Raw genomic sequence first — 115343 nt, 5'->3', positions numbered from 1 at the left:
GTTGCCGCCTGGAGCCCGGCCTCCGCGCTTGCGAGGAGCATGTCCAGGGCGACCGGGTAGGCGCTGTGGTTCATCCGGGCGGCGAGCAGCCGGGTCGTGGCCGCGATGTGCGGGTACTGCTCGGCCGGCAGCCGGGCGTACGTGGACTCCCACTGCTGCTCGTCGGACGTCCGGGAGCTCTCGGCCAGGGCGAGGGCGCCGGCGTCGAGGGCCGCGAAGGCCAGGCTCTGGTCGATGAAGGCGTGGTAGATCAGGACCGCCTCCGGGTCGGGGAAGGCGGCGGTGCGCAGGATCCCGAGGACGGCCTCGTCGGCGGCGATCTCACGGGGCCGGCCGGTCACGCGGCTGGCGGTCAGCAGGGCGGCCTGTGGGTGGGCGAGGTAGGCGCTGTGGATGCGGAGGCCGAGTTCCCGCAGGTCACGGCGCCAGTCCCCGGTGGCCGCCCAGCCGTCGAGGGCCCGGCCGATCAGCTCCTCGCCGATGGCGAGGGTGAGGCCGTCCATGCCGTCGAAGTACCGGTAGAGCGTGCTGGGGTCCGCGCCGAGGGCGGCGCCGAGCCGCCGGGCGGACAGCCCGGTGCTGCCGTGTTCGCGCAGCATCCGCAGGGCGGTGTCGACGATCAGCCGTTCGGACAGGACGGTGCCCTGCCGGGTGGGGCGCCGCCGCCTGCGGGCTTCCTCGGGGACCACCTGCTTCGCCATCGGGTGCCTTCCTCCGCCGCGGACGTACGGTCGCCGCCGGACCGGCAGCCGTACGGGGGGCCTTATGCCAACACCATTGACCTTATCCTGCCGGTCCGGCTTTCATCCCTCCCATGAGGCGCGGACCTGCGCGGACCTCACCGAGAGAGGGCTTCGTCATGCGTGTTCTGCTTGTGGGCGCCGGTGGCGTCGGTACCGCGATCACCCGGATCGCGGCCCGACGGGACTTCTTCGACCACTTCGTGGTCGCCGACTACGACCTCGCCCGCGCCGAGGCGGCCGTGGCCGCGGTCGACACCGGCGCCGGCGCCGGCCGGTTCATCGCGCGCCGCATCGACGCCTCCGACGAGGCGGCGGTGGCCGCGCTCCTCGCCGAGGAGCGGTGCGACGTACTGCTGAACGCCACCGATCCGCGGTTCGTGATGCCGCTGTTCGAGGCGGCCCTCGCGGCGGACAGTCACTACATGGACATGGCGATGTCGCTGTCCCGGCCGCACCCGGGCCGGCCGTACGCGGAGTGCGGGATCAAGCTCGGCGACGAGCAGTTCGCACGGGCCGGGGCCTGGGAGAAGTCGGGCCGGCTGGCACTGGTCGGCATGGGTGTGGAGCCCGGCCTGTCGGACGTCTTCGCCCGGTACGCGGCCGATGAGCTGTTCGACGAGATCGAGGAGATCGGCATCCGTGACGGGGCGAACCTGACCGTCGAGGGCCACGAATTCGCCCCGTCGTTCAACATCTGGACGACGATCGAGGAGTGCCTGAACCCGCCTGTGGTCTACGAGCGGGACCGCGGCTGGTTCACCACCGAGCCGTTCAGCGAGCCGGAGGTGTTCGACTTCCCGGAGGGCATCGGCGCGGTCGAGTGCGTCAACGTCGAACACGAGGAGGTGCTGCTGGTCCCGCGCTGGGTGGACGCCCGTCGGGTCACCTTCAAGTACGGACTCGGCGAGGACTTCATCGCCAAGCTGAAGACCCTGCACGCGCTGGGCCTGGACTCGACCGAGCCGGTCACGGTGCGCGGCGCGGACGGCGCCCCGGTGCAGGTCTCCCCGCGCGACGTGGTCGCCGCGTGCCTGCCCGACCCGGCCACGCTGGGCGAGCGGATGGCCGGCAAGACCTGCGCGGGCACCTGGGTGAAGGGCACCAAGGACGGTCGGCCGCGCGAGGTGTACCTGTACCACGTGGTGGACAACCAGTGGTCGATGCGCGAGTACGGCTCCCAGGCCGTGGTGTGGCAGACGGCGGTCAACCCGGTCGTGGCCCTCGAGCTCCTGGCCGGCGGGGTGTGGGCAGAGGCGGGCGTGCTCGGCCCCGAGGCCCTTCCGCCGCGCCCGTTCCTGGACCTGCTGACCGCGTACGGCTCCCCGTGGGGCGTCCGGGAGCAGCGCTGAGCGGGATCCCCTGCCGGGGTGACGGCCGTATCCACCACACCGGGCCTACGCGTCGCGGAGATCCCGGCCGTTGGTCCACGGTCGGAGTTTCTCCGGGTTGCGGACCGCCCAGATACGAGTGACGCGGCTGCCGGTGAGGTCGAACGCCGCCACGGTCACGGTGACGCCCGAGTGTTGGGCGACGAGACCGGGCCGGCCGTTGACCGTCCGCTCCAGGAGCGTCAGCCCGGGGGCCTTGGCGGCGATGTGGATCAGGTACGCGGCGATGTGCTCGCTGCCCTCCACCGGGCGCAGGACGGCGCCGACCAGGCCGCCGCCGTCGGCGACCATCGTGGCATCGGGGTCGAGGAGGTCGACGAGGGCCTCGATGTCCTTCGCCTCCCAGGCCTCCTTGAAATTCCGTACCAGAGCAGCCTGTTCACCCGTCGCGGCGGCCGGTGCCCGCTCGGCGCGCACACGTCGTCGGGCCGAGGACGCCAACTGCCGGCAGGCTGCCGGCGTCCGTCCGACGATCTCGGCGACCTCCGCGAAGGGGTACCGGAAGACGTCGTGCAGGATGAACGCCACGCGTTCGGCCGGTGTCATCGCCTCCAGTACGACGAGGAAGGCCATGCTCACCGACTCGTCCAGGGTGACCCGGTCGGCCGGATCGGCCGGCTCGGTGCTGCTGCCGCCCGCCGGCCCGCCGTGCCACTGCGTACGGTCGGGCAGCGGCTCGGGTATCCATGCGCCGACGTAGCTCTCGCGCCGCGCCCGCGCCGAGCCGAGCTGGTCCAGGCAGATGCGGGTGGCCACCGTCGTCAGCCAGGCGCCGGGCGATTCGATGGCCTCCTGCCGTTCGCGTGACATCGCGTACCAGCGGGTGTAGGTCTCCTGCACGGCGTCCTCGGCCTCGCTCAGCGAACCGAGCAGCCGGTAGCCGAGGTTGATCAGGTGGCGTCGCTCGCCGACGAGCGCGCTCAGGCTCGGCTCGGACCGGTCATGTCCTGTCTCGGATGGGTTGCGCATGGCCTCGACCGCCCCCTGGTTCTTCGGTTCTTCTCGTCCGCTTCCGCTCTCGCCACTTCGACGAAACACCGGGCCGGATGGTGAGGTCGGGGCTTCGCCTCACATTTCGCGGGCCCACGTCGTCGGACCAGCGAGACACTACCGATCCATCGCCGCGAGGCAGAAGAGGGGGCCGACTGATGGCCACAACGACGACGGCTCAGCACCGCAGACTCACGTTCGTGCAGGTGGCGATCGCCCTGCAGACCTTGGCCCTCTTCTTCCAGGCCGTCACCGCCGGACTGCTGTTGTCCTCGTCCCACGGCGAGGTGCTGCACGGCGTCGGAGCGCGCGTGATGTACGGCGCCACGATGGTGTATGTGCTCGCCACGGTCCTGGCGTGGCGGCCGGGCGGCGGCTCGCCCCGCCCCATCCTGTACTCGTCGGGCTTCCTCGTACTCGCTTCGGTGCAGGTGGTGTTGGGCATCGCGCACATACCGTCGCTCCATGTTCCGCTGGGGGTCCTGATGTTCGGGCTGAGCGTGCTGGCGCTGGGCCGGGTGTTGTCCCCGCGCCGGACGGGGCGCAGCGCAGCGGCGTATTCATCTCGTGCATGACCGTCCGTCGCCTGGCGACGACGAGTCTTTAACGCAGGGGCTCGAGTCTTCAGCCGCCGTGACCGCACACGTGTCTGACCAACCGTTGGAGACTCCTGGTGGACCCTCATCGTCCCGCGCGCCCCGCTCGGCCCGCCGCGGCCGCACTCGCCCTGACCGCGGCCCTCGCCGTCCTCGCCGGCCTCACGGCGGCCGCCCCCGCCACGGCGCAGGGCCGCAAGAGCGGCCCGCTGCCCGCCGTCACCCCGGTGGCGGAGACCGCCACGCTGTTCGACGACGAGGAGGGCGGCAACGCCAACGCCGACGACCCCGCCATCCGGCGCAACAGCGCCGCCCCCGACCGTAGTCTGGTCGTCGCCACTACCGCATCGACCGCGACCGCCCCGGCGGCCCGCTGACCGACGTCACCGCGCCGAGCGTTCCTCCGGTCTTCTCCGCCTCGCAGGAGGAGATCAACGACCAGCGCACCGCGTACGGTCTGGCGACCTGGACGGACCAGGCCGGCGGCCGCTCGTACGCCCTGGTCAGCCGCCGCCACGAGACAAGGCTCGCGCTGCTCGAACTGACCGCCGCCCCCGGCGGCACGGTCGGCTACCGCCTGGTGCGGACCCTGGACCTGGCCTCCTCCTTCCGTCTGCCGAACGGCGCGTCCTGGAGCCCCTGCGCCGAACCGGGCGAGCGGCCCCAGGTCGAGGGCATGGTCGTCGACCCCGCCGACGGCACGCTCTACGCCGGCCAGGAGGACGTCGGCATCTGGCGGATGCGGGCCGATCTGACCTCGGCGCCGGTGCTGGTGGACCGGGTCCGCGAGTACGGGGTCCCGGCCACGTACGACGAGGAGACCGAGGAGTGCACGCCCGGCGCAGACCCGGGCTTCGGCGGCCGCCACCTGTCCGCGGACTTGGAGGGGCTGACCATCGGCGACGAAGGGGACGGTGACGGCCACCTCATGGCGTCGAGCCAGGGCGACAACACGTTCGCCTTCTACGACCGCGAGCGCAAGGACGACCACGCGTACGAGGGCGGCGTACGGATCACCGCGCGCTCGCGGGACCTCGACGGCTCGGAGGAGTGCGACGGGGCCGCGGCCCTGAACCAGCCCCTCGGCCGTGCGTTCCCGCGCGGCCTCCTCGTGGTCCAGGACGGCCACGACGCCCCCGAGGACGGCCCGCGCACCGCCACGGGCTTCAAGTTCGTGGACCTGGGCAAGGTGCTGGACGCCGTGGACCGCTGACCACAGGGCGGGCCCGCAACCGGGCCCGCCCGCCCCGGGCCGTCCCCCGTCGGTACTGCTCTGCCGAGGCGCCCGAAGTGCTGACCGTCGAGGCGGTACAGTCCTCCGGTGTAATGATCATCATGGGCTGCGGCGACGCCTGCCCCCGCTTCCCCTGCGAGCGGTACCCGGACCGGCAGCTGGAGGACCCGGCCGGACAGGGTGTCGATGCCGTCGGACCCATCCGCGACGAGATCGACATGAACAGCGGGCCGCAACCCGGCGGAACCGGTCGCCCTGTGCTCCGTCGAGCACGACCGGCACGAAACTCCCGTATCCGAACCGGCCCGCATTCCTGCAGGCACCCCACCCGGAAAGTATGCTCAAACAATGTCTGACACGACCGAAACCACGCCCGGCTGGCTGACCACGGACGAGCTGGAAACGGCCCGGGCCCGGATGCCGATCCTGTATGTGGAGGCCGTGCCCGTACGCGTGGACGACAGCGGCGAAGTCACCAGCATCGGACTGCTGCTGCGCATCGGTCCGGACGGAACGGTCAGCCGGACCCTGGTGTCCGGCCGGGTCCTGCATCACGAGCGGGTCCGTGACGCGCTGTTGCGCCACCTGGAGAAGGACCTCGGGCCGGTGGCCCTGCCCCGTGTTCCCGCCTCCCTCCAGCCGTTCACGGTCGCGGAGTACTTCCCCACGGCCGGCGTCACCTCATACCACGATCCACGCCAGCACGCGGTGTCCCTCGCCTACATCGTGCCGGTGAGCGGCGACTGCCGCCCCCGCCAGGACGCCCTCGACCTGGTCTGGTTCAGTCCTCAGGAGGCGGCCTCCCGAGCCGTGCAGAGCGAAATGCCCGGCGGGCAGGGTGTGCTGCTGAAGCAGGCGCTTGCCCACGTGGGACAAACGTACTGAAGCCCGAGCCGGCCCTGGACCGGGCACTGCGCGCGGCCGCGGTGCCCGGCCGGGGCCGACCGGCCTCCTGCCGGACACCCCCTAGCGCGGAGTCCAGGTGAACTTGCCGCCTCCGACCCAGCGGACCACCTCCAGGTCGTCGAGGTCGTGGATCACGATCCCCATCTCGGCGGCGAGCAACAGCACGTCCGTCATCGACATCGCCCTGCCGATGAACTCTCCGTCGACCTCCACGATGCGAAAGGGTGGGTTGCCGGGTTGAACGCCCAGCACGGTGATCCGCGCCGGGGAGATGTGAGGTGTCGAGCCTTCGGTCATGCGCAGACGGTTCCATGCCGGGACCGGTGAGGGGCGCGGCGACACGTTCCGAGGGGCCGATCGGTTTCCATTCATCAGCCGGTGAACCCCGGCACCACCAGACCCGACTCGTACGCGATCACCACCGCGTGGGTCCGGTTCTGCGCACCCAGCTTGGTCAGCACGTTCCCGACGTGCGTCTTCACCGTCTCCAGGCTCACCGTCAGCGACTGCGCGATCTCCGGGTTGGACAGGCCGGTGGCCATCAGCCGCAGCACCTCCTCCTCCCGCCCCGTCAGCGCAGCCTTCGGCAACGCCTTCGAGGAGTGCAGCGGGCGGGCGGCGACCATGCGGCGCAGCGCCGTCGGGAAGAGGATCGCCTCCCCCGCCGCCACCACCCGTACCGCCTCCGTGATCTGGCGGACCGGAAGCCTCTTGAGCACGAACCCGCTGGCTCCCGCGCTGAGCGCGGCGGTGACGTAGTCGTCGTTCTCGAAGGTGGTGATCACCACGATCTTCGGCGGTTCATCCGACTCGGCGAGCAGTCGCCGGGTGGCCTCGATCCCGTTGCAACGCGGCATCCGCACATCCATCAGGACCACGTCCGGCCGGAGCCGCCGCACCTGTTCGACCGCCTCGACGCCGTCGGCGGCCTCCCCGACCACCGTCAGCCCCGGCTGTACCGCGAGCAACGTGCGCAGACCACTGCGGGTCACCTCGTCGTCGTCCGCGATCAGGAGCGTGACGGGCGGCGGGCTGGGCGTGGCGGCTGCGCCGTCAGAGCCGATCATGCCGACCACCGTACCGGCAGCCGGACCGCCAACCGCCAGTGCCGCGGACCGTGCGGGCCGGCGTCGATCTCACCGTGCAGCAGCCGTACGCGCTCGGCCAGGCCCGGCAGGCCGTGCCCGGATGTCGGGAAGGCGCCCGAGCCCGCACCCGTATGCGTGCCGGCACCGGTCCGGTTGACCACACTGAGCTCCAGTCCGCCCTCCGCGGCCGCCACCCGGACCCCGATCGGCCCGCCCGCCCCGTGCCGCAACGCGTTCGTCAACCCCTCCTGCAGTATCCGGTACGCCGCCCGCGAGAGCGTCCCCTGCACCTGCGCCAACTCGCCCGACAGTTCCGGCTCCACCACCGCGCCCGCGTGCCTCAACCGGTCGAGCAGCTCGGGCAGGTCGGCCAAGGTACGGGGCGGCGCCGTCTCCGCCTTCTGTTCGCGCAGCACGCCAAGTACGTAGTCCAGGTCCTCCAGCGCGGCCCGGGCCGACTCCTCGATGCTGCGCAGGGCGGCCCGCGCCGCCACCGGGTCGGCGGAGAGCACCTCGCCCGCGACCGCGGCCTGGATCGTGGTCGCCGTCAGCGTGTGCCCTATGGAGTCGTGCAACTCGTGGGCGATTCGATTGCGTTCGGCCAGCTGCAGTTCCCGCTCTGCCGCCAGCGCGAGCCGCTCGGCCGATGACGGCCCCAGCAGTCTGGGCGCCGACCACCGCAGGGCGTTCGTCACCACCGCGCACACGACCGCCGCCAGCAGCAGGCACCCGAGCGCCACCACCCAGCTCTGCCAGCCACCCTCCACCCGCACCGACCGGCCGAACAGACTCAGGCCCACCTCGGCGCCGAGCCAGCCCCCGGGAAGGACCAGGCCCGACAGGAACAGCACGCCGCTCACCAGGGCTCCGGTCCACCCCAGTGCCACGTGCAGCAGCAGCCAGAGAGGAGTGCGCCAACGGTCGGCTCCGGAACGTGCGGGCTGACGTGCGGCCACGGGATCCGGCAGCGGCACGCCCAACAGTCGGCGGGCGGACACGATCAGCGCCCGCCGTGTGATGCGGGCCAGCCCGACCGAGCCGATCAATGCCGCCCAGACCAGCAGGACCAGAACGGTCTGCACTGCCTCGGGTGCGGATCGCCACGCCAACAGCGGCAGCAGCGCGAAGGGCAGCAGTGGAAGGCTCGCCACCGCGCCGCAGTAGGCGAACAGCATGCCCGAGTACGTGGAGCCGCGCAGCAGCGGCCGGATGCCCTTGATCATAGTCGGCCAGTATGGCCGCGCAGCTTCCCGGAGACCTCCCCCGATCGAGGGAGCACTTCCTCCCGCTTTCCCGTGATGCGCATCCGAGACCGCACAAGCCACGATCGAGCCACGAGCAGTTGACCAGCAGCTGCGGGGCCGGCTTACCCACGGCTCCACGATTCGACAGGAGTTGACTCATGTCCGAGCAGGTGGCGCAGACGTTTCGTTCTTCCACGCGGCAGCAGGGCGGCCGGCGCCGAGCCCTGTCGGCCGCGGCCGCGGTGGCCGTCGGCGTCATGACGCTGGGCGCTCTGGCGCCGCCCGCGGCATTCGCCGCCGCCCGACCGGACACCGTCCGGCAGGGCCTCAACGCCCTGGTACGGGACGACGGCCTGCCCGCCGCGCTGGCGAGCGTCAAGGACCGCGATGGCCGCACCCGTACCTACACCGCGGGGGTGGGTGACCTGACCACCGGGTCGAAGGTGCCTGACGACGGACAGGTGAGGATCGGCAGCAACACCAAGGTGTTCACCGCGGTGGTCGTGCTGCAACTGGTCGGCGAGGGGAAGATCGGCCTGGACGCCACGGTCGACGGCTACCTGCCGGGCCTCGTACGCGGGGAGGGGTTCGACGGACGCCACATCACGGTCCGTCAGCTCCTGCAGCACACCAGCGGGCTCCCCGACTACGAGGCACTCGTCGACGAGGACATCCGTCAGCACCGGTACCTTGACCCCCGTGACCTCCTGGACATCGCTTTCCAGCGCAAGGCCGACTTCGCCCCCGGGACGAGCTGGGGGTACAGCAACACGAACTACCTGCTGGCCGGCCTGATCATCCAGAAGGTCACGGGCCGCCCCCTCGCCGAGGAGATGGACAAGCGCGTCATCCAACGCATCGGGCTGCGCCACACCTATTTCCCCGCCCCGGGTGACATGGCCATCCGAGAGCCCCATCCCCGGGGCTACCACAAGGATTCAGCAGACGCGCCCCTGCGCGACGTCACGGAGATAGACCCTTCCGTGGGCTGGGCGGCGGGCCAGTTGATCTCCACCAATTCCGACCTCAACCGGTTCTTCACCGCACTGCTGGCCGGCCATCTCCTCCCGGCGGCCCAGCTCGCCCAGATGCGCACCACCGTCCCCATCGGGGACACCGGCGCCGGCTACGGACTGGGGCTCATGAGCAGGCCGCTGTCCTGCGGCGGTGTCTACTGGGGTCACGGCGGCGACATCAACGGATTCGAGACCCGGGGCGGAGTCACCGACGACGGCCGCGCCGCCAGCGTCGCGGTGACCCTCATCCCGCCCGACTACACCACCACGGAGCACATCGAGAGTGTGGTGGACACGGCCCTGTGCCGCTGAACCACGACGCGGCCACCCGGCCGACCGGGGCCGTGCACCGGGACCGGCCGCTTCAGTCGATGGGCACTCCGGTCCGCAGGAACCAGCGGCGCGACGGGTGCCTGTCGCACGTGAACTGGACCAGCGGGAGGTTGTTCTCCCGGGAGACGCCGCCCGCGACGGTCGCGCACTTGCCCGTCTGCGCGTTCACGAGCTGGACGGAGCCCGAGCTGTCCCGGTTGGTGATGCTCCAGCGGCGTGAGGGGTGGGTGTCACAAGTGAACTGGACCAGTTGGACGTTGTTGTCGGTGGAGACCCCGCCCGCCACGGTCGCGCACTTGCCGGTCTGCAAGTTGATGATCTGGTTGGTGGTGCTGCTCGAGGCAGGGATGCGCCAGCGCCGCGACGGGTGTGTGTCACAGGTGAACTGGACCAGTTGGAGGTTGTTGGCCGGGGAGACGCCGCCCGCGACGGTCGCACACTTGCCGGTCTGCGCGTTCACGAGCTGGAACGTTCCCGAAATCCGTGCCGGGGAGGCCGCTGCGGTTGCCTGTGCGACCGCGGCATCGGGCAACAGGACGAGGCTCCCGGCGAGAAGAACGGTCGGCGCCGTGAGAAGCCGACGCGCACGGGTGTGTTTGCGCATGGGAGTGCCCCTCTCATGAGGGTGTGAGGGAGGTGAGAACACCGGGTGGGCGGCCCGAGGACGGTTCCGTCCTGCTGGGCTCCATGAACGGCTCTCCCACTATCGAAGCCCACCCCCGGTGCCGCAACCGGTGACCGCCTCAGGCCGACGGAGCGGAGCGGAACGGCAGTATCCGGTCAGGCTGGATGGCCGTTCGATGAACCGCGCGCGGCCGACGGCAGGTCAACGGCCTGCAATCGGCACGCCACGATCGGTGTCACCCTCTGTCCGCGCACGGTTGCGAAGGGCACACGCCCCACCTGAGCAGCCAGAACGACCGTTCGGTCGCCTGCATTCGAACAAGGTGTCCGTAAATCGGTCATCGATGTGCGTTCAGCCTTCACACCAGAGAGACTCGGCAGCGTCGAACCGACACACCGCAGCCAAATGCTGCATCCACCCTTTGAATTGAAAGTGAGTATTGCCGTGCGCTACCGCATCGCTGCTGTCTCCGCCGCCGCCCTTCTCTCCCTGACCGGCGCCACCGGCATCGCCGAGGCACAGCCCGCGAGCCTGTACGCCCCCTCCGCCGTGGTCCTCGCCGTCGCCAAGGGCGAGAACGCGGCCACCGTCGTACGGGCGTCCGCCCTCAGCTGCGCACCGACCGCCCAGGGCACGCACCCCGACCCCCAGGCCGCGTGTTCGGCCCTTGCCGCCACCGCCGGCAGCCTCGACACGCTCCTCGCGGCCCCCGACACGAACCGCGCGTGCCCGATGCACTACGACCCCGTCACCGTCAGCGCGGACGGCGTCTGGAAGGGCAGCCGCATCTCCTGGAAGCACACGTTCTCCAACGCGTGCATGATGTCCGCGACCTTCAACGGGAACGCCGTCTTCGCGTTCTGACCGGCGGATGCGAAGGGGAGGCTCAAGGCTGCCGGATGACCGGCGAGATCGGCACTCCCGGCTCGAGGAGCCACAGGCCGGCGACACTTCCGTCCTTGTGGAAGGACACGCGGAACTCCCCGGCCTCACGCTCCATCCGCAGCGGCACACTGACCACGGTGTACTCGCCCACGGCAACGTCCTTGGGATCCCCGTGCGACCGGTAGCGCCCGAACGTGGCCTGGTAGGTCTTCCAGGCACCCGCAAGGGCCTCCGGGGTCAGTACCTTGCGCAGCGTCGCATCGGAGTGGGCCGTGGCCGCGGCGAAGTTGCCGTCCACGATGGCATCGAGCGTCTGAGTGGCGGTCCGGTCATACGGAGTCTGAGCGGCCGGGGATGGAGCCGCGACCTGGCCCGCGACCGTCGTCGTGGCGGCGTGGGCCTGTATCGCGGCCGATGCGGAACCACTGGCCGGCAACAGCACGCCGGCGGAAAGCGCCAGGGTGGCTACCGCCTGGGCGGCTTGCCTCTTGCTGAGCGTTGTGACGTTGTGCGGCATCGGCACCACGGCCCTCTCCGCTCGGTGGTCCGGACACGTCCATCCTGCGCCCCTCGCTCTCCCGGCGCATGACAGGGCCCGTCAGGCGGACGGGCTCACGCCTGGCTCGGGGGTGTTCTGACCCCGTTGCGGCAGCAGGGCCTTGCAGGTCTCGAAGGCCTGAGCCGACTGCGGGTCGGAGGTGGGCAAGCCCCGCACGGGCGACCCGCCGGGGGAAGCCGACGGCAGCACCACACCGTGGTCCTTCAGGCAACTGCTGAACGCCTTCATGGCGCTGCCGTCGCCGCCGGGGCCACCGCCACGCCCGTTGAACTGCGGGCGCAGGTCTGCACACGCCTGCGTCGCCTCCCTCCGCTGCGGGTCGGCCGATGCCCCACGGCCCGAGCCTCCGGATGCTCCACCCCAGCCGTCGGCCCCGGCACCGGGCCCTCGGGTGCCGCCGGACGGGCGGCCGCTCCCGCTCGGGCGCGGCGCCATGGTGACGCCGTGCTGGGCCAGGCACTGGCGGTACGCGTCCATCGCCTTGGCGTCCGGTGACGCCGAGGCGGAGACGGTCGCCGCCGCGCGCGCCGCGCCGGAACCGGACGAACAGCCCACCAGCAGCAGCCCGCACGCCGCGAGGACCACGGCGGACAAGGCCGCCCGGGACGCGACGGCGCAGCGCGCGGTGGACGGCCGGGGCATGGTCCAGGACATGTCCGTTGTCTCCTCGGGGTGTCGGGCCGCCGGCGGCGTTGGCGCGTCGGCGACCGAGACTGAACCGCACGGAGATGGGGGCCGCCGGGGCATCGGCTGGGAGTTCCCTGACAGGGGGCGGGCCACAGCGCCCCGGGGACGTCGAGAGCGCGCACGGTACGCCTCGTATCAGACCCTATGTCCGCTTCGGACGGGAGTGGCGTTCCCAGGAAACTCCCAGGAAGCTCCCAGACCCTGCAAAGTACGGGCGGCCAGGATCCTGCTCCATGAAGGTGCTCCCACGGCGGCGCAGGGCCGTCCTGATCAACTCGGTGCTCGGAGTGGCGGTCCTCGCGGGCGCCGGCGGCGCGTACGCGGCGGTGACCGGCGACAGCGGCAGTCCGGCGCGCAGCGGCGCGCGGACCGTGGCGGTCGCCAAGGGCACCGTGCTCGCGACCGTGTCCGGCTCGGGCTCGCTGAGCTCGCCGAGCGATGCCGCGGTCAACTTCTCCACGGGCGGCCGGCTCACCGAGGTCGACGTCAAGCCGGGCGACAAGGTCACCAAGGGTCAGCTGCTCGGGAAGGTCGACGCGACCGCCGCGACGGAAACGCTCGCCCAGTCTCGGGCCGCGCTGACGGCGGCCCAGGCCAACGTCACCAAGGCCGAGGCGGGACAGCTGAGTTCGGCGCCGAGCAACGGCTCCTCGTCGTCGCGGGGCGGTTCCGCAGTCGCGTCCGCGCCGGCCGCCACGCCGACCGTCGACCCGGCGCAGGTGGCCCAGGCACGTGCCCAACTCACCCAGGCGCAGAACGCCGTGGACGCCGCGCAGCGCGCGGTCGACGGCACCGTGCTGAAGGCGCCGGCCGCCGGTACGGTCGCTTCCGTCACGGCGAAGGCGGGTGACACGGTCTCCGGCACGAGTGGCGGCGGCAGCGGCGGTTCGGTCGGCGGCAACGGCGGCTCGGGCGGCAACTCCGCCTCCTCCAGCGCTGGTTCCTCGTCTTCCCTCTCCGGTTTCGTGGTGCTCACCAACCCGTCCGGCATGCAGGTCACGGCGAACTTCTCGGAGGCCGACGCTCTCAAGCTGAAGCCCGGGCAGGCTGCGACGGTCACGCTCAACGCCATGTCGGGCAAGGTCCTCAACGCGCAGGTCCTGTCCGTCAGTTCCCTGCCCGTCAGCGGCGGCTCGTCCTCCGGCGGCGGCAGCGCGGGAGGCGGGAGCGCCGTGCAGTACGCGGCGACCCTCACGATCACGAGTCCCACCGACGACCTGCGCAGCGGCCTCAGTGCCGCCATCCAGGTCGTCGTCGGCGAGGCGTCCGGCGCCCTCTCGGTACCGACCGCCGCCGTGTCCGGGACCGGTGCGAACCGTACCGTCACCGTCGTGAAGGCGGACGGCACCGCCGTACGCACGCCGGTCACGGTCGGCCTCGAAGGCGACGGCACCGACCAGATCGTCAGCGGGCTGACCGAGGGCGAGCAGGTGCAGTTGGCCACGGTGTCCTCGACGGGCAACGGCGGTTTCCCCGGCGGCGCCTTCCCCGGCGGTGCCGGAGCCGGCGGCGCCCGCAATCGCGGCGGCGGCAGCACCGGCGTCCGTACCGGCGGGGGCGGGGGTGGCCGCGGATGACCCCGCCGCTGTGGCCGCGCCGGGCGCTGCCCCAGCCCGGGGAGCGGACCGGGGCGCCGGTGGCCGACGTACCGCGACGGCCCGCGCCACCCGTGATCGAGGTCCGCGCCCTGCTCAAGACGTACGGGCACGGCGACGCCGCCGTACGCGCGCTCGGTGGACCCCGCGATCCCGCCACGGGCCGCCAACCCGGTGTCGAACTCCTCGTGGAACAGGGCGATTTCGTCGCCGTCATGGGGAGCTCCGGTTCGGGCAAGTCGACACTGATGAACATCCTGGGCTGCCTGGACGTGCCCACGTCGGGCCGCTATCTGCTCGACGGGATCGACGTGGGCGGCCTGGACGAGCACCAGCTCTCGCTGGTCCGCAACCGCAAGATCGGCTTCGTCTTCCAGTCCTTCAACCTGGTGCCCCGCACCAGCGCCGTCGCGCAGGTGGAACTGCCGCTCGCGTACGCCGGAGTGAAGGCCGCCGAACGGCGCCGACGCGCGGAGGCCGCGCTCACCCTGGTGGGCTTGGCAGACCGCTTGGAGCACCGGCCGAACGAGCTCTCCGGCGGGCAGCAGCAGCGCGTGGCCGTGGCCCGTGCGCTCGTCACCGCGCCCGCGATGCTGCTCGCCGACGAGCCGACCGGAAATCTGGACAGCCGCAGCACCGAGGAGGTCCTGGCGCTCGTGGACCGGCTCAACGCGTCGGGACGTACCGTCGTCCTCATCACCCACGAGGACGAGGTGGCCCGCCACGCCAAGCGGGTCCTGCGCCTGGTGGACGGGCAGATCGTCGAGGACGTCCGGCAGGCGCCCGTCGCCGGTCCCCCGCCCGCGATGTCCGAGCCGACGCACGCTGTGGCCGGAGGTCTGCGGTGAACCCGTTCCAGACGCTGCGCTTCGCCTTCGGCGGACTCGCGGCGAACAAGGTGCGCTCCGCGCTGACGATGCTGGGCGTGCTCATCGGTGTCGCTGCGGTGATCCTGCTGCTCGCCGTCGGCAACGGCTCCTCGCAGGCGGTGAAGGACTCCATCGAGAAGCTCGGCACCAACGCCCTGACCGTCTCCTCCGGCAGCGGATTCGGCGGCTCGCGCTCCGGCTCCGCCAACGGCACGAAGCCGCTGACCGTCGAGGACGCGCGGGCGCTCGCCGACCCCTCGGCGGCCCCGCACATCGAGTCGGTGGCGCCCGAGGTCACCACCTCGCAGACCGCGCTCTACGAGGGCACCTCACACACGGTCGGCCAGGTCGTCGGCACGTACCCGGCGTACTTCAAGGCCTCCAACAGCAAGGTGGCCAAGGGCGACTACTTCAGCAGCGACGACGTACTGGCGTCCCGGAAGGTCGCCGTCATCGGCTCGACGACCGCCGCCGACCTGTTCGGCACGGCCGACCCGGTCGGCCGGAAGATGGTGCTCGGCGGCACGCCGTTCACCGTGGTCGGGGTGCTGTCCGCCAAGGGCGGCACGGGGTTCCAGGACCCGGACGACGTGGTGGTCGCGCCGTTGCCCACCGTGCAGAACGCCTTCACCGGCTTCGGCTCGGTCGGCCAGATCCTCGTCGAGGCGAAGTCCGCGGACGCGACGACCGGGGCGCAGGGCGAGATCACCAGCGTCCTGATGGCGCGGCACGGCATCAAGGACCCGACCGCCCTCGACTTCCGGGTGGCCAGCCAGGCGTCCCTGCTGACCACGCAGGCGTCGACGAACAAGACGTTCACCGTGCTCCTGGGCGCGGTCGCCGCGATCTCCCTGCTGGTCGGCGGGATCGGGATCACCAACATCATGCTGGTCACGGTGACCGAGCGGACCCGTGAGATCGGCATCCGCAAGGCGATCGGGGCGCCCCGCGGGGTCATCCTCGGCCAGTTCCTCGCCGAGTCGACCCTGCTGTCGCTGATCGGCGGCGGGCTCGGCGTCGCGGCCGGGCTGATCGGCTCGCACTTCACCATCGTCGGCATCAAGCCGGTCGTCATACCGGAGTCGGTCGTCGGCGCCTTCGCCATCGCCGTGGTGATCGGGCTGTTCTTCGGCGGCTATCCGGCCAACCGGGCCGCGAGCCTGCGGCCCATCGAAGCACTGCGGCACGAGTGAGCCGGCACACGCCGGGACAGGGAGAAGCAGACATGGCACGACGCCGCACCGAACTGGAGAAGGCGCAGCCCGAGGCGGGTGGCGACCCGTTCACCCCGTTCGCCGAGGTGTTCACCGCATCGGCCACGGTGGAAGACCCCGTCGCCCACGACCGCGCCGCGCAAAGCCCCGCCGCGGATCCCGAAGGGATCCTCTGCGAACCCCCGGACACCCGGGACATCTCGGCGGAGCTCGCCGCTCCGCCCCGGCCGCGGCTGCCCTGGCTGACCCTGCTGCTCTCGGGCGGGGTGGTCGCCGGGCTCGCGTTCACCGGCGGCGCCCTGGTCGAGAAGGGCCACCTGCAAGGTGCACCGGGGGCCGGATCAGGGGCCGGAGGCCGGAATTTCGCCGCCGGGGCGGAGGGCCAGGGGCGTACGGGCTCCGGCCAGGGGCAGGGAGCCGCCCGGCCCGGACGCACCGGCACCGGCACCGGCACCGGCACCGGCACCGGGCAGAACGGCCAGAACGGCCCGCGGCAGGGCTTCGGGGGCACGACGGGCAGCCCGGCCGCCGGGGCCGGCGTGACCACCGGTACGGTGAAGCTCGTCGACGGCACCACCCTCTACGTCACCGACGCCCAGGGCAATGTCGTCCGCGTCACCACCGACAACAACACCCAGGTCACCGAGGCCAAGACCGGCAAGGTATCCGACCTCCAGCCGGGTCAGACCGTGACCGTACGCGGCAGCCAGAACCCCTCCGGCGATCTCGCGGCGACGGCCGTCGCCCAGGGCGGCGCGGGCGGGTTCGGAGGCGGCGGCCGGGGCTGAGCGTGAGAGGGAGGACCCCATGAACACGGCCACGCCCGAGGCGAGCCTGCTCGTCGTCGACGACGAGCCGAACATCCGGGAGCTGCTGTCCGCCTCGCTGCGCTTCGTCGGCTTCCGAGTCACCTCGGCGGCGAACGGGGCGGACGCGCTGGAGGCGGTCGCCAAGGAGCGGCCCGACCTGGTGGTGCTCGACGTGATGCTGCCCGACATCAGCGGATTCGCCGTGGTGCGCCGCCTGCGCGAGGTGGCCGGCAACGGATCCGGGGCCGATCATCTGCCGGTGCTCTTCCTCACCGCGAAGGACGGTGTCGGCGACAAGATCAGCGGACTCACGGCCGGCGGCGACGACTACGTCACCAAGCCGTTCAGCCTGGAGGAGCTGATCGCCCGGATCCGCGCGATCCTGCGGCGCACGGGCGGCCCGACGGGCGAGGGCCGCCTGGTCGCGGGCGACCTCGAACTGGACCCGGTGGGCCACCAGGTGCTGCGCGGCGGCCGGCCGGTCTCGCTGTCGCCGACCGAGTTCAAGCTGCTCGCTTACCTGATGACCCACGCCGATCGGGTCGTCTCCAAGATGCAGATCCTCGAGCACGTGTGGGCGTACGACTTCGGCGGCGACCTCAGCATCGTCGAGTCGTACATCTCGTACGTGCGCCGCAAGGTGGACTCGGGGGCGGACGGCGCCACCAAGCTCATCCACACCGTGCGCGGCATCGGATACGTCCTGCGCCGCCCGCAGACCTGACGTGGCCAGGCGTCTTCCCGGGTGGCCGGGACGGACACGGCCGCCGACGAAGCGGCCGGCACACCGGTTCGCGGGCCTGTCCCTGCGCGCGCGGCTCGTGCTCCTGTCGATCGCCCTCGTCGCGCTCGGACTGACGGTCAGTGACACCGTCGTGCTCGGCTCGGTGCGCGCCCGGCTGGTGGGGCGGGTGGACCAGCAGCTGGAGCGGTTCGGGGACTCGGTCGCGTACCGCGTCCGGGCCGAGGGCACCCCGCAGCCGCACCTGGGCCGGACGGGCGGCGGGCGGCCCTGGCTGCCGAGCCAGTACGTGGTGGCGTTCGCCGGCGCCGACGGCACCGTCTCCGACCAGTTCCGGCAGCCCGTCGCGGCCGGGGATCCGGGACCGCTGTGGCCGGCGATGGGCGGGGCGCAGCTGCGGGCCCGGCTCGGGAGGCCGTTCGAGGTGCCGAGCGACCATGGTGACGGCACCTGGCGGGTGCGGATCGTGCCGGTGGGCAGCGCCGACCCGGAGCTGCCCGCGGGAGTGGTGGTCGCGGCCCCGCTCGACGACGTGTCCTCCACGCTCGACCACCTGGCCACCGCCTTCGAGCTCATCGGCGTCGTGGTGTCGCTGCTGCTCGCCGTGGCCGGCTGGTTCGCGGTACGGGCCGGTCTGCGACCGCTGCGGCGGATCGAGGAAACCGCGGCGGAGATCTCCGCCGGGCGCCCCCTCTCGCACCGTATGCCGGACGCCTCGCCCCGTACCGAAACCGGTCGGCTGACCAGCGCGCTCAACGGAATGCTGGCGCAGATCGAGTCGGCGTTCGCGGTGCGCGCCGCATCGGAGGAGCAGATGCGGCGCTTCGTCGCCGATGCCAGTCACGAACTGCGCACGCCGCTGGCCGGCATCCGGGGGTTCGCCGAGCTGTACCGGATGGGTGCCTTCGTCGAGGAGGCGGACGTGAAACGGACCATGGCCCGCATCGAGAGCGAGGCGGTGCGCCTCAGCGGTCTGGTGGAGGACCTGCTGACCCTGGTCCGCATGGACGAGCAGCGTCCGCTGGAGCTCGCCCCGATGGACCTGCGCACGCTCGCGGTCGACGCCCTGCACGACACCCGGGCGCTGGACCCGGCGCGGGAGGTGGTCCTGACCGGTCCGGGCGGCGTCGGCCTGCCCGGCCCGGCACCGGTGAACGGCGACGAGGCTCGGCTGCGCCAGGTGGTCGCGAACCTCGTCGGCAACGCCGTCACGCATACGCCCGCGGGTTCCCCGGTTCGTATCGGGGTGGGCAGCGCAGGCGGCCACGAGGTGATCGAGGTGGCCGACTCCGGGCCGGGTCTCACGCCCGAGCAGGCGGCCCGGGTGTTCGAACGGTTCTACCGGGTGGACGCCTCGCGCAGCCGGCAGGCGGGCGGTGGGGCGGGCCTCGGCCTGGCCATCGCGTCTGCGCTCGTCCAGGCCCATGGGGGCGGGCTGGAGCTGGAGACGTCACCGGGCGGCGGAACGGTGTTCCGCGTCCGTCTGGAGTCGGCCGGACACTGACCGCGCGGCCCGACGGATCAACGCGGCCCTTCCTCGGGGCGCCCGCCACGGGCTCCGCCCCTGCCCACACCCGCCGACGTGCGTCAAGCCCCGACTATCAGGGGCATGACCCGCCGTACGTGTCCGGGGCCCAATGGAGACACGGAGCCCGCCGCGGGCTCTCCCCGGGGCCCAGCCCCCGAGGCCTTCTCGCACCACAAGGAGCACCATCATGATCCGTACGACCCTGACCACGCGCCTCGCCCTCCTCGGCGCCTCCACCGCCCTCGCCGCAGGCGGCGCGCTGCTGCCCTCCAGCGCCTTCGCCGCACCGGCTGCGCCGCAGGTCGCAGCCGTGCAGACGGCACCCGCCCACGAGGGGCACCATAGCGGCAACACGTCGACGGTCACCGTAACGAAGATCGTCAACCGCACACTGCCCGACGGCAGGGTCAAGGTCACCTCGACCACGACGGTCACCAAGACGACCAAGCGCCACGGCAAGGTGGTCAGGCAGACCGTCACGACGACCGTGTCCACGAAGACGCTCCCGGCTCCGCAGGATGACTGAGACAGCCACACGGACACGTGGAACGGCCCGCAATCCCGTCCGGGGTTGCGGGCCTTTCGCGGTTGCGTGGAGCGACGGTGCTCAAGACTTCACGTCGATGCCCTGGCCGGGGTCGGCGTCCTGCCAGCCGATACGGATCATCCGGCCCGGCTCGAAGGCCAGCACCTCGGCGGCGATGGTTCCGGAGAAGCCGGTGGCCGGCATCGCGATGGCCTGCATGGTGTAGCGGTGGCCGACCTCCAAGCGGAAGTCACCCGGTATGAACCAGCGGGCGAGCAGCTCCGGTTCCGTCAGGGCCCGCCACACCTTCGCGGGCGGGTGCGGCAGGAACTGATCGACGTGGACCGCGGTCAGGTCCTCGCGTCCGGTCATGGTGTGTTCTCGTCTCCGTCGGCGTGGGGGGCGGTGCGGGTGCGACGGCCGTACCGGGCGGGGGGGCCGGGTGGGGACGGCTCGTCCGGTATCTCGTCCAGGAGACCGGCCAGGGCGGTGAGCTTCCCGCGCCAGAACCGCTCGTAGGGGTGCAGCCACTCCTGGACCTCCAGCAGCGGCTCCGCCTGGAGGCGGTAGATCCGCCGGCGGCCCGCCTTCGTCTCGGCGACCAGGCCGCTCTCGCGGAGCACCCGCAGCTGCTCGGAGAAGCTCGGGCGCGCCATGTGGAAGTGCGCGGCCAGCTCGGCGACGGGCTGCGGGCCCTGTTCGCGCAGCAGTCTGAGGACCTCGCGTCGTATCGGACTGGCGAGGGCCGCGAACACCCGGCCCTGCGCCCCTTGTGCCGTCTCGGCCGTGCCGCCCGCGCCCGCCACGGCTCAGAACCCTGCCGATACGGGTGCGGCCAGGACCCAGGTGTTGCCGTCCGGGTCGGCGAACGTGGCCTGGCGCCCCCATGGGTAGTCCGCCGGACCGCCGACCTCGATGCCGGCCTGGGCGAGTTCTGCGCAGTCGGCGTCCAGATCGGTGCTCTCCAGCAGGGTCGCGGCCAGATTCCCCGGGGTGAAGCCCATCTGGGCGGTCGCCAGGACGAAACTGGTCCGGGCGCCCTTCGGGGCGACCTGGAGCCACCGGACGGGGCCCACTGTGCCGTGTCAAGCCACGAATGTTCGAGCGAAGACGTGCGGCCCTTCGATCATGCCTAGTGGGACCCAGGGCCCCACCCGGGAAGCGTGAGGCTCACCACCGGACGGAGAACGGTTGCCCGCCACGCACGGCAGCCGTGATCCGAGGAAGAGATGAGTCCCATGACTTCTGACTGCCGCACGCGATGTATTCGGGCGATGTCCCCAGGCGGATGCCCCAAAGCAGATACCGAGAAGAGTCCCGAGCTTCCGGCTCGCGGGACATGCGCTTCACGCCTGGCCGCCTCCCGGGAGGTCAACCGCTGGGCGACCGGAGACGGCCTGACGGATGACCTCGACGGGATATCCCTGGCGCAGGCCGTCACGGAACAGGCGCGGCGCAGAGGAAAGCACTTCCTGCCGCGGAAGACGCTCGTCCAGATGGCCGAGGTGCGCACCCGGCATACCTCGGGCCGGCCGTATCTCGAGGCATTTCTCCACTGCATGCTCGACGAGAACGAAGGCCGCTTCTGGAACCGAAGCCATCTCGCGCTGCCGCTCCTCGAGCTCCTGTTGGACGAACGGCACTCCGCACTGAGTCCCGACCGGCTGGCCACGCTCCTCATGTCCGACGCCATACGGTTCGAGATCGAAGCAGCCGGCACGTCACCGCAGGAGCCGGTCCGGGGCCGGCCGGATCCGGCGACGCTGCGGAAGCGGGTGCGCCACGCCCTGCGGTTCGTGGGCGACCACCTCGGCGCGACGGATACCGATGACCTGCCGACCCGGCCGACCCGGCCGGCCCTCATGCCCGAATCGCGGATGGAGGACCTCCTCCCCCACCTGCCGCGGCCACCGGCGACGGACGCGGGCCACTGGTTCGACGTGTCCGTCCAGCCCGTTTACGTGCTGCATGACGAATATTTCTTCATCCGCGCCCTTCAGACCCACGAAATGCTCTTCACCGCGATCTCGGCGGACACGCAGGCAGCCGTCGGGTCACTGCGTGACGGGAGCCTCGAAGCCGCCGTCGAGCGACTGGATCGCGCGACCGCGATGTTCGAGCGCGCCTCAGCGCTCTTCCGCGTTGCCGCCACGATGCGGGCGGCGCAATTCTTCGCATTCCGGCAGTTCACCCAGGGCGCCGACGCCATCCGGTCCGAACAGTACAAGCGCTTCGAGACGGCGTGCGGCCCACTGACCGCCGCACGGCTGCGGTCGGCTGCCTTCACGCAGGTGCCGGACGTGCGCGGCGGGGCTGAAGAGGCCGACCATGACAGTCTCACTCGGGCCTGTCTCGACATCCGCCGCGAGGGCGGATTCAGCCGGGCGGAATGGACCGTTCTCGACGCGGCACTCGGCCGGCTGGAAAGCAGGCACCAGCGCTGGAAGTCCACCCATCGCAGGCTCGCCATGCGCATGCGGGGCGACGCCCAAGGGTCGCTCGGGGAGGTCCGCTCGAAGGCTTCGGCGGTCGACTGACGAAGGCCTTGCGTGCTCATCGGCCTCGCCCCGTGAGGCAGACCCGAAGTGGCGTGCACGGACGCGCACATGCGAGGGGGAAGCGGGCTGCCAGGCCCCTGACGAGGTGGGATACGTTATGGCTCCATTCGGGGGACGATCTACGGAGTTCGTACATGACGCAGAACACAGGGTGGGGCGGCCACGGAGGCGGCTGGGGTGGCACCCCACCGTGGGGCGGCTGGGCGCCGGCCCCGGCGCCGCAGCCGGGTGTGATCCCCCTGCGGCCGTTGGCCCTCGGGGAGATACTCGGCGGGTCGTTCTCGACCATCCGCCGCCACTGGAAGCAGCTGGCCGGCGTCATGCTGGCCGTGCAGGCCGTCATCCTGCCGGTCATGGCCCTCGAAGTGGGCGCCGCCGTCGCCGCGGTGTACCGGCACATCGAGCCCGTCTTCGATCCGCCCTTCGGGACGAAGCCCACGGCCGAGCACGTCGTGCCGTTGATCGTCGCCGGCGGCACGCTGTTCGTGCTGCTTCTGGTGACGGGCGGGCTGGGCATGGCGGTGCTCACCGCGCTCTGTCCGGCGGTCCTCAAGGAGGCGGTCATGGGCCGCCCCACCACCTGCCGTGCGATGTGGCGCACCTCCCTGCAGCGCACGCCCGCGGTGGCCGGCACGATGCTGCTCACCACGCTGATCGCCGGCTCTCCGATGTTGGCCGTCATGGCGGTGTGGCTGCCGCTGATGTTCTCCGCGGCCTCCGGGGACGTCACCCCGGCGATGGTCGTCCTCCTGCCGGTCGTCCTGCTGGTCGCCGCCCCCGTGACCGTGTGGCTCAGCACCCGGCTCGCCCTCGCCCCGGCCGCCCTGGTCATGGAGGGCATCGGCCCGGTCACCGCGCTGCGCCGCTCGGCCAAGCTGGTCCGGGGCGCGTGGTGGCGGATCTTCGGCATCATCATGCTCGGCGGGATGATTGCGGGTGCGATCTCGTACCTGATCCAGTTGCCGTTCAACCTCATCGGCATGTTGGCGGTGATTCCCGCAGCGGCGGATCAGCCCGAGGGGAGCGGGCCGACGTCCGACATGATCACCGTCCTGGTGGTGGCCTTCCTCCTCATGCTCCTCGGCGCCGCCGTCAGCCAGGTCTTCCAGATCGGATTCACCCAGCTCGTGAGCGGGGTGCTGTACGTCGACCAGCGGATCCGCCGCGAGGGCCTCGCCGATGCGATCCTCGCCGAGCTCGCCTCCACGACGCCGGCCACCGGCCCCGCGCCCGCGGCGCCGTCCGCGCCTGCGCAGCCCGAGGAGCCGACCGGCACCTGACGGGTTGCCGACAGCTCCCTCCCTCCGGGTCCGTCTGCCCGGACCCGGAGCCGCGCACGGCCATGAACCGGAAGGCCCGCAGCGGGGATCCGTCCGCCGCCGCGCTCCCCGGCGGCCCGGCCAGCCCCACCGGAACCTGCGCCGGCTAGGGAGCGGCGCTGCAGGCGGTCACCGCGGTCCCCTTGGTCACGCCCGCCTTGGTCAGACCGGTCACGCACTGGTCGTGGTAGCCGGTCGACCCGGCCGTACACGCCGCCCGGACGGCGGCCGGGACCTCGCCACCCTGCAGCTCGCGCTCGACCTGGTTGATACAGGCCGAGACGTCCGCGTGGGCGGCGGGGGCCGTGAAGGCCGCGCCACCGCATACGAGGGTCAGGCCGGTGAGGACACCTGCGAGACGGGTTGACGTGCGCATGGGACGCACCTGCTCTCCGGGATCGTCGCGCGGCCCGGTATGTGCCTGTGCCGGATCCGCGTGGGAACGGCGCCGAGCGCACACGGCCGACGGGCCGCGAAGGGCCCGGGCCCCGCACCGGACCGGCTCGGCAGGGCTTCCCCTCCTCGTCCGACGCTAGAACAGCCCGATGCCGTACGCACCCGCTGGGACCGGTCAGCGGGCCGCGCCGGGTGCCGCATGGCCGCGCGGTCGGGCTTTTATCAAGATCGGCACCCGGCGTCAAGCCACGTATTCGAGTGGCGTGACGCACACGCCCCCACACGGTTTATTGGAAGTACGCCCCCACCGGGAAACCCCGGAAAACAAAAGGCCAACCAAAACCCCCGGCCAAACCCACGGGCGACACACAAAAACCCTTATCCGTTGCCGAATGGAGCATTGCCATGTTCGAGCGTTTCCCGACCCGCCGCATCGTCCTCGCCGGAGCCTCCCTCGCCCTCCTCGGCGGCGGCATCGCCCTCCCCGCCACCGCCATGGCCGCACCCACCACCGCCCCGCAGACCATCACCCTCCCCCAGGACAGCGCAGACGGCATCGGCACCGGCGGCGACGCCAACGCCGAAAACACCACCGTCGGCGGAACCGCCACCGGCGGCAACGCCAGCACCGGAGTCGGCAGCTGCAAGGGCAAGTGCGTCATCACCACCGGCAACGCCACCGGCGGCAACGCCAGCGCCGACGCCGTCAACACCGGCGACGCCACCGCCGTAGGCGGCGACGGCACCGGAACCGGCGGCAAGGTCAACAAGCAGAACATCAAGGCCCAGGTCAAGAAGGACCTCAAGGCCAAGCTCGGCAAGTGACCACCCCACACCACACCACCCCCCACAGCCCCACAGCCCCACAGCCCCACACAGCAGACGCCGGAGAGGCCCACCGCCCCTCCGGCATCCGCACGCCGGTCCCCAGCCCTGGCCGGCACATGACACCTGTCATATCGCAGACGTGACCCGGAGCCCTGCCCCCGAGGCTCTCCCCCCGGACAAACTGGTGATCACCACACCGACCACGGGGGCAGCGAAGTGAACATCCTGAAGAAGAAGTCCGCACCGGCCGAAGCGATCGACACCACCGCGCTGACACCCGCCGACTATCGGCTTCCGATCTGGTTCTTCGGCTTCGAAGGCGCCCTCGCGGCGGCCTTCGACATACTCAGGGCCTTCCCCTCGGCATGGCCCGCCCTGCTGATCCTGCTGGCCGTGAACATCACCGTCTCGCTGACGGTGATGCGCAGGCGGATCAAACTCGCCAAGGCACTGTGGCACGGCAAGGAGACCCGCAAGCTCGCCTTCGCCCTCATCGCCCTCCGCATCGGCAGCCACTTCGCCTTGAACGCCGTGGGCATGACCGTCAACTCGGCCTTCGGCCACGTGCTCTTCGCCGTCGTCATGGCCGCAACGACGATCGGCCTGCTCGCCTACTCCCAGCAGACCGCCATCCGCGCCCTCACCACCGCCCGCCCGGCGATCTGAACCGGGAATCGCCCCGCGTGGTCAGGGCGCCGGGTACCCGAGGCCCGTTCCGATCCCGCGCCGTACGCGGATCAGGTCCGGCGGCAGCTCGCCCTCGAGGGCGAGGCCCGCGTCCGCGAGCTCCGCGCCGAGCGTCTGCCGGGTCAGCGGCCAGAGCAGGAACGACTCCAGCGCCCGGCGCAGGACCCGGCCCTGACGGCACACCAGGTAGGCGTAGTCGCAGCGGATCCGGTCACCCTCGGCGCGTGCGGTGACCTGCCCCCGGTAGGTGTCCAAGCCCAGCTGTACCTCGCCCAGGGAACGCCTGGTCGGACGGGCGGGCAGCCGGGCCGGCGGGCGGTCGAGGAAGAGCAGGCCGCCCGGCACCAGCAGATCGGCCAGTGTCCGCCACAGCGCGCGCCGCTCGTCGGGCGGCAGACAAGAGGCCATCCGCAGGCAGACCGCCAGATCGGCCTGCCCGCTGAGCGACAGCTCGACGGCGGAACAGGAGTGCACGGTCACCCGGTCTCCGACGGATCCCCCGGCGGGCGGGTGCAGCCGGGACAGCAGGACGGCCCGCATCGCCGCCGCCGGCTCGACGGCATGGACCGGCACGCACGAAGCGCCGATCAGTACGTCGGTGACCAGCCCGGTCCCCGCTCCGACCTCGACGATCCCCACGCGCGCCGCGGCGGCGGGCCCGGCCAGCGCCAGCGCGTGCCGGTGGTACGACCGGGCGTGCAGCAGATCGTAGAACTCGGCCGACACGGCGTACGCCTGCCCGTGCGCCCCGCTGTCCGGGCGGGCCTCCGGCAGTTCCGCGTACGACGCCCGTCGCGTGTCCACCCGTCTGTCCATCGGGCCATCATCGCCGTACGAGCGCCGTCCCACGACCCAGGATTCGGCCACCACGGCGAAGGCGGCGCCCGACGCGCTCCTGCTTCGCCCCGTGGGCGGGTGCGCGGAGTTGAGCGCCTCGCAGGCCGGGGTGTCCGGTGTCAGCGCAGGGCGGGTTCACCCGACCGGACGGCGCTCATCACGCGCTCGACGGTCTCCTGCTGCTCCCCGACCGGGGCCGCGTAGCCGATGGAGGCGCGCGCGGCGTCCTCGCCGAGCGTGCGGGTCATCACCCATGCGGCGAGGTACTGCGAAGCCAGGCAGCCGCCGGCCGATGCGATGTTGCCCTCGGCGTGGAACGGCGCGTCCAGCACGGTGACGCCGAACTCCTCGACGAACGGGCGGCTCGTCATGTCCGCGCAGACCGGCATGCCGCCCAGCAGCCCGAGCCGCGCGAGCACCAGCGCGCCGGAGCACTGCGATCCGATCAGCTGACGCGCGGGGTCCAGGGGCAGCATGGCGAGCAGCCGGTCATCGGCGATCACGTCACGCGTCTTCACCCCGCTCCCGATCAGCACGACGTCGGCCTCGGGGATGAACTCCATCGGGCGCTGCCCGCTCACCTCGACACCGTTCATCGAGGTGACCACGGGCGTCGGTGTGGTGATGAAGGCCTCCAGGCCGTCCTTGCGGCAGCGGTTGATCAGCGCGGAGGCGATGAAACTGTCGAGCTCGTTGAATCCGTCGAAGGTCACCACGGCTACCTGCATCGGAACTCCTCGGTTGCGGCGTCGGACGTCCAGTCTTGCACCGGCCGCGCGGGCGCCCCCGGGCCAATCGGCACCAGGTGGCCTGCTGCTCCCGGGCCCCGGCACATCGAGGGGTCACCCACACGGAAAACGCTTGGACGGCGCAGACGCGCTCGCGGGACACTGCGAATTCCGTTCTGACACGAGATCACAGGGTTGCGATGGAATCGTCTGCATCACCAGCGGCACCGCCACGCAAGGGCCCCGTGGTCCTCGCACTTCGCTACTACGGACGGGAGTTGAGGCGACTGCGCCGGCTGACGGCGCCCGCCATGCTGCTGCCGGCCCTCGGCAACATCGGCATCAACTACATCGCCCCGCTGGTCGTCGCGAAGCTCGTCGGCCGCATCGCCGATGACGCCCCCGCCCCCGCCCTCGACTCGATGCTCCCGTACGTCCTCGGCTTCGCGGGTGTCCTGCTGCTCTCCGAGGCGGCGTGGCGCCTCGGCCTGCACTGCCTGAACCGCCTCGACGCCCTCGGCATCGAGAGCCTCTACGTGATCGGCATGGACGAGCTGTTCGCGAAGGACGCCGCGTTCTTCCACGACAACTTCGCCGGATCCCTGACCAAGCGGGTCCTGAGCTTCGCCTCCCGCTTCGAGGACTTCGTCGACACGCTGACCTTCTCGGTCGTGGGCCGGTTCGTACCGCTGCTGTTCGGGTCGGTGGTGCTCTGGCACTACGAACCGCTGCTCGTCGTGGCGCTCCTGGTCATGATCGCGGTGACGGGGGTGTGCGTGCTGCCCCTCGTCCGGCGCCGCCAGGCGCTCGTCAACCGGCGGGAGGAGGCGATGGCCCGGGTGTCGGGGCACGTCTCCGACAGCCTGATGAACATGGACACGGTCCGCGCGTTCGCCGCGGAGGAGCGCGAGGCCGCCGAGCACCGGTCCCGGGTGGCGCGCTCGCGGGGGCTGATGCTGCGGTCGTGGGACTACGGCAATCTGCGCATCGACACCCTCGTCGCGCCCATGTCCGTGGTGACCAACGCGCTGGGCCTGCTGCTCGCCGTCACGATCGCCGGGGACGGGCACGGGGTGGAGGCGGTGGTGGTCGCGTTCACGTACTACTCCAACGCCACGCGGATCATGTTCGAGTTCAACCAGATCTACCGTCGCCTGGAGAGCTCGATGACGGAGGCCTCGCAGTTCACGGCGCTGCTCCTGACGCCGCCGACGGTACTCGACCCGCAGTCGCCGGAGCCTGCGCCGGCGCCGACCCGGGCCGCCGACGTGCGGTTCGAGAAGGTGACCTTCGCCCACGCGGGCGCGCGGCCGCTCTTCGAGGGACTGGACCTGGCCGTGCCCGGCGGGGCCAAGTTCGGGCTCGTGGGCCGGTCCGGCGGCGGCAAGACCACGCTCACCCGGCTGCTGCTGCGGATGACGGACATCGACGCGGGCCGGATCCTGATCGGGGGCCGGGACATCAGCAGGCTGCGCCAGCGCGACCTGCGCGGCCTGATGGCGTACGTGCCGCAGGATCCGGCGATGTTCCACCGCACCCTGCGGGAGAACATCGCCTTCGCCCGGCCTGACGCCACCGAGGCCGAGATCCGCCGTGCGGCCGAGGCGGCGCACGTCACGGAGTTCGCCGACGCGCTGCCGGAGGGCCTCGACACCATGGTCGGCGAGCGCGGCGTCAAGCTCTCCGGCGGACAGCGCCAGCGGGTCGCGCTCGCCCGGGCGATCCTGCGGGACGCTCCGATCCTGCTGCTCGACGAGGCGACCAGCGCCCTGGACTCCGAGAGCGAGATCCTCGTCCAGGAGGCGTTGTGGCGCCTCATGGAGGGGCGGACCGCCCTCGTGGTGGCGCACCGGCTGAGCACGGTGGCCCACATGGACCGGCTCGTCGTCCTCGACCACGGACGCATCGTCGAGCAGGGCACGCACCAGGAGCTGCTCGCCACCGGGGGCGCCTACGCGAGGCTGTGGCAGCACCAGTCGGGCGGCTTCCTCGACGACAGCCCCGCTCGCTCTTCCGACCTGCACTGATCGCGCACCCGAGGCGGTGGCCGGACCCGCGATCGGTCGCTACGGGGAACCGAAGTCGGGGATGGTCAGCGAGCCGTCCTCGGCCAGGGGGAAGCCCGGGTTGTGGGCGATCTCCCACAGGTACCCGTCGGGGTCGGCGAAGCACCCCGCGTAGCCGCCGTAGGCCGTTGTCCAGGCCGGCTTGGTCACGGTGGCTCCGGCCTGCTGTGCAGCCGTGAGGAGCGCGTCCACGTCCTTGGGGGAGCGCATGTTGTGGGCCAGGACGATGCCGCCGAAGCCCGTCCCGTGAGCGCCGTCGAGGCCACAGTCCCGTGCGAGCTTGTCGCGGCCCCACAGGACGAGCCCGAGGCCGCCCGCCTGGAAGAAGACGGTCTCTTCGACCTCCTGCCCCCGCCAGCCCAGGCTCTCGTAGAACGCCCGGGAGCGGCCGAGGTCGGCAACACCCAGGGTGATCAGACTGACACGCTGTTCCATGATCGGAAGCTAGCACGCGCCTCAGCGCGTTCCCGGGCCGCCGGGCCCGCGCCGGACAGGCTTCTACCAAGATCGAATCCCGGCGTCAAGCCACGTATTCGAGTGGCGTGACGCACACACCGCCACAGGGTTTATTTGAAGTACGCCCTCACCGGGGAAATCCCCGGAGGACAAAGGGCCGGAACATCATCTCCGGTCTTTCTGCGGGGCAGAATACAAACCCTTTTTACACCGAATGGAGAATTACCATGTTCGAGCTCTTCACGACCCGTCGTATCGTTCTGGCCGGAGCTTCCCTGGCGCTGGTCGGTGGTGGCATCGCCCTCCCCGCGACCGCCATGGCCGCGCCCACCGCCGCCCCGCAGCAGGCCATCACGCTCCCCCAGGACAGCGCCGACGGCATCGGCACCGGCGGCGACGCCAACGCCGAGAACACGACGGTCGGCGGCGAGGCCACCGGCGGCAGCGCCGACACGGGCGTCGGCAACTGCAAGGGCAAGTGCGAGATCAAGACCGGCGACGCCCGCGGCGGCAACGCCAGCGCCGACGCCGTCAACACAGGCGACGCCACCGCCGTCGGCGGCGACGGCACCGGCACGGGCGGCCAGGTGAACAAGCAGAACATCAAGCTGCAGGTGAAGGAGAACCTGAAGCAGAAGCTCGGCCATTGAGGGCAGCACATCGCCCTCGCACCGCGGACGCCGGAGAGGCCCACAGCCTCTCCGGCGTCCGCATGCCGCGGGCCATGGAACGAGGCCGAGAACGGGCGCGCTCGCTTGCGCTACCCGGCCAGCGCGGGAACGCCCACCGGCGCGCGCAACGCGACGACCCGACCGACGAGTTCCCGATAGGACCAACCCGCTCCGGCCGCTGCCGCGCCCAGACCGCTGAGGGGGCGCAATCCGGGGCAGGCGTTGACCTCGAGGCAGTGGGGTACGCCGCGGCCGTCGCAGCGGAAGTCGACCCTTGAGTAGTCCTTCGCGCCCAGCCCCAGCGCGCGATGAGCGCGCATGGCCTGCTCACGCAGGCCTTCGTCGAGATCGTACGGAAGGTCCACGGGACAGTGGCAGCGCGCGGTCTGCGGGTGGGACTTCGTCTCGTAGTCGAAGAGCCGTCCCGCGTACTCGATCTCGACCACCGGCAGCACACCGTCTTCGATCACGCTCACCGTGAACTCCCGCCCGGGCAGGAACGGCGTGGCGATCAGCTCCTCGCCCGCCGGCGCGACCGAGCAGGCCCGGGCCAGCCCGTCGGCATCGTCGGCCACGCGCAGCTCCAGGTGGGAGGTGCCGGTGTTGGACTTGACCACCACCGGCCCCTGGGCCAGCCACTGCGACACCTGCTGCGGCATCGGCCGATCCGACCCCGCCGTGAGGCGGACACTGTCGGTGACGGTGACGCCCGCCTCCCGCAGGAGCGCCAAGGTGCGCCGCTTGTCCCATGCCAGGCTGCACTGGGCGCTGGGCGCGCCGGCGAAGGGGACCCCTGCCATCTCGAGCAGCGCCTGGACGTGTCCGTCACCGCCCCATCCGCCGTGCAGAGCCGGAAAGACCAGATCGGCGTCGCGGAGCAACGGGAGCACCGGCCCCGTGGTGAGGGCAGCGAGCATGAGTTCCCGCCTCTTGCCCTCGTCCAGCTCCGGCCCTCGAAGTTCCACGGCCGTACGGGGCAGCTCGCTCTCGATCGCCGTGGGGCCGACCCGTACGGGTTCTGCTGCGGCAGGATCGACCACTTGGACCTCGTGCCCGAGCTCCACCAGCGCCACGGCCACCGCCAGGCCGGATTCCAGCGAGACGTCCCGCTCCGGGCTCTCCCCGCCGCACAGGACAACGATCTTCATGCACCCATGATGAATCGCCCCGCCCCCGGCTCTCCGTATTCCGTCGACAGCGGCGTGCCGCACCGTTCAGCCGAGGGCCGCCCCAGGCAACCAGCGGCTCTGAACGGTGGTCTTTCACCTGATCGCGACCGGCTCCGACGCGCCGTTGCCGGCGCGGGCACCGAGGACGGCGGTGGTGAACCTCGCCAGCTGATCCCGCATCTGCTCACGGTGCGCGTCCTTCTCACCCGCCAGGTACGCGACCAGGTCGGCTCGGGTCGCGGCGAGCAGCGCGTGGGCGGTGAAGCCGCTGTCGGCCAGACCCGGGACGCCCTGCAGCAGGTCCCGGAGCAAGGCGTGCCAGCGCTCGTAGTGCTCCGTCCCGTACGGGCTGCCCGTGCCTGTTCCCTCCAGGGCCAGCGCGAGGTGGCGGTTGTCGAGCTTGAAGCACAGGACGGCGTCGAGGAGTGCCGGTACGCGCTGCAGCGGCGGGGTCGCGGGCCCCAGCGGCGGCGGTCCCTGCTCCACGGCGCTCCACACCGGTTCGAGCCGCGCCTGGTACAGGGCGTGGATCAGCCCGGTGCGATCACCGAAGGCGCGGAAGAGCGTTGCCTTGCCGACGCCGGCCGCCGTCGCAATGTCGGCCATGGTCACTTCTTCGGGGCTCCCGCAGCCGGCGAAAAGGGCGTCGGCGGCGGCGAAGACGGCCGCCCGGTTACGGACCGCATCCTTGCGCGGCTTGCGTTCGGTCATGGGGTTCCGCCCTCCGGTTGCAATACGGACCGGCGGTCCGTATCTTTCTCGGGGAGAAGCGGACCGCTGGTCCGTATCGTACGGGACGGAGAACCCCCATGCCCGCAATCACCTCACCCCCGGCGGATCTGTACCGCCACGGCCTGCGCGTGCTCCTGGACAAGGACATCGCCTCCTGGGTGGGCCTGTGGGCCGAGCACGGCTCCATGGAGTTCCCCTTCGCTCCCCCGGGCTGGCCCGGGCAGCTGGAGGGGCGGGAGGCCATCGCCGCCTACATGCGCGACTACCCCGACCACATCGACCTGCACGACTTCCCCGAGCTGCGGATCCACGAGACCACCGACCCGGGGACCATCGTGGTCGAGATGCGCGGCGTGGGCCGTGTGGTCGCCACCGGAAGCCCCTTCGACATGACGTACATCGCCGTCGTGACAGTGCAGGACGGGCGGTTCACGTCCTACCGCGACTACTGGAACCCGCTCGCCGTCCAGGAACCCGGCATCGGTTTCGCCTCGGGCGGCGTCCGATGACCACCACACCCGCCACCCTGGTCATCGGCGCCACCGGCACCACCGGCGGCCGCACCGCCGCACGACTGGTCGCCGCCGGTCGGCGCGTCAAGGCCGCGAGCCGTCGCGGCACCCCGCTCGCGGGCGCCGAGCCGGTCCGCTTCGACTGGTACGACCCCGCCGGCTTCGGCGATGCCCTGCGTGACACCGACCGCGTCTACCTCGTCCCGCCCGTCGGAGACCCGGACCCTGCCGCGGTCATGCTGCCCTTCCTCGAACGTGCCCGGGCCGCCGGCGTACGCCGCGCCGTACTGCTCAGCTCCTCGGCCATCACCGAGGGCGGCCCTGCGGTGGGACAGGTACACCGGGCCCTGCCCGGCCTGTTCGACGAATGGGCGGTCCTGCGGCCCTCCTGGTTCATGCAGAACTTCACGGGCACGCACGCCCACGCCGACAGCATCCGGAGCGACGGCGCCATCCGGACCGCGGCGGGCCCGGGCCGGGTCGGCTTCGTCGATGCCGACGACATCGCCGCCGTCGCCGTACGGGCCCTCACCGACGACCGCGCCCCCAACGCCGACCTGGTCCTCACCGGGCCGGAGGCACTCAGCCACGACGACATCGCCGCGCTGCTCACGGACGTCACCGGCCGTGCGGTGGTCCACCGCCACCTGACCCACGACGCCCTGCGCGACCGGCTGGCCGAGGTCATACCCGTGGAGTTCGCCGCGATGCTGGCCGGGATGGACCGGGCCATCGCCGAGGGAGCCGAGGACCGCACCACCGACACCGTCCAGCGCCTCACCGGCCGCCCGCCCAACGGTTTCCGGGCCGTTGCCGAACGGGAGCTGTCCGCATGACGCACCCTGCGGTCGGGGTCAGTTGCGGGCCGTCAGGGCCTTCGTGAGCAGGCTGCCGCCCACGATCAGGGCCACGCCCAGCCACCACACGTTGTCGTCGAAGATCAGGACGGCGATCCCGATGGGCACGAGCAGCCCGGCCAGCGGCAGGAACATCCCGGCCAGGTGCGGCGGCTCCGGCCCTGGCCGGCCCGCCGCGCGCAGCGCCCGGGCGCGGGCGACGTCCGGGTACCAGGCGGTGAAACGCAGCGCCGCCACGATGGCCAGGATCTGGATGATCCATCCGGTCCAGATGTTGTTCGGATTGTGCAGCACGAGGTCGCCGTACGCGCCCGCCGCGGCGGCGACCAGGAACGCCAACCCCCACACGCCGGTGATGTAGTAGTTGGTCCGCAGGAACGTGGGCGTGTGCCAGTACTCCGGATCGACCTGCTCCCGGGCGTACTGGAGGGTGAACGGAACGCGCACCGCCATGGACCCGAAGGCGATCAGGACGAGGGCGATGTTGGAGACCTCACCGGCGTACGTCTCCAGCCAGCGGCGGGTGCCGTCGCTCGCGAGGGCGCCGATGACGGCCATGACGGCGAAGAAGACGAGGTCGGCGATCTCCAGCAGCTTCCAGGTGCTGCCCTTGTTGATGATCCGCCCGGCCGCCACCAGCACGATCGTCGCCGCCAGGGCGAGCACGACGGCGATCTCGAACCTGCCGGGACCGACCAGGAGCGAGAAGATGATCCACGGCGCCATGCCGACGACGGGATTCTCGAGGAATCCGGCGACGACACCGCGGGCCGTGGCGGGCGCCTCGGTCTTCACCCCTCCAGCGTGCGCGTGGGCGGCCGATCGGGCCATTCGAGCGATCCGAGCGATGAGTTTCGCGGTTCCGGTCCGTCTACCCCAGGAGAGCGCCAACCGAACCGCCGCTCGACAATCCAGGGAGACCCCCATGCGCAAGATCACCGCCGGCCTGTTCATCTCCCTCGACGGCGTCGTCGCCGAGCCCCAGACCTGGCACTTCCCGTACTACAACGACCAGATGGGCGCCGCTGTCATGGGCGACATCCAGTCCAGCGACACCTTCCTGTTCGGCCGCACGACGTACGAAGCCTTCGCCGAGGCATGGCCCGAGCGCGAGCGCGCCGGCGGCGAGGATGCGGGGCTGGCCAAGGACTTCGGCGACACGCGCAAGGTCGTCGTCTCGAGCCACGCCCTCGAATTCACGTGGCGCAACTCCGAGCAGCTCGAAGGAGACTTCCTCGACGGCGTGAAGGCGCTGAAGGCCGAGGACAGCGACAGGCCCATCGCCGTCACCGGCTCCGTCTCCCTCGTCCGCCAACTCCTGGCCGCCGGCCTGCTCGACGAGCTGCGGCTGCTGGTGCACCCGATCGTCCTCGGCGAGGGCCTGCGGCTGTTCGCGGAAGGCGAGGGCCCGTACCCGCTGGAGCTGCTCAAGTCCGAAACCTTCACGACCGGCGTGATGCACCTGCTCTACGCACCGGCCGACGCCCCGCAGCCCCCGGCAGCCGACTGACTCCGAGCGGCCACGGCCGCGGCCCCGGTCAGGGCGACTCCTGGAGGTAGGCGGCGATCAGAGCGAGGTCGTTGGCGATGGCCAGGACACCCGCGGGGTCGGCCGTCGGCGTGGACGCGCCGTTGACGCCCGCGTAGAAGGTGTCGAACCGGCCGCCGCCCTTGTCGAGGTAGCCGGCGATGGTGATGGCGCCGACGGCGAGCCGGTCGTTGAGGGAGTCCCCTCCGACGGCCGCGCCGGTCTTCCCGAACACCTTCCCGCGCGCCGGACAGCTGCGGCAGTTCTCGGCCAGCAGACCGTCGACGCCGAGGATCGGCAGGGCCTCCCGGAAGCGCTGCGCGTCCGGTGTGCGCTGCCAGTACGCCAGCATCTGTACGAGTGCCTGCGGCGTGGCCCGGTCGGCGGGGTTGCCGCCGCGGCCGTCCATGAGTTCCGCCTGCTTGCGGTCGACGCCCGCCCGGTCCAGGAACGCGGCGAGCACCGGGAAGCCTTCCTCGCACTGGTTGCTGCCGTCCGTGACGGCCATCAGGCAGATCCCGAGGTTCGCGCCCAGGTTGTGGCTGACCTTGAGGATCAGCTTGGCGTACTGGTCGTACGGCGGTGAGGTGTACGCGGCCACCCGAGGGCGGCCGTCGTAGTCGTGGGGCAGCCGTGCGAGCGGGTTGGGGGCGGTCGCGCCGGCGGAGACTTCCACCCCGGCCCGCGCGAGCGCCTCGATCAGCGCGGTACGGCCGAACACGGCCGGGTCCGTGATGGGCGAGGTCCGCAGCAGCGGCTCGGAGTCCGCCGCGATCGTGCCGGACAGGCTGATCCGGGTGCCGCCGCCGGTGGTCGTCACCGTGATGTTCGTCGGCTCCCCGGCCGCGACGGTCTTCACCGTGGAGGTGACCTGGTACGGCGCGACCTTCGGCCGCCAGTCCAGCCGGGCGTCGGCGCCCGCCCGGTCGCCGGGCTTGGTCAGCAGGTCGATCAGGTTGTCGTTGATGATCAGGGGGGTCGGGGTGGGGTCCAGGACCGGGTCGGGGGCGAAGAGCCGACTGTCGACGATCACGTCGCCGTCGACGCGGGTGATGCCCGAGTCGCGGACCTGCCGGGCGAGCTGGTCGATCCCGGCGAGGGGGTTCTCCGGGGTGAGGGTCGCGCCGGGGAAGTCGTTGGCGTAGGTGTGGTCGAGATCGGTGTAGGCGACCGTGCCGTCGGGGCGCGTCCTGCCGCCCATGGTGAGATCGCCCTGGGCGACGAGATCGAGGTCCCCGGTCAGCGTGGCCCCGGTCCGCTCCCCGACCGCGTAGACGGGGGTCACGAAGCGGTGGTCCGTGCCGACGGTGCGCCATGTGCCGGAGACGGCGAACAGTTTCGCCGTGGAGCCGGGGATGAAGAACTGCCCGGGGAACAGGCTGTGCAGCACCCGCCCGTCGGCCGGTTCGGTCTGCAGGAGTCCCCACTGGGCATGGCGGTACTCCGGTTTGCGCATGATCTCCGTGATGCGCGGGTCGAGCCGGCCCGGATCTCCCACGCCGGAGGGCCACGGCGACGGGGACGGGGGTGGTGCCGGGGAGGGTGACGGGGCCGCGCGGGCACTTGTACCCGAGGCGAGGGCCAGGAACAACAGGGCGGCGAAGCCGGCGGCCGCCCGGCGCCGCAGCGCCCTGACACGGATCGGATTTCCCACAGCGCGCTCCGTTCGTCGCGGCTGTCATCTGCCCCCGGGGGATGTGAACAGGGTGGCACGGCACGATTCGGCACGCATGTCACCCCGGTTCAGCTGCCGCCCGCAGACGCCGGCGAGGGACGGCGGTGCGTGCTGCAGATGGACATCCCTTAGTTCTGGGCTGTGGGGCGGACGACGATGTCGCCCACGTCGACACCGGCCGGCTGTTCGATGGCGAAGGCGATGGCGCGGGCGACTGCTTCCGGCGGGATCGCCATCCTGTCCATGCGGTCGCGGACCTGGGCCTGCATCTCCGGCGCCATGGAGTCCGCGAACTCCGTACGCGTGACCCCTGGCGAGACGACGGTGACGCGCACGCTGTCCCCGGCCTCCTGCCGCAGACCCTCGGAAATGGTGCGGACGGCGTTCTTGGTGCCGGCGTACACCGCCTGGAGCGGCACGATGCGCAGTCCGGCCGTGGAGACGGTGTTGACGAAGTGCCCGAAGCCCTGTTCCCGGAAGACCGGCAGCGCCGCGGCGATCCCGTACAGGACGCCCTTGAGGTTGACGTCGATCATCTCCTCCCAGTCCTCGACGCGAAGGTCGTCGAGCGGGGAAATCAGGCCGATCCCGGCGTTGCTGACCAGGACGTCGAGCTTGCCGTAGCGGTCGCGCGCCAGCCCGACCAGGCCGGCCAGGTCCTCGCGGCGCTTGACGTCCGTGCGCATGTGGACGGCCTGGCCGCCGGCCTGCTCGATACGGGCGGCCAGCGCCTGGAGGCGTTCAGGGCGGCGCGCCCCGAGCACCACTTTCGCGCCGCGTTCGGCGAGGAGCAGCGCGGTCGCCTCGCCGATCCCGCTGCTGGCGCCCGTGATCGCGATGACCTTGCCTTCGATTCCCGGCATGACCGGTCCTTCCGGAGGAGGGGTGAGGGCGGCGTCTGACCTAGAGTGGAAGTGGAGGCGCCGCCGGTTATCAGGAACGATAAATGGAGGCGCCTCCACTTAGCAACCGGCGGCGAGGGAGCAGACAGGCGATGGCACCGGATACGGGACGCCCACTGAGGGCCGACGCGCAGCGCAACCGGGACAAGATCCTGGCTGCCGCGGTGCGCGTGTTCACCGACGAGGGGCTGGATGCCCACTACGAACGCATCGCCAAAGAGGCGGGGGTGGGAACCGGAACCCTCTACCGCAACTTCCCGACCCGGGAGACCTTGATCGAGGCGGCCTACCGCAACGAAGTGGCGCGGCTGTGCGAGGCGGTTCCCTGCCTCCTGGCGACCCTCCCGCCACCGGACGCCCTGCGCGCATGGATGGGCCGGTTCATCGACTACGCCACGGCCAAACTCGGCATGGCCGACGCGCTACGAGCCGTCGTCGCCTCGGGAAGCGACCCCTACGGCCGCAGCCGCGAGATGATCCAGACCGCGATCACGACCCTCATGGAAGCCGGTACCGACGTCGGCGCGCTGCGGTCCGACATCCGCCCGACCGACGTGTTCGCCATCCTGGCCGGCATCGCCCTCACCTCGGCCCGGCCCGAGCAGCGCGACCAGGCCGAGCGCCTCCTCGACCTCACCCTCGACGGGCTGAAGACGATGCAGCCGCGGCTCCCCGCAGGCTGACGGCGCACGCAGCACAACCAGGCTGCGCCGCCGCGACGCCCGCGCCCGGCCCGCCCCGTAGAGGCGGTCCCCGGCCGCCGCCCGTTCTACCGGCTGAGCAGGGCCGACGCCTCTCGACGCGCCTCGGCAGCCCTGCGCGCACAGGTCGTACGCGGACACCTCGCACCGCTGTGCCGCCAAGGTGTCCTGTCCCGCCTCATGCGGTCTTGCCGCCAGGCGACGCCCTGACCTGCGAAGAGGCAATGTCGAGTGAGATGCCGCAGTCCCGCCGTCCCACTTGTCGTATACGGCATCACCCTGAGACCAGCGCGTGGGTGCTGCTGGTCAGCGCCTCGTCTCGTACCTGGTCAGGACCACGCCGCCGGGAAACGTCCGCGTCTCCACCAGGTTCAGGTTCACCCAGCTGTCCAGCCCGGCGAAGAACGGCGTGCCGCTGCCCACCAGGACCGGATGGGCGGCGATCGCGTACTCGTCGATCAGCCCGGCGCGCATGGCCGCCCCGGCGAGCGTCGCGCCGCCGATGCTCATGGGGCCGCCGTCCTCGGCCTTGAGCCGGGTGATCTCGGCGATCGCGTCGCCGGTGACCAGGCGGGTGTTCCAGTCGACCTTGTCGATCGTCGAGGAGAACACCACCTTCGGCGTGTCCCGCCAGTTCCGCGCGAACTCGATCTCCGCCGGGGTGGCGCCCGGCTGCTGGTCGCCGGTCGGCCAGTAGGAGCTCATCGTCTCCCACAGCTTGCGCCCATACAGCGACAGGCCACTCGCCTGCTCGTGGTCGAGCCACCACTGGAACAGCTCGTCGCTCGGCGGTCCGCTCCAGCCGATGTCGTCGCCGGCCGCGGCGATGTAGCCGTCCAGGGTCAGGTTCATGCCGTAGATCAGTTTCCGCATGGCCCAGCCTTCCGTCCGTGGGTGTCCGGCGAGACGGGACATGTGCGTTCATGCCGGTCGGCTCCCGCCATCCGTAAGGCGATCCATCGCACGCCGCCTTGCGGAACGGTATCCGCGCGGTCGGGCTTTTATCAAGATCGGCACCCGGCGTCAAGCCACGTATTCGAGTGGCGTGACGCACACGCCCCCACACGGTTTATTGGAAGTACGCCCCCACCGGGAAACCCCGGAAAACAAAAGGCCAACCAAAACCCCCGGCCAAACCCACGGGCGACACACCAAAACCCTTATCCGTTGCCGAATGGAGCATTGCCATGTTCGAGCGTTTCCCGACCCGCCGCATCGTCCTCGCCGGAGCCTCCCTCGCCCTCCTCGGCGGCGGCATCGCCCTCCCCGCCACCGCCATGGCCGCACCCACCACCGCCCCGCAGACCATCACCCTCCCCCAGGACAGCGCAGACGGCATCGGCACCGGCGGCGACGCCAACGCCGAAAACACCACCGTCGGCGGAACCGCCACCGGCGGCAACGCCAGCACCGGAGTCGGCAGCTGCAAGGGCAAGTGCGTCATCACCACCGGCAACGCCACCGGCGGCAACGCCAGCGCCGACGCCGTCAACACCGGCGACGCCACCGCCGTAGGCGGCGACGGCACCGGAACCGGCGGCAAGGTCAACAAGCAGAACATCAAGGCCCAGGTCAAGAAGGACCTCAAGGCCAAGCTCGGCAAGTGACCACCCCACACCACACCACCCCCCACAGCCCCACAGCCCCACACAGCAGACGCCGGAGAGGCCCACCGCCCCTCCGGCATCCGCACGCCGTGCGGATGTTTCCCGGCCCGTCCCACCGCGTCCCGTCGAGGGCCCGGCTCAGCCGGAACGAAGCCGTCGGAGTACGTACTCCGACGGCCAACAGAGGACTCGGACAACCCCGTTGGTGACGACGAAGTACGCCGGGCTCACCCAACCGTCCTCCTTGCTCACGAGCCCCGGACCGCCCTCGCGCCAGTAGCGCCGCAACATACGGCGGCGCAGCGCCGCGCCGGCCGCACGTCGCGTCAACCAGCTGCGCTCGGATGCGAGTTGGTCACGGGCCGGACGCCTACCGGGCCGGTCGGCGCGAGCGCCGGGCCCGCGGGATCCGAGCGAAGCCGCCTGGGTGGCGTCGGCGCGGCCGTCCCCGCAGGGTGCCCGGTGCCACGGGTGGGCGCATGCTGGTTGGGGTGGGGTGGTGGGGCTCCCGACGGGACGTGTCGATGAGCGTGGGCAAGGCGGAAACCGTGTCGCCCGACCGCCGGCTGTTCTCCGGCCGCGATCGCGCCGTCATCGCGGCCGCCTCGATGTCCATGCTCCTGGTCCAGATGGACTGGTTCGCCCTCAACCTGATGCTCCCGGTGATCGCCCGGGAATTCTCCACGCCGACCACGAATCTGCAGTGGCTGGTCAGCGGCTACATGCTGACCCTGGGCGCGCTGATGATCACGGGCGGGAGGGCCGCCGACGTCCACGGGCGACGCACGGTCATCGTGTGGGGCCTGGTCGGCTTCGCCGTGGTGTCCGTCGTGTGCAGCGCCGCGCAGAACGAGGCCTGGCTCGTCGTGGCGCGGGTGGTGCAGGGTGCCACGGCCGCGTTGATCTTCCCCGTGGCCGTGGCGGTCGTCAGCGCCCACTTCCACGACGCCCGGCAGGGCCGAGCGGTGGGCACGGTGCTGGCCTTCAGCGCGATCGGCGTCGCCCTCGGTCCCTTCGTGGGCGGCGTATTCGCCGAGCACGTCAGCTGGCGGGCGGTGTTCCTGCTGAACGTGCCGGTCTGCGCCGTCGCGGCCTTCCTGATGCTGCGGTTCGTCACCGACACCCGCGACGAAGAGGCCGGCAACGGCCTGGACCTGCCCGGAGCCGTCACCGTGGCGGGCGGTCTCACCGCGGTCATGATCGCGGTCGACCAGGGTGGCCACTGGGGCTGGGCCTCGGCGGCGACGCTGGCCTGCCTCGCCGCCGGAGCGCTGCTGCTGGTCGCCTTCGTGGTGATCGAACGCCGGACCGCCGAACCGCTGCTGGACCTGTCCCTGCTGCGCAACGTGCCGTTCGTGACGGTCACCCTGGCCGGTTGCGTGTCCAACATCGGGTACTGCCTCGTGGCGGTCCTTTCCGCGCTCTACCTCCAGCAGGTCCGCGGCCTCTCCCCGCTGGACGCGGGGCTGGTCTTCCTCGCACTGTCCGTCGGCGCCGGGGCCGCCAGCTACTGGTCCGGCCACCTCGCCCAGCGATGGCGGCCGGAAGCGCTGATGGCCGGCGGGCTCCTGCTGAGCGGAGCCAGCCTTCTGGCGCTGACCTGGGCGGGCCCGCTCGCCCTCTACACGGCCGTATTCGCGGTCGTGGGCATCGGGCTCGGACTCGGCTGGGCGCTGACGAACGTGGCCACCCAGTCGTACGTTCCCTCGAGCCGCCTCGCCGCGGCCTCCGGACTGGTGCTGACCTCTCTCGTCCTGATGGGCGCGGTGGCCGTGGCGGTGGCGGCGACCGTACTGGAGGTTCTGAGCGGCTCGGAGCAGCAGGCGGCTTCCGACGGATCGGCCATCGAAAGCGTGCTGAGGTTCGCGGCGCTGCTGTCGCTCGCGGGCGCGGCCTCCCTGCTCCCGCTGATCCGCGCGCCGCGGAAACCCGGCCCGGCGCCGAGGGGCAACCTGCCCTCGCTCTGACGCCCCGCAGACGAGCGGTGCGGCGGGGTGCCGCCACTGCGCCGCGCCCACATTAGAACACCAGAACCGTGCACGCGAGCAGGTGCGAAGAAACGGTAGAGGCGGCTGTTACACGACCCTGAACCCATTCGGCGCAGGGCCGAAGCGCGCCCCGGGGAAAGGGCGTTCACCAGCGAAGGCCTCCGTCCCCAAGCCTCCCACGGCCCCTTGCCCAAGCTCCCGCAATCCGCGTGAACGCATCCATGACACTTGTCCGCTACAAGCAAGAGTCACTGGTATATCCGCATTGGGCAACACGCGCAGAATGAGTGGCTTTTGGTGGTGCTTCGGGGCCAGAGTGTGGCTCCTCGGCAGGACGCCGGGAACTGTTCGGAGCCCACCCGCCTCGTACGAGCCGGGAGGGGCCGCTGTCTGTTGAAGGGGTCATCTCCATGTCTGCTTCTCTCGCCACCCGCCGCGTCGTCGCGACGTTCCTGGCCACCGGCGCCCTGGTCGGTGCCGCTGCCCTCCCGGCCGCCGCCGCCGACGACCACGGGCGTGACCACCGGGCCTCGCACTCCTCGATCGTCATCGGTGACGTCCAGTACGACAGCCCCGGCCGCAACGACCGCTCCGCCCGCGCCCTGAACGGGGAGTGGGTCGAGGTGAAGAACACCGGCCGTCACAGCGTCAACCTGCGCGGCTTCACCCTCTCCGACCGGCAGGGCAACCGCTACCGCTTCAACGACTTCCGCCTGGACGGCCGTTCCAGCGTCAAGGTCCACACGGGCAAGGGTCGCGACACCCGCCACGACGTCTACCAGGACCGCCGCGACCAGGTGTGGGACGAGCGCGACAGCGCCACGCTCCGCGACAACCGCGGCAACGTCGTCGACAGCGATTCCTGGAACGGCCGCCGCCACCACCGCAACGGCTGACGCGGACCTGCTGCCCCTGACGGGCTGACCGGGCCGGCAGCCACGCCGAAGGGACGGTGAGCTGCCGGCCCACCGCAGGCGGCGTGTCACGGCGATCCAGCCGCGACACGCCGCCTGCGCGTGCAGCCGTGGGCCCGGCGTCGTTGCCAACCCCGCACGAGCCCGTGGGTGTACGAGGCGAATCGTCGCGGTGGACGCCGACAGCCTCCTACCGGTCGGCTTGCGGCATCCGTACGACCGCAATCCCCGTCTCCAGATCCACCGTTGTCCGATGCGGCGGTGCGCCGTCCTCCTCGTCGTCCCGCAGCACCAGCGCCGACTGCCGCTCCTTGAGCTCGTTCTGCTTCCCGGGCGAGAAGCTCGCGTGGAGCTGCTCGAACCCGGTCGCCGATATCTGGCCCTGCCGGACGCTGTTCCGCCACGGCAGCACTCCGGCCCGCCCGGCGCGGAGCAGCACCTGGTCTGCGAAGGCCAGGGCGGTCAGCAGGAGGACCAGGCCGGGCAAGGTGGCGAAGAGGGCGAATTCCATGCCCCCAGTATCCGGACCGGGCGGCGACGCCGACAGGCCGGAACGCCTGCTCCGCGGGTTCGGCCACCGGTCCACCGGCAGCGGCGCGCGACGGCATCGGCATACCGGTCATCCTCATCGCGGGCTCCTTGCCCCCGGTCGCCATGTCAGGACGGGCGGGGCACGATGGGAGGGACGGACTCCTTCCGGGGCCGATCGGTACGCACGTGTGGAACGCAGCATGTCCCTCCACCGCGACGACGTCGTGGTCCGAGTCCGCAGGTCCGCCGCACACCATGCCGGTCCTCACGCGCGTTCGCACTCACAGCCCCGCGGTCCCTGTCACCCCCTCCCCCACAGGTGAGGAACGACGATGAACCAGCGAACTCGTATCACTCTGTTCACCCCCCTCATGGCCGGTTCGCTCGCCCTCGGCCCTGCCGTCGCGGCGTGGGGAGCGGCCCCGCAGGCCGCGCCTGCTGCAGCGTGCTTCGTCGAAACCACGGCGGATGCGACCAAGGTGACGATCAGCGGCGACGGATTCAAGAAGGGCAAGGTGTTCCTCGACCAGACCGACGGCGCAGGTGGCGGCAGCGCCACGGTGCAGAGCGACGGCACGTTCAAGTCCGGCGAGGTGTCGGCCGGCAAGTGGAGGGCGTTCCAGACTTCACGCGGTCCCAGGGCCAACTGCCAGGGCGGCCAGGCTGCACAGGACACCGTCAACCAGCGTCTCATCGACTCGGAACAGACCCGCGGCACCAAGGAAGGCTGGGCCCAGGGGAAGAAGCTGGCCCAGTCCGGCGCCTGTGACTCGGAGCCGCAGCCCCAGACGCCGAACCTGCAGAGGCTGGCTCCCGACGCAGCGGGCAAGAAGGCTGCGCAGGAGGCGTACACGAACGCCTACAACACCGCCTTCAGGACGGCGGTCGACAGATTCTGTCCGTGACCGGCTGTCGTGTCGAACAGGTGAGGGCCTTCGCGGGTTCGGTGTGGATTGCGACATCACCACTACCGACCGGCGGAAGGCCCTCACGTGCACCGCTGTTCAGTTCTGACCACCGAGGGCCCCCGGTTCATCCGGACTGCCCCTCGTTGCCCTGCTCGTTGCTGCCCTGCTGGTTTCCCTGCTCGTTGTTGCCCTGCTGGTTGCCGGAGTTCTGGCCCGACTCCTTCTCGGGGTTCTGACCTGTCCCCTTCTCGGAGTTCTGGCCTGTCCCCTTCTCGGAGTTCTGGCCTGTCCCCTTCTCGGAGTTCTGGCCTGTCCCGTTCTCAGGGTTCTGGTCCGTCCCCTTCTCGGGAACCTTGTCCGTACCCTTCTCCGGGACCTGGTTCGTCCCCTTCTCAGGGTTCTGGCCCGTGCCCTTCTCGGGAACCTTGTCCGTACCCTTCTCCGGGACCTGGTCCGTCCCCTTCTCAGGGTTCTGGCCCGTGCCCTTCTCGGGAACCTTGTCCGTACCCTTCTCGGGGACCTTGTCCGTGCCCTTCTCAGGGTTCTGGTCCGTCCCCTTCTCGGGGACCTTGTCCGTGCCCTTCTCAGGGTTCTGGCCCGTCCCCTTCTCGGGAACCTTGTCCGTGCCCTTCTCAGGGTTCTGGCCCGTCCCCTTCTCCGTCCCCTTCTCGGGAACCTTGTCCGTCCCCTTCTCCGGAACCTTGTCCGTCCCCTTCTCAGGGTTCTGGCCCGTGCCCTTCTCGGGAACCTTGTCCGTACCCTTCTCCGGAACCTTGTCCGTCCCCTTCTCAGGGTTCTGGCCCGTGCCCTTCTCCGGAACCTTGTCCGTCCCCTTCTCGGGAACCTTGTCCGTACCCTTCTCAGGGACCTGGTCCGTCCCCTTCTCGGGAACCTTGTCCGTACCCTTCTCGGGGACCTTGTCCGTGCCCTTCTCAGGGTTCTGGTCCGTCCCCTTCTCGGGGACCTTGTCCGTGCCCTTCTCAGGGTTCTGGCCCGTCCCCTTCTCGGGAACCTTGTCCGTGCCCCTCTCAGGGTTCTGGCCCGTCCCCTTCTCCGGGACCTTGTCCGTGCCCCTCTCAGGGTTCTGGCCCGTCCCCTTCTCCGGGACCTTGTCCGTGCCCCTCTCAGGGACCTTGTCCGTCCCCTTCTCCGGGACCTTGTCCGTGCCCCTCTCAGGGACCTTGTCCGTCCCCTTCTCGGGGAGCCTCTGCACTGGTCCCGAATCGGTCGGGGGCAGCACCGGGTACGCCGCGTCGGGGGTTTGGCCCTTCGGGGGCGGGACCTCGTGGTCGTGCTTGCCCTGTACGTCGCCGCTCGACCGCTCGTACCAGCCCTTGCGGTCGTGATCGAACATCATGACCGTCTTCACCGGCTTTTCGGCGGGCTTGACCGCAACGAGGTCGGAGGACTGGAACGACGACCACTCCTTGCCGCTGTACGTCTGCTTTCCCTTGACGGCGACGGGCGGGGCCAGGGGGTTGCCGCAGGCGCAGCGGACGCGAGGTACGCCGCGGTTGTCGACCAGGACGGGCGTACCGGCCTGCAGGACCGCCTGATAGCTGGTGGGTGCGGCGTTCTTGTACCCGTGGTTGGTGACCCGGGTATCCCAGCCGAGCCGGACGGGAGTCAGCGAGCGCAGATACGAAGGGATCTCGGGCTGCTGGATGCTCAGGGGGGCGGCGAAGGCCTTCGCCTTGTCCTTGTGCTGCCCGAGGAACTGGATCTGCTTCTCGACGTCGCAGCTCGCGAGGTTCCGCGTGCCCCCGTAGAGCCCCGGGTACGCACCGTTGACCTCGAGGGTGCGCGCACCCGCCGTGCCGTCATTCGACCGTGCAACAGCTACGGGTACGACTCCGGTGTCCGCGGATTCCGCCGACGTCGAGGGGGTGAACGGGTCGGGGCCGGCCGCCGAGGCGGCCTGCAGGAAGACCTCTCCGCCGACCGCCTTGTTTCCGCCGATCACAGTGAAGCCGAGGACCACCGCCGTTGCCATGGCCACGGCGGTGCCGGCACTCACCAGGGTTCTGCGCGACCGCCACCCGTGAGTCGCCCCCCCGCGGCGCCGGCCGGGCCCACCCGGCTCGCCACTGACGGTCGGCGGCCCAGGGGGTCCAGGAGGCCCAGGAGGCGGTGGGGGCCCCGGCGGCGGAGCCTGCTCTTCTGTCGGCCGACCGGACAGCGGACCGGACGGGGGACCGGTGGGGCGCTCGGACGAAGGAGGTAGGGAACTCACGACGCACTCCCCCCGACGTGGGACATCGGGAAAACAATGGTGATTCGCATGTGCTCGCTCCTCATCGCCAGTATGACCTCCGAGGCCTGGAGGCGTGAATATTGGAAATTTCGCTCCCGCGAAAAAAGGTGAAGAGGCGGCCGGACGGGCCCGTCTCTTCCGCATGTTGACGCGGGTGGGGCCAGCCGGTGCGCTGAGCCCATGCCTTGAGTAAGCCCTCGTTTTCGGATCGCGTCACGTTCCGAGTTCTCGTGACTTGACGAATGGCGACAGCGGGACGGCGGGCCGACAGGTGCTCTGCGGGCGTGCGGCAGCGCCGCCCGACGCAGCAGTAGCCGGAGAGGCTGTGCGCCTCTCCGGCTACTGCTGTGTGGGGTGGTTCCCCGTATGGGCTGCCAGATCTCACTGACCGAGCTTCTGCTTCAGGTTCTCCTTGACCTGCAGCTTGATGTTCTGCTTGTTCACCTGGCCGCCCTTGCCCGTGCCGTCGCCGCCCACGGCGGTCGCATCGCCCGTGTTGATGGCATCGGCGCTGGCGTCACCACCGCGTGCATTACCGGTGGTGATCACACACTTGCCCTTGCAGTTGCCGACGCCGGTGGAGGCATCGCCACCCTTGGCAGTACCGCCGACGGTGGTGTTCTCGGCGTTGGCGTCGCCGCCGGTACCGATGCCGTCGGCGCTGTCGTCCTGGACGAGGTTGACGGCGTGCTGCGGGGCGGCGACGGGTGCGGCCATGGCGGTCGCCGGCAGGGCGATGCCACCACCGACCAGTGCGACGGAAGCTCCGGCCAGGAAGATGCGACGGGTCCAAAAACGCTCAGACATGATGTTCTCCATTCGGTGTCAAAAGGGTTTGCATTCCGCCCCGCAGAAAAGACCGGGAATCATGTTCCGGCCTCTTGTTCTCCGGGAGTTCCCCGGTGAGGGCGTACTCCAAATAAACCCTGCAGGGGTGCGTGCGTCACGACACTCGAATACGTGGCTTGACCCCTGGAACCGATCTTGGTAGAAGCCGGCGCCGGCCGGTGCGGCCCGCCCCGGCCCGAGGCTGTCCGTGCCGCACGGGGCAGCATTGAACGCGTTCAAAGACTCTGGCAGTATTGCCTGCGGGAACCCTCCGGAGCAGGGGATGCGCAGCCGCCTGCCCGCGTGCACGGTTGCCCTGAGATCCGGAGGTCAGCGCAACGTGATCATCGCCCTCTTCATCTTCCTGCTGCTGGGTCTGATCGTCGCCGTCACACCGGGCGCGGCCCTCGGGTACGCATTCGTCGCGGTGAGCGGCAGGCTCTCACGCGGGGCCAGGGTCGCCTGGCTGCTGGTCCTGGCGGCAGCGTCGTCCTTGGCGTGGCTCGACCTGGCGGCGGGCGCCGACATCTGGCGGCCCGCCCTCGTGGTGGTGTCGTTCACCGCGACACTCGCCTCGGGAATGACCTTCCTCGCACGCGAAGCAAGCAGGCGGCGCGCACCCCGGTATCCCGCGCCGGCGTGGCCCGCTTGGACTCCACCGACCGACTCGAGGTGAGCGCCGTACCCGCGCGGGGTCCGGGGTCTGCGCGCTGGGCAGCCCCCGGACCTGCTACTTCAGGCCGATCTCTTCACACGCGGCCCTGAACTTGTCGGTGCAGATCTCATCGATCGTGTAGACGCCGTCGTCGACCACGGTGGACTTCACGTTGCTCCTGGTCAGCGCGACGCCCGGGACGAGGACGGAGGGCACCGCCTTGGTGGTCGGGCTGTTGACGATCTGGTTGATGATTCCGTCGATCTTCTCGCCCTTGGCGAGGGCAACGGCCATCTCCGCGGCGGCAGCAGCCTCCGGCGCGTACCGCTTGTAGACCGTCATGTACTGCTCGCCCGCGACGATCCGCTGCACACCGGCGAGTTCGGCGTCCTGGCCGGTGACCGGGGGCAGGTTGGAGATTCCGGCCGCCTTGAGGGCGGCGATGATGCCGCCGGCCATTCCGTCGTTGGCGGAGTAGACGCCGACGATCTTTCCCTTGCCGAGCGCCGACACCGCGGCCGCCATGTTCGCGTTGGCGTTCTCCGGCTTCCAGTCGACGGTGTCGTACTCCTTGCCGACGGTCACCTTGCCGTCGAGGACGGAGTGCGCACCGGACTTGAAGAGCTTGGCGTTCGGGTCGGTGACCGAGCCGTTCATCATGACGATGTGGCCGTCCTTGGCCTTGTCGCCCAGCGCATCGAGCAGTGCCTTGCCCTGGACCTTGCCGACGTCTTCGTTGTCGAAGGACGTGTAGGCGTCGATCGGGCCTTCCGCCAGGCGGTCGTAGGCGATGACCGGAATGCCGGCGTCCTTGGCCTTCTTGACCGAGCCGGCGATGGCCTTGGCGTTCACCGCGTCGATGACGAGGACGTGCACCTTGTCGGCAATCATCGCTTCGACCTGCGAGTTCTGGGCGGCCGCGTCCTGCTTGGCGTTGGCATAAACCACTTTGCCCTTGCCTCGCGTGAATTTGGCGACTTCCTTCTCGATGAGCGGCTTGTCGAACTTCTCGTAGCGCGCCGTCTGATCCTCGGGAAGCAGCAGGCCGACCTTGACCGCGTCACCCGCGGCGGAGGCCCCGGGTCTCGCGTCGGCGTCCTCATCCGTACTGCCGCATGCAGTGAGCGAGACGGTGATCGCGGAAGCAGCGACTGCCACGGCGGCTCGACCCAGATACGTGTTCACGATGTAAACCTCCCTGACGAGGCCCTGTACTTGCGGCCGAGGTAGAGGCAGTCAACTCGGCGCCGACACCACCGTCAAGAAGTGAACTATTAACGAGATGGCAACGTTGCCATCACGCTCCGCATCCTCGCAATCCAGGTATTAGCAGGCCTTTTCAGCACGATTGACTCCCCGATAGCAGTTCAACTTTTGAAGAGACTGCCCGGACGCCGACCACGCGCCGGCGCTTGAGCACCGGAGTCGGCCGTGTAGAGGCCGTGTGAAAATCCGGCCCCGGGCCCCGCCGATCGGTGACGCCGCATGCCGGAGCGGAACCGAACGTGACACCGTGGAAACGTCTTGCAGTCGGCCATCACAGCTCGGAGGGAATCCCGTGATGTACGCACGCCAGAACAGGGTCCGATCGTTCACACCCGCACGCCGCCGATGGGCGACGGTCGCAGCGGCCCTGGCCGCAGCCTGTGCTTCGGCCCTGGTGACCGCAGCACCGGCGAGCGCCGAGGTCAAGTCCACGTGCGGGACCTACATCTGCGTGGCCACCGCCTATCAGGGGCGCGACTACGTCCAGGACATCACCGTCACCACCAGGGACGGACTGCCGGGGACGCTGCGCGCCTTCGTGGGCGACTACCGGGGGAGCAAGGCCGGGGTGTCGCGGGCCCGGTTCGTCATCAACCGAGAGTTCAGGGCGTATCCGCGGCTGGCCGTCTGCGGTGGGCTGGACCGCAGTGGCAGGGTGATCGAGAACCACTGCGTGATGATCCCCTGACCGCTCCCGGCGCCGGCGGGTCCGCTCCCCGCCGTCCCGGTCGTTCTCTGCCCGGGCCCCGGCCGAAGCCGGGGCCCGCTCGGCCCGTCGAAGATCATCGGGTGCAGAATGGCCGGTATGTCGATAACAAACACCCCCAAGACGGCATCGATCGACGACGCTTCACCGATCGGCCGCACCCTGGCCCGCGCCTTCGACGACGACCCGATGATGCGCTGGTTCTTCCCCGACGACGCCACGCGCGAGGCGGGGCTGGGCCGCTACTTCAGCACGATCTTCACCCGGCAGTACGGCCGGCACGGCGTATGCGAACGCACCGGGGCGGCGGCAGCCTTCTGGGTGCCGCCGGGCGCGCAGGACAAGGCCGTTCCCGACGCGGAGACCATCCGGGAGCTCGAGGAGATCCTGGGCGACCGGGCTCCGCTGTTCCGCGAAGGCGTGGCGGCGGCCGCCGGGCACGGACCGCAGGAGCCGCACTGGTACCTGGCCGTGGTCGGCGCAGACCCGGCCGCGCAGGGTCAGGGACACGGAGCCGCCCTCCTGCGCTCGGGCCTCGCCAAGGCCGACGCGGCCGGCCTGCCGACGTACCTGGAGTCCTCCAAGCCGTCCAACCTCCCGGTCTACGAGCACTTCGGCTTCACGGTGCTCGGCCAGTTCCGGCTCCCGGGCGGCGGACCGACCCTGTGGTCGATGCGCCGCGAGGCCCGCCGCCCGGCCGACGCCTGAGGCTTCCCGGCGGCCCGCGAGGAGCCGCAGCCTGCCGAGCGGCGGGCTGCGGCTCTCGCCACGTGCTGCGTCACATTTCCCCGACGGCCTCCAGCGGGCTGAGGGCGGCCGCCCGGCGGGCCGGGACGGCGGCCGCGATCGCGCCGATCGTGAGGGACAGCAGGCACACGAGGAGCAGCGTCCCCCAGGGCAGGGCCAGGGAGTACTGCGCCATCGCGCCGTTGGCCAGAGCGCCGACCGTCCAGGCTCCGAACAGCCCGCCCGCCAGGCCCGGGAGTGTGCCGAAGGCGGCGACGGTCACCGACTCCAGGCGGATCATCCGCCGGATGCCGCTGCGGTCCATGCCGATGGCGCGCAGCACGCCGATCTCGCGGGTGCGTTCCGAGACCGACATGGCCAGGGTGTTGACGATGCCGAGTGCGGAGATCACGGCGCCGATGGCGAGCAGCCCGTACATCAGGGTCAGCAGGTTGCCCAGGGAGCCGGCCGCCTCCTCGACGAGTTCCTTCCGGTCCTTCACCTGCACCAGCGGGCTGTTGCCCACGGCGGTGCGCAGCCGGTCCTCGGTGGCGGCGGAGACCGCGCCGCTGCCGGTGCGGACGAGGATCCGCTGGATGGTGCCGGGCATGAAGCTGTGCTGCTGCACCTCGGTACGGTCGCCGAGTACCTCCCCGGCGGTGGGGTTGTCCTCGTAGACGCCGACGACGGTGTACTGCTCGAGCTCCTGGCTGCGGCCGATGCGGGCGTCGAGCCGGCTGCCGGTGCTCAGGTGCTGTTCGCGGGCGGTGGTGCCGGAGACGGCGATCCGGCCCGGTCCGAGGTCCTTCAGCGAGCCGCTCAGGAAGTCGAGCTTCATGACGGCGTTCACGGCGCGGGGGTCGACGCCGGCGATCCCCTGGACACCGCCGCCCACGGTGAACACGACGGAGTCCGCGACGGCGGCCGCCGTCTTCACCCCGGGGGTGTCGGCCACCCGCTTCTCGGCGGCCGGTTCGATGGAGGTCATCGTCGTACGGCTGCTGATCACGTAGTCGGCGCCGAGGCCGGCCGCGGCCTGCCGGTCGAGGGCCTGCCCGCTGGAGTTGCCGATGACGGCGAGCCCGGCGACCAGCGCCGTACTGATCATCAGGGCGGATGCGGTGGCAGCCGTGCGCCGCGGGTCACGCAGCGCGTTCTCGCGGGCGAGGTGGCCGGTGATCCCGAAGCGGCCGGTCAGTCGTCCGCTCAGCCGGATCACGGGGGCGGCGAGGAGCGGCGCCAGCACGATCATGGCCACGACGACGAGGGCGCAGCCGGACATCGCGTTCTGCAGGTTCTCCACGGAGGCGTCCTTCGCCCCCATGAGCGACACCAGCAGCCCGGCGCCGACGGCGAGCAGGACCAGCCCCACCGCACCGCGGACCCGGGATGCGGTGGCGGTGGGCGGCTGCTCCGCCGAGCGCAGCGCCTCGATGGGCGCGACCCTCGCCGCCTTGCGGGACGGCAGCCACGCGGCGAGCACCGTGACGCCCACGCCCACACCGAGCGCCGCAGCGACGGGGAGCGGACCGATCACCAGGGGGCCGCGGGGCAGGGTGTCCTGCGAGGTGCTCAGGATGTCGGGCAGTACGGAGGCGATGCCGAGGCCGAGCAGGAAGCCCGCCGCCGACGCGGCGAGGCCGACCAGGACGGCCTCCCAGAGGATGGAGCGGACCACCTGGCGGCGTGAGGAGCCGATCGCCCGCAGCAGCGCGATCTCCCGGGTACGCCGGGAGACGAGCATGGTGAAGGTGTTGACGATGAGGAACGAGCCGATGAACAGCGAGACCCCGGCGAAGATCATCGGCATCTTCTGGTAGCCCCGGGTCAGCGTGTCGAGGTACGTGGCCTGCTGGGTGGCCTGGGCTGCGCCGCTGACGGCCTCGGCCCGGTCGGCCGGGAGCGCGGCGGTGACCCGATCGAAGAGCGTGGACCGGTCGGTGCCGGGCGTCGCGGACAGGTCGATCGAGGTGTACCGGCCCGCGGACGCGAACAGCTGCTGGGCGGTCGCCTTGTCGAACAGGGCGAGGGTGCCGCCCGCGGTCACCCGCGTGTCCTGGGTGGTGACGATGCCCACGAGCCGCTTCTTCATGACCGGGCCGTCGGTGGCCAGCGTGACCGTGTCGCCGACGGCGAACCCGCCTGCGGCGGCGGTGCCGCTGTCCACGGCGAGCTCGTCGGCGCTGCGGGGGGCGTGGCCCTTGACCAGCGGATGGCGGCTGTCCTTGCCGTCCGTGCCCGGCACATAGGCGCCGGCCAGGTTCGCCCACGCCTTCCCGGCGCGCAGCGGAGCGCCGTCCGCGCCGTTCAGGGTTGCAGAGCCGTCGGCTGCGGGCCGCGCGACGGCGACACCGGGTACATCGGCCAGTTTCCGTACGAGCGCGTCGCCGAGGGCTCCGGGCTCGTCGTCCGCGGCCCCGGGCGGGGAGTCCTTCGGGGTCACGGTGACGGCGATGTCCGCGAAGTTCTTCGACGCGGCGGCGCGGTAGGCGGCGGCGGAGGACTCCGCGAAGACGAGGGTGCCGCAGACGAACGCGACACCCAGGCAGACCGCGAGGACGGTCATGACCAGACGGGCCTTGTACGCCAGGACGTTGCGCAGGGCTGTTCTCAGCATGGGCGGCTTTCGGGGACGTGGGGGTACGGGAGTGTGTGACGCGGGTGCCGGGGTGAGGCCGGGTCAGCTGGTGCGGGAGCGGGCGTCGAACGCCTTCATCCGGTCCAGGACCCGGTCCGGGGTGGGGTGGGCCATCTCGTCTTCCAGACGGCCGTCGGAGAGGAACACCACGCGGTCGGCGTAGCCGGCGGCGACGGGGTCGTGGGTGACCATGACCACGGTCTGGCCGAGCTCGCGCACCGAGTCGCGCAGGAAGCCGAGGACCTCGGCCCCGGCGCGGGAGTCGAGGTTGCCGGTGGGCTCGTCGCCGAAGATGATCGCGGGGCGGGAGACCAGGGCCCGGGCCACGGCGACGCGCTGCTGCTGCCCGCCGGACAGCTGTCCGGGCCGGTGGCCGAGGCGCTGGGAGAGGCCGACCATGGAGACCACGCGCTCCAGCCACTGCCGGTCGGGGCGGCGTCCGGCGATGGTCAGCGGCAGCGTGATGTTCTCCAGCGCGGTCAACGTCGGCAGCAGGTTGAACGCCTGGAAGATGAAGCCGACCCGGTCGCGGCGCAGCTCGGTGAGTTGCCGGTCGTTCAGCGTGCTCAGTTCGGTGGTGCCGATGCGGACGGAGCCGGAGCTGACCGGGTCCAGCCCGGCGGCGCAGTGCATCAGGGTGGACTTGCCGCAGCCTGAGGGGCCCATGATCGCGGTGAACTCGCCCTCCCGGAAGGCGATGCTGACCTGGTCCAGGGCGACGACACGGGTGTCGCCACTGCCGTAGACCTTCGACAGGTCTCTGGTGGCGGCCGCGATTCCGGCGGTCGTCGGATACGGCGCGAGGGCGTCGAACGGTGCGGCGGTCACGGGGGACTCCTCTTCGGGTGCCAAGGGGTGCACTTCGAAGGGTGTCCGGGGCGTGTATCGACGCGGGGGCGGCCGGGTATCGGCGACCGCGTCGCTTCGTATCGGTTCTGTAGGGGCGGAGTGGGGTGGGCGCGGGCGCCGGGCCGGGTGGTCAGGCCGGCAGGCGCAAGGTGGCGACGGCGCCGCCGTCCGGGGCGTTGGCCAGGCGCAGCTCGGCGCCGAGGACCCGGGCCTGGCCCAGGGCGATGGTCAGGCCCAGGCCGTGGCCCGAGCCGCGCTCCGCCGCGCCCGTGTGGAAACGGCGCGGCCCGTCGCGCAGCAGGTCCGCGGGGAAGCCCGGGCCGTGGTCGCGTACGACGACCGTACGGCCCTCGGCGGTTGCCCCGACGGTGACTTCGACCGGTGTCGCGCCGTGCCGGTGGGCGTTGACGACGAGGTTGCCGACGATCCGTTCGAGGCGGCGCGGGTCGGTCTCCACCGCCTCGGCGGACTCTCCGCCCGCCGCATCGGCGACGATGACCTCCGCATCGAATCCGGTCCGGGCCACGGCCTCGCGGACGACCGCGCCGAGCGGCACGCGGGCACGGACCGGCTGCTCCGCGCCCGCGTCCAGCCGGGAGATCTCCAGCAGGTCCTCCACCAGGCCGCGCAGGTCCCGTACACGGCCCCGGAGCAGGTCCTCGGTCTCACCGGGCGGCAGCAGGTCCGTGGCCACCAGCAGGCCGCCGACCGGGGTGCGCAGCTCGTGGGCCACGTCCGCGGTGAACTGGCGCTCGGCACGCAGCCGTCGGCCGAGGCTGTCGGCCATGTGGTCGACGGTGGCGGCGATGTCGGCCACCTCGTCGCCGCCCTTGATCGGACCGGTACGGGCATCGAGGTCCCCGGCGGAGATCCGGACCGCCGTCTCGGAGACCCGCCGCAGCCGGCGGCCGAGCAGCCCGGCCCCGTAGACCGTGAGGGGTACGGCCGCCGCGAGCGAGACCAGGGAGGCCACCGCCATGCTCAGGTCGAGTCGGCGCAGCCCGTAGAGGTCCGAGTTCATGTTGAACCGGACGGCCAGCACCGGGCTGCCCGGGCCGCCGACCCGCTGGGCGCCCCAGACACTCGGCCCCAGATTGCCGTTGACGTGGCCGTCGTAGGCCGTACGCCGGTTGCCGTCGGCAGGGTGGCGCAGTACGTCGGGCAGGCCGGCGGGATCGAGTTCGGCACCGTCCGCCAGGGTTCCCGTACGCCGGTAGGTGTCCATGGCCGAGTAGACGGTGTTGAACGCATCCCGTTCGGCCCGGCTTCGGATGTCGCCCGCGGTCCACAGATGGACCAGCACGCCCACCGCCGCCGCGACCAGGCAGGCGGTGGCCGCGGCCAGTGCGGCGATCTTCCGGCGCAGGGATGCGCGGGCCGGCCGCAGCCGGCGGAACGGGCGCACCGCGCTCAGCGCCTGAGCTTGTAGCCGAAGCCGCGGACCGTCTCGATCCGGTCCCGGCCCAGTTTCCTGCGCAGCCGCTGCACGCACAGGTCGACGACCCGGCTGTCGCCGTCCCAGCCGTACTCCCAGACGTTGCGCAGCAGGGTGTGCCGCTCGAGCACGACGCCCGGGTGGGCGGCGAACTCCAGCAGCAGCTTCAGTTCGGTCGGGGTGAGCGCCACCGGGCTTCCGGAGACGAACACTTCCAGGCCGCCGGTGTCGATGGCCAGGTCGCCGAAGACCAGTCGGTCTCCGGCGGCCGACGGTGCCTCCTCGCCCGCAGGGTGCCCGGATCCGGCAGCAGGCGCGTACGTCGCCCGGCGCAGCAGCGAGCGGATGCGTGCCACGAGTACGTAGGTGTCCACGGGCTTGACCACGTAGTCGTCCGCCCCGGCCTCCAGGCCGGCGACGACGTCGAGCCCGTCGCCGCGAGCGGACATCATCAAGATCGGCACCAGGCTGGTTTCCCGGACCCTGCGGCACAGGCCGATCCCGTCGAGACCCGGCAGCATCACGTCCAGGATCAGCAGGTCGAAGCTGTCGTCGCGGAAGAGCTCCAGCCCCGAGAGCCCGTCGGCCGCCGCCTCCACCTCGTAGCCGTAGCGCTCGAGGGCGACGGCGAAGGACCGGCGCATCAGCTCGTCGTCCTCCACCAGCAACACGCGAACGGGGCGCGGAGAGGCGGGAGCCGGGGTGGGCGAGGACACGGGGACGACTCCTGTTCGGGCGGGCCGGGTGAAGCATCGGTCCCGTGTGCGGTGACGCACGGCCGGCGACCTGAAAGGAACAATACGGCAGGCACCGGCGCGGCCACCGCGTCGCACGCCGGACGCGCAGCGGCCTCCCGGGAGCCTCCTCCGTCCGAGAACATGCAGGTCAGATGGGATGGTGGGGACCGGGCAGACGGCGACTCCAGGGCCGTCGGGAGCTCTGTTGCCCCGTCATCCTCAGGGCCTGCGCGCCATTTCGACGGGCAACCAAGCGCTGTCTGATACGCCCCGGATACAAAGCCCCGGCAGCGCGGCGCCCGGGGCCGTTGGTTGACATGGAGTGCACTCCAACACCTAGCGTCCTGGGCAGATGATTCCGACACCAGGAGGCAGCAACATGACCGATGTACCCACCCGGCACCTGGGCAACCTGGCGGTCTCTGCGCAAGGCCTGGGGTGCATGGGCATGAGCCACGGCTACGGCGCCTCGGACGACACCCAGTCGATCGCGACCCTGCACCATGCCCTCGACCTCGGGGTGACCTTCCTGGACACCGCCGACTTCTACGGCGCCGGGCACAACGAGGAACTGATCGGACGGGCCGTCGCCGGACGCCGCGACGAGGTCGTGCTGGCCACCAAGTTCGGCTTCGCCAACCGGCTCGGCGAGCCGACCCTGGTCCGCGGCGACGCCGCGTACGTACGCCAGGCGTGCGAGGCGTCGCTGCGCCGGCTCGGGGTCGACCACATCGACCTCTACTACCAGCACCGGGTCGATCCGCAGGTGCCGATCGAGGAGACCGTCGGCGCCATGGCCGAGCTGGTGCAGGCCGGCAAGGTCCGTCACCTCGGGCTGTCCGAGGCCGGCGCGGGCACGATCCGTCGGGCGCACGCGGTGCACCCGATCACCGCGCTGCAGAGCGAGTGGTCGCTGTGGACCCGCGACCTGGAGGCGGAGATCGCCCCGGTCTGCCGCGAGCTCGGCATCGGCCTGGTCCCCTTCTCGCCGCTCGGGCGCGGCTTTCTGACCGGCCGGTACAGCTCGGTCGAGGCTCTGGCCGAGAACGACGTACGGCGCACCCAGCCGCGGTTCGCCGACGGCAACCTCGACCGGAACCTGGCGATCGTCGCGAAGCTGAACGAGCTGGCCGCGGCGAAGGGAGTCACCGCCGGCCAGCTCGCCCTGGCCTGGGTGCAGCACCGGGGGGACGACGTGGTGCCGATCCCCGGCACGCGGCGGCAGCGGTACCTGGAGGAGAACCTCGCGGCCCTGGCCGTCGAGCTGTCCCCCGAGGACCTCGCGGCCATCGAGGCCGCAGCCCCGCCCTCGGAGATCGCGGGCACCCGCTACGACGCGACCAGCCTCACCTTCGTCAACAGCTGAGCCCGCCGCGGCAGCGGGTCTTCGCACCCGGCTCCTCGATTCGGGCCACGGCCCGGGTCCGACGTGGGGTCAGCGGAGCTGCCGGCCCATGAAGTCCAGCATCCGATCCGCCGCGACGGTCCAGTACGGCCAGCCGTGGCCGCCCGGTTGCAGGACCACCTCGGTGCCCATGCCGCGGGCCGCGAAGACGGTGCGCAGGTCTTGGGTCCCCGGCAGGTAGTTGGTGTCCTCGGTCCCGCAGCCGAGGTGGTAGCGGGTGCGCCGGAGCCGGTCGGGCGCGGTGCGCCGGATGATGTCGGCCAGGTCGTACTCCCGGGCGCGGTCCGTCAGCCGGGCGGATCCGGCCAGGTCCCGGCCGAAGGCATGGCCGAAGAAGCGGTTCCACTCCGCCATCGGCATCGCGCGGTAGCCCGCGTCGGTGAAGTGTGCCGTGCTCAGCCCGGCGGCGGCGGTGAACCGGCCCGGGTACCGCAGGGCGTACATCAGCGCGCCGTAGCCGCCCATGGAGAGCCCGGCGACGGCCCTCTTCTCCGCCCGCCCGCCCACCCCGTGGGCCTGTTCCACGGCCGGGACGAACTCCTCGATGAACATGTCCTCGTAGCGCAGGGCGTCGCCGCCGGTCCCGGAGTCGTTGATGTAGAACGTCTCGTCCTGGCCTCCCCCGGACAGGCCGGGGTCGCGCCGGGCGTCGGGCATGACGAGGGCGCAGGCCGGCATCCGGCCGGCCGCGACGGCCCGTTCCAGGGTCGGCACGATGCCGCCCTTGACGACCCAGTCGGTGTGCTTCCCACTCGCTCCGTGCAGCAGGAAGAGGGCCGGGATCGCGCCGTCGGGACTGCCGACGCGGGGCGTGGGGCTCACCCCGGCGGGGAGGTAGAGGCTGTACGGGACGTCCCGGCCGAGCAGCCGGCTGCGCAGGGTGAGGTCGGTGCGCAGCGAGGCGCTCCCGGAGGCGGACGGAGCGGGCGGGGTGGCGGGCGGAACGGGGGACGGTTCCGGTCCCGGTGCCCCGGGGCCGCGCCGCAGCAGGAAGGCGGCGGATGCGGCAGCCGCGAACGTTCCGCCGGCCCCGGCCGCGAGCAGGGAACGGCGCGCAGGAAGTTTCACCATGGTTCCCTCACGCGGCCGGGCGTTCACAGGACCAGGCACTCGGCACGGACCACACCCATGACACGCCCCGCGTCCGCATCGGGACAAGCAGCCACGCCGGAGACCCCGCCCAGGTCACCCTCGGTGGGCTACCGGCTGCGGCTGCGGCTGCGTGGAGGCACGTACGACGCCCGCGGGGTCAGTGGTTGCGGGTCAGGGCGGCGGGGGCTCCGGCCGACTGTGCGCCTTCCGACTGGAGGGTGAGCCGGTCCGGCTCCTCCAGGGTCAGCACGTAGAGATTGCCGCGGGGGCAGTCGAAGGAGGCCGCGCGGTCGGTCGGATGGCTGGTCGCTGCCGCCAGGACCGCGGTGTTCCCCTTGATCTGCCGCAGCTCGAGGGCCTCCGTGCACCCCAGGTTGCGCCCGCTGGAGACCTCCTTGACGTCGCTGACCTGCCGGCCCACGATCTCGCCCGCAGCTGCGGCCTGCAGCGTGACGGTGACCGCGAACTCACCCGTCCGCGCCCGGGTGATGCCGTCCGCGTCCGGTGTGCCGGGCCCGACGCCGGACCACGTGCCGACCCACGACGCCGGCAACGCCGCTGTGGAGGAGGGCGGTACGGACGGTGTCAGCGAGGCGGTGGGCGGCGCGGCCTTGCCACCGCCGCCGTCGCCCCCGGGGAGCCCGATCGCGAGTGTGACGGCCACCGCGAGCGCGGCGGCGCCGGCGGCCGCCCCGATCACCAGGGGCCGCCGGGACGAGAGCGGGGTACCGGGAGCCGTGGCCGGCGGGACCGGCGCGACGGCAGGGGGCAGGAACGGAGTCTGCGGCGGCGGAGCCGGCAAGGTGCCGGGCCGTGCGGGGGCGTAGGCAGGCGGCTGCGGTGCGGTCAGGAGACGTGTGAGTTCGCCCTCCCGGAGGCCGACGTCGGCGACGAGGGCCGGTGGCACCGCCCTGCTCCAGTCCCCTTCCTCTGCGGCGCCGAGCCGCGCCCGTACGTCCTCGGCGGTCGGGCGCCGGTCGGGGTCCTTGGCCAGGCACTCCCTCACGAGCGGGAGGAGCGCTTCGGGTACGCCGTCGAGCAGGGGCTCGTCGTGGACGATCCGGTACAGCAGGCCCGGCAGTTGCAGCTCCTCGCCGCCCGCCAGGAAGGGGCTGCGGCCCGTCGCCGCGTACACGAGGACCGCGGCGAGGGAGAACACGTCGGCCGGCGCCCCGGCCACCGCGCCGGTCGCCTGCTCCGGCGCGAGGAAGCCGGGCGTGCCGATGACCGCGCCCGTCCGGGTGTGGCGCGGGTCGCGTACGGCGCGGGCGATGCCGAAGTCGATGAGGAAGGGCCGCTCCGGGCCGAGCAGTACGTTCGCCGGCTTGATGTCGCGGTGGACGACCCCTGCCGCTCGTACGGCGACGAGCGCGCAGGACAGCTCCCGGGCCAGGCACGACACGGCCGGCGCCGCCAGCGGCCCGTGCCGGTGCACCCAGTCGCCCAGCGACGGCGCGGCGATGTACTCCGTCGCCAGCCACTGCGGCAACACGCCGGGCGGGCTGAAGTCCACCACCGAGACCGTCCACGCACTGCGCACACGGTCGTTGGTGCGGATCTCCCGGGCGAACCGCTCGGCGAAGTCCGGCTCCAGGCTCAGCTCCCGGTGCACGGTCTTCAGGGCCAGCGGCCGGCCGGACGGCGTCCGGGCCAGGAACACCTCGCCCATTCCTCCCTCGCCGAGCCGCGCCAGCAGGCGGTACCCGCCGATCTCCGGCAGGTCACCGGGCCGCAAAGACTCCACCGACTCCACCGACTCCCCCCGTCCCCATGGCCGATCGCCGACCCGTGGTGAACGGACCGTCCGGTGGGCCAATTTATCGGACGATCTCAGGGATCGGCGGGTGACCGGAGGCGGTGCCCGGCCGGCTCGACGGCCGGACACCGCCGGGGGTCAGGAGATGGTGATGAACTTCGCGATGCTCGGCACCCCCTGGGCGTCGAGGGCGAACAGCATGTAGTTCCCCGGCAGGACCACACCGGTGTCGGCGGGGACGGACACCGTGTATGCGCCGCTTCCCGTGGCCGTGGACGCGAGCGGGACCCGCCGCTGGTCATTGTCGGTGGAGTGGGTCGCGGCCGCGGCCCGCATCAGGACGAAGGAGGCCACCGGGGCCTGGGTGCTCACCGTGAGCGACGTGCCGGGGGCCGCCCGGGAGGGCACGCCCGCGGTGATGACGGGACGCGGCTTCGGCGATCCGTCGGCGCCCAGCAGATACGGCGGTGTGAAGACGGCGCCGTCGGCGTGGTTGGTGGCGCAGTCTCCGCACAGCCCCCCGCCGCCGGAGAAGATCCGCCCGTCCGGCAACAGGTTGGCCACGCTGTGGTAGTTGCGCGGGATGGCCATGGTGGCGAGCGGGGTGAAGCGGCCGGTCGCCGGGTCCCACAGCTCGGGGGCCAGCACCGACGTCGCGTCGCTGAAGGGCACCGGATAGGCCTGTCCGCCGAAGACGGCCACCTTGCCGTCGGGCAGGACCACGCTGTTGCTGAAGGCGCGGGCGTGCTCCATGTCCCCGGTACGGGCGGCCTGTACCGTCTGGCCGCCCGAGATGTCCACGGTGTACGCGCGCTGTGTGGCCGGGGTCTTCTCGTACGCGGGCGAGCCGCCCAGGGTGAGCAGTTTGCCGATGTCGTACGCGACGGCGTTGCCGGTCATGGCGTCCTGGCTGTCGGCCCGGGTGCCGGCGGGGGTGATGCCGCCCTGGCCGCTGGTCGAGATCCAGTTCATCTGCCTGCTCGGGCCCAGCTGCAGTACTTTGCCGCCCGAAGTGGCGTACAGCCACATGTGGTTGTCGGCCCGGTACGGTCCGGCCGGGTCGGCGGTCAGCGCCGGGACGGCCGAGACCCCGGGGAGCCGCCGCCACGTACGGGTGTCCGGTGACCAGGCCTCGCCGGCCTTGTCGGTGTTCGCGGTCCCGCTCCAGGATCCGCCGAGGACGAAGGCCTCGCCGGTGGAGAGCAGCGTCATGGCCTGGTAGCCGCGGGCGATGTTCATGCTGGTGGTGGCGGACCAGGCGTCGGTGGCCGGGTCGTAGATGCTCGCCTTCTCCGCGTTGCTGCCGCCGGTGACCAGCACGCGGCCGTCGGCCAGCATGGCGATGCCGGGACAGAACATGTCGTGGCCGGTGTTGTCGATGCGGCGCTGCGTGACCTTGCCCGTCTTCAGGTCCAGGACCGCGGTCTGGGTGTAGCCGTTGCTGCCGCCGAAGCGGTCGACGGCGTACGCGGACCAGGCGAGCAGCTTGTCGCCGGGCAGGGCGGCGGTGGCCACGGGGACCAGGGGGAAGCCGGTGATCCGGTCCCAGGCGCCATGGGCGGCCGGGTTGGCCGGTCCGCTCAGGCGTATCTCGCCGGCCGAGGTCCACGGGCCGCGGCCGCCGGCCTCGGTGGTCACGGTCAGACGTATGTAGCGGGCGGTCTCGGTGCGGGTGAAGGTGGCGGTCTTGACGGTGTCGTCGTCGCGCCAGGTGCCCGCGGCGACCGGTGCGGCGAAGGCCGTGCCGTCGGTGCTGGTGGTGACGGTGTACGCGCCGGCCCGGCCGTTGGGTCCGTCCGGGCGGGGGTGGTAGACGAGGGCGGAGACGGCCGTCGTGCGGTGCATGTCGATGGTGATGCTGTGCGGCAACGGGGTGGGGGTGCCGGCCCACTTGCTGTGCCAGATGGTGCTGTCGTTGCCGTCGAGCACGTTGGCCGTGCGGCCGTTCTCGCCGCCGGTCTCCTCGTCGCTCGCCGTGGCCGTCCAGCCGGTCCGGGACAGGTCGACGGTGGCTGCGGGGGTGCCGGGGTCGCCCAGCAGGTTGAGCTCGGCGGCGGAGGTCCAGGGGCCGCGGCCGCCGGCCTCGGTGAGCGCCGTCAGCCGTACGAACCGGGCCCCCTGCGGGGCGAACCCGAGCGTCTTGGCGCTGCCGTCGTCGGCCAGCGTGCCCGAGGCGACCGGGCTCGCCCAGGCCTGTCCGTCCGTACTGACACTGATGTTGTACTCGCCGACGCGCCCGTTGGCCCCGTCGGCGCGGGGGCGGTAGAGGAGCGCGGAGACGACGGCCGTGCGGTGCATGTCGATGGTGATGCTGTGCGGCAACGGGGTGGGGGTGCCGGCCCACTTGCTGTGCCAGATGGTGCTGTCGTTGCCGTCGAGCACGTTGGCCGCGCGGCCGTTCTCGCCGCCGGTCTCCTCGTCGCTCGCCGTGGCCGTCCAGCCGGTCCGGTCGAGAACGGGAGCCGTGGGTTCCATGGCGTTCGCCGGCGCGATGCCGTGGTGCGGTGACTGCTTCGCCGTCTGCTGGTCGAACGGAACGGGTGCGGGTCGGGGTGTCGGGGCGCGGCCGGCCGCTGCCGGACCCTCGACCCCGAGCCACGGCATCAGACCGACCAGCAGCGAGCCGAGGCCGAGGGCGATGAGCAGGTGGGAACGGCGTAACACGCGGAAAGAGGCGAGGAAGCGTCGCCTGTACTGCAATCTGACCTCCTGGGGCGAACCGGTGAACCCCATGGAACATAGGTCCACACAGCCACAACTCGCCCGAAATGGCAGAGAGTTGGCGCGAAACCGCATCACCGGACGACAAACACCCGGCGCTTCCCCGACCTTCATGACTTTCCGCCCAGCCGGACCCGCCTGACTCCGCGGCGACGGTGTGCGCCTCGGTGGACTGCCTGGCTGCCTTCGCGGCAGCCCTCGGGCCGTTGGATCGCTGGAGTTTTTGGCATCAGAGGGTAAATATCCGTTCGGCCGCTGCGTGATCGACTAAGAAGGACCGGACAGAACCCGGCCCGGCAACAGCGAATGATGCTTTCCGTCAACGGTCCGGGACGTCGAAGGCGGTGTCCTGATGAAGCCCGTGTCATTCGCTGTGGTGTACGCGTCCGTGGACGAATACCGGCTCCTCGCGTCGACCATGAGATCCAGAGCAGTGGAAGCGCGGGCCCTGCGCGGGAGGGCGGGGTACGAGGCGGAAAGGTTTCGCCATATCCCCGTCCGCATGCAGATGAGAGCCCTGTTCGTCGAGCTCTACATCGAGCTCCGTGCGCGGAATTCGGATCTGCGGATCGCCGGTTTCCGCAACACGTTCGAGAACTGGCAGGCGCCGCCGGAAGCGCATTACCGTCACGTGCGGGATTCGGTTGCGCCACCGGGAGTCCGCCGTGCGGAAGCCCTGTCGTTCGACGGAGAGCCTTCTGCCCTCGAGGCGGCGGCCGGGGTGCGACGCGCCGGCCTGCACCTGGGTCGGCGTCCCATGGTCAATGCGGTGATCCGGCTGCATCGGAACAGCGATCCGCGGTGCACCGCGCACGCGCTTCTCGTGCTCACGGAGATGATCTGTGAGGCCGGCCGCTCCCCCGTCCTGGCGGAAGAGATGTCGCGCATCTGGATGACCGGCGGACCACTGCCGGCCGCGACGAGGTCGGCCGCGTGACAGCCCTCCGAGTTTCCCGTGGTTTTCGCTGGTCAGAGTGGTGGATGTCGGCCACTGAAAAATTTCTCGAAGAAGTACCAATCCAACGGCGTTGGCGCTCCGAAGGAGTGGCGAGACCCTCTCCCGGAGCTCACGTCAAACCCGTACGATCTGCGATTCCCACGACGGGAACCGCGGAACAGGAGCGAATGTGATAGCCAAGCGCACTGGTCGCCTCGTGGTGCTCGCCGCCGTGCCCGCCGCCGCCGTGTTCCTGACCGTAGGGCTTTCCGGCCCGGCTCTCGCGGAAGGCGGGAAGGCGTACCAGATCGATCTGGCGCAGCTCAACAACTCCGGTTCCCGGGGTACGGCCATGCTCAGTCTCAAGGGCAATCAGCTGACCGTGCAGATCGAGTCCGAGGGCATGGTGCCCGGGTCGCCATCGGCCCAGCACTTGCACGGCTCGACCAACGGGCACGACTTCCAGTGCCCGGACGCCAGTGACGACACCAACGGCGACGGGATCCTCAGCAACACCGAGGCCACCGTCGACTACGGCGACATCAACATCTCGCTCACCACGATCGGGGACACCCAGGCAACCAGCGGCCTCGCCGTGGAGCGCATGCCCATCGCGAACAAGCAGGGCAAGGTCTCGTACAAGCGGACGATCACCGTCTCGCAGGCCGTGGTCGACCACCTCAAGGACCTGCACATCGTGCAGCACGGAATCGACCGCAACAAGAACGGCAAGTACGACTTCGAGGGCGCCGGCAAGAGCGAGCTCGACCCGAAGCTGCCCCAGGAGGCCACGGCTCCGACCAACTGCGGCATGGTGATGGGCGCGTCCGTGGGGTCCCTTCCGGTCGGCGGCGTCGAAACCGGCGGCGGCGCTCCGCAGAGTGCGGCGGCTCCGGCGACGGTGATCAGCGGGGCGGCACTCGCCGTGTCCGCGGCGCTGGCGGGTGCTGCGTCGGGTGCGGTGTTCGTCGCGCGGAGGCGGGCCGCCTCGGCCCGCGTCCGTACGCAGACCACCACGGCGGCCGCCGCGTGACGGCCGGCCGGACCTCCGCATCGACCGTGCTTCGCGCACCCGCCGCATCCACCGCGCGGCCGGCCCGCCGCCGGGCCGCGGGTGCCCTCGCCGGCGCCGCCCTCGCCACGCTGCTCCTCGCGGGGTGCGGGGGCCAGGATCAGGCGGCGCCCGCCGCCGCTCAGAGCCAGGCTCCGCAGGGCGGGGCGCCGGTGAGCGGCAGCGCCGGAGGCGCTCCCAGCGGGCAGGCATCCCCCGGCGGCCACCACGCGGCGCCGGAGGGCGGGGCACAGAACGGTTCGGGTGCGGCCCAGGCCAAGCCCGCCCTCGCCCGGTCGGAGCCGCAGAGCATCTCGATCCCGTCCCTCGGCGTCACCAGTTCCTTGGAGACCCTGCGGCAGAACGCGGACGGATCGATGCAGACCCCCAAGGACCCCGCTCTCGCGGGCTGGTACGAACCGGGGCCGACGCCCGGCTCCCAGGGGCCCGCCGTGATCGCCGGCCATGTCACCTGGAACGGCGCGGCGGCCGTGTTCGAGAAGCTGAAGACGATGAAGGCCGGTGACACGATCAAGGTGACCCGGCGGGACAACAAGACGGCCACGTTCACGGTGGACCGGGTCGCCGAGTACCCGAAGGCCGAGTTCCCGACGCTCGAGGTCTACAAGAACCTCGACCACGCAGGTCTTCGCCTGGTCACCTGTGGCGGCGACTTCGACCCGAAGAAGCACTACTACGACAGCAATGTGGTCGTGTTCGCCAGCATGACGGGCACCGCATAGCCGGGTCGGCAGGGACGACCTCGGCGGGAGACCCCGGACTTCCCCCCGGGGTCTCCCGCGGTCGGCGCGGCCGTGCGGATCAGCAGGAGTCGTTGCCGCCTCGGCTCGAGGTGGCACACGACAGCGCCGCGGAAGATGACGGGATCATCCGGGGTGCGGTACGAAGTCCCTCGTGAACGAAGAGATCCAGCCCCCGACCGTCCGTGTGTTCATCGCCCTCGCCCCGCCCGACGACGCCAAGGAGGAACTGGCCCGGGAACTGCGGCCCGCCTACCACGCCTACCCGGGCATGCGGTGGAACCGCATCGAGGACTGGCACATCACGCTGGCCTTCCTCGGTGAACTCCCGGTCGCCGCGGTCCCGCTGCTGCAGCCGCCGCTCGCCGCCCTCGCCGCCGCGCACCGGCCCCTGGAGCTGGCGCTGCGCGGCAGCGGGCACTTCGACCACCGGGTGCTCTGGAGCGGGATCGACGGGGAGCTCGAGGAACTGCACCTGCTCACCGCGCAGGTGCGTACCGTCGTCAGGGAATGCGGCATCGCCTTCGAAGACCGGCCGCTGCGCCCGCACCTGACGCTGGCCCGCTCCCGCCGCAGCGACGCCTCCAGCACGGTGGAAGTCGCCGCCGCACTCACCGGGTTCACCGGCCGCCCCTGGCAGGCCGCACGTCTCCACCTGGTCGGCAGCAACATAGGCCGCGGCCCCGGCCCGATCCACTACCGCGACATCCAGGCCTGGGAATTCACCGGTCGGGGCTGAAACCCTCAGCGCAAACCCTGCATCGGACATCACACCGCTCGCGGAGCCGACCTCCCGCACAATGGAGGCCGGCGAGCGGGAGGGTGCGGCATGGCGGACGAGCAGGCCTCGGTAAGGGTGGAGCGGGACGGCCCGGTGTTCACGGTGATCCTGAGCAGGCCGGGGGTCCGCAACGCCGTGGACGGTCCGACGGCGGCCGAGCTCGCCGATGCCTTCCGCCGGTTCGATGCCGACGAGGACGCGGCCGTCGCCGTGCTGTGGGGCGAGGGCGGGACCTTCTGCGCGGGCGCCGACCTCAAGGCCATCGGCACCGAGCGCGGCAACCAGGTGCTCGCGTCGGGGGACGGGCCCATGGGACCGACCCGGATGCGGCTCGGCAAGCCGGTGATCGCGGCCGTCGCGGGGCACGCGGTGGCCGGGGGCCTGGAGCTGGCGCTCTGGTGCGATCTGCGGGTGGCGGAGGAGGACGCGGTCTTCGGGGTGTTCTGCCGCCGCTGGGGCGTGCCGCTGATCGACGGCGGTACGGTACGGCTGCCCCGCCTGATCGGCGAGAGCCGCGCCATGGACCTGATCCTGACGGGACGTCCGGTCAGCGCCGCCGAGGCGCACGGGATCGGGCTCGCCAACCGTGTGGTGCCCACGGGTCGGTCCCGGCAGGCCGCGGAGGCGCTGGCCCGCGAGATCGCCGCGTTTCCCCAACTGTGCCTGCGCCACGACCGGCTGTCCGTACTGGAGCAGCACGGGCTGGACGAGGCGGAGGCGCTGGCGGGAGAGTACCGGCACGGTCTGGTGCCGCTGGCCGCGGGCGAGACCCAGGCCGGAGCGGGCCGGTTCGCCTCGGGTGCGGGGCGGCACGGCGCGTTCGGGGAGTGAGCTGCCCGCTGCCGGGCCCGGCAGCGGGCCGCGCCCGGCGGGGCGGGCGGACTCAGACGACCGGCTCGCCCATGCCCAGCAGGTTTCCCTCGCTGTCACGGAACCAGGCGCCGCGCTCTCCGCGCGCGCCCTTGCTCGGGTAGTTCCCCTCGATCTCGGCGATCCCGTCCCGGGTCCGGAACCCCGGCAGGTCGACCTCTTCGAAGACCACTCCGCGCTGCTTGAGTTCCGACACGGCGGTGTCGATGTCGTCGACCTCCAACGCCATCTGGGTGAAGGTGCCGGTCGAGGCGCCCGTCGACTTGAACAGGACGAACTCCGTGCCTGCACACCGGTACAGCAGCCCGCCGGGCCGTTCGTCGACGGGCTCCAGACCGAGCTGGTCGGCGTAGAAGCGCCGCGCCCGGTCCAGGTCCTGGGCCGGAAGCCTGGTCGACACGCGGGCCCGGGCAAGCATGTTCCTGTCGTCAGCGCTCATGGCTCCACTGTGCCGTGCGTCGTGGCCGCACGGACGGGCCGCAGGCGCGTGTCACCGAGTGAATCCGGTCCGGCGGCGGTCGGCTGCGTCGAAGCGGGTCAGGGACAGGGCTCCGGCGTGCAGGGCATCCTCCAGCGCGCGCCGTGTGGCCCGGTCGAGCCCGCCCAGTGCCTCCTCGGTCCCGTCCGCGGCGTCCCGGGCGATCTCGGCGGCCACCTCCCGTTCCGGGGTACGAGGTCCCAGCTTGCTCACCGCCGACGCGGCCCGGGCCGGTGTGAGGAGTCCGGAGGCGTGGGCCAGCAGCCAGCCGGGGACGCCGGCCGCGCCCTCGGCCGGAGCCCGGTAGGGGCGGGACCCGGCGAAGCGCTCGTCCTCGGCGAAGGCGGGCTGCTTGAGCTTGGCCATCGGCGGGGCGGCCGTCCATGACTCCCCGGCGGGTTTGACGACGATGCCCTCGGCGAGGTTGTCCGGCAGGGCGGGCAGCCCCAGGAGCGCGGGCAGCCGGGTCGGGAAGACCACCGGCAGCTGCCCGACCCGCGCGAGGGTGCCCCGCGCCAGCAGGGGCGCGCAGTGCAGACCGGCCGCGTCCGCCGCGGCCCGCAGTGCCTGGTCGCAGACCCAGCACAGGCCGTCGTCGCCGGTGGCGACGGTCGCGTCGAACGGCAGCCACAGCAGCTCCGGTGCGTACCAGACGCCGGTCTGCACGGGCTCGGCTCCCGGCACCGGGGGTGTGTCGGGGTGCGGATAGCGGCCGCCCGCGAGTTCACCGTAGACGGTCACTGCGGCCGAGGCCGCGGCCCCGTACCGCTCCCGCAGCAGCCCGGCGCACCGGCTCGCGGCGACCGCCAGGGCCGGCCAGATCCGGCCGACGCCGAAGAACTCGTCGAGGCCGCCGTCCGCGAGGAGTTCGCGCCGTTTGGCCGGGCGCGGACCGGTGTCATCACAGACGACGGCGAAGTTGGCGCCGTGGATCTTCTCCTGGGCGACCCACTCACGCCCGCCGGTCTCGCCCAGCCGGCGGCCGGCGGGGATCTTCGGATACGGGGACCAGGGGCGGGGTTCGGCGTGCACCGGCCGATGCTAGCCACCGGGCCGGGCGCGGGCCGGGGGATTTTCCTTCCGGAGCGCCCGGGCGACGTGCCCGGGGTGAGCCGTCGGCCGGCTGAGCACCGCGGCCTCCGGCCCGAACGCGACCACCAGCGCTCCGCCCGGCGCGGCGACGAGCGCTCCGACCGGCAGCGGGAGCACGTACTCGGTCCCCACCTCGCAGCCGGTCGTGAGATCCCAGAGCTGGACCGTCCGCTCCTGGCCGACGGCCACCACGGCCCGCCCCGCGATGCCGGTGACGGCCATGGCCCGGCCCGAGCCCGTGTGGCGTGCCGGGGCGCTGCCGATCTGCCGCCCGGCGGCCAGGTCCCACAGGCGCACGGTGTCGTCCCGGCTTCTGGTGACCGCGACGGGCTGCCCGTCCACCACCGCGGTCGCCACCGAGGTCACCCAGTCGGTGTGTCCGGCCAGGGGTTCGCCGACCTGCTGGCCGGTGGCGAGGTCCCACACGCGGACCGTCCGGTCCCAGCTCCCCGTGACCGCGACGGGCCGTCCCGCCAGCTCGGTGGTGGCAAGGGCCAGGATCCTGCTGGAGTGACCGACGAGGGGTTCGCCGACCTGGCGCCCGGTGGCGAGGTCCCAGATGCCCACGGTCCGGTCTGAGCCTGCGGTGACGGCGACGGGCCGACCGTCCAGCACTGCGGTGGCCAGGGCCAGCACCCTGCCCTGGTGACTCGGGAAAGGCTCATGGAGGTACCGGCCGCCCAGCAGTTCCCGGACGTGCACCCTGGCGTCCGGCGCCGCGGTGACGACGACGACCCGGCCGTCCACCACTGCGGTGGCCAGGGCGGACACCTCGCTCTCGAAGCCGGTGAGGGCCCGGGCGGCCTGCCGCCCGGTGGCCAGGTCCCAGGCCCGTACGGCCTGGTCGGCGCCTGCCGTCACGGCGACGGGCCGCCCTTCGAGATCGGCGGTGGCGACCGCCAGGACCGAACCGGTGTTCCCCGACAGGGGTGGGCCGCCCTGCAGGGTGCGGGTGAGGTCCCAGGTCTTCACCGTGTGGTCCGCGCCTGCGGTGACGGCTACGGGTCGTCCGTCCACGACGGCGGTGGCCACGTCCCAGACCTGGCCCGTGTGGCTGCCGAGCGCGGCTCCCTCCTGCTGCCGGGTCGTCATGTCCCACACCCGTACCGTCCGGTCGAGGCCGGCGGTGACAGCGAGAGTGCGCTGACCGGCGTTCGCGGCGGTGACGGCCCAGACGCGATCCGTGTGGCCGGTGAGCGGTCGGCCCACGGGCAGCCCGGTGGCCGCGTCCCGTACCTGTACCAGCCCGTCGTCCTCGGCGGTGAGGGTGACCGGTTGCCCGTCGAGCACCACGCTCTGCGCGGCGCCGGCAGAGCCGGCTGCGCCGGTGCTGCTGCCCAGCTGCGACCGGCTGTCGCGCTGGCCGGTGATCTGCTCCCAGACGCGTGCTTCCCGGTCGGCCCCGACGGCGGGGGCGAGGTGCTGTCCGTCCGGCACGAGCGTCTCCACGACACGTACGCCGTCCGCTCCTTGACGACCGGTGGTCAGGTCCCAGATGCGCAGGGTCCCGTCGTCACCGGCCACGAGCGCGACGCGTCGGCCTCCGATCACGGCGGTCTCGACCCCGCGCGCAGCTGCGCCGATCCTGCGACCGGTCGTCACGTCCTCGAGGAGCGTCTCCTCTCCCGTGTCGACCGTGACGGCGACGACTCGTCCGTTCAGCACCGTCACCGCGGATACGTACGGTATGGGCTCGGCATCCGGACCCTCCAGGTCTGCAGGGGCGGTCCCGGGGTCGTCGACGGGGTCGCCGGTGGTCAGGTCCCACAGCCGCGGCGTCTGGTCCGCCCCCTCGGTGAGTGCGAGAGGGCGCCCGGCGAGCGATGCGGCGCTCACCACTTCCAGGGACTCCCCCACCTGCAGGCCGGTCGCCACGTCCCACGCACGGACCGCCCCGTCCGCTGCGGAGGTGAGCACCACCCGGCGCCCGTCCAGCACCGCCACGTCCGTCACGTGCGCGAATTCGCCGACCCGGCGGCCCGTTGCCATGTCCCACAGGCACGCATTCCGGTCCACCCCGATCGTGAGAACGGCGCTGCGACCGTCCACCGTCGTGCTCTCCAGGACTCGGACGAACTCCCCGGTCTGACGGCCGGTCGCCAGGTCGAACAGGAGCACCGACGTGTCGGTGTTCAGCGTGACGGCCACGGGTTTCCGGCCCGCCACTGCCGTGGTCACGGATATGACCTCTGCCGTCGTGGACGAGATCGGGTCGGTGCGGCCGGTCACCGGCTCGTGGAGCGGGCGGCCCGTGGCCAGGTCCCACATGCGCACGGTCTTGTCCCGGCTGCCCGTGACGGCGACGGGCCGGCCGTCGACCACCGCGGTCGCCACGGCCAGCACCGGGCCGCTGTGGCCGGTCAGGGAGCTCAGCAGCCGATGGTCCACTGGAGAGCCGCCGGCCCAGTCCACCGCCCACTGCGCAGGGGGTTCGCCGGTCACCTCGGCAGCGGCCAGCCACGCGGCCACGTCGCGGTCACCCAGCCGGGCCGCGTCCAGGGCCAGTACCTGCCGGCGGCGCGCGGCGTCGAAGTGCCGGTGCACGTCTGCCGAAGCCCGGTACACCGCAGCCACGAACCGGGCGCGCGAGCCGCGCGCCCGGTCCGACAACGCCAGGATCCCATCGGGTTCGGCGGAGACGAGACGCCCCGCATCCGCGAACAACTCATCCACGTCGCAGGGCAAGCCCTCGGAAGACTCGATCATGGCCCGAAGACTAGTAGCGGGCTCTGACACCTACCCCCGGGCGCCGTGGCCCGGGGCTCACAGCGTCTCGCTCAGGGAGTCCGCCAGCCTGCGCCGGGCCGTCCGTGTCGCCGGTACCAGCGCCGCCGCCACCGCGCCCAGGACCGCCCCGGCGACCACCGTCAACAGCACAGGGAGCGGCGGCAGCTGGGCGATGCCCGCGCCGATCCCGCTCGATGCGCCTTGGGTGTCCACCAGCCAGCTGCCGGACAGCGCCCCCACCGTCGTCCCGACCACGGCGGACGCCAGCGCGGTCAGTCCGGCCGCGGTCACGATCATCGCGCCGATCTGCCGGGGCGTCAGCCCGATCGCCTTCAGTGCGAGCAGGTCCCGCCCCCGGTCGCGTACGCCCGTGCTGATCAGCGTCAGCAGGTCGATCAGCCCGATCAGCGCGAGCACCGCGATCAGGGCGGCGATCACCCCGCGCGCCGGTTCCAGCCGGTCCACCGGATTGGGCGTCTCCCTGACCTCCAGCGTTCCGCCCGCCGCCACGGCGAGCGCGGCGCTCACCGCCCGCGGGTCCGCGCCCTTGCGCAGCACCAGGGCGTGGTAGTCGGGCCGCAGCCCCGGATCACGCTCCCGCAGTGCGTCGACGGTCGTGGTGATCACCCGGCCCCCGGATTCGGGTTCGATGGTGCGGCCGACGAGGTGCAGGATCTGCGGGCGTCCCTCGACGGTCATCCGCACCCACGCGCCGACCCGCACCCCGAGGAGGTCGAGCAGTCCCTGCCCGGCCACTGCCTCGTCCGGACCGCCGACCGCGCGTCCTTCCACCACCTTGGAGGGGTACGGGTCCCGGGCCGTGCCCAGCCCGCGGAGCGTGATGGTGCCGGTCTGCCCCGGTACGAGCGCCGCCATCTCGGCACCCGGATGGACCGCGGCGACGTCGGGGATCGCCGCGAGGGTCTTCTCCAGTTCCGCGTCGGACGACCCGGCGGGCTGTTCTGCCCGTACGGTCAGCGCCGCGGGCAGTCCCATGTGCGCGGGCCGGCTGCGGAACTGGTCCAGCGTCGACCAGGCGACGAGCGCGACCGTGATGAGGACGAGCGGCAGGGCGAGCCGGGCCACGGGTACGAGCGTGCGGCCGCGGCGCGGGAACGCCGCCCGCCACCCCAGGACCAGCGCGGGAGGCACCCGGATCCCTAGGGCCCGCCGGCCGAGCGCGGTCATCGGCGCGGCGGACGGCAGCGCCGCGCGGGCCACCGGCACCGGTGGCACCCGTCCGGCCCGCCAGGCCGAGAGTCCGGTGGCGGCCGCGATGAGCAGCACCGCGCCGCAGGGGACGCCGATCATGAGCGCGGCGTGGCCGGGCAGGTCCTGCCAGACCGTCGCGGCCTCTCCGATCCGCCCGGGTATCCGGGCGCCGAGCAGCGCGATCGCCGTCGTACCGAGGGCCACGCCGAGCAGCGCGAAGGCCAGGTGCTGTACGAGGAAGCCGCGGGTCACCTGGCCGGGGGTGAAGCCGACGGCCTTGAGGACGGCGATGTCCCTGAGCTGGCCGCGCACCCGGGCGCCGATCGCACCGGCCGCGGCGAGCGCCGCCGCGAGCAGTGCTCCGAGGCCGAAGACGGCGAACATCTGGCCGAGGAGCCGGTCGTCGCCGCCCGCCTCGGCCCGGGCCTGCTGCCATTTGGTGACCTGGGCCACCCGGTCGGCGCCGAGGACGGTCACGGCGCGCTGGACGATGAAGTCGGTGTCGTCCGGATCCTCCAGGCGCAGGCCCACGCTCTGCCCGGTGTCTCCGTGGGCGATCCCGTCGAGGGCGGCGGAGAGCACCCAGCCGATGCCGGGGCCGCCGCCCGGGTGGTAGCGGGGCTCGGCCACCTCGGCGATCCCGCTCACCCGCAGTACGTGCGGGGCGCCGTCGGGCCCGGTGACCCGTACGGTGTCGCCCGGCTCGGCCCAGAGCGCCCGCGCGACCGAGGCCTCCAGTACGACGGCACCGGTGTCGGTGCCGGCCCCGGTGCCGCTGTCGCCGCGTGCGTCGTCGTCCGGCCGGGGGAGCCAGCTGCCGGCGGTGACGAGCGGCCGGCCCGTCTCCGGGGGCGTCGCCGGGGCCGCGCGCAGCGTCACGCCGACCCGCGCGCCGCGCGATTCGACCGTCGTCGCCGTGGTGCGGAAGGGACCGGAGAGGGCGGCGACCCCGTCCACGCCGGACAGGGCGGCCATGTCCGCCCCGGCGCGGGTCTGCAGCCAGATGTGCGCGCCGTGGGACTGGTTGAAGATCCGCTGCCAGGGGTTCGCGGCGTAGCTGAACAGTGCGCCGGCGAGCAGGAGCGAGGCGATGATCCCGGCGCTGGCCAGCACGACGAAGAGGGCTTCGCCGCGGTGTGCCCGGAAGTCGGCGTGCGCCCAGCGCAGAGTGGCCCGCACGGTCACCGCTTCGGTTCCGGGTCCAGGTCCAGTACGCCGGACACGCCGCGGGCGGGCCCGCGCCGCCCGCCGCCGTCGAGCTGCGCGTCGTCGGCTATGCGCCCGTCGAAGAAGCTGATGACGCGGTCGGCGGCACTGGCCATCCGGGCGTCGTGGGTGACCATGATGATCGTCTGGCCGCGCTGGTGGAACCGGGAGAGCAGCCGCAGCACCTCGCGGGTGCCCTTGCTGTCCAGGCTGCCGGCCGGTTCGTCGGCGAGCAGCAGCGTGGGGTGGTTGACCAGGGCGCGGGCGAGCGCGACCCGCTGCTGCTCGCCGCCGGACAGCTCGCCGGGCATCGAGCGCTCGCGGCCTTCGAGGCCGAGTTCGGCGAGCAGTTCGGCGCGGGAGGCGCGGGCGGCCTTGGGGGAGGCGCCGGCGAGCAGCGCGGGCAGTTCGACGTTGTCGGCGACGGTGAGGTTGGAGACGAGGTTGAAGAACTGGAAGACGACGCCGATGCTGCGGCGCCTGAGGACCGCCCAGCGTGCCTCGCGGTACTCGTCGACCCGCTCTCCGCCGAGCCACAGCTTCCCGCTGTCGGGCCGCTGGAGGCCGCCGATCAGATGCAGCAGCGTGGACTTGCCGGCTCCCGACGGCCCGGTGACGGCGACGAACTCGCCCGGCCGGACGGACAGGTCCACCCCGCGCACGGCATGTACGGGCACGCCCTCGCCGTGGTGCGTCTTGGTCAGGCCCTCGGCGCGCACGATGGGCGGGGCGGGCGGCGCGGGCACGGCAGGAGCGGTGGTGGCGTCGGTGGTGGCGTCGTCGCTCATTCCAGCTCCTCCTGACAGCGTTCCAGCCAGTCGAGGTCGGCCTGCAGGTGCAGCATGGCGCCCTCGATCAGCAGTTGGGAGATCTTGTTGTCGCGGTCCTCGGCCGCCGCCAGCTTGGACAGGTCCCGCATGGTGTTGAGGTACTGCCGCCGCTGCTTGTTGATCAGCGCGATCGGATCGGCCAGACCCGACTGCGGTGCGAGTGCGAGCTTCATGAAGAACTCGTCCCGTACCCGGGGCTCCTCGGCGGTTTCCTCGAACCAGGCCAGTACGGCCTCGCGCCCGGCGTCGGTCAGCCGGTACGTGCGCTTGTTGGGCCGGCCCGACTGCTCGACGTCCTCGCCCTCGATGAGGCCGCTCTTCTCCAGCCTGCCGAGGGTGACGTAGATCTGGCCGACGTTGGGCTGAGGGTACGCGGCACCCAGGAGCTTCTCAAGGTCCTGCTTCAGCTCGTAACCGTGCGCAGGGCTACGGGTGAGGAGCGCAAGGAGCGCCAGCCGCACTCGCTCCCCCTCCTTCCCGCTCCGTAGTCAACGGTTCACTCGGCAGCGGACCGGGTGCAGCCGCCGTACGCCTCGTCTGCCTGGACGTCTAGTATCGCCCATGCCTAACGGGTATATATAGGCCACCGATGGTCGGCAGCGCAGCCGGATCGTGCACTGGGAGGAATCTATGCGGTGGATGCGTGCCGCGGGTAGAGCTCTCCTGGTCGGGGCGGTGGTGCTGGCGGGGTACGCCGGTTTCGGTGCGGGCGCCGACGCGAGCCCGGCCGCGGAGGGGCGCGGTCCCCTGACGCTCGTGACGGCGGGCGATCTGACCGACTACCTCTCCCCGCTGCTCGACGACTGGAACGACGGCCATCCCGACGAGCGCGTCTCGCTCGTCGAGCTGCCCGATTCGGCGGACGAGACCCGGGCCCAGATGATCAGCGAACTGCGGTCGGGCCGCGACCGGTTCGACGTGCTGAACATCGACGTCGCCTGGACGTCCGAGTTCGCGGCGGCCGGATGGATCTCCCCGCTCGAGCGCGACCGCTTCCCCCTGGACGCCTTCCTGCGGCCGGTCGTCGACACCGCGACCTTCGACGGCAGGCTGTACGCGGTCCCGTACGTCACGAACGCGGGGCTGCTCTACTACCGGAAGGACATCCTGGAGCAGGAAGGCGAGCAACCACCGCGCACCTGGGCCGAGCTGGTCCGCCAGGCACGCACGATCGCCCCGAAGTACGGACTGGACGGCTACGCCGGCCAGTTCCTGCCCTACGAAGGCCTCACTGTCAACGTCACCGAGGCCGTGCAGTCGGCGGGCGGTTCGATCCTGCGCGACGACGGCGCGCGCGTGACGGTGGACTCCGACGCGGCGCGCACCGGACTGCGGTTCCTCGCGGACGGGGTGCGCGACGGCTGGATCTCGCGCGAGGCGCTCGGCTACAAGGAGGAGGAGTCGCGGCAGGCGTTCCAGGACGGCCGGCTGCTCTTCCTGCGGAACTGGCCGTACGTGTACGCGGACGCCGGCGCGCCCGGGTCGAAGGTCGCGGGCAGGTTCGGCGCCGTGCCCCTGCCCGGGCCCGACGGGCCCGGCACCAGCGTGCTGGGCGGCTCCAACCTCGCCGTGAGCAGCCATGCGCGGCATCCGGCATCGGCGGCCGATCTGATCTCCTACCTCACCAGTGAGCGGGTCCAGCGGAAAGTGCTCACCGAGGGCTCGCTGCCACCGGTGCGCGCCGCGCTGTACGAGGACCCCGAGCTGATCCGCGCGTATCCGTACCTGCCCACGCTCCGCCAGAGCGTGCTGTCGGCGGTGCCCCGCCCGAAGAGTCCGCGCTACGACCAGGTGAGCCTCGCCGTGCAGGCCGTGGCGCAGGACGTGATGGCGCAGCGCCAGACGCCAGAGCAGGCGACGGCGCGGCTTGCGCGCGAGCTCGGGCCCCTGTCCCGCAAGGGCTGATCGCACCACTCCGCCTCCTCCACGCCTCCACTCCCCCGACACTTCCCGAGGGCCTCTACTTACATGTTAAGTAGAGGCCCTTCGTCGTGCATGCGGGCACTTCGGTACAAACCATCCCAGCTTTTCGCTGTTTCTGGACACATCGTTGACACCTTCCGGTCGCTGCTACTTAACATGCATGCATAACAGCGCACCGATCCGGGGCGCTCTCGCATTCAGCAGAACAGGTCGACGCGAGATGCTCAGCACCCTTCCGGCCGACACCGGCCACCCCTCCCGCACCACCGCGACACCTGCTCCCTGGTGGCGCGACGCGGTGATCTACCAGGTCTACGTCCGCAGCTTCCTCGACAGCACCGGGGACGGCATCGGCGACCTGGCCGGCGTCCGGGCCGGGCTCCCCTACCTGCGCAAGCTCGGTGTCGACGGCATCTGGCTCAGCCCCTTCTACCCGTCGCCGCAGCACGACCACGGCTACGACGTCGCCGACTACTGCGGTGTCGACCCCGTCTACGGCGACCTCGCCGAGTTCGACCGGCTGGTGTCCGACGCCCGCCGGCTCGGGCTCAAGCTGCTGCTCGACATCGTCCCCAACCACTGTTCGAGCGAGCACCCGTGGTTCCTGGAAGCGCTCGCCGCAGCGCCGGGCAGCGCCCCGCGCTCCCGTTTCCACTTCGCGCCCGGCCGCGGCCCGGACGGTGCCGAGCCGCCCAACAACTGGCGCGCCATGTTCGGCGGACCCGCCTGGAGCCGGACCACCGGGCCCGACGGCGCCCCCGGCGAGTGGTACCTGCACCTCTTCACGCCCGAGCAGCCCGACCTGAACTGGCGCGACCCGGCCGTGGGCGACGACTTCGAGCAGGTGCTGCGCTTCTGGCTGGACCGCGGGGTCGACGGCTTCCGCATCGACGTCGCCGCCGGACTGTTCAAGCACCCCGAGCTGCCCGACTCGGACGACCCCGGAGCCGACGAGCGCGCCCGCGACGCCGTCAACCAGCTGGCCTGGAACCGGCCCGAGGTGCACGCCGTGTGGCGCCGCTGGCGCTCGGTGTGCGAGGAGTACGCCGCCCGGGACGGCCACGAACGGCTGCTGGTCGGCGAGGTGTCCGTGCCCACCGCGCGCGAACACGCCGCGTACGTCCGCCCCGACGAGCTGCACCAGGCGTTCTTCTTCGACCTGCTCAGCGCGCCCTGGGACGCCGAGGCCTTCCGCTCGACGATCACCGAGGCGATACGCGACATCGCCGGCACCGGCTCCACCGTCACCTGGGTGCTCAACAACCACGACCAGGTGCGCACGGTCACCCGGTACGCGGGCGAGCCCGGGGTGGGAGGGAGCGGGCTGGGAGCCGCCCGGGCCCGCGCCGCCGCCCTGCTGATGCTCGCGCTGCCGGGTGCCGCGTACGTCTACCAGGGCGAGGAGCTCGGCCTTCCCGAGGTGCTCGACCTGCCGGACGAGGTCCTCACCGACCCGATCTTCCACCGCACCGGCAGCCGCAAGCACGTCCGGGACGGCTGCCGCGTGCCGCTGCCCTGGTCGGGACACGCCTCCCCGTTCGGCTTCAGCCAGAGCGTGGCCGACGCCAGACCGTGGCTGCCGCAGCCCGAGTGGTTCGCCGAGCACGCCACCGACCGCGCCTTGGCCGACACCCGTTCCTTCTGGCACCTCTACCGCGAGGGCCTCCAGCTGCGGCGCAGCCTGCCCCAGCTCGGCGAAGGCGCCCTGCGCTGGCTGGACGCACCCCCGCAGGTACTGGCGATCGCCCGCGGCGACGGCCTGATCTGCGCGGTCAACTTCGGCACGGAGCCGGTGCCCGCGCCGGTCGCCGGGCCCCCGCTGCTCGCCAGCGGCCCCTGCCGCGACGGTGTGCTCCCCGCGGCGACCGCCGCCTGGTGGACGGCCGAGTGCCCGACCCCCTGAACCCACCGGCCGACCTCCCCGGCTGCCGGCCTCCCACGTACCGACCTCCCGAACAGGAGCTCATCATGCGACGACCCAGCAAGACGACCCGGCGGACCGCTGCCACCGCATCGGCGGCCCTCGCCCTCGCCCTCGGCGCCACCGCTTGCGGCGGCGGCACCACCGGAACCGCGAGCGGCGGTGAACTGAGCGGCCAGACCGTCACCGTGGCCGGTGTCTGGACCGGCAGCGAGCAGAAGAACTTCAAGAAGGTCCTGGACGCCTTCACCGCGAAGACCGGCGCCAAGACGGTCTTCGTCCCCTCCGGCGACAACGTCTCCACCTTCGTCGGAAGCAAGATCGAGGGCGGCAACGCGCCCGACGTGGTGATGGTTCCCCAGGTGGGCGTGCTCCGGCAGTTCGCCAAGGAGGGCTGGCTCCTCCCCCTGTCCGACCAGGCCGCCAAGACGGCCGGCGCCTCCCTCGCCCCGGTGTGGGAGAACTACGGCAGCGTCGACGGCAAGTACTACGGCCTGTACTTCAAGGCCGCCCACAAGTCGACCGTCTGGTACGCACCCGAAGCCTTCGCCCAGGCCGGTGTCAGCGAGCCCAAGAGCTACGCCGACCTGCTGAAGGCCGGCCGTACGCTCGCCGACTCCGGCCGCCCGGCCTTCGCCATAGCCGGCGAGGACGGCTGGACCCTCACCGACTGGTTCGAGAACATCTACCTCTCGCAGGCCGGGCCGGAGAAGTACGACCAGCTCGCCCAGCACAAGATCAAGTGGACCGACGACAGCGTCGTCAAGGCGCTGACCACCCTCGGCGAACTGTTCAAGGACAAGCAGCTCGTCGCCGGCGGCGCCCAGAGCGCGCTCGGCACCGACTTCCCCTCGTCGGTCGAGCAGGTCTTCGGCCCTCAGCCCAAGGCGGGCATGGTCTACGAGGGCGACTTCGTCGGCGGGGTCGCCAAGGACCAGTTCGGCAAGAAGCTCGGGGAGGACGCCAAGTTCTTCCCCTTCCCCGCGGTCGACGGTGGTACGACGCCGGTGGTCAGCGGCGGTGACGCGGCCGTCGTCCTCAAGGACGCCAAGAACAACAAGGCCGGCATGAAGCTGGTCGAATTCCTGGCCGGCCCCGAGGCGGCCGAGGTCTGGGCCGGCGCGGGCGGATTCCTGTCCCCGAACACCGAGGTCGACCTCGCCGCGTACGGCGACGACACCACCCGCAGCACCGCCAAGTCGCTGGTCGCGGCGGGCAACTCGGTCCGCTTCGACATGTCGGACCAGGCCCCGGCCGCGTTCGGCGGCACCAAGGGCGCGGGCGAATGGAAGCTCCTCCAGGACTTCCTGCGCGACCCCTCGAACCCGCAGGGCACGGCCGCGGAGCTCGAGGCCGCAGCCGCCAAGGCGTACGGGAACTGAGGCGGCCACCATGGCTGACACCCTGACCGCCCGCACCCGGGCCGCCCGCGCCGCGGCGAACCCGCGGCGCCGGGCCCAGCGAAGGAAACGCCGCCTGGCGATCGCCTTCGTCCTGCCCGCCCTGCTGCTGCTCGGCGCGCTGGTCGTCTACCCGGTCGTCTTCTCCGTCGGCCGCAGTCTCTTCGACGCCAGCGGCGACCGATTCGTCGGCGCCGGGAACTATGCGGCGATCATCGACGACCCGGCCACCCTCAAGGCGATCCGCAACAGCACCATCTGGGTCGTCGTCGCCCCCCTCCTGCTGACCGGACTCGGGCTGATGCTCGCCGTGCTCACCGAGAAGGTGCGCTGGGCGACCGCGTTCAAGCTGGTGCTCTTCCTGCCGATGGCCGTGTCGTTCCTCGCCGCGGGCATCGTCTTCCGGCTCGCCTACGAGCAGGACCCCAACCGGGGCGTGCTCAACGCGGTCGTCGTCGGCGTGCACGACAGCTTCGACGACACCGCCGCCTATCCGACGGCCCGTGCCCGCGAGGGCCAGGGTCTGACCGGCCGGGCGGGCGGGCCGTACAGCACCGGGCAGACCGTACGTCCCGGCGATACGGTCAGCCTCGGCTTCGTCGGGGTGGCACCCGACGCGATACCCGCCGACGCGAAGGCCGCCGCTGCCGCGGCGCCCGGCGCGGACGGAATCGGGGGCGTCGTCTACCTCGACTTCGCCCCCGGCGGCGCCGGCACACCGGGCAGGGTCGACCCGGGCGAGAAGGGCCTGCCCGGCATGACGGTCGAGGTCGTACGGAACGACGGCCGGGTCGCCGCGACCACGACCGCCTCCGCCGACGGGTCGTTCCGCTTCACCGGGCTGGCCGACGGCGCGTACACCGTACGGCTGCCCGCGGCCAACTTCGCGGCGCCGTACCAGGGCGTGAACTGGCTCGGCCCCGCGCTGGTGACGCCGGCCATCATCGGTGCGTACCTGTGGGTGTGGACCGGCTTCGCGATGGTCCTGATCGGCGCCGGGCTCGCGGCGATCCCGCGCGATGCGCTGGAGGCCGCGCGGATGGACGGGGCCAGCGAGGGCCAGATCTTCCGCAGGATCACCGTGCCGCTGCTCGCGCCCGTGCTCACCGTGGTGTTCGTGACCCTGGTGATCAACGTGATGAAGGTCTTCGACCTCGTCTACATCATCGCGCCGGGACCGGTCCAGGAAGAGGCGAACGTACTGGCCACACGGATGTGGCTGGTCTCGTTCGGCGGCGGCAACGACCAGGGGCTCGGCAGCGCGCTGAGCGTGGTGCTCCTGCTGCTGGTCGTCCCGGCGATGGTCTTCAACATCCGGCGTTTCCGAAGGAGCGGAGCATGAGCAGCCACAGCACCATCGAGCGCCGGCGGCCTTGGCGGGCGACACCGCCGGTGAAGCCCGTCCCGGCCCCCTCCGCGCAGGGACCGCGTCGCGGGAGCCGGCTGTCGCGCCTGCTGCGCAGCTCGGTCGTCCAGGGCCTGCTGATCCTGGTCGCCCTCGTGTGGATCACCCCGCTGGCGGGCCTGTTCCTGTCCTCGATGCGCTCCGAGCGGGACAACGCCTCCGACGGCTGGTGGACCGCGCTGACCGACCCGTCCCAGCTGTCCCTGGACAACTACGGCGCCCTGCTGAAGGACTCCGGCATCGCTGCGGCCTTCGGGAACACCGTCCTCATCTCGGTCCCGACCACCGTCCTGGTGGTCGGCATCGCGGCACTCGCCGGATACGCCTTCGCGTGGCTGGAATTCCCCGGCCGGGACGGCATCTTCCTCGTGGTCGTCGGGCTGTTGGTCGTGCCCGTGCAGATCGGGCTGTTGCCCGTGGCCAAACTCTTCGGCGCGGTGGGGCTGTTCGGCACGATCGCCGGAGTCGTCCTCTTCCACGTCGCCTACGGGCTGCCGTTCGCGGTCTTCCTGCTGCGCAACTACTTCGCCGAGATACCGCGCGAGATGCTGGAAGCCGCCCGGATGGACGGCGGCAGCGAGTGGCGGATCTTCTCGCGGCTCGTGCTGCCGCTCGGCCGGCCGGCCATCGCGAGCCTGGCCATCTTCCAGTTCCTCTGGGTCTGGAACGACATGCTCGTGGCACTGCTCTTCGCGGACAGCGGGTCCCAGCCGCTCACGGTCGCACTGCAGTCCCAGATGCGGCAGTTCGGGAGCAACATCGGCGTCCTCGCGCCGGGTGCGTTCCTGTCGCTGGTGGTCCCGCTCGTCGTCTTCTTCGCCTTCCAGCGGCACTTCGTCCAGGGCGTGATGGCCGGTTCGGTGAAGTAGCGGATCGGCAGGCCGGCCCTTACGCCGGGGCCGGTGTGCGGGGCATGATCCGCATGCGGTCCCCGTCGAACGACACCGTCTCGCCCGGCAGGATCAGCAAGCCGGATTCGGCCTCCTGGCAGGTGCGGCCGATGCGGCGGACCTGGACCGCCGGGCCCAGTACACCGGCCATGAAGACGGTCGGATCGACCTCCCACCCCCGCGCATCCAGCCAGCGCTCCAGCGCCTCGCTGTCCGCACTCTCCGCTCCGCGCGGCCAGTCGTACGTGCTCGCCATGCCTACCCCCTGTAGCTGGTCTGATCACCGCGCCAGATGGTGCCACCCGCCTCCGACAGCCGCACTCCCATACCGATGCCCCGTGCGGAGCCGGACAGGGCACAGCCTGCGGGATCCATGGCGGGAGGCGGGACTGCTCTGGGGATCGAAGGCGCAGCCCCGATACGCCTTGAATCCATCAACGCGCCCTGTGAGCGACACCACTGACGCACTGAAAGGCAGCCGTTCGGGGCGAGGTCACGTGCGTCGGCCGCCACAAACGTGACAGAGGCGACAGGAGGAGCAAACTGGTCGGAGCCCTGCCGCTGCGCGCGGAACCGGAGGGGCCGAGGAGAGGCGAGGTGGCCGTCGTGGCGGAACCATCGGCGGACCCCGAGGGCGGCGGGGCATCCGTCGAGCTCGGGGGCTACCGGCAGGAGCTGAAGCGGACCGGCTGATGCGGCGGGTCAACCCGCGGACGCGGACGCCGATCCCGGCGACGATCCTGATCTTCTCCCTCGGGGTCCTGCTGATGGTCGCGCTGCCCGGCGCCGCACTGCTCGAGCTGATCACGGCGTCGACGATCCTCCCGGCGATCACCTACGGCTCCACGATCGTCCTCTACTTGGCGGTGCGCGAACGGCTCGGGCGCAAGGAGGGCGCGTTCGACCTCGGGCGCTTCGAGCTGCCGATCGCGATCTGCGCGCTGGTGTGGACGCTCATCGCGCTGTTCGTGCTGGTGACCCCCGGGGAGGCGCTGGTCTCCGTCGTGATCGTGGTAGGACTGCTCCTCGCGGGCGGGCTGTTCTTCCTCGTCATGCTGAAATTCGACCGTGAGGCGCTGGAGACCGAGCCGGGAGACGCAGGCGCCTTCACGCACTGACGCGAAGGCTCCGCTGTCAGTCGGGCGTGCGACGATCCAAGGCATGATCGTCTCGCTGGAACCCCTGCTTCCCGCCGCCGGCCCGCACGCTTCGACCACGTACGCGGACTGGGTCGCCGCACACGACCCGGACGCGGTCGACGTCGCGCGCGATCTGATGGAAGGCATGCGCACCGAACTCGGCCGGTCCTGGACCAAGCCCGGCCGGTTCGTGGACACGATGGCGGCGCGGGCGCGGCGGCTGCCGCCGGCGCATCTGCCGTGGTTCTGGGACACGGTGGGCCACCGGTTGATCGGCTACGGGAGCCGGCCCGGCGGGCGGGCCTACGGCGCGGCGCGGGCAGCCGAGGCCGAGCACGGGCTCCCGGTGGATCCCGGCTACCGCAGGGCCAATGCACTGCTGTTCGCGGCGGGCGGGGCCATGCCGGCCAAGGAGTTCGGAGCCCATCAGCGGTTCCTCGCCGAGACGTTGGAGCCGGCATCCGCGCACGCGGCGCTCGAGGCGTTCCTGACCGCGTGGGCGGGATCGGCGGCGGACCTGCCGGCGGATCTGGTGCGCCGGGTGCGGGCCTCCGCCAAGGCCGCGGGGCACGGGGACGGGGAGATTGCGCGGATGGCGGGCGCGATCCTGTCGGTCACGCGGAAGAAGTCCGTGCCGGACGCCCTGCTGGATGCCGCGGGCCCGGTCCTGTCCGCCCATCCGCCGGCGGACGCGATCGCGGCGGGGCTGGTCGAGGTCTTCCCGGACGGGACCACCGACGGCGGGGCCTGGCTGCGGATGCTGATCGGCTGCGGTGCGGCCGAGGCCATGGCGGCCGGGCGGGTGGTACCGGAGGGCGGGCTGCACCGCTGGGTGGGGCACTTCGTGCACATGTACCAGTACGCGGCGCAGTCCGGCGGCGGGGTCGCGCGTCAGCCGCTGCCCGTCGAATTCCTCGACCTGGTGGGCCGCTTGGGGCCGAGGCTGCGGTCGGAGGGTATTGCAGTGACGGTGCACACCACCCGGCACCACTACCAGGGCTTCGACGCGGACGTGTTGGACGCCTGTCTGGCGGCCGGGGTGGCGGTCGTGGATCCGGGCCCGGAGATGCGGATGCGCTTCTGGGCCGAGCGGTCCCGGCGGGACCTGTCCGCGCTGGCCGCAGACCCGGTGTTCGGCCCGCGCCTGGAGGGGACCGTACACGCGGACCTGCTGCCCCGGTGGGCGCCGGACCGGCGGCGCCGGGCCGGGTCGGCGGTCACGCTGCTGCCGGGCAACGAGGGCATCGCCCACGAGGTCGCGGGGCGCGTGGGCAAGCTCGTCGACACCGTCGCGGGCGGCGGCATGGCCGGAGCCGAGGAGGCCGTGGCCGAGCTGGAGACGCTGCTGGACCGGCCGACGGCATCGGCGCTCGGCGGGATCTGCGACGCCCTCGCCGCGGCGGGAGCGGCGGGGGCGCTGCGGCGCTCGCTCGCGGCCGGTCTGCCGGAGGAACTGGCCTGGCCGGCCCTGGAGTCGGTGTACGCGGAGTTCGCGGCGGGCGCCGGGCCCGAGGAGGCGGACGGGGTGCTGCCGGGGGTGGCGGGGGTGACCACCACGTGGCCGGTGCTGACGGTGTTCGGGCGGGACCGGGCGGTCGCCGTCGACCCGGACGGGGTGCGGGGATCCTGCCGGTTCACGGTGCCGGACGGCGCGACCATGTACGCGGTCCACTACGTGGGCGGCTCGTTCCTGGTGAGCTGGACGGTCAAGCCGAGCCCGTACTACTGCGACACCGCCGTCTGGGCCGACCGCCCCACGCAGCCGTTCACTCCGGACGAGTTGGGCGGTCTGGTGCCCTTCGGCGGCAGTCTGGACGGGGCGTACGGATTCCAGTTCGAGACCGCCGACGGGGGCGGGCGCCACGGCGGTCGACGGGTGCTGCGTCCGGGTGGCACGGAGGGCATCGACCGGGACGAACTGCAGCTCGGCGACGGTGCGCGGATCTGGACCAACGCCGTGTTCGGGCGCCGGCCGTGGGAGCCGGTGGACCCGGTCACCGGGGAGCCGCAGGGCGCGCTCGCGCTGCCGGACTTCCCGGGCCGCCCCGCGAGCACCGATCCGGCCGCCGAGCCCTCCGAGATCGGCATGACCCTGGCCGCGGAGGCCCTGCAGCTGGCACCGCTGCCCGCCGGTCTGACCGGCTCCCCGCTGGGCAGCCGGGACGGGCTGGTCGGGACCCGGGTGCTGTTCCGTACCCGGCACCGCCATCACGCGCCCGACCACTTCCTGGTGGAGAGCGTGGACGGGCGCACGGCCCGCTTCGACATCGACCGGCAGGGGCAGGAGCCGTGGGCCCTGTGGGCGCCGCCGGAGGGTGCGGTGGAGGACGTGGTCCTCGCCGAGGCGGAGACGCGGACGGGCGTGCGCGCGTACGCCGCCGACGGCAGCCTGCTGTGGGAGCTGGACGGGCACCACTCGCCCCGGCATCCGCGGGTGAAGCCGGTCCGGCGGGCCACCGCCTCGGGCGGTGTGGCCCTGCCGCCCGCGTTCTGGTACCTGCTGCGGACCCGGGACGCCGCCGGTTCCCGGGCACTGCGGGCCGTGGGCCGGGAGACGGCGGGCACACTGCTGGCGGCCGCCGACGCCGGTGCGCAGGTGCTACGGGCGGCCGTGTCCCGGGAGTTGCCGGACGTCACCGACCCGGTGCTGGTCGAGGCGGTGGTGGCAGTGGCCGCCCGGGCCGCCCGGGTGGAGCAGCGCAGGCTCGCCCTGCACCGGCGGGTCACCCTGCTCGCCGAGGCGCCGCCGGCCCTGCCGGGCCGGTCCGTGCCGGACACCGAGCTGCTGCCCGCGCTGTTCGGGCTGGTCTCGGCCGGGGAGCGGGACCCGTCGCGGCGGAACCCGGTCGCGCCTTTGGCCGCGACGCTGACCGCGTTGGCGTCCGACGGCGCCTGCTTGGCGGGGACCGTCGTGGAGGAGGTACGCCGGCTCTCGCCGCCGGCGCCGCCGCACGACTGGTCGCAGCTGATGGGCGCGATCGACGCCGCCGCCTGGCGGGCGGCCGTGGCACCGACCCCGGACGGGGCCCGGTCCGCCCTGCTCGCGCTGCTGGACACCTGGGCCGACCAGCCGTTCGCCCGCGCGGGAACCCGGTGGTGGGTGGGCGTCGCGTCCGCCGAGCTCCTGGACGGGCTGCGCGAGGTCGGGATCGCGGTGGCGTCCTCGGCGGTCCGCGCCGGCGGGTCGGAGTGCTGGTTCGTGGCGGCCGCGGCCGAGGAGCCGGCCGGCGACCCGGTACCGGCGGCGGCGCAGGCGCGCTGCGTCCGCGTGGAGCGGGACGACGCCGCCCGGCTGCGGGCCCTGATCGCGGCGGTCGAGGCGCACGGGCCGGTCCCGGTTCCGGAGTCGGCGGCTGCGCGCTTCGCCGAACTGACGGGCGTACGAAGGGCGGTGGCCCGGCTGGTGGTGTCAGGTCTGGTCGGCCGGCCCGACCGCGACGAGGACCGCGCCTTGGTGCGCAAGGCCCCGTACAAGGCCACGCCGATGACGGCCGAATCCTACGACCGGCTGCGCGCGCGGCTCGGTGGCACGGGCCGGCGGGCCGTCCTGGCGGCGGCCCTGCCCGAGGATCCGGCAGAGCTGTGGCGGCCCGGCGGGGTCGAGGCAGCCGTGGAGCGGATGGCCGGGGCGTGGCGGGAGCGCATCGGGGTGCAGCCGGCCGTGCACGACGAGGCGGCCGACACCCTGGAGGCCGAACTGGAACTCCCCGAGGTGTGGGCCAGGCGGCTGGCCGGCGGGTACGGGGCTGCCGCGGACGCGACCGTGGAGGCGGCCGGCTGGGAGCTGGCGGCGACCCGGTACGGCATCGGAGCGGAGGTCCGGGCCGTGCCGCCGGCCGGGCCCGAGCTGCCCTACCGTACGCCGGTGGGCCTCTCGTGCCGGCAGATCGCGAGCGCGCTGGTGTGGGCGTGGACGGACCGGCCCGTCGGCGATCCGGCGGTGGCCGGCGCGCTGGCCCTGTACGAGCGGCTGCGCGCCGAACTGGATCGTCCGGAGCTGCTCGTGGCGCTGCCCGGTGGGCGGGTCCAGGACACCTCGGCGCGGATTGCGGAGCGGTTCGGGCCCGGGCAGCTGCCGGTGGCGATGGACGGCCGCAAGGAGGAGGGGCCGGTTCCGGTGACCGCGTACGACTCCGGGCCGCTGGTGGTGTGCGCGCCCGGCGGTGCCTCCTTCCTGCGGCCCGCGGCAGTGGCCGATCCGGAGGTGTGGCGGCGGGTCCGCGAGGTCACCGACCTGGCCGAGGAGCTGGACCGGGTGGCGCCGCTGCTGACCGGCGGCGGGCTGGAGCGGATGATGCTCCGGGCCCGATCGGGAGCGGTGGCGGCCGGGGCGTACGAGGCGGATCCGCGACAGTCCTGCCCGGAGCTGGTCGCGCGGGCGGCGCAGCAGCTGGGCGTCGGCCCGGACGCGGCGGCGCTGTACCTCCAGCTGGCGACGCTGGCCGCACCCACCGACCGGAACGTACGGCGGTGGAACGGCTGGTCGGCCAAGCAGCACGGACAGGCCCGGACGGAACTGCTCGGCACGGGCGCGGTGGTGGAGGCCAAGCGGGCGCGGGCGGGCCGGACCCTGTTCCTGCCCGGGGAGTGGACCGAGCTGAAGGCCCCGCACCTGCCCTTGGAGACCGTGAAGCTGGCGGCGCACGCGGTACGGCCGCTGTGGCGCAACCAGATCCACAGCCCGTTCGGGCGGGTCTTGCCGACGGCGCCGCTGCACGAGATGTTCGCGGCGGCCTGGGAGCGGGTCCGCGGCGGGGCGGAAGGCGGTGCCGAAGGGGGCGGTGGCAGCTGAGGCCCGGCGGCGGCCCGCCCCGTGGGCGGGTCAGCCGAGGACGAGCGGCAGTTTCGCGGCCAGCGCGCCGAGTTCGGCCCGCTCCGCTGCGGTCGGGGCCCGGCGGCCGGTGCCGATCAGGAGGGCGTCCTTGTCGCTGAACGACGCGGGGAACGCGGCGCCGGCGATCTCCTCCAGCATGGCGCGGGATCGAGCGGGCCCCTCCGGGGGCGGTTCCGCCGCGTCCGGAAGGTGCGCGATCAGGTCGAGGTGGTGCAGCGTCCATTCGAGGACGTACGCGGTGAGGTAGTCCCCCGCGGTGAGGACCTCACCGCGGGTGCTCACCCGTGCGCCGGGATCGGCGAGTTCCGCGGCGCGCCCGGCGGCGGAGCCGACGTCGTCGAGGTGGAAGGTGAGCAGGCGCGGTTCCCCGTACGCGGCGGCCAGCCGGACGATCAGCGCGTCGAGCGGATCCTCGCCGGTCGGCGGCTGGTCCTGGACGTTCCAGTAGGTCACCGCGTCGACGGTCGGTTCGGCTTCGGCGGGGGTGACGAGGGTGATCAGGACGTCCTGCGCGTCGATGATCAGATGGCACACCAGGTCCCGCACGAGCCAGCCGGTGCAGCCGGACGGCTGCTCGAAGGCCTTGTCCGGCAGCTCGGCGACCGCCGTGCGCAACGCCGTCCAGGAGCGTGAGAAGAGATCCACACCGGCACGGTAGTGCGGGGCCGCAATACCGGACAAGTCCGCACCTTCGACGGGCACTACCGGTCGATCAGCAGCAGCACCGGGAAGGTGTGGTCCTGCCAGATCAGGCGGGAGGGTTCTTCGGGGTAGGCGGTGACGGCCGGTCGGGTGTCGAACAGCCGGGCAAGGCGTCGACCGGTGTCGTACGCGGGCCACCCGGGGTCGCCGTGGGCGGCGAACGCGGTCCAGGCGGCGCGCATCCGGGCGGACAGCGCCTCCGCCTCCGGGGAGGGCGCCTCGCCGATCAGCACGGCCGGCTGGCCGCGGTCCAGGTTGCCGAAGACGAGGGGTACGTCGAGGCCGTGGCAGGCGCCGAACGCGCCGCCCATGCCGGGGGCGGGCCAGGTCAACTCGTAGACGTGCGCTCGGCCGCCGGCGGCCGTCTGGGCCTCGGCCAGGTGGAGCGTCGGCATGCGGAACAGCCAGTCGGAATGGACCAGCTCGTACAGCTCGTCCGGGCCCGCCGCCGGGAAGGCCTCGCGGTAGCGGCGCGCGCCGTCCGGACCCGGGGCGAAGAGACGCAGGGCGCTCGCCGCCTGCTCCTCGGTCACCTGGCCCAGCAGACCGTCGAGGGCGGTGAACAGCCGCTGCTCCTCGCGGGTGTGGCCGACGAGGAGTTCCACATCACGGCCGGCGCCGTCGGTCAGGGCCTGCCACGGAGTGACGGCCAGGACGTCGCCGTCGACGACGGGTGAGAAGGGGATCGACCTGTGCGCGGCCAGGCCCCAGCGATGTGCCCAGCGGTCCATCTTGGCGCTGACCGCGTCACCGGCGGCGGTCAGCCGATGCGGAGCAACACCGGACAGGTCGGCCACCGTGGGCCGCAGCCCCAGCTCGGCGGCGCAGGCGGCGGTGATGTCCGCGGCGAGCTCCGGCGAGAAGAACGTGCTCTGCGCACTCTGCGCAACGGCCCGGCGGAAGAGCCCGGCCGCATGGTCCGTCGCCAGCAGCGCAGCGACCGATCCCGCCCCCGCCGACTGGCCGAAGACCGTGACCCGGTCCGGGTCGCCGCCGAACGCCCGGATGTTGTCGCGCACCCACTCGAGAGCGGCGACCTGGTCGAGGAGCCCCCGGTTGGCGGGAGCCCCCTCGATCTGGGCGAAGCCCTCGATGCCCACGCGGTAGTTGAACGTCACCACGACGACACCGCCGTCCCGCGCGAGCCGGCCGCCGTCGTACTCGGGGAGGCCGGACATGCCGATCACGAAGGCACCGCCGTGGATCCACACCATCACCGGCAGCCCGGCGCCCGGGCCGGGTTCGGGCGACCAGACGTTGACCGTGAGCCAGTCGTCGCCCGCCGTGTCCTGCGCCAGCGCGTCCATGCCGAACACACCGGCCTGCGGGGGCGGCGGACCGTACGAGACCGCCTCCCGTACCCCGCTCCAGCCCTCCGCCGGCCGTGGCGCGGCGAAGCGCAGCGCTCCGACCGGGGGCTCGGCGTACGGAATGCCGCGGAAGACCGCCACGCCCGCTTCCCGGCTGCCGCGCAGCGCACCGGCGACCGCGCGGACTTCGGGCCGGGGCCCGGAGGCCCCGTACGCGGCAGTGCTCATCACCATTCCCCCTCAGGCGGGTCGACGGGGCTCGAGGCGGCCCCGGACCCTGCGCATCATCCGACGTCTCCGGATGCGGTGCTAACCATTTACGAACGCCGCGCACCGCCGCACCGGCTCCCCCGCCGTGAGCCGATACCGGGCCCGGCCGTCGAGGAGCAGGGGCACGAGGGCCCGCAGGGGCTGGCGCAGCGGGACGTACGCACCACCGTCGGCGGCGGCGCGTACGACGCGTACGCCGTGGAGGGCGAGCCGGTCTCCGACCTCGGTGTACTGGGTGGCCGTCAGGTGGTAGCCACAGGGTGGATCGGTCAGGGTCTCGTCCTCGGTCGCCGGGCGGTCGTCGGTGCCGCCCAGCAGGATCGGGCCCTCGTCGCGGTGACCGGCCAGGCGGGCGGAAGCCGTCACCGCCGCCACGGTGCCCGCGCGCTCGGAGAGGTAGGTGAACAGGCCTCGAAGGCCGGTGAGCTGGGAGTTCACCCGTCGCCGGTGGTTTTGGGCCGGGTCGGCCCTTTCCGCGTCGCCGGCCGCGTCGATGCGGCTCTCGATCAGCAGCGTGACGGCGTGTTTGATGCCGGCCGTGTTGCGCAGGATCCGCTCCTGTTCGTCGCCCGCGGTCTGCTTGACGGGGGCGCCGGTGACGGGGTCGGTCCGGATGCCGTACGTGCCGGTGGAGTACCCGGCGGCGTGCGCCGCCTTCCGTACGAAGGCCCCGGACAGCGCGCGGGCCTGCGCGTACACCCCGGGGTCGGTGTTGAGGTTGCGCGGCCAGAGGTCGAAGAGGTCCTTGTCGTAGGTGCGGGGCGTTCCCCGGTACTCGTGCAGGTCGTAGACGACGTCGGGGCGCCGGTCGCGCAGTACGGCGGCGACCGCGCGCGCCTCGGGCGAAGCGAGGGCGATGTGATCGCGGTTGATGTCGGTGCCGTCCGCGTTGACCCGGGTGGCGGCGGCGCGCCCGTCCGGGTTCGCGGTGGGGACGACGAGGACGGTGGTGCGCGCCAGGAGGCGCCGGGTCGCGGGGTCACGGGCGTACGCGAGGTCGCGGACGGTGGTCAGACAGGCCTCGCGGCCCGCCGGTTCGTCGCCGTGCTGGCTGCACACCAGCAGGACGGTGACCGGCGCACGGGCGCTGCCCAGGCTCACGAGCCGCAGCGGGCGGCCGCGCGGGGTGGTGCCGATACGCCGTAGGGCGGCGTGCTCGCCGTGCCGGTCGACGGCGTCCAGGAGGGCCTGCTCCTCGGATTCCGTGGTCCAGCGCGCCCCGTGCGCGGCCTCGAACCCCGTCCGGGGTGTGGCGTCTGCCGCTCGGGCGGGGGCGGCGGTCAGGGGCACGGCGAGTGCGACCGCGGCGAGGCCCGCGGCCGATGCGGCGACAGCGAGCCGTCGGAACGGCACAGGGGGCTCCAGCACGGTCGGAAGGATCACGATGTGATGGCAAACGGCCCTGGTGAGCGATAGGTCACGCCCGTCCGGCGCGAGCCGGCGAACCACTCCTCCGGGCGCTTCTCCGGAACATCATCCATAAGTACAAACTTGGATGATTTTACCCAACCGAGATGATTGAAGTCGTGTCCGGTGGTCGCAACTTCCGGCCCATCGGAGAAAACTGGTCCGCCATCGAGAGCCAATACGCATGTCACCGACGCAGAACCCCAGTCGGGGCTGTTTCAACAAAGTAATGCGGAGGTATCACGATTGAGCTCCACCGGGACGGACAACCGAAAACCTGCAACCGGCCACCTGACGAACCGCCGCATTGCCGCGGTGTTCACGTTCTGCCTCATAATCTCGCTGGCCAGCTTCACCGGTCCCGCAGCCCAGGCCGAGGCGGCCTCGCCGTACGGCGCCAGGGCCGTCGCAATTGCCGCCTCCAAGCGGGGCGCACCGTACGTCTACGGAGCGACGGGGCCGCAGGAATTCGATTGCTCGGGTCTCACGCTCTACGCCTTTAAAAAGGCCGGCCGGAAGCTTCCCCGTACGGCCGACGAACAATATGAACGTACGCGTCACATCCCACGCGTTCAGCGCGTGCCGGGCGATCTCGTCTTCTTCCCCGCGGGCGCGACCATAGGACATGTGGGGATCTACGCCGGTCATGACAAGATCTGGCACGCGCCACGGCCGGGCACGCGCGTCCGGCTCGAGCGCATCTGGAGCGGAAACGTCCGCTACACCCGTGCCACTTGAGCAGGAGGCAGAGCGATGACCGATGCACCCGCGCCCGAGCACTACGCACTCCGATGGAGCGGCGACACCCGCGAGGCTCCACCTGCCGTGGGCGGCGAGCGGGAAACGCTGAGCGCGGTCCTGGACTGGCAACGGGCCACGTTCGCACTCAAGTGCGATGGCCTGTCCCCGGAGCAGTTGTCCGAGAAGGCCGTGCCGACGTCCGCGCTGTCCCTGCACGGCCTGGTCCGGCACCTGGCCGGCGTCGAGCGCTGGTGGTTCCGCATCCAGTTCGCCCACGAGGACGTCCCGCTGCTCTACTACTCCGACGATGACCCCGACCAGGACTTCGACCGCCTGGACGGTGACGTCGGGGAGGCCTTCGGCGTGTGGCGGGCAGAGTGCGAACGATCCCGGCAGATCACCGCCGCCTCAGCCTCACTGGACGAGACGGGGATCCGCAAGAGGACCGGCGAGCCGATCTCACTGCGCAGGATCATGGTCGACATGATCGCGGAGTACGCCCGGCACAACGGCCATGCGGACCTCCTGCGCGAAGGCATCGACGGCGCGACGGGGATGTGACCTGGCAAGCTGTCCCGGTCGGGATGCCGCCGGGCATCCCGACCCCGAGGGAGGTTCTTGCGTGGGTGTCGCTGGAATGCCGCGGGAGCACGGCCCTGTCCCAACGGCTCGGCACGCGCCGCCTCCCTTCGACCCGGAGCTGGGGGCCGCGCTGGCCGCCACGGGTGAGCGGGCGAAGGAGCCGGTCACCCCGGACGGCCTTGCGGCCCGGCAGGAGCGCGATGCCGCGGCCCGGCCCAGGCCGACGGTTCGGGAGCTCCGGGACGGCGGCCGGTTCGAGGTGGAGGAGCTGCGGGCGCCGGGACCTCGCGACGGGAGGGAGGTCCCGCTCGTCAGTGCACGGCCCGCCGGGGTCACGGGGCCGCTGCCGCTCCTGTACTACATGCACGGCGGCGGAATGATCATGGGCAATGCGTGGTCCGTCCTTCCGCGGCTGCTGCGCGAATGGGCCCTGCCGCTGCAGCTCGCGGTCATATCCGTCGAGTACGGACTGGCCCCGCAGGCGCAGTACCTCGAACCCGTGGAGGACTGTCATGCCGGACTCGTCTGGGCGGCCGATCACGCGGCCGGACTGGGCCTCGACCCGGACCGCATCATCGTCGGAGGGAAGAGCGCCGGTGGTGGACTCGCCGCAGCCCTCGCCCTGCTGACCCGCGACCGGGGCGGGCCGGCCCCGATCGGTCAACTGCTGCTGAGCCCGATGCTCGACGACCGCAACAACACGTTTTCCGGCCGGCAGATGGCCGGCCGCGACCCCTGGGACCGGACCTCCAACGCAACCGCGTGGCAAGCGCTGCTGGGCGACCGGTACGGCTCCGCCGACCTTGCGCCCTACGCGGCCCCGGCTCGCGCAACGGATCTGTCCGAGCTGCCCTTCGCCTACATCGACGTCGGGTCGGCCGAGACCTTCCGGGACGAGGCCGTGGCCTATGCCGATGCGATCTGGCAGGCGGGCGGCGAGGCCGAACTCCACGTATGGCCCGGCGCGTTCCACGGCTCCGACACGCTCGCACCGCGGGCTTCCCTCAGCCAGGAGGCCCGCGACGCCCGTACCCGCTGGCTCCGACGGACCATCGGACGCTGACCCTTCCGCACATGGCGCCGCGGCCCGTCGGCCCCCTCCTCACGTACGGCTGATCCCGTGCCCGATCTCCGCGGCGACCTCGGAGTGGGCGAGGTACTCCTCGATGCTGTGCGCCCGGCCGTTCGCGTTCTCCACGGCCACGTCGGTGAGCTTGCCCCAGGTCTCCCCCAGCGGACAGCCCAGGGCGACCGTGTCGGTGGGACACCAGGCGTTGACCCAACGACGCACTCTGGCCGACAGGTTGGGGCCGGGAGGCAGCAGCCGGCTGTACACCGTGTCCAGCCCCAGTGGGCTGCCGGCGCTGACGAGCAGTGAAACGTCCAGCCGCTCCGGGAGCCGGTGGACGAGGTCCATCCCGACGACCGTGCCGAGGCTGTGGGTGACCAGGACGATTTCACCGGAGGGCGGCAGGGGGTCGAGCACGCTGGTCAGGACTGCCTCACGCACGGCCCGGTCGTCCAGGTACGCGTCGACGTCACGGAACTGGGTGGCGATGGCCAGCGCGTCCATGTCGGTCGTGGCGGCCAGCCAGCTCACCGCCCGGCGCAAACGTCCGGCCAGCAGGCTCCCGATGCTTTCGTCGTCCGTGCCGCCGTCCTGCGGCATGCCCGCTTCCGCCGCCGCCTGCAGGAGGAGCTGCTCGTACAGGCCCGTCGTCGACTCGGCGGCGAAGGCCTCCGCTGCCGAGTGGCCGCTCAGCTCCTCGAACGTGCCGGAGGCGGAGACGGCCTCGCGGCCTGCGGCGCTCTCCCTTCGTCCGATGGCCTCGATGATCCGGTCCGCGTAGAAGGGGAACCACACGTCCGCCGGGTCGACGGTGGGCAGACCGGCGCGGGTGAGTCCGTGGTTCAGCCCTGCCGTCCAGCCACGGCGGAGCTCCTCGGGTTCGTGCTCCTGCTGGCTGCGGCCGTGGAGGAAGACGAGATGCCGTCCGCCCGCGGAGGGGGTGCCGCGGGCGGACAGGCCGCTGCGGATCACTGCGGTTCCGCTCGGGCCGGCCGCCTCGCGCGGGGAGCCCGCGCCGGGGAGCGGGGACGGGGCCTCCACCACCGGGGCCGGGATCGGAGCGGCGGCGGGGCCTTGTTGGAGACCGGACTCCGGCCCCATCTCCGCCAGCAGCGCGCTCTGCTCGGGTTCCTGCTGCAGTGCGGCGAGATGCTTGAGGATCGAGCTGACGCGCGCGCCCTCGTTCGCGATGTAGTCGATGGCGTCGTCGGGGTCGCCGGGGCGCGCGATGCCGCCGTTCTTGAGCAGCCTGTTGCCTTGGGCGTCCTCCCTCGCCACACCGCTGTGATGGAGGGCCACGACCTCCCACTGGTCGTTGAAGACCGGCGATCCGGAGTTTCCGCGCTCGGTGTCGGTCGTGTAGTGGAGGAACTCGGGCAGGCGGTCTTGGACCGTGTTGTCCCTGAAGGCGACCTCCTTGAACCGGCCCCCCGGGTGGCCGATGACGTTCACCCGTTCGCCCAGAAGCACCTTGCCCTGCTGGATGCTCAGCCGGTTCCAGCCGAAGACCTCACCCGGCAGGCGCCCGTCGGCTGCCGGGGCGACCGCCACCAGCGCGAAGTCGAGGTGTTTGTCCATGACGAAGAAGGCCGCGGGATCGAGTGCGAAGCGGACGGCCGCGTCGGGCGTGTTGTCGACGGTGTTCTGGACGTTGAACTCGACGAAGCAGCGCTGGCCGAAGGCCTCGTCCAGCAGGACGTGCTGGTTGGTCATCAGCAGTCGGGGCGAGACCATGAAGCCGGTGCCGTGCGGCTGCTCGCGGCCCTCGGTGCGGACGGAGATCCGGGCGACGGTGGCGGCGGCGCGGGCGCCCCGCGGCAGGAAGCTCCACGGCTGGGACTCGTTGGCGATGTTGATGATGCGCTCGTTGGCGTCGGCCTGGGTGAGTGCCGCCGCGCGCACGCCGTCCACCAGCGCCGAGGCCGGGACCCCGCCCCGGTCGATGAGCCTGCCGGCCCGCGCGGCCACGTGCTCGGCCGAGTCCGGGAACCGCGTCCCCTCGGCCTGACGCTCTTCCACGCTACGGCGCGTGCTGCTCGCGTCGCGATAGCGCCGGCTCGCCGCAGCCTGCTGCCGTTCGCGGGCCTCGCGTGCTTCGTCCATTTCCGGCAGCTCGGACATGGGATCCACCGTTCCGTCGTCGAACAGGTCACCTTCCAGGGAGCGGCCGTGGGACGGCCCCCGCAACAAGTGCGGGGCCACTTGAGTCGTCCCGTCGCCGAAGCGGTCCCGCCCCCGCCCCGTCCCGTACGGGGTGCGGGCCGCAGGGCGTCTCATGCGTACGGTCCACCCCGGATGCGGCGCGTGCCGGGACCCGGCCATGCTGGCCGGGACCCCACAGCAGACAGCCCGCAGCCGCGCGGCAGACGGAGGAGGAGTCTTGGCATCTCTGGCTCGGATTCCCTTGGACGGCGGGGGCAGCCTTCTGATCGAGGCCCCGGCCGGCTTGGAGGGACCCGTCAAGGCCGGTCTCCTCAGTGATGCCATTCACGACCTGCCGGGCAGCCTGCAGGCGGCGCTGGAACCGATCACGGAGGCGGCGCGCGCCACCCTGGAGCAGCTGCGCAAGGCCCGCCCCGATGCGATCACCGTCGAGTTCGGCGTCGACCTCGCGGTCCAGGCCGGTGCCGTGATCACCAAGACCGGCGCCAACTGCCACTTGAAGGTGACGGTCCAGTGGCAGGACAAGGGCCCGTCCCCGGCGAAGTGACCGGCGTGCTCACCCGTCGGGCCCGGAGTGCCAGTGGACCGCGCCCGTGCCCAGGGCGATCGTGACGCGGGGCCGCATGGGCCCGTCGGCGCGGCGGGAGAGCAGTACGACCTCCCCGACCCGGGCCGACATGCTGCCCAGCCGGGCGGCGCACTCCGCCGCCAGACGCCGCGGCTCGTGGGTACGGCCCAGTGACAGGTGCGGGGTGAAGGACGGGAAGCGCCCGCCGCAGAGCGGGAACGGCTCCGTCAGGGCCCCCTGGAGCGCCGTCCAGGGGGCGAGGCCGGCCGCGGCCGGGTCCAGCCACACGGTGGCGTAGGCGCGGTGCCGGAACGTACGCACCCCGCTCAGCCGGATCGCGAACGGCTCCGTTCCCGCGACGGCAGCCGCCAGCAGCGGGGCCGCTGCCGGAAAGTCGGCCTCCGGGACGAAGCCGAAGACCAGGTTCACATGGGGCGGCCAGCGCCGGATCTGGGGGTCGTGCACCTCACGGATGCTCTGGATGACGGGCCACAGTCCGGCCGGGGGCAGCCACACCACGGCGGTCCGTGGTGTGGGAGCCACCTCCATCAGTGCGCTGATCGGCCGCGGCCTGCACCGGAGGGGCCGCGCACCGGGGCCGGGCGCCAGGGTGCGAATGCGCTCCCCGTGCGCGGCAGCAGGCCCGCCAGCTCGGGACAGTGCCGCAGGACGATGCTCGTCATGCCGTTGCGTTCGATCCAGTCCATGCCGAGCGGCGTGTAGACCTCGGGCCGGAAGTCGACCGTGAGGAAGCGGTCGCTCTGCAGCCGGCGGCTGGCCATCAGGATGAAGATGCGGAAGGCCGTGTCGCTGAAGCCGAAGCCCTGGGGCGGATTCTCGGCGAACAGCCCGACCATGGTGTCGATCTGGTCCACGTCACGGTAGACCTCCTTCAAGCGGGCGACCGTGTCCGGATCGGAGGAGAGGTCCTCGAAGCGGCGCAGGCGCGGCTTGTGCAGACCGGCCCGGAAGTCGTTGTACCGCGGCACCCCGCGGCGCCGGGTGCGCACCAGGTCGACCACGGACAGGTCGATCACCTCGCCGTCCCGCTCGAACGTCTGGAGGGCGCGGGGGTAGTTGTGCAGGGTGATCGCGCCGGGGTGGGCGATGCCGAGCGAGTACAGCGAGTTGGCCAGGCCGGTCTTGCGGATGAGCGGCTCCGCCGCGGTGCCCTGCAGGTCGTTGAACCCGAGGGTGTCGAGCCGTCGGCCGAGCCGGTGGTCCACGATCTCGAAGTCGTCCGGCAGCAGCGGGTGCATGCGGTAGACGGTGACGAAGTCCTCGGTGAGGGAGTACGGCGCGGCGTGGTGGTCCGGCAGGGTCTTCGGGATGCCGGTCAGCGAGTGGGCCTCGAACAGCCACAGTCCCAGCTGCGTGAGCCAGTTCTTGGGCGGTCCCTGCCAGTTGGTCTTCAGCCCGATGTCGATCGTCTCGGTGGCGAGGATCGCGGGCGTCCACTCGACCGTGTGGATCTTGGCGATGAGGGCGGAGACGACGAGCCGCGCCGTGTGGTAAATGCGGTCCTCGTCCAGCCGCGGGTACTCCTGACGCAGCGCCTCGCACACGGCGTTGTGCTCCCGGGCGAAGAGGGTGTGCATGGCGCTCAGGCCGAGCCACCAGCTCTCCGCGAAGCCGGTGAGGGGGAAGCCGTTCGGGCTGAAGGGCAGGTGCCCGTCCTCGAGGCGCAGCGCGGCGCCGCCGTCCGGCTCGCGCAGGGACGTTCCGGCTTCCTTGGTCCCGCCGTAGACCTCCGAGCCGTCCCACCAGTGCGAGGCCGAGTTGGCGAAAAGGATGGGCGGCGCTTCACCGCCGGCGGCGCCGAGGCTCTCGTTCTCTGCGAAGCGCATCACCGTCTCGGGCCGTCCGCCGGGGGTGTTGCTCCAGGTGACACCGGGCGGGAGCGGCACCTCGACGCTCTTCGTACCGGTCGGGTAGCGCTTGTGGTTGACCCAGTCGTGCACCTGGAACTGGATCCACGCGGCGGCCAGGATGTTCAGCGACCGTGCAGGGATGAACGCGTCGCGCTGCAGCAGCTCCCTGCTGACGGTCAGCGGGTTGGGCGTGTCGAACAGGTCGGGCCGGTAGACGGGTGGGAGGTTGCGGCCGAAGGTCGATCCGACCGACCCCATCTTCGGCGCGGACAGGTCGTTGTACGTGCCGTCGTAGCTCCGCGCGACCCGCATCTGCTCCTCGACGGGTGCCGGCACCGGCTGGGCCTTCGGCGGAGCCTCGTGGATCTCGGTGTCGATGAGGTTGTGCCGGCGCAGCGCCTGCCGCAGCGTCACGAGGTTCAGCAGGCCGAGCCGGGTGGGCAGCCGGTGCCAGGGGACGAACCGGTTGAGGGCCTCGAAAGCGGCATCGAGCGGCACACCCAGCACGGCGTTGCGGTGCGGCTCGGTGGTGAGGAAGCGGTAGCCAAGCCGGTGGGCGCTGCTGGCCTCGTAGGCCACCTTGCGGGCACGGTTGAGGTTGCCCAGGGGCCGGAACTCCTCCGTCGTGTTCCACGGGTTGAAGACGAGCTGGTCGACCCGCACCGCGGCGGCCCGCGCCTGGGCACTGTCGATGTCCTGGCGCGGGATCGTCAGCGTCGCCACCCGGACGACGGGAGCATCCGCCTCGGTCCACTCGGTCGCCCCGTCTTCGATGGGCGTCCGGCGGGCGTCCACGTAGCGCTGGACGTACAGCCCGAAGACGACGTCCGCCTCCTTCAGGCGGTGTGCGAGCTCGTGGTGCAGGTGGTCGGGGTCGGTACGGGAGGGGCCCGTGGCCGGTGACGCGTGCGGCGCGGCGGGGCGCAACTGATAGCGCACGGGCCCCTGATCGCCCCACAGGATGGCCCCGCGGCTCCAGTACGTCTCCAGCGCCAGGCTGTGTACGGTACGGCTCGTTCCGGCGCGTACGTTGCGCCGCATGCGCGCGGCCGTGGCCCAGCCGACCGCGAGGGGCAGGGTGAGGAACAGCGCGGATGCCTTGCGGAGCGTCGTATCGGCGCCTGCCATGGCCTTCGCGAATTCGACGAACTCGCGTGCGTTGCGCGCGTGGGAGACCGGGAAGCTGGTCATGAGGAGGTCGTGGGACTCGTCCGGGCCCACCTCGATGCGCAATGCCGCTCCCCGCAGGTCGGGGGCGTGGTCGGGCATGCGGGCGCCGTTCGCATTGGACAGCCGGACGGTGACCGGGTATTCGGCCGCAGGACTCGCGAAGCCGGTCCGCAGGTCCTGGGGCAGGTCCTCGGCGAACGCCAGCCGGGCGTTCTCCACGCCGAGGACGGCCTTGGCGTGGAACGCCCGCTCGATGCCCGCCGCGCCGCTGCGCTTCCTGGCCTTGAGCTGGACCCGCATGAGCTCACGGGCGAGCCGCTCGAAGACGAGCCGTTCCGCTTCGGGGTCGCCGCCCACGTAGCGCTCGTACTGCCCGATCTCGTGCATCTGTGCCCCTTCGCGAAGGCGCCACCCCTCGTCGTCCGGACGCGATGGTGCCAACGATGACGAGGCGACGTTGAACGGCTGCCCGTGACGGTGGCTGCGGGCATCTTCGTCACACGCAGCAACTTTGACCCACCCGTGGGGCTACGTCGCGCGGAGCAATGCAGACGGGTACATCGGAGGTCGTCGCGACGCGCCTGTCGCGCTGCGTTCCCGCGCAGGAGCCTCTTCACCCGAATGGACCCGTGCGATCAGCCCGACCGGGTCCGTGCGGGGAGACTGATACGCAGGATGACGGCGCAGCACGGCATCGGATCGTCGTCCTCGCCCGGTGCGGCAGGGCACGGATGAGGGAGTGCCGATGAGAGTCTACGAGGCCATCGTCAAGGGGCTGGAAGGCATCGGGGTCCAGGCCGCATTCGGCGGTGCCGGCGAGAACGCCGCCGGCCTGATGCTGGCGCTGAAGCATTCCCGGCAGATCCGGCCGGTCATCACGCGGCACGAGCAGGCCGCGTCCTTCATGGCCTGCGGTTACGCGATGTACACGAACCGGCTGGGCTTCTGTTTCGCGACGGCCGGGCCCGGTGCGTTCAACCTGTTCTCCGGGCTGGCCGTGGCGATGTCCGACTCCTACCCGGTCCTCGCCGTCTCGGGATACGCGTCGATGAAATGGCAGGGGTGGGGTTCGCTCAACGAGACCTCGGGCCTGAACCGCACTCCCGACTCGCGGGCCATGTTCGCGGCCACGACGAAGAAGTCCTTCCTGCTCACGGATGCCGCCGACACGTGCGACGTCCTCGAGGAAGCGGTCAACACCGCGTTCGAGGGGCGACCGGGGCCGGTACACATCGCCGTACCCGAGAACCTCACCGAGCACGGCGTCGAGGTCACGGACTTCCGGCACGTCCGGCTCGACGTCAAGCCGGTCGTGCCCGATCCGGCGCGCGTGGAGGAGATCGCCTCGGTGCTCGCGGACGCCCTCACCGGGCGGAAGCGGATCGTGGCGCTCGTCGGTTTCGGCGCCGTCCGCAGCGGAGCGGGAGCGGAGGTCAAGCGGTTGATCGAGCGGTTCCAGATTCCGCTGCTGACCACGCTGGACGGCAAGGGCATCGTGTCCGAGGGGCACCCGCTCTCGGTGGGGGTCTTCGCCGACAGCGGCCACTCGAGTGCGTGGAAGGCCTTCCGGGAGGCGGACGTCGTGCTGTGCATCGGCAACTCCCTCAACCAGCACGCCACGTTCAACTACCGCGAAGACCTCTTCGAGAACAAGGTGCTCATCCATGTGAACATCTCCGAGGCCGAGTTCCACAAGGCCTACCGACCCGACCACGCACTGCTGTCCGACGCCCGCCTGGGGGTGGCGGCGCTCGTCGAGGCCCTGGAGAGGAAGGTCGGCGAGGTACCGAGGGCCGACGTCGACGGCCGGGACTACGAGGCCCGGCACATCACCCACCTGACGGGGCACATCCACCCCGGAGAGCTCGCCCAGGCGATCGGCCGGATGCTGCCCCCACAAGCGGTGCTGCTCGCCGACGCGGGCGCCCACCTGGCCTGGCTCGGCTACTACGTGGAGCTCGAAGAGGGGCAGCACTTCCGCAAGGCCGGTTCCTTCGGGCCGATGGCCGGCCATGTCAACGGCGCCATCGGCCTGAAGGTCGCACACCCCGAGCGGACGGTCGTCGTCGGCTGTGGCGACGGATGCTACTCGCTGTCCGGGTTCGAGCTGATGACCGCCGTCGAGAACGAGATCCCCGTCATCTGGGTCATCTTCGACGACCGGGAGTTCAAGCTGATCAAGCTCTTCCAGCTCACCACCTACGGGGAGACGGGGCTGGTCGAGTTCCAGAACCCGGACTTCGCCGCCTACGCGCAGGCGTGCGGCGCCGACGGCTACCGCGTCGAGACGCTGGAGGAGTTCGAGAAGGCGTTCCGTACGGCGCTGACCTCCGGTCGGCCCACCGTCATCGACGCCACGATCACGCGGTGGGCCGTCCCGCACTACAGCCCCTCACCCGACGGCGTCATCGCCGGTCTCGTCGAGACCCTCGAAGCACGTCTGCGCGACTGACCGCCGGCCGGCTCGACTGCCCCCGGGAAGGGACAGGAGCATGACAGACCTGAAGAACACAGACCGCCACACCGGGCTCCACGCCCTCATGAACCGCCCGCTGATCACGTCGATCTGGCGCCGCCGCACCCACCGGGTCAGCCGCGGCAGCTCCGTCGAAGCCGGCTCGATGAGCTGGTCCTCCACCGAGGCGCGCGCACCGCTGACGGAGCTCGAGGAAGCGGTCCTCATCTCCCTGACGGGGTGCACCGGCCTGACCATGCCGGACCGCCCCTTCGCCGATCCCCGCAACGGCAAACCGATCATGGCCAAGCCGAACCTCAACATGGCCGGACGGACCGCGGGCAGCCCCGACAACGCCCAGGGCACCCACTTCTTCCTGATCAACGACACCGGCACCTACTTCCTGCGCAAGCTGCCTCCCCCCGCCGACGGCTCGCAGGCGACGTTCGACGCGGAGACCCTGCGCTCACGCGCCGCCGAGGCGAAGGTGCAGCTGCTGGACCACCGCATCGACGTACCGGACGGGAAGCGCGACTTCCCCGCCTACCTCGACTCCAACCGGTTCCTGTCGAACCTGCCGGGCACCACCGTCCTGTTCCCCGTGGTGGACCTGTCGCGGCAGTACATCAACGGGATGATGTACCTGCTCACGCAGCCCGAGGGCGCACGGCCGGCCATCGTCGACGACCGGAACCTCTACCGTTCGGCCGGCGTGGGCAAGTGGGTCAAGTCGGGGTTCCTGAACAAGGACATCAAGCTCCCGCTGGGAGCGATCTGGGCGATGCGCACGCAGATCGAGGCCGACCTGCTGCTGCAGAACATCATGCTCACCGCCGACGCCATGGGGCTCGGGGCCTGGATCCACGCCTCGCTCGCCCCGCCGATCCTGCTGGGCGACCCGAAGTTCCGCCCCACGTACGGTCCGATGCTCGGCTTCGACTGGACCACGCCGCGGTGGCGGCCGGCCGACCTCCTGCGCTGGCAGGTGCCGCTGCCGCGCTACTCCACGCTGCGGGCGACCACCGTCGGGCTGCGGCACAACGGGGAGCACCTGATCAAGGCGATGTGCCCGCCGAACTACGCCACCATGAACGACGCGGTCGACGCGGTCGTGGCGGACAAGTTCGGGCCGCGGGGCATCTACGCCGACGAGGGCTTGTTCGAGCGCATCTACCGGGGCGAGTTCGGCGCCCAGTACCTGCGCGAGGCCAGCAACTACTCAGCCGATGTCATCGCCTGCACGCGCGACATCTGCACGTACATCTACGAGACCCACGGGCGGTTCCCCGCACACTGCGACACGATCCACGTCCCGGGTGTCTGGCTGCAGGCCCACCACGTCGAGACCGCCTACTACGAGCGGTTCTTCCGCGACGGCCTGACCGAGGCCCACCAGCTGCACGATCGGCAATGGCACGACCGAGTTCCTTGATCCAATCCCTTGCGGGCCGCACGGTCGCGGCGGCTGATCAGCCGTCAGTAGGCCTGGCCGAGCTCGTACGAGAGGTGGTGCGGTGCCAGTGAGCGCAGGAACGCGTGCGCGTCGAAGATCTCGCCGGGCGCGACCACCCCGACCGTCCCGGCCTGCCCCGCGAGGATTCGGCTGACCGCCTCCACGACGAGAGGCGCGCTGACGGCATAGATGTCCTGTCCGCGGGCCACCGCGCGGCGCCGGGTGCCGCCCGCGCGGACGACGACGTCGACGAGGAAGGTCTGCGCCGACCGCCCTCGCTCGTCGACCGGCTTCGGAGGCTCGGCGTCCGGGGCCAGCAGGTCCTTGACGGCCTCGATCGTCATGCAGGTCCGGATGTCCGGGGCGGACAGGTGATGGGCGATGGTCACACTGTCCGTGGTGGTGAACTCGCCGACCACGGGCCGGTCCCCGACCGGCGCGGGAAACGTCCACCGGCCCGTGGGCGCCTCGTCGGTCCGCAGCTCCAAGCGGCCCTTCGCGTAGACGAGCCGCCGGCCCTCGCGCCGGCTCCGCGAGACCTGTCCGGAGCCGCGCGTCCCGGCCGTGGGCTGCCAGCTGCTCAGGGCGAACGCGAGGTGCACCTCGTCGGCCGCCGGGGCGTCGCCCAGCGCGGCGGTGGCGAGCAGGTCGCCGAGGCCCCCGTAGAACGCCATCGCGGGAACGACCACGATGCCGGTGTCGCGGGCCCGGTCCGCGAAGTGCGCGAACGTATCGGCGACGGCCTCCACCTCTCCCGCGACGTCCAGGTAGGCGATCCGTGCGCGCAGCGCCGCCTCGATGAGCGGTGCGGCCGTCACGGCGAAGGGACCGGCGCAGTTGATCACGGCTGCCGCGCCGTCCAGTGCACGGTCGAGCGAGGCCGGATCCTCGGCCGAGGCCGGCCGGACGTCGAGTCCGGGAAAGTCGTCGGCCAAGGCCCGGAGCTTGTCCGGGTCGCGGCCGGACAGGACCGGGGTCAGCCCCCGCTCCAGCAGTTCGGACACGACGAAGCGTCCGGTGTGCCCGTAGGCGCCGAACACCGTTACCGCCGCCGCTCGACTCGTTCCCATGAGGTTCCCCCGTCTCGTGCGCTCGCGCTGCTCGTGCTCGTACGCGTTTTGATCACCGGATTCCATCGTGCCGCCCGCGGCCTGCGGCCGGCAGTGGCAGCAACGCCACACCCCGTACACTTTCGGACATGAGCCTTGTCGCGCTGGCCGTCACGCCCGGGGTACCGCACTTCGAACTCGCCGCCGCCTGCGATGTGTTCGGCGTCGACCGGTCGGATCTCGTCGATCCCTGGTACGAGTTCACCGTGTGCGCCCCGGGCACCGTTCCGGTCGGCGACCGCTTCCGGCTCGAGCCCGACGCGGGACTCGACCGGCTCGTGCATGCCGACACCGTGATCGTCCCGGCGTGCGCCGATCTGGACGCGGACCCGCCCGCCGAACTGGTCGCCGCCGTACGCGCGGCACACGAGGCGGGTGCCCGGGTGGCCTCCCTGTGCACGGGCGCGTTCGTCCTGGCGGCGGCGGGGCTGCTGGACGGGCGCCGGGCCACCACGCACTGGCTGCACGCCGCCGCGCTGGCCGCCAAGTACCCCCGGGTGGAGGTGGATCCGGACGTGCTCTACGTGGACGACGGCAGCGTGCTCACCTCGGCCGGCAAGGCCGCCGCGATGGACCTGTGCCTGCACCTGGTCCGCCTCGACCACGGCTCGGCCGTAGCCAACGAGGTCGCGCGCCGCCTCGTCGTCCCTCCCCATCGCGAGGGGGGCCAGGCCCAGTTCGTCGCCACCCCGCTGCCCGAACGGCGCGACCACCCCCTCGGCGCACTGCTGGGGTGGGCGATGGAGCGCCTCGACCAGCCGCTCACCGTGGAGGACCTGGCGCGCCGGGCGAACATGAGCTCACGCCACCTGGCCCGGGTCTTCACGGACGTCACCGGCACCACTCCCCTGCGCTGGCTGCTGACGCAACGCATCCACCGCGCCCAGGGACTCCTCGAAACCACCGACGACACCATCGGCGCGATCGCCACAGCCACGGGCATGGGTACGGACGCCACCCTGCGGCGCCACTTCAACCGCACGGTCGGCGTCCCCCCGGACACCTACCGACGCACCTTCCGCAGCGCCCGTCCGGACCGCGCACGCTGACCGCACGGGGTCACCCCCGGGGCAGGGCCTTTTTCAGCTCTTCGTGCAGTTTTTTGGCGATCTCTGCAACGGAGGGCGGCTTGTCGCCCTGGAGCCGGGCCAGTTGGGCGGTGAACGTCTGGCTGAAGGCGCCGTAGAGCGGGGTGCGCGGCCGCTGGACGGCGTTCTCCAGTGCCGGCAGCAGGGTGCCGCGCGCGTACCTGGGGCGGCCGTACGCATCCCGCGGCATGTGGTCGGTGCGCTCGCTCGTCGGGGCTGCGGTGGCCTGGCCCGGTGGCTTCGCCGCCTTGCAGGTCAGTTTGTCGTCCACGTACGCGGAGGTCCTGGTGGCGGCGAACCCCGCGTCGAGCAGGCAGCGTTCGTTCTCCTTGCCGGTGAGGAACTCGACGAGCTGCGCGGCGGCGCTGCTCCGCTTCGACCCCGTGGCCACGGCCAGGTTCTGGCCGCCCAGCACCGCCCGGCCGGGCAGCGGGGCCACGCCGAGGTTCTGCTCGGGCAGGGACTGGTGGAGCGTGCGGTAGGCGTACGGCCAGTGGCGCAGGAACCCGGTCCGGCCGGCCGCGAAGTCGGTGAGCGTGTCCGCCTCGTCGGACTGGGCGGCGTCGGGCAGGGTATAGGCCGCCTCGGTGCGGTTGCGCAGCTCGTCCAGGCCCGCCTTCAGGTCGTCCACGGAACCGGCGTAGCGGCCCTCCTTGTCGGTGAGGGTGAATCCGTCGGAGCCGGAAGCGGAGGCGAAGGCCTCGATGCCGTTGACGGTGAGCCCTTCGTACGACGCGTCGAGCTGCGAGGTCCAGCCCTTCTCGTACGCCTCGGGCAGCTTCTTGCGCGCCGCGTCGAGGGCGCGGATGAGCTGCTGGACGACGGGCCAGCCGCCGGTGCCCTTGCTCAGGTCGGTCTCCGTGACGCCCGCGCTCTGCAGGTAGTCGAGGCGGTAGAACAGCAGCCCGACGTCACTGTTGAAGGGCACCGCGTAGAGCTTGTCCCCCCAGCGGGCGGTGGCGGCGACGGACTTGATGACGTCGGAGTCGACCAGCTTGTCGGGGAGCTGCTGGACGAGACCCGCTGCGGCGAACTCCGGCACCCAGGTCACGTCGAGGTTGACCACGTCGTACTCGGCGCTGCCGGACTGCAGTGCGCCGAGCAGCTGGCTGCGCTGCTGGTCCGCCGAGCCGGGCAGCTCGACCAGACGGGCCCGGTGGCCGGAGCCCTTGCCCTGCTGCTCCTGGTTCCACTCATCGATCAGCTGCTGGCGGATGCCGCCCTTGCCGGTCACGTCGCGGCCGCTGGCCAGCACGATGTCGCCCGGCTGGTCGGCGGCGGGCGTGGCACCGCTCTGCCCGCCGCCGGGTCCAGCGGCTCCGCCGGCGTCGCACCCTGCGGTGAGCAGCACGGCGAGGAGCACGGCGCAAGCGGCGCGCCCTGCGGGCCCGGGCCCGTGCCTCATCCTTGGTCCCCCGTTCCGGTCCTCGCGACCTCGTCGCGCAGCCGCGCGACGAGATCGCCCTTGGTGTCCAGGCAGCGGCCGCCGCTCGCCTCGGAGACGGCCGCATCCGGTTTGCCCTTGTCGCAGCCGGCGCTGTCCAGGGAGGCCATGACCACCGGGATCCTGCGCTCCGCCCGCGCGGACAGGAGCAGGGCACCGAGCCGGCCGCCCTCGGAGAACCGGTTGTTGTCCTCGTCGTCCGTGAGGTAGACGATCAGCTGCGGACCACGGCCGTCGGTACCGTGCTGCCTCATGTAGTCCAGGGCCGCGACCAGCGCCTTGTCGGGATCGGCTTCCAGGTCCTTGACCTGGGCCTTGGCGGTGATGGCGCTCTGTGCCTCCTCGCGCCGGTGCTTGCCGAACTGCAGGACTTCGCTGTACACGCGCGAGCTGCCCGGCTCGGTGGCGACCGCCCAGACGCCGTACTCGTCCTGCTCGCCGAGCCCGGCGAGGGACTGGGAGATGATGCCGGGGGCGCCGCCGGGGCCCTCCCACAGGCTGCCCATGGATCCGGACGAGTCGAGCAGGAAGAGCACCCGGCCCGGCCCGTTGGCCTCCCGATAACCCTTCAGCGCCGCAGTCATCGCGGCCGGAACGGCGGGGCCGGCGAGCGGGCCGGGGTTGTCCAGGGCCCCGAAGCTGCTGAAGACGACACCGTTGTCGGCGGACGGATCGGCGCCGTTGCCGAGGGGCTTGTGCGGATCCGACGCACTACGGAAGCCGTCGTTCCCGAACACGGCGGGTCCGCCTCGGACGGCGGACGCGGAGGCCTTCGCTCCGTTCTTCGCGGCCGCCCCCTTGCCTGTCAGCCACGTGTGGAACCGCTCCACGGCGTTGTCCCGCGCGTCCTTGTCCCGTTCGGTTCCCGGCCAGCGCACGCGCACGAACGTCGGGCTGAGGCCCGGGACGTCGACGGGGTACTCGGCCATCCGGCGGACACGGGTCGTACTGTCGCAGCCCACTCCGCTCCTGAGCAGGAACTCCGGTACCAGCACGGTGGTTCGCTTGTCCGCGATGTCGTCGTCGGGCAGGGAGCACAGGAGGTCCCCGCCGGTACGCGAGGGGGGTCCCGGCTGGGCCAGGCCGTGTTCGACGGTGGCCGGATCCTGCGTTCCCGCTCCGTACAGGCCGACGGTCGCGAGCAGGCCGGCATCGGTGTTCTCCGGGTCCGTACGCCGTACTTCGGACTTCGGCTCGTGCTTCCTGAGCGCCTCCGTCAAGGCCGCGAGACCACCCACCCGCTCGGCGAGCGGCTCCGCCGCCGGGTCCTGCGGTACGGCGAGCACGACGGGCGAGTACGCGAAAGGCTCGGGATCTGCTTCCAGTGCGACATAGGTCCGCTCGCTGGACGCAGTTCGGGCCCGGTCGACGCTCGCGGACGAGCCCGGGATCCAGATGTCCGGCTGCGGGCCGATGTCGCGCTGCGGGTTGGTGTCGTCGGCCACCGGCCGCTGCCACGGGTCGGACTGCCGGTTGAACGCGGCGACAGCCGCAGCGGCTCCGGCGCTGTAGACGGTGATGCCCGTGCGCCTGCACCCGCCTTCCGAGGTGTTCTCCGCCGACGTCAGGTACCCCTCCGCGGCCTTGCGGACGGTGGGCTCGAGGTCGGGGTCGGTGAGCAGCCGGAGTTCGAGCGGCGGTTTGCAGGGGGCGCCGTCCCCGCCGCCGAGTGCGGCGATGCCGGTGGCGGCGAGTCCGGCGAGCACCGCGGGCACGCCGATGGCGGCCGCGAGTCTGCGGCCGGTGAGGGGGCGGAGCCTGCCGAGCCAGTCTGGTCTTCGGTCGGAGCCGGGGCCGGGGCCAGAGCCGGGGCCGGGGCCCGGCGATTGCGGCGAAGACGGCCCGGCGCCGGACCCGCCCGGGGCAGGGTCGGGTTCCTGCGGGGGCAGCCCGGCCGGCGAGCGGACAGGAGGGGCTGCGAGCAGTACGTCGGCGCCCGAGGCGGCCGCGCGGCTCTGCGGCTCCCACGGCTCGGCGGGCTCGCGCAGCGTCGTGTGGTGCTCGGCCATGTGGGCCCACAGCTCTTGGGCCAGTTCGACGAAGCCGACTTCGCCGCCCTGTCCGGAAAGGCCCTCGCTCAGGAAACGCACGAGTTGGGCGGTGTACGGCGTGGGCGAGTGACCGTCGCCCGCGTCGATGCGGTTGTTGGCCTGCACGCTCATCAGCAGCGAGGTCCGCTGTCGCTGGGCGGTGCCGAGCCCGTTCCAGGCCGCCGAGGCGTTACCCGCGTAGCAGCAGTCGAGGATGACGACCACCTGCTCCGCGCGGGCGCGGGACAGCACGGTGAGGACGCCCTTCCAGGGCGTGGCGCCGCGGAACACCGACTCGTCGCCCGGAACGATCGTCGCCCGCCGCATCAGCAGCCAGAGCTCGTCCCCCGTACTGGGCACGGCGCCGTGGCCGGAGAAGTAGAGCAGGAGCAGCCCCTCGGCCGCCTCGACCGCCGCGTCCAGCTGCCGGTCGAACTCGTCCACGGTGTGCGGCCGGGCGACGGTGATCCCGTCCTCGGCGAACACACCGCCCCCGCGGAGAGCCCCTTGCAGTGCAGCGAGGTTCTGCTCGACCGCGCCGAGGTCGCCCGACACCCCGAAGGGGTGCCCGGGCTGCTTGAAGTCGTATGCGGGGACCCCGACGAGCAGCGCCCGGTTCGCTTTCCCGCGCGGGTCGAAGCGCGCCACCGGGCTATCTCCCGCCGCTCTCCGGCTCGACCTCGACCTCCGGGGGTTCGCCGCGTTCCACGGAACGGCGGTTCTCCCGCCACGCGTGGACCCCGCTCTTCACCTGCCTGAACACTTCGTCGAACAATTTGGGGGCGGCTGCTCCGATCAGCACCAGCACGATCTCCATCCCGGCTCCCATCGGGCTGCCGGGCCCGCCCTCCGTCCCCGCGCGCTCGTGGATCTCCAGCAGGCCGTTGTTCCTGTGCGTTTCGAGCTTCTGCTCCCGCTCGAGCCACGCCTTCAGCGCCCCGATGTCGCTCTCGCTCGCACCCTGTGTCAGGCGCACGCGGATAGCGGTATTCGCCATAGCCTCCCCCTCAGCCACAACTCAGCATCATGACATGCGAGTTGTACAGAGGGGCACCCTTTGGTCACGAAGGGGATCACGCCCCGGCGCCGGCGCCCTCAGCCGGCCGTCGCCGCCCGATAGGGGCGGAAGAACTCACGCAGTTCCGCGGCGTAGAGCTCGGGCTCCTCGAACGGTGCGAAGTGCCCGCCGCGTGCGGGCTCGGTCACGCGTACGACGTTCGCCGTACGCTCCAGCCATGCGCGCGGCGGGCGGACGACATCGCCCCGGAAGAGCGAGAAGCCGGACGGCACCTCGACCCGGCGGGCGTGCTGTGCGGGCGGGATCGCGGCGTTCGCCCGGTACATGCGCATCGACGGGCCGATCGTCCCCGTCAGCCAGTAGAGCGTGATGTTCGTGAGGATCTCGTCCTTCGTGAAGCGCCGCTCGATGTCGCCGTCGCAGTCGCTCCACGCCCGGAGCTTCTCGACGATCCACGCGGCGAGCCCGGCCGGCGAGTCGGTGAGCCCGTACGCGGCGGTCTGCGGCTTCGTGCGCTGCACGGCGGCGTACGCGCCTTCGGTCGCGCCCCAGGCCGCGGCGTCCTCGAGCCAGGCACGCTCCTCGGGCGCGAGGTCCGCCGGGTCGCCGGTGAAGAGGGGCAGGCCCGCGTCGGTGCGGTGGACGGCCACGACCCGGTCGGGGTGGTCCAGCCCGAGGTAGCGGCTCACGTGGCTGCCCATGTCCCCGCCCGCCGCGCCGAACCGCGCGTAGCCGAGGACTCCCATGAGCTCGGCCCACAGGCCGGCGACGGCGACGGAGTCGAGGGGCGGGCCGGTGGGGCGGTCGGAGTACCCGTAGCCCGGCATGTCGGGCACGACCACGTCGAACGCGTCGGCGGGATCGGCGCCGTGGGCGCCCGGGTCGGTGAGGAGCGGGATGACCTTCGCGTAGCGCCAGAACGAGTCCGGCCAGCCGTGGCTGAGTACGAGCGGCAGGACGGGCCCGGCCGGTGCGGTGGCCCGGGCGTGCACGAAGTGGATCCCGAGGCCGCCGAGCGGGACGCGGAAGTGGGGGAATCGCGCCAGCGCCGCCTCCTGCGCCGGCCAGTCGAACCCGTCCGCCCAGTAGGCGACGAGCTCGCGCAGGTAGCCGAGGTCGGTCCCGAGCGACCAGCCGGCGTCCTCGGGCATGTCCGGCCAGCGCGTCGCGCGCAGCCGCGCGCGGAGGTCCTCGAGCGCCGCGGGGGCGGTCTTCGGGGTGAACGGCTCGGGGCGGGGAGCGACGTCCGGCATGCGGGGCATCCTATGCGGTCCCACGCCGGACGAGCCGCCCCCGACGCGGCGTCGGGGGCGGCTCGTTCGCACAGCCGGTCGGTCGGCCGATCGGCCGACCGGTCAGTCGGTGCCGGACTCCATCGCGGCGCGGTCCAGCAGCTCGTCCTCGGCGGAGACCTCACCGCGGGAGGCGATGGCCTCGGCGCCGCCCTCGGGCATGGCCCCGATCAGCCCGGTCGCCGCCGCCTGCGCGGCGCCGACCAGCTCGGGGTGGGCGGTGCCGACGATGCCGAGGCCGGCGTACTGCTCGAGCCGGGCGCGCGAGTCGGCGATGTCGAGGTTGCGCATGGTGAGCTGGCCGATCCGGTCCACCGGGCCGAACGCCGAGTCCTCGGTGCGCTCCATCGACAGCTTGTCCGGGTGGTAGCTGAAGGCGGGGCCGGTGGTGTTCAGGATCGAGTAGTCCTCACCGCGCCGCAGCCGCAGCGTCACCTCTCCGGTGACCGCCGAGCCGACCCAGCGCTGCAGCGACTCGCGGACCATCAGGGCCTGCGGGTCCAGCCAGCGGCCCTCGTACATCAGCCGGCCGAGGCGCCGTCCCTCGTTGTGGTAGTGGGCGAGGGTGTCCTCGTTGTGGATCGCGTTGACGAGGCGCTCGTAGGCGGCGTGCAGCAGCGCCATGCCGGGCGCCTCGTAGATGCCGCGGCTCTTCGCCTCGATGATCCGGTTCTCGATCTGGTCTGACATGCCCATGCCGTGGCGGCCGCCGATGGCGTTGGCCTCCATCACCAGGTCGACCGGGGAGTGGAACTCCTTGCCGTTGATCGTCACCGGGCGGCCCTGGTCGAAGCCGATCGTCACGTCCTCGGCGGCGATCTCGACCGACGGGTCCCAGAAGCGCACGCCCATGATCGGCTGCACGGTCTCCACGCCGGTGTCGAGGTGCTCCAGCGTCTTGGCCTCGTGGGTGGCGCCCCAGATGTTGGCGTCGGTCGAGTACGCCTTCTCGGTGCTGTCGCGGTACGGCAGCCCGTGGGCGAGCAGCCACTCCGACATCTCCTTGCGGCCGCCGAGCTCGGTGACGAAGTCGGCGTCGAGCCACGGCTTGTAGATGCGCAGGTGGGGGTTGGCGAGCAGGCCGTAGCGGTAGAACCGCTCGATGTCGTTGCCCTTGAACGTCGAGCCGTCGCCCCAGATCTGGACGTCGTCCTCGAGCATCGCCCGGACCAGCAGGGTGCCTGTGACGGCGCGGCCGAGCGGCGTGGTGTTGAAGTAGGCGCGGCCGCCCGAGCGGATGTGGAACGCGCCGCACGCGAGCGCGGCCAGGCCCTCCTCGACCAGCGCCGCCCGGCAGTCGACCAGACGCGCGATCTCGGCACCGTACGCCTTCGCACGGCTGGGCACCGACGCGATGTCGGGCTCGTCGTACTGGCCGATGTCGGCCGTGTAGGTGCACGGGACGGCACCCTTGTCGCGCATCCACGCGACGGCGACGGAGGTGTCGAGGCCGCCCGAGAAGGCGATGCCGACGCGCTCGCCGGCGGGCAGGGAGGTGAGAACCTTAGACATGGGAAGAGTATGCACTTAAACGCATGTCTATGCAAACACGCTCTGTCCCTCCGTCCGCCGAACGGCCGTCCGGCCCGGGCCCCGGCTCCTTCGTGCGGGTTGCACTCCCGCTCCGCCGGAGCGGCGCAGGCCGTGCGGCGGGCGGGCCGGGAGCATGATCGCCGCGAGATCGCGGGCACGGCGGAGCGCGGACGGCGGCCGCGTGCTGCTCCCGTGCGAGGAGAGGACTGCACGATGGCGGGACGCCGGGATGTTCTGCGGTGGGGAGCCGGGGCCGTGGCGGGCGCGGCGGGCGCCCTGGCCGGCGGGCACGGCGCCGCAGCGGCCGCCGTCACGCCCTTGGCGCGCCGACCGGGCGGGGTCGCCGGCGGGTCCCCGCCCGAGGCGGGGGCCTGGCGGCAGCTGCGCCGCAGCCTCAGCCCGGCGGCCGGTCTGTACCGGCCGGGCAGTGCAGGCTTCGGCCTGCTGGCGGCGCCGGACAACCTGCGCTACGCCCATGTGCTGCCGGCCGGCATCGTGGCCTGCGCGACGGCGGGCGACGTACAGGCGGCGGTCCGCTGGGCGGCGGCGCACGGCGTACCCCTCGCGCCGCGCTCGGGCGGCCACAACTACGCCGGGTACTCCACCACCCGGGGCCTGCTCATCAGCCTGCGCCGGATGAACGGCGTGGGCGTCCGCGGCACCCGGCTCCTGCTGGGCGCAGGTGCCACCAATTCGGACGTGTACGCGGCCAGGTCGGCGAACCTGTACTTCCCCGGCGGCCGGTGCGGCGGTGTGGGCATTGCCGGACTGGCCCTGGGAGGCGGCCTCGGCTTCAACGACCGCAAGTGGGGGTTGACCTGCGACCGGCTGGCGGAGACCCGCGTCGTCCTGGCCGACGGCAGCCTGGTGCGCGCCGCGGACGACGAGAACGCGGACCTGTACTGGGCCTGCCGCGGCGGAGCCGGCGGCAACTTCGGCATCAACACCGGCTTCGTCTTCGACGCCACCGAGGTCGGTGACCGGATCGCCACGGTTTTCGACCTCTCCTTCGGTCTGGAGGCCGGGGTCGGGCTGGTCGCGGCGGTGCAGGAGATCCTCGCCGGCGACGACGCGGGCGACTTCGACGTGCGCATCGGCTTCAAGAACGCCGGCGACGGACAGGCCCCCTCCGTCGCCCTGCTGGGCCAGCTGCTGGGCGACGAGACGACGCTGCGAAGGATCTTCGCCCCGGTACTGGAACTGCGGCCTGCGCGGGCGTTCATCGAGCAGCGCCGGTTCTGGGCGGCGCAGGACTACCTGTTGGAAACGCCCGGGGCGCCCGACGACTACGCGTCCAAGTCCCTCGTGCCGGACCGGTGGCTGAGCCCGGGGACGGTCGAGTCGGTGGTCGAGTGGGTGCGCGACTGGCAGCCGGGCGCGCCGGGCAACGCCGGCT

At 71.9% G+C, this 115343-nt stretch carries 100 protein-coding genes and 2 pseudogenes (1 of these 102 running past the window's edge); 51 read left to right on the top strand and 51 right to left on the bottom strand.

Annotation, left to right across the window (positions count from 1 at the left end; genetic code table 11):
- Positions 1-11: 11 nt before the first annotated feature.
- Positions 12-701, bottom strand: a pseudogene (locus OG299_RS36720) (TetR/AcrR family transcriptional regulator); the annotation flags it as partial.
- 158 nt (positions 702-859) lie between these two features.
- Between OG299_RS36720 and OG299_RS36715 the strand changes: the two are divergent.
- Positions 860-2092, top strand: coding sequence for a saccharopine dehydrogenase family protein (locus OG299_RS36715; protein WP_327363902.1), 1233 nt, complete (start codon positions 860-862; stop codon positions 2090-2092).
- A 45-nt stretch (positions 2093-2137) separates the two neighbouring features.
- Here the strand turns inward: OG299_RS36715 and sigJ are convergent, their stop codons facing one another.
- Positions 2138-3100 (bottom strand): RNA polymerase sigma factor SigJ, encoded by a 963-nt coding sequence (sigJ, locus tag OG299_RS36710; protein ID WP_327363901.1) that lies wholly within the window; start codon positions 3098-3100, stop codon positions 2138-2140.
- A gap of 179 nt (positions 3101-3279) precedes the next feature.
- Here sigJ and OG299_RS36705 point away from each other — a divergent pair, with 179 nt between their 5' ends.
- The 3 genes and pseudogenes from OG299_RS36705 to OG299_RS36690 all read left to right on the top strand — a co-directional run bounded on the left by OG299_RS36705 (position 3280) and on the right by OG299_RS36690 (position 5836).
- Positions 3280-3696: a hypothetical protein gene (locus OG299_RS36705; protein WP_327363900.1), complete on the top strand. Its 417-nt coding sequence runs from the start codon at positions 3280-3282 to the stop codon at positions 3694-3696.
- A 98-nt stretch (positions 3697-3794) separates the two neighbouring features.
- Positions 3795-4930, top strand: a pseudogene (locus OG299_RS36700) (phytase).
- A 369-nt stretch (positions 4931-5299) separates the two neighbouring features.
- On the top strand, positions 5300-5836 hold the full coding sequence (locus tag OG299_RS36690; protein WP_266632766.1) for an NUDIX hydrolase family protein: 537 nt from the start codon (positions 5300-5302) through the stop codon (positions 5834-5836).
- Between the two features lie 81 nt (positions 5837-5917).
- Here OG299_RS36690 and OG299_RS36685 read toward each other — a convergent pair whose 3' ends face one another.
- From OG299_RS36685 to OG299_RS36675, 3 genes are all read right to left on the bottom strand, one after another.
- The gene (locus tag OG299_RS36685; RefSeq protein WP_266632765.1) at positions 5918-6154 is read right to left on the bottom strand and encodes a hypothetical protein; all 237 of its coding nucleotides are present in this window, start codon (positions 6152-6154) and stop codon (positions 5918-5920) included.
- A 74-nt stretch (positions 6155-6228) separates the two neighbouring features.
- Entirely contained in the window at positions 6229-6924 is a 696-nt protein-coding gene (locus OG299_RS36680) for a response regulator transcription factor (RefSeq protein WP_327363899.1), read from the bottom strand.
- Positions 6921-8168, bottom strand: a complete 1248-nt coding sequence (locus OG299_RS36675) for a sensor histidine kinase (RefSeq protein WP_327363898.1) — start codon at positions 8166-8168, stop codon at positions 6921-6923. Before OG299_RS36675 ends, OG299_RS36680 begins: the two co-directional genes overlap by 4 nt.
- 179 nt (positions 8169-8347) lie before the next feature.
- On the opposite strand from OG299_RS36675, the gene OG299_RS36670 reads away from it, so the two are divergent.
- The gene (locus tag OG299_RS36670; protein WP_327363897.1) at positions 8348-9517 is read left to right on the top strand and encodes a serine hydrolase domain-containing protein; all 1170 of its coding nucleotides are present in this window, start codon (positions 8348-8350) and stop codon (positions 9515-9517) included.
- 52 nt (positions 9518-9569) lie between these two features.
- On the opposite strand, the gene OG299_RS36665 is transcribed toward OG299_RS36670, so the two are convergent.
- A complete protein-coding gene (locus OG299_RS36665) occupies positions 9570-10142 on the bottom strand; it encodes an RICIN domain-containing protein (RefSeq protein ID WP_327363896.1) in 573 nt (190 codons plus the stop codon).
- 453 nt (positions 10143-10595) lie between these two features.
- Between OG299_RS36665 and OG299_RS36660 the strand changes: the two genes are divergently transcribed.
- Positions 10596-11027, top strand: coding sequence for an SSI family serine proteinase inhibitor (locus OG299_RS36660; protein WP_266632758.1), 432 nt, complete (start codon positions 10596-10598; stop codon positions 11025-11027).
- A gap of 22 nt (positions 11028-11049) precedes the next feature.
- Here the strand turns inward: OG299_RS36660 and OG299_RS36655 are convergent, their stop codons facing one another.
- Together OG299_RS36655 and OG299_RS36650 are read right to left on the bottom strand one after the other, a co-directional pair.
- Positions 11050-11565, bottom strand: a complete 516-nt coding sequence (locus OG299_RS36655; RefSeq protein WP_327364666.1) for a DUF3887 domain-containing protein — start codon at positions 11563-11565, stop codon at positions 11050-11052.
- Positions 11566-11646: 81 nt separating this feature from the next.
- Positions 11647-12261, bottom strand: coding sequence for a hypothetical protein (locus tag OG299_RS36650; protein WP_327363895.1), 615 nt, complete (start codon positions 12259-12261; stop codon positions 11647-11649).
- A gap of 266 nt (positions 12262-12527) precedes the next feature.
- Here OG299_RS36650 and OG299_RS36645 point away from each other — a divergent pair, with 266 nt between their 5' ends.
- The 7 genes from OG299_RS36645 to OG299_RS36615 all read left to right on the top strand — a co-directional run bounded on the left by OG299_RS36645 (position 12528) and on the right by OG299_RS36615 (position 19577).
- Complete coding sequence (locus OG299_RS36645) at positions 12528-13871, top strand: efflux RND transporter periplasmic adaptor subunit (protein WP_327363894.1); 1344 nt, start codon at positions 12528-12530, stop codon at positions 13869-13871.
- Positions 13868-14737 (top strand): ABC transporter ATP-binding protein, encoded by an 870-nt coding sequence (locus tag OG299_RS36640; protein WP_266632752.1) that lies wholly within the window; start codon positions 13868-13870, stop codon positions 14735-14737. Before OG299_RS36645 ends, OG299_RS36640 begins: the two co-directional genes overlap by 4 nt.
- On the top strand, positions 14734-15951 hold the full coding sequence (locus OG299_RS36635) for an ABC transporter permease (protein WP_327363893.1): 1218 nt from the start codon (positions 14734-14736) through the stop codon (positions 15949-15951). The genes OG299_RS36640 and OG299_RS36635 overlap by 4 nt, the downstream gene beginning before the upstream one ends.
- A 32-nt stretch (positions 15952-15983) precedes the next feature.
- Positions 15984-16760, top strand: a complete 777-nt coding sequence (locus OG299_RS36630; protein ID WP_327363892.1) for a DUF5666 domain-containing protein — start codon at positions 15984-15986, stop codon at positions 16758-16760.
- Between the two features lie 19 nt (positions 16761-16779).
- Positions 16780-17505 carry a response regulator transcription factor gene (locus OG299_RS36625; RefSeq protein ID WP_266632746.1) on the top strand — a complete coding sequence of 242 codons (726 nt, stop codon included), beginning with the start codon at positions 16780-16782 and terminating at the stop codon, positions 17503-17505.
- 97 nt (positions 17506-17602) lie between these two features.
- Complete coding sequence (locus tag OG299_RS36620; RefSeq protein WP_327363891.1) at positions 17603-19027, top strand: sensor histidine kinase; 1425 nt, start codon at positions 17603-17605, stop codon at positions 19025-19027.
- Between the two features lie 211 nt (positions 19028-19238).
- Positions 19239-19577: a hypothetical protein gene (locus OG299_RS36615; RefSeq protein ID WP_327363890.1), complete on the top strand. Its 339-nt coding sequence runs from the start codon at positions 19239-19241 to the stop codon at positions 19575-19577.
- An 81-nt stretch (positions 19578-19658) separates the two neighbouring features.
- Here the strand turns inward: OG299_RS36615 and OG299_RS36610 are convergent, their stop codons facing one another.
- Genes OG299_RS36610 through OG299_RS36600 form a run of 3 tightly spaced genes read right to left on the bottom strand, consistent with a single transcriptional unit; the run spans position 19659 to position 20653 of the window.
- On the bottom strand, positions 19659-19949 hold the full coding sequence (locus OG299_RS36610) for an SRPBCC family protein (RefSeq protein ID WP_405704880.1): 291 nt from the start codon (positions 19947-19949) through the stop codon (positions 19659-19661).
- Positions 19946-20383, bottom strand: coding sequence for an ArsR/SmtB family transcription factor (locus tag OG299_RS36605; RefSeq protein ID WP_327363889.1), 438 nt, complete (start codon positions 20381-20383; stop codon positions 19946-19948). The genes OG299_RS36610 and OG299_RS36605 overlap by 4 nt, the downstream gene beginning before the upstream one ends.
- 3 nt (positions 20384-20386) lie before the next feature.
- Positions 20387-20653 (bottom strand): VOC family protein, encoded by a 267-nt coding sequence (locus OG299_RS36600; protein WP_327363888.1) that lies wholly within the window; start codon positions 20651-20653, stop codon positions 20387-20389.
- A 420-nt stretch (positions 20654-21073) separates the two neighbouring features.
- On the opposite strand from OG299_RS36600, the gene OG299_RS36595 reads away from it, so the two are divergent.
- Together OG299_RS36595 and OG299_RS36590 are read left to right on the top strand one after the other, a co-directional pair.
- Positions 21074-22114: a tryptophan 2,3-dioxygenase family protein gene (locus OG299_RS36595; RefSeq protein ID WP_327363887.1), complete on the top strand. Its 1041-nt coding sequence runs from the start codon at positions 21074-21076 to the stop codon at positions 22112-22114.
- Between the two features lie 155 nt (positions 22115-22269).
- Entirely contained in the window at positions 22270-23415 is a 1146-nt protein-coding gene (locus OG299_RS36590) for a DUF7847 domain-containing protein (RefSeq protein WP_327363886.1), read from the top strand.
- 145 nt (positions 23416-23560) lie between these two features.
- Here OG299_RS36590 and OG299_RS36585 read toward each other — a convergent pair whose 3' ends face one another.
- Positions 23561-23830 (bottom strand): hypothetical protein, encoded by a 270-nt coding sequence (locus OG299_RS36585; protein WP_327363885.1) that lies wholly within the window; start codon positions 23828-23830, stop codon positions 23561-23563.
- Positions 23831-24255: 425 nt separating this feature from the next.
- Here OG299_RS36585 and OG299_RS36580 point away from each other — a divergent pair, with 425 nt between their 5' ends.
- Both OG299_RS36580 and OG299_RS36575 read left to right on the top strand, forming a co-directional pair.
- Positions 24256-24675, top strand: coding sequence for a hypothetical protein (locus OG299_RS36580; RefSeq protein ID WP_266632701.1), 420 nt, complete (start codon positions 24256-24258; stop codon positions 24673-24675).
- A gap of 219 nt (positions 24676-24894) precedes the next feature.
- Positions 24895-25344, top strand: coding sequence for a hypothetical protein (locus OG299_RS36575; RefSeq protein WP_266632732.1), 450 nt, complete (start codon positions 24895-24897; stop codon positions 25342-25344).
- 21 nt (positions 25345-25365) lie between these two features.
- Here OG299_RS36575 and OG299_RS36570 read toward each other — a convergent pair whose 3' ends face one another.
- Both OG299_RS36570 and OG299_RS36565 read right to left on the bottom strand, forming a co-directional pair.
- Positions 25366-26181: a class I SAM-dependent methyltransferase gene (locus OG299_RS36570; RefSeq protein WP_327363884.1), complete on the bottom strand. Its 816-nt coding sequence runs from the start codon at positions 26179-26181 to the stop codon at positions 25366-25368.
- Between the two features lie 140 nt (positions 26182-26321).
- Positions 26322-26930 (bottom strand): type 1 glutamine amidotransferase family protein, encoded by a 609-nt coding sequence (locus OG299_RS36565; RefSeq protein ID WP_327363883.1) that lies wholly within the window; start codon positions 26928-26930, stop codon positions 26322-26324.
- Positions 26931-27130: 200 nt separating this feature from the next.
- Here OG299_RS36565 and OG299_RS36560 point away from each other — a divergent pair, with 200 nt between their 5' ends.
- On the top strand, positions 27131-28957 hold the full coding sequence (locus OG299_RS36560) for an ABC transporter ATP-binding protein (RefSeq protein ID WP_327363882.1): 1827 nt from the start codon (positions 27131-27133) through the stop codon (positions 28955-28957).
- A 39-nt stretch (positions 28958-28996) separates the two neighbouring features.
- Here OG299_RS36560 and OG299_RS36555 read toward each other — a convergent pair whose 3' ends face one another.
- On the bottom strand, positions 28997-29431 hold the full coding sequence (locus OG299_RS36555; RefSeq protein WP_327363881.1) for a VOC family protein: 435 nt from the start codon (positions 29429-29431) through the stop codon (positions 28997-28999).
- Between the two features lie 248 nt (positions 29432-29679).
- On the opposite strand from OG299_RS36555, the gene OG299_RS36550 reads away from it, so the two are divergent.
- On the top strand, positions 29680-30102 hold the full coding sequence (locus tag OG299_RS36550) for a hypothetical protein (protein ID WP_327363880.1): 423 nt from the start codon (positions 29680-29682) through the stop codon (positions 30100-30102).
- 110 nt (positions 30103-30212) lie between these two features.
- On the opposite strand, the gene OG299_RS36545 is transcribed toward OG299_RS36550, so the two are convergent.
- Together OG299_RS36545 and OG299_RS36540 are read right to left on the bottom strand one after the other, a co-directional pair.
- On the bottom strand, positions 30213-31271 hold the full coding sequence (locus OG299_RS36545) for a D-alanine--D-alanine ligase family protein (RefSeq protein ID WP_327363879.1): 1059 nt from the start codon (positions 31269-31271) through the stop codon (positions 30213-30215).
- 114 nt (positions 31272-31385) lie between these two features.
- The gene (locus tag OG299_RS36540; RefSeq protein ID WP_327363878.1) at positions 31386-32003 is read right to left on the bottom strand and encodes a TetR/AcrR family transcriptional regulator; all 618 of its coding nucleotides are present in this window, start codon (positions 32001-32003) and stop codon (positions 31386-31388) included.
- Positions 32004-32101: 98 nt separating this feature from the next.
- Here OG299_RS36540 and OG299_RS36535 point away from each other — a divergent pair, with 98 nt between their 5' ends.
- Positions 32102-32533, top strand: a complete 432-nt coding sequence (locus tag OG299_RS36535; protein ID WP_327363877.1) for a nuclear transport factor 2 family protein — start codon at positions 32102-32104, stop codon at positions 32531-32533.
- Positions 32530-33372, top strand: a complete 843-nt coding sequence (locus OG299_RS36530) for an NmrA family NAD(P)-binding protein (protein WP_327363876.1) — start codon at positions 32530-32532, stop codon at positions 33370-33372. The genes OG299_RS36535 and OG299_RS36530 overlap by 4 nt, the downstream gene beginning before the upstream one ends.
- A gap of 18 nt (positions 33373-33390) precedes the next feature.
- On the opposite strand, the gene OG299_RS36525 is transcribed toward OG299_RS36530, so the two are convergent.
- Positions 33391-34188: a hypothetical protein gene (locus tag OG299_RS36525; protein WP_327363875.1), complete on the bottom strand. Its 798-nt coding sequence runs from the start codon at positions 34186-34188 to the stop codon at positions 33391-33393.
- 130 nt (positions 34189-34318) lie between these two features.
- Here OG299_RS36525 and OG299_RS36520 point away from each other — a divergent pair, with 130 nt between their 5' ends.
- A complete protein-coding gene (locus OG299_RS36520) occupies positions 34319-34903 on the top strand; it encodes a dihydrofolate reductase family protein (protein ID WP_266632710.1) in 585 nt (194 codons plus the stop codon).
- Positions 34904-34931: 28 nt separating this feature from the next.
- Here OG299_RS36520 and dacB read toward each other — a convergent pair whose 3' ends face one another.
- Positions 34932-36575, bottom strand: coding sequence for a D-alanyl-D-alanine carboxypeptidase/D-alanyl-D-alanine endopeptidase (dacB, locus tag OG299_RS36515; RefSeq protein WP_327363874.1), 1644 nt, complete (start codon positions 36573-36575; stop codon positions 34932-34934).
- Between the two features lie 149 nt (positions 36576-36724).
- A complete protein-coding gene (locus tag OG299_RS36510) occupies positions 36725-37459 on the bottom strand; it encodes an SDR family oxidoreductase (protein WP_327363873.1) in 735 nt (244 codons plus the stop codon).
- Between the two features lie 131 nt (positions 37460-37590).
- On the opposite strand from OG299_RS36510, the gene OG299_RS36505 reads away from it, so the two are divergent.
- On the top strand, positions 37591-38181 hold the full coding sequence (locus OG299_RS36505) for a TetR/AcrR family transcriptional regulator (RefSeq protein ID WP_327363872.1): 591 nt from the start codon (positions 37591-37593) through the stop codon (positions 38179-38181).
- 324 nt (positions 38182-38505) lie between these two features.
- Here the strand turns inward: OG299_RS36505 and OG299_RS36500 are convergent, their stop codons facing one another.
- The gene (locus OG299_RS36500) at positions 38506-39072 is read right to left on the bottom strand and encodes a dihydrofolate reductase family protein (RefSeq protein ID WP_266632702.1); all 567 of its coding nucleotides are present in this window, start codon (positions 39070-39072) and stop codon (positions 38506-38508) included.
- 314 nt (positions 39073-39386) lie between these two features.
- Here OG299_RS36500 and OG299_RS36495 point away from each other — a divergent pair, with 314 nt between their 5' ends.
- The 3 genes from OG299_RS36495 to OG299_RS36485 all read left to right on the top strand — a co-directional run bounded on the left by OG299_RS36495 (position 39387) and on the right by OG299_RS36485 (position 42690).
- Positions 39387-39806, top strand: a complete 420-nt coding sequence (locus OG299_RS36495; protein WP_266632701.1) for a hypothetical protein — start codon at positions 39387-39389, stop codon at positions 39804-39806.
- Between the two features lie 524 nt (positions 39807-40330).
- The gene (locus tag OG299_RS36490) at positions 40331-41773 is read left to right on the top strand and encodes an MFS transporter (protein ID WP_327363871.1); all 1443 of its coding nucleotides are present in this window, start codon (positions 40331-40333) and stop codon (positions 41771-41773) included.
- Between the two features lie 431 nt (positions 41774-42204).
- The gene (locus OG299_RS36485; RefSeq protein WP_266632699.1) at positions 42205-42690 is read left to right on the top strand and encodes a lamin tail domain-containing protein; all 486 of its coding nucleotides are present in this window, start codon (positions 42205-42207) and stop codon (positions 42688-42690) included.
- Between the two features lie 208 nt (positions 42691-42898).
- On the opposite strand, the gene OG299_RS36480 is transcribed toward OG299_RS36485, so the two are convergent.
- Entirely contained in the window at positions 42899-43219 is a 321-nt protein-coding gene (locus OG299_RS36480) for a DUF6191 domain-containing protein (RefSeq protein WP_327363870.1), read from the bottom strand.
- Positions 43220-43571: 352 nt separating this feature from the next.
- Here OG299_RS36480 and OG299_RS36475 point away from each other — a divergent pair, with 352 nt between their 5' ends.
- Positions 43572-44144, top strand: a complete 573-nt coding sequence (locus tag OG299_RS36475; protein ID WP_266632697.1) for a hypothetical protein — start codon at positions 43572-43574, stop codon at positions 44142-44144.
- 127 nt (positions 44145-44271) lie between these two features.
- Here the strand turns inward: OG299_RS36475 and OG299_RS36470 are convergent, their stop codons facing one another.
- On the bottom strand, positions 44272-46140 hold the full coding sequence (locus tag OG299_RS36470; RefSeq protein WP_327363869.1) for a DUF6777 domain-containing protein: 1869 nt from the start codon (positions 46138-46140) through the stop codon (positions 44272-44274).
- A gap of 642 nt (positions 46141-46782) precedes the next feature.
- Positions 46783-47208 (bottom strand): hypothetical protein, encoded by a 426-nt coding sequence (locus tag OG299_RS36465; RefSeq protein ID WP_266632693.1) that lies wholly within the window; start codon positions 47206-47208, stop codon positions 46783-46785.
- A 361-nt stretch (positions 47209-47569) separates the two neighbouring features.
- On the opposite strand from OG299_RS36465, the gene OG299_RS36460 reads away from it, so the two are divergent.
- Positions 47570-47905, top strand: a complete 336-nt coding sequence (locus tag OG299_RS36460) for a hypothetical protein (RefSeq protein ID WP_327363868.1) — start codon at positions 47570-47572, stop codon at positions 47903-47905.
- A gap of 54 nt (positions 47906-47959) precedes the next feature.
- Here the strand turns inward: OG299_RS36460 and OG299_RS36455 are convergent, their stop codons facing one another.
- Complete coding sequence (locus tag OG299_RS36455; protein WP_327363867.1) at positions 47960-49069, bottom strand: sugar ABC transporter substrate-binding protein; 1110 nt, start codon at positions 49067-49069, stop codon at positions 47960-47962.
- A 475-nt stretch (positions 49070-49544) separates the two neighbouring features.
- On the opposite strand from OG299_RS36455, the gene OG299_RS36450 reads away from it, so the two are divergent.
- Both OG299_RS36450 and OG299_RS36445 read left to right on the top strand, forming a co-directional pair.
- Positions 49545-49838, top strand: a complete 294-nt coding sequence (locus tag OG299_RS36450; protein WP_266632687.1) for a hypothetical protein — start codon at positions 49545-49547, stop codon at positions 49836-49838.
- Positions 49839-49955: 117 nt separating this feature from the next.
- A complete protein-coding gene (locus OG299_RS36445) occupies positions 49956-50564 on the top strand; it encodes a GNAT family N-acetyltransferase (RefSeq protein ID WP_327363866.1) in 609 nt (202 codons plus the stop codon).
- Positions 50565-50634: 70 nt separating this feature from the next.
- Here OG299_RS36445 and OG299_RS36440 read toward each other — a convergent pair whose 3' ends face one another.
- The 4 genes from OG299_RS36440 to cseB all read right to left on the bottom strand — a co-directional run bounded on the left by OG299_RS36440 (position 50635) and on the right by cseB (position 56220).
- Entirely contained in the window at positions 50635-53199 is a 2565-nt protein-coding gene (locus tag OG299_RS36440) for an ABC transporter permease (protein ID WP_327363865.1), read from the bottom strand.
- A 63-nt stretch (positions 53200-53262) separates the two neighbouring features.
- Entirely contained in the window at positions 53263-53997 is a 735-nt protein-coding gene (locus tag OG299_RS36435; protein WP_266633794.1) for an ABC transporter ATP-binding protein, read from the bottom strand.
- Positions 53998-54199: 202 nt separating this feature from the next.
- On the bottom strand, positions 54200-55474 hold the full coding sequence (locus tag OG299_RS36430; protein WP_327363864.1) for a sensor histidine kinase: 1275 nt from the start codon (positions 55472-55474) through the stop codon (positions 54200-54202).
- A gap of 5 nt (positions 55475-55479) precedes the next feature.
- On the bottom strand, positions 55480-56220 hold the full coding sequence (gene cseB / locus OG299_RS36425) for a two-component system response regulator CseB (RefSeq protein ID WP_327363863.1): 741 nt from the start codon (positions 56218-56220) through the stop codon (positions 55480-55482).
- Positions 56221-56620: 400 nt separating this feature from the next.
- On the opposite strand from cseB, the gene OG299_RS36420 reads away from it, so the two are divergent.
- Entirely contained in the window at positions 56621-57607 is a 987-nt protein-coding gene (locus OG299_RS36420) for an aldo/keto reductase (RefSeq protein WP_327363862.1), read from the top strand.
- Between the two features lie 69 nt (positions 57608-57676).
- On the opposite strand, the gene OG299_RS36415 is transcribed toward OG299_RS36420, so the two are convergent.
- From OG299_RS36415 to OG299_RS36405, 3 genes are all read right to left on the bottom strand, one after another.
- A complete protein-coding gene (locus OG299_RS36415; protein WP_327363861.1) occupies positions 57677-58717 on the bottom strand; it encodes an alpha/beta hydrolase in 1041 nt (346 codons plus the stop codon).
- Between the two features lie 178 nt (positions 58718-58895).
- Positions 58896-60482: a serine/threonine-protein kinase gene (locus OG299_RS36410; protein ID WP_327363860.1), complete on the bottom strand. Its 1587-nt coding sequence runs from the start codon at positions 60480-60482 to the stop codon at positions 58896-58898.
- 150 nt (positions 60483-60632) lie between these two features.
- On the bottom strand, positions 60633-63194 hold the full coding sequence (locus tag OG299_RS36405; RefSeq protein ID WP_327363859.1) for a galactose oxidase family protein: 2562 nt from the start codon (positions 63192-63194) through the stop codon (positions 60633-60635).
- A 523-nt stretch (positions 63195-63717) separates the two neighbouring features.
- Between OG299_RS36405 and OG299_RS36400 the strand changes: the two genes are divergently transcribed.
- The 5 genes from OG299_RS36400 (at position 63718) to OG299_RS36380 (ending at position 67576) form a co-directional block, all read left to right on the top strand.
- A complete protein-coding gene (locus OG299_RS36400) occupies positions 63718-64152 on the top strand; it encodes a ribosome-inactivating family protein (protein ID WP_327363858.1) in 435 nt (144 codons plus the stop codon).
- A gap of 190 nt (positions 64153-64342) precedes the next feature.
- Positions 64343-65185 carry a hypothetical protein gene (locus OG299_RS36395; RefSeq protein ID WP_266632667.1) on the top strand — a complete coding sequence of 281 codons (843 nt, stop codon included), beginning with the start codon at positions 64343-64345 and terminating at the stop codon, positions 65183-65185.
- Between the two features lie 26 nt (positions 65186-65211).
- On the top strand, positions 65212-65946 hold the full coding sequence (locus OG299_RS36390) for a class F sortase (protein ID WP_266632665.1): 735 nt from the start codon (positions 65212-65214) through the stop codon (positions 65944-65946).
- 172 nt (positions 65947-66118) lie between these two features.
- Complete coding sequence (gene thpR / locus OG299_RS36385; RefSeq protein WP_327363857.1) at positions 66119-66703, top strand: RNA 2',3'-cyclic phosphodiesterase; 585 nt, start codon at positions 66119-66121, stop codon at positions 66701-66703.
- 90 nt (positions 66704-66793) lie between these two features.
- Positions 66794-67576: a crotonase/enoyl-CoA hydratase family protein gene (locus OG299_RS36380; protein WP_327363856.1), complete on the top strand. Its 783-nt coding sequence runs from the start codon at positions 66794-66796 to the stop codon at positions 67574-67576.
- 52 nt (positions 67577-67628) lie between these two features.
- Here the strand turns inward: OG299_RS36380 and OG299_RS36375 are convergent, their stop codons facing one another.
- From OG299_RS36375 to OG299_RS36350, 6 genes are read right to left on the bottom strand one after another with little or no spacing between them, the layout of a single operon-like run.
- A complete protein-coding gene (locus tag OG299_RS36375) occupies positions 67629-68054 on the bottom strand; it encodes a VOC family protein (RefSeq protein ID WP_327363855.1) in 426 nt (141 codons plus the stop codon).
- 51 nt (positions 68055-68105) lie between these two features.
- Positions 68106-69125, bottom strand: a complete 1020-nt coding sequence (locus tag OG299_RS36370; protein WP_327363854.1) for an RNA ligase family protein — start codon at positions 69123-69125, stop codon at positions 68106-68108.
- A gap of 9 nt (positions 69126-69134) precedes the next feature.
- Positions 69135-71891, bottom strand: coding sequence for a WD40 repeat domain-containing protein (locus tag OG299_RS36365; protein ID WP_327363853.1), 2757 nt, complete (start codon positions 71889-71891; stop codon positions 69135-69137).
- Between the two features lie 57 nt (positions 71892-71948).
- Positions 71949-74303, bottom strand: coding sequence for an ABC transporter permease (locus OG299_RS36360; RefSeq protein ID WP_327363852.1), 2355 nt, complete (start codon positions 74301-74303; stop codon positions 71949-71951).
- A gap of 2 nt (positions 74304-74305) precedes the next feature.
- Positions 74306-75118: an ABC transporter ATP-binding protein gene (locus OG299_RS36355; protein WP_327363851.1), complete on the bottom strand. Its 813-nt coding sequence runs from the start codon at positions 75116-75118 to the stop codon at positions 74306-74308.
- On the bottom strand, positions 75115-75621 hold the full coding sequence (locus OG299_RS36350) for a PadR family transcriptional regulator (RefSeq protein WP_030869259.1): 507 nt from the start codon (positions 75619-75621) through the stop codon (positions 75115-75117). The genes OG299_RS36355 and OG299_RS36350 overlap by 4 nt, the downstream gene beginning before the upstream one ends.
- Before the next feature lie 169 nt (positions 75622-75790).
- Here OG299_RS36350 and OG299_RS36345 point away from each other — a divergent pair, with 169 nt between their 5' ends.
- The 5 genes from OG299_RS36345 to OG299_RS36325 all read left to right on the top strand — a co-directional run bounded on the left by OG299_RS36345 (position 75791) and on the right by OG299_RS36325 (position 82678).
- Positions 75791-77065 (top strand): ABC transporter substrate-binding protein, encoded by a 1275-nt coding sequence (locus OG299_RS36345; RefSeq protein ID WP_327363850.1) that lies wholly within the window; start codon positions 75791-75793, stop codon positions 77063-77065.
- Positions 77066-77303: 238 nt separating this feature from the next.
- Entirely contained in the window at positions 77304-78986 is a 1683-nt protein-coding gene (locus OG299_RS36340; protein WP_266632646.1) for a glycoside hydrolase family 13 protein, read from the top strand.
- A 65-nt stretch (positions 78987-79051) separates the two neighbouring features.
- Positions 79052-80386 (top strand): ABC transporter substrate-binding protein, encoded by a 1335-nt coding sequence (locus OG299_RS36335; protein ID WP_266632644.1) that lies wholly within the window; start codon positions 79052-79054, stop codon positions 80384-80386.
- 10 nt (positions 80387-80396) lie between these two features.
- The gene (locus OG299_RS36330) at positions 80397-81746 is read left to right on the top strand and encodes an ABC transporter permease subunit (RefSeq protein WP_327363849.1); all 1350 of its coding nucleotides are present in this window, start codon (positions 80397-80399) and stop codon (positions 81744-81746) included.
- The gene (locus tag OG299_RS36325) at positions 81743-82678 is read left to right on the top strand and encodes a carbohydrate ABC transporter permease (protein WP_266632640.1); all 936 of its coding nucleotides are present in this window, start codon (positions 81743-81745) and stop codon (positions 82676-82678) included. The genes OG299_RS36330 and OG299_RS36325 overlap by 4 nt, the downstream gene beginning before the upstream one ends.
- A gap of 19 nt (positions 82679-82697) precedes the next feature.
- Here OG299_RS36325 and OG299_RS36320 read toward each other — a convergent pair whose 3' ends face one another.
- Positions 82698-82955 (bottom strand): hypothetical protein, encoded by a 258-nt coding sequence (locus tag OG299_RS36320; RefSeq protein WP_266632638.1) that lies wholly within the window; start codon positions 82953-82955, stop codon positions 82698-82700.
- Positions 82956-83391: 436 nt separating this feature from the next.
- On the opposite strand from OG299_RS36320, the gene OG299_RS36315 reads away from it, so the two are divergent.
- Positions 83392-83817: an APC family permease gene (locus OG299_RS36315; RefSeq protein WP_405704801.1), complete on the top strand. Its 426-nt coding sequence runs from the start codon at positions 83392-83394 to the stop codon at positions 83815-83817.
- A gap of 43 nt (positions 83818-83860) precedes the next feature.
- Positions 83861-88630 carry a hypothetical protein gene (locus OG299_RS36310; RefSeq protein WP_327363848.1) on the top strand — a complete coding sequence of 1590 codons (4770 nt, stop codon included), beginning with the start codon at positions 83861-83863 and terminating at the stop codon, positions 88628-88630.
- Between the two features lie 30 nt (positions 88631-88660).
- On the opposite strand, the gene OG299_RS36305 is transcribed toward OG299_RS36310, so the two are convergent.
- The 3 genes from OG299_RS36305 to OG299_RS36295 form a co-directional block, all read right to left on the bottom strand.
- Entirely contained in the window at positions 88661-89317 is a 657-nt protein-coding gene (locus tag OG299_RS36305; RefSeq protein WP_266632631.1) for a maleylpyruvate isomerase N-terminal domain-containing protein, read from the bottom strand.
- A 56-nt stretch (positions 89318-89373) separates the two neighbouring features.
- A complete protein-coding gene (locus OG299_RS36300; RefSeq protein ID WP_327363847.1) occupies positions 89374-90912 on the bottom strand; it encodes a carboxylesterase/lipase family protein in 1539 nt (512 codons plus the stop codon).
- 81 nt (positions 90913-90993) lie between these two features.
- Positions 90994-92322 (bottom strand): M14 family metallopeptidase, encoded by a 1329-nt coding sequence (locus tag OG299_RS36295; RefSeq protein ID WP_442817557.1) that lies wholly within the window; start codon positions 92320-92322, stop codon positions 90994-90996.
- 345 nt (positions 92323-92667) lie between these two features.
- Between OG299_RS36295 and OG299_RS36290 the strand changes: the two genes are divergently transcribed.
- From OG299_RS36290 to OG299_RS36280, 3 genes are all read left to right on the top strand, one after another.
- The gene (locus tag OG299_RS36290; RefSeq protein ID WP_389871546.1) at positions 92668-93099 is read left to right on the top strand and encodes a C40 family peptidase; all 432 of its coding nucleotides are present in this window, start codon (positions 92668-92670) and stop codon (positions 93097-93099) included.
- 15 nt (positions 93100-93114) lie between these two features.
- Complete coding sequence (locus tag OG299_RS36285) at positions 93115-93663, top strand: DinB family protein (RefSeq protein WP_327363846.1); 549 nt, start codon at positions 93115-93117, stop codon at positions 93661-93663.
- A gap of 76 nt (positions 93664-93739) precedes the next feature.
- Complete coding sequence (locus tag OG299_RS36280; protein ID WP_327364662.1) at positions 93740-94747, top strand: alpha/beta hydrolase; 1008 nt, start codon at positions 93740-93742, stop codon at positions 94745-94747.
- A gap of 39 nt (positions 94748-94786) precedes the next feature.
- On the opposite strand, the gene OG299_RS36275 is transcribed toward OG299_RS36280, so the two are convergent.
- Positions 94787-97030, bottom strand: a complete 2244-nt coding sequence (locus tag OG299_RS36275) for a trypsin-like serine peptidase (RefSeq protein WP_327363845.1) — start codon at positions 97028-97030, stop codon at positions 94787-94789.
- Between the two features lie 103 nt (positions 97031-97133).
- Between OG299_RS36275 and OG299_RS36270 the strand changes: the two genes are divergently transcribed.
- On the top strand, positions 97134-97463 hold the full coding sequence (locus OG299_RS36270; protein ID WP_266632623.1) for a CU044_2847 family protein: 330 nt from the start codon (positions 97134-97136) through the stop codon (positions 97461-97463).
- A 9-nt stretch (positions 97464-97472) separates the two neighbouring features.
- Here the strand turns inward: OG299_RS36270 and OG299_RS36265 are convergent, their stop codons facing one another.
- Together OG299_RS36265 and OG299_RS36260 are read right to left on the bottom strand one after the other, a co-directional pair.
- Positions 97473-98033 carry a 2'-5' RNA ligase family protein gene (locus tag OG299_RS36265; RefSeq protein ID WP_327363844.1) on the bottom strand — a complete coding sequence of 187 codons (561 nt, stop codon included), beginning with the start codon at positions 98031-98033 and terminating at the stop codon, positions 97473-97475.
- A complete protein-coding gene (locus OG299_RS36260; RefSeq protein ID WP_327363843.1) occupies positions 98033-100912 on the bottom strand; it encodes a peroxidase family protein in 2880 nt (959 codons plus the stop codon). Before OG299_RS36260 ends, OG299_RS36265 begins: the two co-directional genes overlap by 1 nt.
- A 358-nt stretch (positions 100913-101270) precedes the next feature.
- On the opposite strand from OG299_RS36260, the gene OG299_RS36255 reads away from it, so the two are divergent.
- Both OG299_RS36255 and OG299_RS36250 read left to right on the top strand, forming a co-directional pair.
- On the top strand, positions 101271-102977 hold the full coding sequence (locus OG299_RS36255; RefSeq protein ID WP_266632617.1) for a thiamine pyrophosphate-binding protein: 1707 nt from the start codon (positions 101271-101273) through the stop codon (positions 102975-102977).
- A 40-nt stretch (positions 102978-103017) separates the two neighbouring features.
- Entirely contained in the window at positions 103018-104412 is a 1395-nt protein-coding gene (locus OG299_RS36250) for a hypothetical protein (protein WP_327363842.1), read from the top strand.
- Between the two features lie 44 nt (positions 104413-104456).
- Here the strand turns inward: OG299_RS36250 and OG299_RS36245 are convergent, their stop codons facing one another.
- Positions 104457-105503 (bottom strand): saccharopine dehydrogenase family protein, encoded by a 1047-nt coding sequence (locus OG299_RS36245; protein ID WP_327363841.1) that lies wholly within the window; start codon positions 105501-105503, stop codon positions 104457-104459.
- Positions 105504-105631: 128 nt separating this feature from the next.
- Between OG299_RS36245 and OG299_RS36240 the strand changes: the two genes are divergently transcribed.
- Positions 105632-106591 (top strand): helix-turn-helix domain-containing protein, encoded by a 960-nt coding sequence (locus tag OG299_RS36240; RefSeq protein ID WP_266632611.1) that lies wholly within the window; start codon positions 105632-105634, stop codon positions 106589-106591.
- A gap of 10 nt (positions 106592-106601) precedes the next feature.
- On the opposite strand, the gene OG299_RS36235 is transcribed toward OG299_RS36240, so the two are convergent.
- The 5 genes from OG299_RS36235 to argG form a co-directional block, all read right to left on the bottom strand.
- On the bottom strand, positions 106602-107993 hold the full coding sequence (locus OG299_RS36235) for an extracellular solute-binding protein (RefSeq protein ID WP_327363840.1): 1392 nt from the start codon (positions 107991-107993) through the stop codon (positions 106602-106604).
- A 38-nt stretch (positions 107994-108031) separates the two neighbouring features.
- Positions 108032-110752 (bottom strand): substrate-binding domain-containing protein, encoded by a 2721-nt coding sequence (locus tag OG299_RS36230; protein ID WP_327363839.1) that lies wholly within the window; start codon positions 110750-110752, stop codon positions 108032-108034.
- A gap of 4 nt (positions 110753-110756) precedes the next feature.
- On the bottom strand, positions 110757-111101 hold the full coding sequence (locus tag OG299_RS36225; RefSeq protein ID WP_266632607.1) for a hypothetical protein: 345 nt from the start codon (positions 111099-111101) through the stop codon (positions 110757-110759).
- Positions 111102-111199: 98 nt separating this feature from the next.
- On the bottom strand, positions 111200-112375 hold the full coding sequence (locus OG299_RS36220; RefSeq protein WP_327363838.1) for an epoxide hydrolase family protein: 1176 nt from the start codon (positions 112373-112375) through the stop codon (positions 111200-111202).
- Positions 112376-112477: 102 nt separating this feature from the next.
- Entirely contained in the window at positions 112478-113926 is a 1449-nt protein-coding gene (gene argG / locus OG299_RS36215; RefSeq protein ID WP_266632603.1) for an argininosuccinate synthase, read from the bottom strand.
- 234 nt (positions 113927-114160) lie between these two features.
- On the opposite strand from argG, the gene OG299_RS36210 reads away from it, so the two are divergent.
- On the top strand, positions 114161-115343 hold the 5' portion of the coding sequence (locus OG299_RS36210) for an FAD-binding oxidoreductase (RefSeq protein ID WP_327363837.1). Its footprint extends 341 nt past the window's final position; 1183 of the gene's 1524 nt are visible here — the first part of the coding sequence; it begins with the start codon at positions 114161-114163; the stop codon falls past the right edge of the window.

It is taken from the genome of Streptomyces sp. NBC_01296 (genome assembly GCF_035984415.1).
Classification (GTDB): Bacteria; Actinomycetota; Actinomycetes; order Streptomycetales; family Streptomycetaceae; genus Streptomyces.
The sequence above is the reverse complement of the archived record's forward strand: the minus strand, read 5'-3'. Positions and strand labels throughout refer to the sequence as shown.

Coding starts and splice junctions, on each gene's coding strand:
- OG299_RS36540 (WP_327363878.1), bottom strand. CDS start 32,003: ATGACCGAACGCAAGCCGCGCAAGGATGCGGTCCGTAACCGGGCGGCC.
- OG299_RS36530 (WP_327363876.1), top strand. CDS start 32,530: ATGACCACCACACCCGCCACCCTGGTCATCGGCGCCACCGGCACCACC.
- OG299_RS36475 (WP_266632697.1), top strand. CDS start 43,572: ATGAACCAGCGAACTCGTATCACTCTGTTCACCCCCCTCATGGCCGGT.
- OG299_RS36240 (WP_266632611.1), top strand. CDS start 105,632: ATGAGCCTTGTCGCGCTGGCCGTCACGCCCGGGGTACCGCACTTCGAA.
- OG299_RS36260 (WP_327363843.1), bottom strand. CDS start 100,912: ATGCACGAGATCGGGCAGTACGAGCGCTACGTGGGCGGCGACCCCGAA.
- OG299_RS36330 (WP_327363849.1), top strand. CDS start 80,397: ATGGCTGACACCCTGACCGCCCGCACCCGGGCCGCCCGCGCCGCGGCG.
- OG299_RS36225 (WP_266632607.1), bottom strand. CDS start 111,101: ATGGCGAATACCGCTATCCGCGTGCGCCTGACACAGGGTGCGAGCGAG.
- OG299_RS36345 (WP_327363850.1), top strand. CDS start 75,791: ATGCGGTGGATGCGTGCCGCGGGTAGAGCTCTCCTGGTCGGGGCGGTG.
- argG (WP_266632603.1), bottom strand. CDS start 113,926: ATGTCTAAGGTTCTCACCTCCCTGCCCGCCGGCGAGCGCGTCGGCATC.
- OG299_RS36380 (WP_327363856.1), top strand. CDS start 66,794: ATGGCGGACGAGCAGGCCTCGGTAAGGGTGGAGCGGGACGGCCCGGTG.
- OG299_RS36550 (WP_327363880.1), top strand. CDS start 29,680: ATGTTCGAGCTCTTCACGACCCGTCGTATCGTTCTGGCCGGAGCTTCC.
- OG299_RS36220 (WP_327363838.1), bottom strand. CDS start 112,375: ATGCCGGACGTCGCTCCCCGCCCCGAGCCGTTCACCCCGAAGACCGCC.
- OG299_RS36445 (WP_327363866.1), top strand. CDS start 49,956: ATGTCGATAACAAACACCCCCAAGACGGCATCGATCGACGACGCTTCA.
- OG299_RS36355 (WP_327363851.1), bottom strand. CDS start 75,118: ATGAGCGACGACGCCACCACCGACGCCACCACCGCTCCTGCCGTGCCC.
- OG299_RS36320 (WP_266632638.1), bottom strand. CDS start 82,955: ATGGCGAGCACGTACGACTGGCCGCGCGGAGCGGAGAGTGCGGACAGC.
- OG299_RS36335 (WP_266632644.1), top strand. CDS start 79,052: ATGCGACGACCCAGCAAGACGACCCGGCGGACCGCTGCCACCGCATCG.
- OG299_RS36365 (WP_327363853.1), bottom strand. CDS start 71,891: ATGATCGAGTCTTCCGAGGGCTTGCCCTGCGACGTGGATGAGTTGTTC.
- OG299_RS36555 (WP_327363881.1), bottom strand. CDS start 29,431: ATGGAACAGCGTGTCAGTCTGATCACCCTGGGTGTTGCCGACCTCGGC.
- OG299_RS36280 (WP_327364662.1), top strand. CDS start 93,740: ATGCCGCGGGAGCACGGCCCTGTCCCAACGGCTCGGCACGCGCCGCCT.
- OG299_RS36375 (WP_327363855.1), bottom strand. CDS start 68,054: ATGAGCGCTGACGACAGGAACATGCTTGCCCGGGCCCGCGTGTCGACC.
- OG299_RS36470 (WP_327363869.1), bottom strand. CDS start 46,140: ATGGCAACGGCGGTGGTCCTCGGCTTCACTGTGATCGGCGGAAACAAG.
- OG299_RS36705 (WP_327363900.1), top strand. CDS start 3,280: ATGGCCACAACGACGACGGCTCAGCACCGCAGACTCACGTTCGTGCAG.
- OG299_RS36285 (WP_327363846.1), top strand. CDS start 93,115: ATGACCGATGCACCCGCGCCCGAGCACTACGCACTCCGATGGAGCGGC.
- OG299_RS36250 (WP_327363842.1), top strand. CDS start 103,018: ATGACAGACCTGAAGAACACAGACCGCCACACCGGGCTCCACGCCCTC.
- OG299_RS36340 (WP_266632646.1), top strand. CDS start 77,304: ATGCTCAGCACCCTTCCGGCCGACACCGGCCACCCCTCCCGCACCACC.
- OG299_RS36585 (WP_327363885.1), bottom strand. CDS start 23,830: ATGCGCACGTCAACCCGTCTCGCAGGTGTCCTCACCGGCCTGACCCTC.
- OG299_RS36650 (WP_327363895.1), bottom strand. CDS start 12,261: ATGTCCTGGACCATGCCCCGGCCGTCCACCGCGCGCTGCGCCGTCGCG.
- OG299_RS36315 (WP_405704801.1), top strand. CDS start 83,392: ATGCGGCGGGTCAACCCGCGGACGCGGACGCCGATCCCGGCGACGATC.
- OG299_RS36665 (WP_327363896.1), bottom strand. CDS start 10,142: ATGCGCAAACACACCCGTGCGCGTCGGCTTCTCACGGCGCCGACCGTT.
- OG299_RS36510 (WP_327363873.1), bottom strand. CDS start 37,459: ATGCCGGGAATCGAAGGCAAGGTCATCGCGATCACGGGCGCCAGCAGC.
- OG299_RS36590 (WP_327363886.1), top strand. CDS start 22,270: ATGACGCAGAACACAGGGTGGGGCGGCCACGGAGGCGGCTGGGGTGGC.
- OG299_RS36265 (WP_327363844.1), bottom strand. CDS start 98,033: ATGGAGGTGGCTCCCACACCACGGACCGCCGTGGTGTGGCTGCCCCCG.
- OG299_RS36690 (WP_266632766.1), top strand. CDS start 5,300: ATGTCTGACACGACCGAAACCACGCCCGGCTGGCTGACCACGGACGAG.
- OG299_RS36685 (WP_266632765.1), bottom strand. CDS start 6,154: ATGACCGAAGGCTCGACACCTCACATCTCCCCGGCGCGGATCACCGTG.
- OG299_RS36275 (WP_327363845.1), bottom strand. CDS start 97,030: ATGAGACGCCCTGCGGCCCGCACCCCGTACGGGACGGGGCGGGGGCGG.
- OG299_RS36490 (WP_327363871.1), top strand. CDS start 40,331: ATGAGCGTGGGCAAGGCGGAAACCGTGTCGCCCGACCGCCGGCTGTTC.
- OG299_RS36615 (WP_327363890.1), top strand. CDS start 19,239: ATGATCCGTACGACCCTGACCACGCGCCTCGCCCTCCTCGGCGCCTCC.
- OG299_RS36420 (WP_327363862.1), top strand. CDS start 56,621: ATGACCGATGTACCCACCCGGCACCTGGGCAACCTGGCGGTCTCTGCG.
- OG299_RS36625 (WP_266632746.1), top strand. CDS start 16,780: ATGAACACGGCCACGCCCGAGGCGAGCCTGCTCGTCGTCGACGACGAG.
- OG299_RS36610 (WP_405704880.1), bottom strand. CDS start 19,949: ATGACCGGACGCGAGGACCTGACCGCGGTCCACGTCGATCAGTTCCTG.
- OG299_RS36715 (WP_327363902.1), top strand. CDS start 860: ATGCGTGTTCTGCTTGTGGGCGCCGGTGGCGTCGGTACCGCGATCACC.
- OG299_RS36465 (WP_266632693.1), bottom strand. CDS start 47,208: ATGTCTGAGCGTTTTTGGACCCGTCGCATCTTCCTGGCCGGAGCTTCC.
- OG299_RS36570 (WP_327363884.1), bottom strand. CDS start 26,181: ATGGACAGACGGGTGGACACGCGACGGGCGTCGTACGCGGAACTGCCG.
- OG299_RS36485 (WP_266632699.1), top strand. CDS start 42,205: ATGTCTGCTTCTCTCGCCACCCGCCGCGTCGTCGCGACGTTCCTGGCC.
- OG299_RS36495 (WP_266632701.1), top strand. CDS start 39,387: ATGTTCGAGCGTTTCCCGACCCGCCGCATCGTCCTCGCCGGAGCCTCC.
- OG299_RS36480 (WP_327363870.1), bottom strand. CDS start 43,219: ATGGAATTCGCCCTCTTCGCCACCTTGCCCGGCCTGGTCCTCCTGCTG.
- OG299_RS36580 (WP_266632701.1), top strand. CDS start 24,256: ATGTTCGAGCGTTTCCCGACCCGCCGCATCGTCCTCGCCGGAGCCTCC.
- sigJ (WP_327363901.1), bottom strand. CDS start 3,100: ATGCGCAACCCATCCGAGACAGGACATGACCGGTCCGAGCCGAGCCTG.
- OG299_RS36680 (WP_327363899.1), bottom strand. CDS start 6,924: ATGATCGGCTCTGACGGCGCAGCCGCCACGCCCAGCCCGCCGCCCGTC.
- OG299_RS36565 (WP_327363883.1), bottom strand. CDS start 26,930: ATGCAGGTAGCCGTGGTGACCTTCGACGGATTCAACGAGCTCGACAGT.
- OG299_RS36645 (WP_327363894.1), top strand. CDS start 12,528: ATGAAGGTGCTCCCACGGCGGCGCAGGGCCGTCCTGATCAACTCGGTG.
- OG299_RS36655 (WP_327364666.1), bottom strand. CDS start 11,565: ATGCCGCACAACGTCACAACGCTCAGCAAGAGGCAAGCCGCCCAGGCG.
- OG299_RS36545 (WP_327363879.1), bottom strand. CDS start 31,271: ATGAAGATCGTTGTCCTGTGCGGCGGGGAGAGCCCGGAGCGGGACGTC.
- OG299_RS36640 (WP_266632752.1), top strand. CDS start 13,868: ATGACCCCGCCGCTGTGGCCGCGCCGGGCGCTGCCCCAGCCCGGGGAG.
- OG299_RS36630 (WP_327363892.1), top strand. CDS start 15,984: ATGGCACGACGCCGCACCGAACTGGAGAAGGCGCAGCCCGAGGCGGGT.
- OG299_RS36255 (WP_266632617.1), top strand. CDS start 101,271: ATGAGAGTCTACGAGGCCATCGTCAAGGGGCTGGAAGGCATCGGGGTC.
- OG299_RS36245 (WP_327363841.1), bottom strand. CDS start 105,503: ATGGGAACGAGTCGAGCGGCGGCGGTAACGGTGTTCGGCGCCTACGGG.
- OG299_RS36675 (WP_327363898.1), bottom strand. CDS start 8,168: ATGATCAAGGGCATCCGGCCGCTGCTGCGCGGCTCCACGTACTCGGGC.
- OG299_RS36415 (WP_327363861.1), bottom strand. CDS start 58,717: ATGGTGAAACTTCCTGCGCGCCGTTCCCTGCTCGCGGCCGGGGCCGGC.
- OG299_RS36440 (WP_327363865.1), bottom strand. CDS start 53,199: ATGCTGAGAACAGCCCTGCGCAACGTCCTGGCGTACAAGGCCCGTCTG.
- OG299_RS36310 (WP_327363848.1), top strand. CDS start 83,861: ATGATCGTCTCGCTGGAACCCCTGCTTCCCGCCGCCGGCCCGCACGCT.
- OG299_RS36400 (WP_327363858.1), top strand. CDS start 63,718: ATGCAGATGAGAGCCCTGTTCGTCGAGCTCTACATCGAGCTCCGTGCG.
- OG299_RS36300 (WP_327363847.1), bottom strand. CDS start 90,912: ATGAGCACTGCCGCGTACGGGGCCTCCGGGCCCCGGCCCGAAGTCCGC.
- OG299_RS36560 (WP_327363882.1), top strand. CDS start 27,131: ATGGAATCGTCTGCATCACCAGCGGCACCGCCACGCAAGGGCCCCGTG.
- OG299_RS36505 (WP_327363872.1), top strand. CDS start 37,591: ATGGCACCGGATACGGGACGCCCACTGAGGGCCGACGCGCAGCGCAAC.
- OG299_RS36325 (WP_266632640.1), top strand. CDS start 81,743: ATGAGCAGCCACAGCACCATCGAGCGCCGGCGGCCTTGGCGGGCGACA.
- OG299_RS36520 (WP_266632710.1), top strand. CDS start 34,319: ATGCGCAAGATCACCGCCGGCCTGTTCATCTCCCTCGACGGCGTCGTC.
- OG299_RS36535 (WP_327363877.1), top strand. CDS start 32,102: ATGCCCGCAATCACCTCACCCCCGGCGGATCTGTACCGCCACGGCCTG.
- OG299_RS36500 (WP_266632702.1), bottom strand. CDS start 39,072: ATGCGGAAACTGATCTACGGCATGAACCTGACCCTGGACGGCTACATC.
- OG299_RS36670 (WP_327363897.1), top strand. CDS start 8,348: ATGTCCGAGCAGGTGGCGCAGACGTTTCGTTCTTCCACGCGGCAGCAG.
- OG299_RS36595 (WP_327363887.1), top strand. CDS start 21,074: ATGGCCGAGGTGCGCACCCGGCATACCTCGGGCCGGCCGTATCTCGAG.